The organism is Trinickia sp., assembly GCF_036503415.1.
GTDB lineage: Bacteria > Pseudomonadota > Gammaproteobacteria > Burkholderiales > Burkholderiaceae > Trinickia.
Genome location: NZ_DASXWY010000196.1, coordinates 1 through 100,273 on the forward strand (window position 1 = coordinate 1; position 100,273 = coordinate 100,273).

Here is a 100,273-nt window from a genome sequence, read left to right on the forward strand (position 1 = left end):
CGGATCGCTGCGCAGCGCAACCTGAAGCGACTCGGCCGATGCCGCCGCCCCAGCCTCGCTCGTCAGATCGATCGCCACGCCATCCATGATGGCTTCCAACGCGCTAGCATCATAAATCCGCGCCAGCCGCTCCACCACGCCCTGCGCCAACAAATACGACCGCGCCAACTCGCCCAACGCATCGCCGGCGATCGGCACCGCGCCTTCGTTCGCCACAAGCTCCGAACCCTGCAACGCAAGCCGCAGCATATGCGCGTTGAGCTCGGCACCATCCTTCAGATAACGCTCGTCCTTGCCAGCCTTGACCTTATAAAGCGGCGGCTGCGCGATATAGATGTACCCGCGCTCGATCATCTCCGGCATCTGCCGATAGAAGAACGTCAAAAGCAGCGTACGAATATGCGCACCGTCGACGTCCGCATCGGTCATGATGATGATTCGGTGGTAGCGCAGCTTGTCGAGGTTGTAATCTTCCTTGCCAATCCCGCAGCCGAGCGCGGTAATCAGCGTAACGATCTGCTCCGATGAAAGCAGCTTGTCATAGCGCGCCTTCTCGACGTTGAGCACCTTGCCGCGCAGCGGCAAAATCGCCTGGAACTTGCGGTCGCGGCCCTGCTTGGCCGAACCGCCTGCGGAATCGCCCTCGACGATGTAGATCTCCGATTTCGCCGGGTCCTTCTCCTGGCAATCGGCCAGCTTGCCCGGCAAGCCCACGCCGTCGAGCACGCCCTTGCGTCGCGTCATCTCGCGCGCCTTGCGCGCAGCATCGCGCGCACGCGCGGCATCCACGATCTTCCCGCAGATGATCTTCGCGTCGTTCGGCGTCTCGAGCAAAAACTCTTCGAGCGCCTTAGCCACGACCTCTTCCACCGGCGCACGCACTTCGGACGAGACGAGCTTGTCCTTCGTCTGCGAACTGAACTTCGGCTCGGGCACCTTCACCGATAGCACGCACGACAAACCTTCACGCATATCGTCGCCCGAGGTCTCGACCTTGGCCTTCTTCGCGATTTCGTGATCGGCAATGTACTTGTTCATCACACGCGTCATCGCCGCGCGCAGCCCCGTCAAATGGGTACCGCCGTCGCGCTGCGGAATGTTGTTCGTGAAGCACAGCACGTTTTCGTTGTAGCTGTCGTTCCACTGCATCGCGACTTCCACGCCGACACTGTCCTTCTCGCCGACCACGTGGAAGATCGTCGGATGCAGCACGGTCTTCGTCTTGTTGATGTACTCGACGAAACCCTTCACGCCTCCCACGAACGCGAAATCGTCTTCCTTGCCAGTACGCTGGTCCGTCAGCCGAATCCGCACACCGTTGTTCAGGAACGAAAGCTCGCGAATCCGCTTGGCCAGAATGTCGTAGTGATATTCGACGGTACCGAAGATCGCCTGGTCGGCCATGAAATGCACTTCAGTACCGCGCTTTTCCGTATCGCCGAGGAATTGCATCGGCGATACGTGCTCGCCGTTCACTTCCTCGATCACGCGGTTTTGCGGCACCCCGCGATGAAACTCCATGAAGTGCTTCTTGCCGTCGCGGCGCACCGTCAGCCGCAACCAGCTCGAAAGCGCATTCACGCACGAGACACCGACGCCGTGCAGACCGCCCGACACCTTGTAGCTGTTCTGATCGAACTTGCCGCCCGCATGCAGCTCGGTCATCACGATCTCGGCCGCGCTGCGCTTGGGATCGTGTTTGTCATCGAGCTTCACGCCGGTCGGAATCCCGCGGCCGTTATCGATGACGGAAACCGAATTGTCCGCGTGAATGGTCACCTGGATTTCATTGCAATACCCGGCCAAGGCCTCGTCGATCGAATTGTCGAGCACTTCGAATACGAGGTGGTGCAAACCGGTGCCGTCCGACGTGTCGCCGATATACATCCCGGGCCGCTTGCGGACTGCCTCCAGACCTTCGAGGATCTGAATCGAAGAGGCGCCGTAGCTGTTGTCGGGCTGCGAAATGTGCTGTTCACTCATGGGTATCTTCCGGTTTTGCATCTACTGCCTGGGTACTACGTACGGTATTTCGGTCTGCCAAATAAACGCCAAAGGGGCGCTGCGCCCCTTGGTCTTGGCTGCTTCCCGGCCGTCGGATCAAATGCGCATCGGCATGACGACGTACTTGAAATCATCGTTTTCCGGGATGGTGATCAAGGCGCTCGAGCTCGCGTCGGCCACGCTCACCTGCAACATGTCGACCTTCAGGTTCGCCAACACGTCGAGCAGATAAGTGACGTTGAACCCCATGTCGATCGTGTCGCCCTGGTAAGCGATCTCGAGCTCTTCCTGCGCCTCTTCCTGATCGGCGTTGGTCGACATGATTTTCAACTGCCCCGGCTCGATCACGCAGCGCACGCCCTTGAATTTGTCCGAGGTCAAAATGGCCGCGCGCTGCAGCGAGCGCTGCAACTCGTCGCGCCCGATCACGAACGTGTTCTTGTGCGCCTTCGGAATGACACGCTGGAAATCGGGGAACTTGCCCTCGACCAGCTTCGAAACGAGTTCGACCTGGCCGAACGTGAACTTCGCCTGCGTCGATGCAATATCGATCGTGACGACATCGTCGATGTCTTCGAGCAGCCGCTGCAGCTCGAGAATCGTCTTGCGCGGAACGATCACTTCCTGGCGCGGGAACTCACCCTCGATCTTCATCGACGAATACGCGAGACGGTGCCCGTCGGTTGCCACGGCCATCAGCCGGCCACCATCGACGACGAGCAGCATCCCGTTCAGGTAATAGCGGATGTCCTGCTGCGCCATGGCGAAATGCACCATACCGAGCAATTGACGGAACGTCTTTTGCGGGACGGCAAGGCTCGCGCCGTAATCCTTGGCCTGGGCGACGGTCGGGAATTCGTCGGCGGCGAGCGTCTGCAGCGCAAAGCGGCTCTTGCCCGATTGCACCGTCAGCCGCTTGTCGGCCAGCGTCAGGCTCACCTGCCCATCGGGCATCGCGCGCAGGATATCGAGCAACTTGCGCGCAGCGACGGTGGTCGCAACCGATTCGCCTCCCACGCCGAAATCGGCCCGCGTCGTGATCTGCAATTCGAGGTCCGTCGACAGAAACGATACGTCCGGACCGTTCTTGGTGATCAGCAGATTCGCGAGGATCGGCAACGTATGGCGGCGTTCGACGATGCCGCTCACGGTTTGCAGCGGCCTGAGGAGGTTGTCTCGTTCGGTCTTGACCAGTTGCATAGAGTTCCTTCGTTGATAGGACGGCAGGGTCCAGCCGCCTCGCCCGGCAGATTCGTCGACTCAAGCGCCGACGCCCCGCATTTCTCCGCGCTTTGTGCCCACTTCCCGCACTTTCCCGCCACCCGCGCAGCCAGGGCGGCTAAACCAATATTGTGCCTGAAAAAGAAACCGACTCCGCTAAATCGGAGGGAGGGCCCGCCATGCCCCGACCGCACCCGCCCGCCGCGGCTCAGCCCTTCAGCGTTTGCTCCAGCACGTGCAATTCGTGGTTCAGCTGCGCATCCTTGCCGCGCTCGTCGGCGATCTTGCGCACCGCGTGCAAGACGGTGGTGTGATCGCGCCCGCCGAAGAGCTCGCCGATCTCGGGCAAACTCTTTTGCGTGAGTTCCTTCGCGAGATACATCGCAATCTGGCGCGGCCGCGCAATATTCGCCGGACGCTTCTTCGAATACATATCGGCGACTTTGATGTTGTAGAAGTCGGCGACGGTCTTCTGGATGTTCTCGACGGAGATCTGCCGGTTCTGCACGGTCAGCAGATCCTTGAGCGCCTCTTTGGTCAGCTCGATCGAAATCTCGCGGCCGTGGAACTTCGAATAGGCGAGGATCTTCCGCAGCGCGCCTTCGAGCTCGCGCACGTTCGAGCGCAGATGCTTGGCCACAAAAAACGCGACGTCCTCCGAAAGACTCACGCCTTCGGACTGCGCCTTGCGCATCAGAATGGCCACGCGCATCTCGAGCTCGGGCGGCTCGATGGCCACGGTGAGCCCCGAGTCGAAGCGCGAGATGAGGCGATCGTCGATACCCGAAATCTCCTTCGGATACGTGTCGCTCGTAATGATCACCTGCGCCTTGTTGGCAACGAGTGCTTCGAACGCATAGAAGAACTCTTCCTGCGTACGCGACTTGCCGGAGAAGAACTGAATATCGTCGATGAGCAGCAGATCGAGCGAATGGTAGTACCGCTTGAAATCGTCGAACGCCTTGCGCTGATAGGCCTTCACGACATCGGACACATATTGCTCGGCATGGATGTAGCGGATCCGCGCGCCCGCCTTGTCCAGCAGCAGCTGGTTGCCGATCGCATGGATCAGGTGCGTCTTGCCGAGCCCCACGCCGCCATACAGGAACAGCGGGTTGTACGACACGCCGGGATTGTCGGCGACTTGAATGGCCGCTGCGCGTGCGAGCTGATTCGCCTTACCGGTCACGAAGTTGTCGAAGGTCAGCACCGGATTGAGCTTCGAGCGCTCGTACATCGAATCGGTCTCGGCACCGCCAGGGCCGGCGAACGCACCGGGACGCCAGGTGCGCCGCGCGGCCGCGGCCTCGCTCGCATCGACGCTCGGCAAGTCGCTATCGGCGGCATCGTCGGCCATGTGCGCGCCCGCGCCATTGCCGGCCGCACCCGTCCCTGCACTCATCCCCGCTCCCATCCCGCTACGCACGCCATTCGGCTCGCCGCGCGAGGCGCCGGAGGCAGCGCCCGCGGACGGCATGCCGCCATTGGCCGCCAACGCGGCTGCAACCGATGCGGGAACACGCGGCAAAGGCACCGACGACGCGCCGCCGACCGACGCACGCAGGCCAGCCTTCGGATCCAGCACGAACTGGACTTCCACGGGGGCCTGCCAAAAGTCGCGCGCGAGATCGGAGATGCGACCCGAAAACTGGCTCTTGACCCAATCGAGCTTGAAGCGGTTCGGCGCGGCGATGGACAATGTGTTCGCGGCGGCGTCGAAGGCGACCGGGGCCAACGGTTTGATCCACGTCACGTACTGCTGGGGCGTCAATTCACGCTCCAGCAGTGCGGAACAGTGTTGCCAGAATTCGTTCATCAAAGTGACGTCGTTTTTAGTGCACGGTCACTCGCCGCCGCCTTCGTCGCGCGATGCGCCGAAGGACCCGGACCGGCCAGGCGAGCCCGCCACAAACCCTTTCGCAACAAGTACTTGCGGCGAACGATGGGACTCGCGACGACGTGCAGGATTCTTGAGATAAGGCGAGATTCTACCGCCAAACACGGCCGGCCAGGGAGTTATCCACAGGGCCGGATCGAGCGCTGCATGCGCACCCGCGGGCCTTGCGCGTGCATCCGAAATCAACGTAACGTATTGACGACCAAAAGAAAACCGGTTTAAATAGCGGGTTCCCGCGAAAGCGAAAACTGATTCCCGGCCCCGTCGAATGCCTCTCGGCGTTGTCCTGCACGGTTTGCAGGCAAGCTGACAGCGCCAAAGCGCACGCGGCCCATTCCCCAGTGAGAGCGACATGAAACGTACCTACCAACCTTCCGTGACGCGCCGCAAGCGCACCCATGGTTTCCGCGTTCGCATGAAGACCGTCGGCGGCCGAAAAGTGATCAACGCCCGTCGCGCGAAGGGCCGCAAGCGTCTCGCCATCTAAGGCAAGGCGCCTGAGCGCGTCGCGTCAGGCGCCCGCGGCAACGCGGGGACATGCGCACGCCGCCGTCGGGCTGGGTCCGTTGCGAGCGCGAGCCGTCTTCCCCAAAGCCGCGAGGCTTCTCAAAACGGATGAGTTTTCATCCGTTTTTCGTTTACGCCCTTGGCGCCGAACGGCGCATTTTGTCGTCTACGCCAGGCCGACGGGCAGCGATGCGCGCCTCGGTCTCGTGACGGGCAAGAAGTTCGCGCCGCGCGCCGCCACGCGCAATCTCGTGCGGCGCCTCGCGCGTGAAGCGTTTCGCGTCCGCCGCGACGATTTCGGCGGGTGGGATGTTCTACTGCGCCTGTCCGCGCGCTTCGACAAGGCCGCTTATCCGAGCGCCGCGTCGAGACCGCTCAAGGCGCTCGTTCGTGCCGAGATCGACACGTTGCTCGACAAAGTGGCGCGCGAAATCGTGCGCCGCGAAAGCAGTGCCGCGGCGACGGAACCGGGGCTCACGCCCGGACCGTCGAGCGGTGCGCAAGACGACCGGAGTTCGGGGCGGCCATGAACGCCGCTTCATCGCCATGCAAACGGTACTGATCGCGTTGCTGCGCTTGTACAAGATTGCCTTGAGCCCTCTGCTCGGCAGCCGGTGCCGCTTTTATCCTTCCTGTTCCGATTACGCACGCGAGGCAATCCAGTATCATGGCGCCGCGCGCGGAAGTTACCTCGCGCTCAAGCGGCTTTGTCGCTGTCATCCCTTTTCCGCGGGCGGGATCGACCTCGTTCCACCCGCACCCTCGAAAAAGCGCTGAAGCGCCGCTTTATCGACTCTGAGACCACGCATGGATATCAAACGCACCGTCCTATGGGCGATCTTCTTCGTGTCAGCGATCATGCTGTTCGACAACTGGCAGCGCGAGCACGGACGCCCGTCGATGTTCTTCCCGAACCCGACCGCGACCCACACCGCGAGCACGGGCGCGACGCCGGGCAGCGCGAGCAGCGCCGCGTCGGCCGCGGGCCAAGGGGGAGCGCCGTCGGCACCGGGCGTCGCGGCACCGGCGACGGTGGCAGGCGCCCCGCTGCCGTCCGCTCAGTTGATCCCGTTCAGCACGGACGTCTATCAGGGCGAAATCGATACGCGCGGCGGCACCCTCGAAAAGCTCACGCTCACGCGCAACAGCGATCCGAAGCAGGCCGATCTGAACGTGACGCTGTTCGATCGCACGGCCAACCACACCTATCTCGCGCGCACGGGCGTCATCGCAAGCGGCGCCGAGCTGCCCTATCACAATGACATCTTCACGCCCGTGCCGGGTCCGCGCGCGCTGACGGGCGACCAGAAGTCGTTTCAGGTCAGCCTCGAATCGCCGGTCAAGGGCGGCGTCAAAGTCGTCAAGACCTACACGTTCACGCGCGGCAGTTATGTCATCGGCGTCGATACCAAGGTCGAGAACGTCGGCACCGCCCCCGTTACGCCAACGGTCTACATGGAGCTCGTGCGCGACAGCCAGCCCGTCGAAACGCCGCGCTTCTCGCACACGTTCATCGGGCCGGCGGTCTATACGAACGAGCATCACTTCCAGAAGATCTCGTTCAGCGACATCGACAAGAAAAAGGCCGAGTACGCGAGCTCCGCCAACAATGGCTGGGTCGCGATGGTGCAGCACTATTTCGCGACGGCCTGGATTCCGGCCGAAGGCGCCAAACGCACCAACTACGTCGAGCAGATCGACCCGACGCTGTACCGCGTCGGCGTGCAGCAGGCGCTTCCTACGCTCGCGCCGGGACAATCGGCCGATGTATCGGCACGGCTTTTCGCGGGTCCCGAGGAAGAGCGCGTGCTCGAAGGTATCGCGCCCGGCCTCGATCTCGTGAAGGATTACGGCTGGGTCACGATCATCGCGAAGCCGCTGTTCTGGCTGCTCGAGAAGATCTACGGTCTCGTCGGCAACTGGGGCTGGGCGATCGTGCTGCTCACGCTGCTGATCAAGGCCGTCTTCTTCCCGCTTTCGGCGGCGAGCTACAAGTCGATGGCGCGGATGAAGGAGATCACGCCGCGTATGCAGGCACTGCGTGAACGCTTCAAGAGCGATCCGCAGAAGATGAACGCGGCGCTGATGGAGCTCTACAAGACGGAGAAGGTCAATCCGTTCGGCGGCTGCCTGCCGATCGTCGTCCAGATTCCGGTGTTCATTTCGCTTTACTGGGTGCTGCTCTCGTCGGTGGAGATGCGCGGCGCGCCTTGGATACTCTGGATCCACGATCTGTCGCAACAGGATCCGTTCTACATCCTGCCCGTGCTGATGGCGGTCTCGATGTTCGTGCAGACGAAGCTGAACCCGACGCCGCCCGACCCTGTGCAGGCGAAGATGATGATGTTCATGCCGATCGCGTTCTCGGTGATGTTCTTCTTCTTCCCGTCGGGCCTCGTGCTGTACTACGTCGTCAACAACGTGCTGTCGATCGCGCAGCAGTATTACATCACGCGCATGATGGGCGCCCGGAAGAAGGAAAAGACGGCTTGACGCTGGTTTGAACGACGCCTGCGGCGTGGCCGCGGCGTTGAAAAGGAATCGCCCGGTGAAGTTGCGGACCGGGCGATTTTTTTTGGCGGGTTCCCGAGGACTACGACTCTGAGCCGTCGCCGTAGAACTGTTCGATCAGCTCTTGCACGAGATAGCGGTGATGCGGCGAAAGCGCTTCGATCTTCGAGGCCAATTCGATCGTCTCGGGCGTCAGCGGGTACTTTTCATCGCGCGGCAGCGGTTTGGGCGTCGTACGCGCCGATGCAGTCGGCGCCGGCCCGTAATGCAGCCAGTGCAGATCGACGCGCAGCCAATCGGCGAGCGTCGCGAGTTTGTCGGCAGTGGGGATCGTTCGGCCCGTGAGCCATTTATGCGCGGTCTGCGGGGAGATCGGGCTGGCGCCGCGATGACGCAAATTGAACTGCAGCGCGAGTTGCGTCCCACCCGTCGCTTTCTCTGGGCTGCGCTGCAGGGCAAATTTGAGGCGTTCCGAGAACGCCGCTTTCTCTTCTGCGGTAGGCATCGCAAAATTGTGCAATCGAGCCGGAGTAAAGAAGACAACCACTCACGACAGTTTTAGCCTGCAGGAACGCGGTTTTAGCCAGATCGCGTAGATAGCCCGCGTGCCAAGGGAATTCAGTTCTTCAAGGAATTCCCGCTTGGAACGGGCGTTTCACCTCGGACGCGGTGATCGCACCTTCACTCCGTCTGAAGAATACACTATCCCGATTGAGATAAATCTAATTTATGGTAGGAGCGCCGCGGTCCACGGTGGGACACCGCCGAAAGGTGCGGCGACGGCGCGCTACAATGCCGCTCTTGCCGTGCTCGTCCCCTGGACGTTGCACCGCGTCGCGCGAGGCGTAACGCAGCACGCAAGACTGTTCTCTCACTGCATTAGCCGGATGACCATGCTCGCTACCGATTCGGATCCGATCGTCGCCATTGCCACCGCGCCGGGGCGCGGCGGAATCGGCGTGGTCCGCATCTCGTGCGGCCGCGCGGGCAGTGCGGCCGCCGAAGCGTTGATGCGCGCGCTCTTCGCGCAGATGCTCGAGCCGCGTCATGCGAGTTATGTGCCGTTTCTCGATGCCGGCGGCAAGGTCCTCGACCGCGGCATTGCGCTTTATTTCCCGGCGCCGCATTCGTACACCGGGGAAGATGTGATCGAGTTGCAGGGGCACGGCGGGCCGGTCGTTCTGCAACTGGTGCTGCAGTCCTGCCTCGATGCCGGCGAGACATTCGGTCTGCGTCTTGCCGAGCCCGGTGAATTCACGCGGCGGGCCTTTCTCAACGACAAGCTCGATCTCGCGCAAGCCGAGGCCGTCGCCGATCTCATCGAGGCGAGCACGGAGGCCGCGGCGCGTTCGGCGGGCCGTTCGCTCGAGGGGGCGTTTTCGCGCGACATTCATGCGCTCGTCGAGGAAGTCATCGCGCTGCGGATGCTCGTCGAGGCGACGCTCGACTTTCCCGAGGAAGAGATCGATTTTCTCGAGGCGGCCGATGCGCGCGGCAAGCTCGCGCACATGCGCGAGCGGCTCGCTCAGGTGCTTGGCGAAGCGAAGCAAGGCGCACTGTTGCGGGAGGGACTCGCCGTCGTGCTAGCGGGGCAGCCGAACGTCGGCAAGTCCTCTTTGCTCAATGCGCTTGCGGGCGCCGAACTCGCCATCGTGACGCCGATTGCCGGTACGACGCGCGACAAAGTCGCGCAGACGATCCAGATCGAAGGTATTCCGCTGCATATCGTCGATACCGCCGGGTTGCGCGATACCGAGGACGAGGTCGAGAAAATCGGCATCGCGCGGACATGGAACGAGATACAAAAGGCCGATGTCGTCCTGCACCTGCTCGATGCGCGTGCGGGCATGACGCCCGACGACACAACCATTGCCGCGCGCTTTCCGGCGGGCGTGCCGGTCGTGCGGGTGCTGAACAAGACCGATTTGACCGAGCTGGCGCCGACGCTCGATCGGCTTGGTGCGACCGAAGTGGATAGCGAAGTATGCGAGCTGAGGCTCTCGGCGAAAAAAGGCGAAGGAATCGATTTGCTGCGGGCTGAGCTATTGCGTATCGCCGGCTGGCAGGCGGGCACGGAGAGCGTTTATCTCGCACGCGAGCGACACTTGCGTGCGCTGCGCGCGGCGCAGGATCATCTTGCGCTCGCGTCGGAGCACGGCGAGGCCGGGAATCAATCGCTCGATCTGTTTGCCGAGGAGCTGCGCCTCGCGCAGGAAGAGCTCAATTCGATTACCGGCGAATTCACCTCGGACGATCTGTTGGGGGTGATTTTCAGCAGGTTTTGTATCGGAAAATAACTGGTCGTCCAAGATTGTCTACTGACATCCAGCCTTTGACGGTACACATCTACGTGCGCGTGGCCGTCGTGTCCTGGGTCGATGTGTATCAAGGATGATACGAATCATGGAAGCATTGCGAATTTATGCGGCCGCAGAGACTAGGTGCGCAACGTTGTCGAGCAGGAGATCGCCGTAGGCCCACACGATGGTTCCAATGATCGTGAGGCAGGTTGCGATCCATAGACCTCGCTTCTGTTTCGGAAAATACCGAGATCTCAGCGCTATAAGCTCCGCGCTGCCGAACCTCCCTGGAGTGATCAGATCATCTAGGTCGCTTGCTTTGTTCCGCGCCAAGAACGCAAATACCGTGACCGGCGCACCGGCCCGTTGGAACCATTGAGCCATCGAGTCGCTCGCAGGCCGTAGAGCATCGATACACGGCAGAACGATCAGCAGGCCTGCTGCCAATGCTAGCAGGTACGCGACAGAACGCCATGTCGCTTCGATCTTCCGTTCTTGTGTTATCGGCGAGGAAGTCCATTCCCTTGGCGGTGATCTGGGGAGCCACTCGACATATGGCCGTCGAGCCCGTATGTGATCGCGCTCTCGGCTAGGCCGTGTTCCTCTAGGTAAACGAGATTGGCGGCGTAGCGCTGCATAGCGTCGTCGTCCATGGTGCTGAACAACCGCCGGATGTCGTGTGATCGGGGGTAGCTTTCGGCGAGCATTGTCAACAACTCACGCTGGTAGTCCTGAGCGAGCTTCATACACTCTCCGTTCGTTTGGGCAACGACGGTGGCAGTAACGGCAGCGAAGCCACGAGTAAAGGGGCCGCGAGCGCTGAATTGGAAGGTCAATGGTCTGTAACAGAGCGATGCCACGACTGAAACTTGACAAAACTTGACGCCCGATGCGTCGATAACTAGAATGCAGACTATGGAAAAAACTCTGTCGCGAGAAGCAGTTACAGACGCTTTGGCTAAAGCAGGTTTCAGTCAAGCCGAGCTTGCTCGCCGCCTGGATGTTAGCTCGCAGGCTGTCACAAACTGGCTCAAGGGGAAGGACTTCCCGCGTCCCGACAAGCTCCTCCGGCTGTCGGTACTCTTGCGCCTACCCTTTGAGAAACTGGTCGAGGTTCCTGCAACGGGAGCTCCGATTATTGCCTTTCGGAAAAGGGCCAGCACGAAGACGACGGCCGCGCATCTGGCACACGCTGCGGAAATGGGTTACTTGTTGAAAAGTACGGTGCCCTTTCTGCCCACTCGGCCGTCACTGCGGCCAAGGATGGATTCCCCGAGTGTTGACTATGGATTCCTCCAGCAAGCTGTCGCGGACATACGAGCAAAGCTCGGCATCGGACTCGCGGCGCCCCTTCAGTATAGCCATCTGATAGGGCAATTCGTTGAGGCTGGAGCAGTTCTCATTCCCGTACTTTGGGGCGAAAAAAAGCGCCATGAGAATGCCCTGCACATATGTCTTCCTGCGGAAGACGTCACATTCATTTACTTGAATCTCGATACCAAATTAGAAGATTTTAAGTTTTGGATGGCGCACGAGCTTGCGCACATGTACACCCCTAGTTTGGCCGGCAAGGACGAGGGAGAAGATTTCGCGGATGCTCTAGCGGGGGCGCTTCTTTTTCCCGAGGCTTGCTCCAAGGTAGCTTACGCTAAAGCTAGTGGAAAGGATGAACGGCATGCTTTGGCTGCCTTACAGCAGCATGCTGAGGAACATTCGATATCCATCTACAGTGTCTATCTAGAGGTGAAGAAGTACCAGGCGTACAGCAACCTTCCTGCGCTGCCGTTGGCTGAACAGTCGATCCACCGGTTTAGAACTGGGAATGCAACTCCTCTACTAAGCAAGGTGCTGTTTGACGATGAGCCGCCTGCGGCTAAAACCTATGTGGCCGCTTGCGAACGCATTTTCAATTGCCAATTGATTCCTGCGTTGCGCGGCATGATCAAGACGCGTTCGATCGGGGCGTCCTATGTAAGCCAAATTCTCGATATTCCTCTAAGCGATGCTTCAGCAATTCACGCGGAGTTATCGCTTTGACGTTGTTGTTGCTTGATACCAACGCCTATCTGAGGTTCGCCAAACGTATCAAGCCGCTCCTCGGCGTGCCGTTTGGATCGAAAAACTATCACCTCACCGTGATGCCTATCGTTGAGGACGAGTTTTATCGTAGCGCTCGCTTACGGGAGCGTTTTCCTTGGTTCGGCGGTGAAGATCTGGCGGAGGAGCGCCTCGCAACGCGCGTGCGACTATCAGCCGATGAAAAGGCCGCACTCGCGGCTGCGGCAAGCGTTCTCCGGCAATCTGTAACTGCGGACCCTTTGCGCTTCCAGAACCCGCCTTCGAAGGCGGATTGTGAGATTTTGGCGTTCACACTCGTTCGGGAAGCTGTGGTGGTAACAGATGACCTCAGCATGCATACTCTCGCCGGGGAATTCGGCATTTCCGCCATGCACGGACATCAGGCCCTCCACAAGATGTTCTCCGCGCGGAAGGTAGATAAGGCGATGATTCGGGAGCTCTATGCGGCCCTGGAGGCGAATGGCGACCTTCCCGCTAAGTGGGTGAAAGATCGCGACGAACTTTTCGCCAGCGTCTTCCGGTAGTAGATAAGCGTGCGTGCACGCAGCCTTCTCTATCACCTCGAAGACCGCGCGCTGATTCACGGTAATCACACGGTCGTGTTCCGCTGAGTCGTGCGCGTCGCGCACTCGCGCTCACGTGACGAGTTGAACGACCCAGTTCATCGCGGTAGGACCGAAGAAAACCGACACTGCGTCGGTTTGAAGAAACAGATTGGGGTTCACGTTCGGCACTTGAATACGCATGGGGCTGACCGATGACATCGCGCCGATTTCGAAAGTCGTAGCGTCCATTGGGCCGCCCGTAAGCCATACCGGATACAGGCCATTTTTTGCAGGCTGAGATTGATTGAATTGCAGAAAGGACGTGCTGTACACATTCTGAATCTTGCTGTGGACCGTCGGAACTACAGTGGCGCCCCCCGCTTCTGCGAGCGCCGCGGCGCTCCCCTCACCGGGAAGCGCGCTGACGTTCCATTGGCTCCGCGGGCTCGTGCCGTTTTCGCTCAAGATGACTTGTTGTTGTGACGATTCAGCGAGGTAAAGGCCGCTAGAGGTGCTAATCGTTACGGTTATGGGCATAGCGCTCTCCGTGTGCAGAAAACACTTGGCAAACACCCGAACCATCGACGGCGAATTTTCCGATCGAGGACCGGCACGAGCCACTCCGGTTGCCAACCGGGAGATCCGATTATCGGCTCGCGCCGCTCGACGAGACCTGGCAGAACTCATAGCTCCGCCAAGCCGGGAAGGTCGCATGATTTCGGTTTTGCCCTATCACGCCAAGCAGTCGATCACACCCCTTGCGCAAGCGTCGCGATCTGGTCGGCCGACATCGCCCCGCGGTAGATGCGGAACTCGTCGATCGATCCGGAGAAATACGGATCGGCCGAGAACTGCGAGCGGCCGATCCAGTTCTGTGCCGTTTCGCCGATGCGCCACGGTGCAAAGATCACGTCGGTGGCGCTGTTGACCGCAACACCGTTGACGTAAAGCGTGCCCACCGTACCCGATAACGTCACGGCAACATGCGTCCATTGGTTCGTTGGCAACGGGGCCTTGCCGTCGATGCGGCGCTCGCCATACGGGCCGTTCGTCGTGATTGCGAATCGCACCAATCCCGCGCCGCCCATCGGGGTGAGCATCATATAGCGGCCCGGGCCCGCGCCGAAATCGAAGATGCGCGCCCAACGAACCGACTTCGTCCAGTAGACCCAAGCGGCGACCGTGAAGTCCGATACATCGGCAACGAGATCGTTCGGCAAACTGACGTAACCGCTCGCGCCATCGAGCACGACGGCGTTGCCGAGTTTCCCCGTCCCGTGCGACGCCCCGCCGACGAGCGTACCCGCATGGCCGTTGCCGCTCGCATCGGCAGCGCTCGTGCCAGCGGTCTCGTCGAACGTCAAATCGGTATGCAACACAAGGGTCGTCACGGCGACGACTTCGTTCGAGTTTCCGCTCTCGCCCGAGGCGGTGCTGGCACTGACGACGTAATACCAGGTACCCGCCGCCGGGCTGTCCGTGTAGGTCAGCGGGTCCGTGATGCCCGTCGCGACGGTGCTGTAGGGCCCGCCAGCACTGCTGCCGCGCTTGACGTTGTAGCTCGCGCCGTTCGATACGCCCCACCATGAAAGCACGACTTGCCCGGCGGCAGGATAGGCCGTCAGCCCACTTGGCGCGGCCGCCGGCACCACAGGGTCACGCGTGCACGTCAACGTGCCGTAGCCGAGTTGATCGTAGCCGCCGCTGTTCGGCCCGTAGTTTCCACCGCCGCCCTCAGGTTGGATCTTGAGTGCGAACTGCTTCGACCACGGTGCGGCAAGACCTTTGCGGTTGACATAGTGGTTGTAGACGAGCGCCCAGCATGGGCGGATCGTGCCCTGGCTCGCGGTCGAGAACGCCGTTTGCGTCACGTCGACGTTCGAATAAGTGACGTAGGGCACCGTGTAGTAAGTCGTGCCGTCCGGCTGAAGCAGGTTCGCCTTCGCCACGTATTCGGCACCGGCGAGGAACCGGTTATTGTCGTGCCCATAAAGATCGATGCCCTGGTTCCAGCCCATCTCGCAGATCGCCCCGGCGAGCGCAATGCCGAGCGTATTGTGTCCCTGGTCCCGCCCGCTCTCCTGCCACTGGCCCAGATAGCCAGGGTGCAGATAGTAGACCGCTTGCGCGATGGCGCCGTTGCCGGGGCCGTTCAGGAAATAGTTGACCGCCTCGTCGAAGAGCGAGTGATCGTCGCAGAGCACGCCGATGGCCATCACGGAAGCGAGATTGCACAAATCCCAATTGGCCCAGTAATGCGTGATCTCGGTGCCGTTGTGGCGATTCAGGAAATCGTGATTGATCGGGTAGAAGATGTTGCGCATCATCGTCTGGAACGCGGCGAAGTCGGCACCGGCCCAGCCCGTGTAATTGCGCATGATCTCGCCGGCGTTCGCAAACTCGTATCCATAGATGCCGGCGGCCAGATCGACGTTGGAGTCGCCGCCGAGCCGCTGCAGCGTCGACGACCATGCGTTCATGATCTGCACGGCTTTGTCGGCGTAGCGCGCGTCGCCGGTCACCTTCCACCGCAACGCGCATGCGTAGGCCGCAGCGATGTCGTTATAGAGCACCGGGTAGTTCTGCGTGCCGGTGCCGCCCCGGTCAACCTCGACTTGCGGGCGCGGCGTCCAGGACAGACTCGCGTGGCTATTGGCAATCAGTACGTTCCAGCCGTCGATCCACGGCGACGCCTGTGCCGATACTTTTTGTGCCATGCGGGCGAAGTCGCTTTGCGTGTGCAGCAAACCGGGGTGGACGAACTGGCCGCTCGTCGTCAGATCCGTGGCGCCCGAGGCGACATGCGCCAATGCTCCGCCCGCGGCGGCAGCGCCCGTGCTCGTCGTGCGGCTCACCGATGCGGCGGCACTCGTCCCACCTCCCCCTCCGCAAGCCGAGAGCACCAGCGCGCCAAGGCTATAAAGGAATGTGCGCCGCGAAATCCCCGTTTCCTGTTCGTTCTTTTTCAAATCATCCATGTCTGGGCTTTCCGTTAATGGGTCATGGGCATCGATCGGTCTGTCGCATCGGCGAAGCAAACGTTTGCGCGAGATCGCAGGTTCTTGCCTGTTCCGGCGCACGCCCTCGATTGTTGCGTTAACGGATGGTCTACTGCGTTTTTCGAGTGCGATAGAGGGGTAGGTGTCGACGGAAACTGGGGTAAGAAAAACCTGAGCACGGTGAACATCGCTCGGTTCTCACGCGAATAGAAGTCGATCCGATACGCGGGATCGCATGCGCAATGACGTTCTCGCTAACGAAGTCCAGCCGCAACCAAGGTCGCACGCGCAAAGCAATTGAGATTGATTATTCGTCGAGCCGTGGTTCGCTTCGTCGACAGCGAGCCATGAGTTGATAACGTCTCCACAATACCGCCAAGCTTCACTGTTGATGGTGCTCGATCGGCACGCCGCCTGTGGAGTTCTTTACTTTATTCGACAACTTGTTCATAGCCGTTTTCCCAAACTGGCGGTATGACAATTTTAAGGGTGGTCGTCGCAATGGTTAGGATTCCTAATGCGGGAGCAGGTGGGTCGGGAGACGGAGAACAAGGCCGCATCGGCAAGTCGGACAAAGACATGCCTGCGGGTTCGGCCCCGTCGCCCAGACCAAAAGAACTCAGCGGCGCGACGAACTTGCCGGCCCCGCGAGCGCAAGGCTCGCCCAGGCCGGCAGTCCGCGCGTCGGCGCCTTCGATCAGGACAGGTCGAGAGACTGAGCCGGTCGGCACCGGATTCACGTCGGACGCCGCGGTAAAAACGCTCGCCGATTATTTGTCGCGCAACAGACAAAAACTCGGAATCGTGCCCGCACAGCTTGCCGACACGGAAGCAATCGAAGACCGCCTCAAGAAAGGAAAGTCGCTACCGGTGCTGCCCGGTTACGAAACCTTGGCGGGTGTCATCGATCGCACGGGCAAGGTACATTCGAATGACCAAGCTCTTGTGCAATTGCTCGGGCAATTGCCCACGCGCACCCTTAGCCTTCTCCCCATTCCCAAGGAAGGCTTGCCAATTGCGATATTGGCGAAGAATCCCTGGACCGTTGACGCTCATGAGGCATACCTCACCGAAGAAATCATCGGACACTTCAAGGTCTCGGGAAAAATCCCCGACAAAAAGGAGCGCGTCTTCGAGTTCCAGGAAACAGTGGCTTGGCCATTCTTCCACGATCTCATCGCGGGCGACGCGCCGGCGCCCGCCAACAGCGCCCTCGCAGAAGGGATATCGGAGCTACCAGGTTATGAGCTCGTCGTACCTGAAATCGGCCTGCGTACGCTCGATTCACTGAAAGACCATATAGCCGATCAGCGCCTGCGGCTCTTGAGCGTCGATCTTGCCGAGTTGCAGTACTCGGGGCGGGCGGACTGGAAGGATACCGCGACCTCGCTGAGCCTTTCGTCGATGATCGGCTCCGGCGGAGACTACGTGATCCACAGAGTCTTCCCCGAACACGTGTCGGGCAATACCGTTGCCTACATCGCAGAGAGCGCTGCAAAGGTATTCCTACTCCTCCTCACGGATATCGGGGATAACGCCATCGGCGAGTTGGAGACGGCTCGAGGCGATCTGTTGGCGAGCGGTATGACGCCCTCGCTCAAAACTTTCACCGGCGCGGAAAGCCTGCGCGAAGTGGCGATCAATCTATTGAAGGGCCGCGGCGTGCTCAACGGTGAGGGGCGCATCTATGCGAAACGAGCGCTTACCGCAGGTTTGAAGGGGGCCGCCACCGGCGCTCCATTCGCCACCGCTACTGGATTCGTCATCACGACCAATGGCATGGACCCGGTCATGCAAGCGCCGCTCGGGGGCATCTTGTCCACGGGATTCGCGCTGTCGATTCCGTTCGATTTCCGCTCCGCTGTGAAGCAAGTGCAGTCTGCCGTGCTCGTATTAATGGACGAGGGCAAGATACCGGTACCGCAGCGCGGCTTTGCCGACGAAGCGGAAAAGATGCAGTTTGCCCGCGATATAGCGCTTCAAGAGCTCGTCTCCCGGCAGAGCAACAGCTCGTCCGCAAGGGCCTTCACGGCGGCGCCACTCATAAACGGCGGGATACTGGCTTCGGTCATGCTGGGCGTTCCACCGGAAGTTGCCGAGATGGTGTTCATGGGCGGCGCGCCTCCCATGGAAAACATTTCGAAGTTGGTCGGCACCATCTGGGAAACAAAGGTCGAGCGCCCGCGTGCAATGGATCGCCTCAAGGGCTTGGTGCTGGCGACGCCCGGCGGATTCAACGAACCGGATCACGAAACAAAATTGGCCCGCTCTTTCGCGCGCCGCTGGCCGCGCGGCGTTGCCCGCGTCATCACGGCGGGTGCGAAGCCGCCCCGCCCGTCGTCACGCAGCATCGACACGGCAGAAACCGCGGGCGCGTAGCGATGCAACGTGGCAACGCTCATTGCGGCAAGCTCGGACTTGCTTTGAGTCGCCAGCGATGCCGATTGACTGTCCTCGTGCCACTCGCTTCGCCTGAGCGCAAAAAACCCCGCGGAACGAACGCTCATTCCGCGGGGCGATTACCTTAGACGCTCGAACTCAGCCGGCTTACTTCCCGCCGATGCTTTGCAGCGCTTTCCACTGGCCGCCTTCGACCTTGTAGATCGTGATGCCGCCGTTCTTCAGATCGCCGCGCGTATCGTATGCGAGGTCCTTCGTCGTCACGCCCTGCATATCCGTCTTGGCCAGCACAGGCAGGTATTTGACCGGATCGGTCGAGTTGGCCTTTTCCATCGCCTTCATCATCGCCATCGCACCGTCGTAGGCGTACGGCGAGTAGGTTTCGACATCCTTGCCGAAGCGCTTCTTGTACTTCACGACATAGTCCTTGCCGCCGGGCATGTCGTCGAGCGGCAAGCCTGCCAGCGACGCGATCGTCCCTTCCGCGGCGTCGCCCGCGATCTTCAGGAACGTCGGCGTATGCACCATTTCGCCGCCCATCAGCGGCGCCTTGATACCGAGCGACTTCATCTGCTTGACCATCGGTCCCGCTTGCGAATCCGCCCCGCCGTAGTAGACGAGATCAGGGTTGACCGCCTTCAGCTTCGTCAAAATAGCCTTGAAGTCGACCGCCTTGTCGTTCGTGTACTCGCGATCGACGATCGTCGCGCCCGCCGCTTTGGCAGCCTTCGCGAATTGATCGGCAAGACCCTGGCCGTAAGCGGTGCGATCGTCGACGATCGCGATCTTCTTCATACCGAGGTTCTTCGCCGCGAAGGTGCCGGCCACCGAGCCTTGCTGCGTGTCGGAGGTCATCATGCGGAACGTCGTCTTGAAACCTTGCTGCGTGTACTCGGGCGCCGTCGCCATGGCGATCTGCGGAATGCCCGCGTTCGCGTAGATGCGCGAGGCCGGAATCGTCGTGCCCGAGTTGAAGTGGCCGAGCATGCCCTTGATGCCGTCATCGACGAGCTTTTGCGCGACCGTCGTACCCGTGCGCGGGTCGGCCTGATCGTCAGCCGAATCGAGCACGAAGCGCACCGGCTTGCCGCCGATCACGGGCTTCGTCGCGTTCATTTCTTCTACAGCCAGCGTAATGCCGTTCTGGAAGTCGGCGCCGTAGTGCGCCTGTGCACCCGTCATCGGGCCCGCAAACCCGAGCTTCACATCCTCGGCTTGCTGCGCGTGTGCGGTCCCCACCAGCGACATTGCCGCAACAACCGTTGCGCCCGCCATCTGTTTCATCTTGTGCTGCATATTTTCTCCTTGGTACCAGGTAGGTGTGGAGCGGCTCGGGTTGGCCGTACCGCCTCCGGCTTTGAACCGATCGAGAGGGTCGCTCAGCCGATCGTCATCAAATTCGCATTGCCGCCCGCCGCGGCCGTGTTCACGCTCACCGAACGCTCGGTCATGAGGCGCTCGAGCGCGTAATCCTCATCGCTGCCGTTGACAAACCCGTTCGTCGCGACGCCCTGCACCGAGACGATCGGCCCCGGGCGCTGCGCCACATCTTTCACGAGCGCGAGCAACTCGTCGCTGTCGCCCTCGAAAAGTACGGCATCGTACTGCGCATCGGCGCCCGGTTGCACGCTCGCATACGCTTTCAGTTGCGGCGGCAGAGCCGCAACGAGCGCCTCGCCCGCCGCGCCCGAGAACAGCGCGCGATTACCGGTGGCCAACACGGCCGCCAGTTGAGCGCGCGCGCCGCTCGGCGTCGTTGGCACGCAGCTCACGGTACCGCGCGCACCGAGCGTGTAGGTATTGCGCTCGCCCGTCGGCCCCGGCAGCACGGCCGTCGCGCCGACCGGCATGTTCTCCAGGTAGCCGTCGCACCGTGCGGCGAGGGCCGGTTCGCGCTCGGCGATCAACCAATCGCGCAGCGCCGTCAGTGCCGCGCGCGGATTTGCGCTACCGTTGCCGCTCGATTCTCGCGGCTGCGCATCGGCCACGAGGACAGACGCAAGCGATTTCGGCAAGCCGGCCGGACGCTTGGCCAACAAGCGCTGCAAGTACAGCGCGCCGCCCGCTTTCGGTCCCGTGCCGGAGAGGCCTTCGCCGCCGAACGGCTGAACGCCCACCACCGCGCCGATGACGTTGCGGTTGACGTAGATGTTGCCGACATGCGCACGGGCAATCACGTGCGCGATCGTCTCGTCGATGCGCGTATGGATGCCGAGCGTCAAACCGTAGCCCGTTGCGCGAATCTCCTCGAGCAATTGATCGAGCTCGCTGCGGCGGTAGCGCACGACATGCAGTACCGGCCCGAACACTTCGCGCTTGAGCTCGGCGATGCTGTCGACTTCGATCAGCGTCGGCGCCACGAACGTTCCGTGCGCACAGCTCTCCGCCAGCGGCAGTTGCGTCACCGCGCGCCCCTTCTCGCGCATCGCGGCGACGTGCGTATCGATCGTGCGCTTCGCCTCGAGGTCGATGACGGGGCCGACATCCGTCGACAGCCGGTCGGGGTTGCCGACCGTCAACTCGAACATCGCGCCCTTGAGCATCGTGAGCGTGCGATCCGCGACGTCGTCTTGCACGCACAGCACTCGCAGCGCCGAGCACCGCTGACCGGCCGAATCGAACGCCGACTGCATGACGTCGGCGACGACTTGCTCGGCAAGCGCCGACGAATCGACGATCATCGCATTTTGTCCACCCGTCTCCGCAATCAACGGAATCGGTCGCCCGTCCGCATCGAGGCGTTTGCCGAGCGTCTTGTTGATGAGGCGCGCGACTTCGGTGGAACCCGTGAACATGACGGCGCGCGTACGCGCGTCGGCCACGAGTGTTGCGCCAACCGTTTCGCCGTCGCCCGGCAGCAGTTGCACGGCGCCCGCGGGCACGCCTGCTTCACGCAGGATGCGCACGGCCTGCGCGGCGATCAGCGGCGTCTGCTCGGCTGGTTTGGCCAGCACCGTGTTGCCGGCGGCCAGCGCCGCGGCCACCTGTCCCATGAAGATCGCGAGCGGGAAGTTCCACGGGCTGATGCAAACGACGGGACCGAGCGGGCGATGCGTATCGTTCGAGAATTCGTCGCGAATCTGCGCGGAGTAGTAGCGCAGGAAATCCACCGCCTCGCGAATTTCGGAAATCGCGTTCGCGAGCGACTTGCCGGCCTCGCGCACGATGAGCCCCATCAGCGTATGCATCTGCGCTTCGAGCAGATCGGCCGCGCGGGCGAGGCAATCGGCACGCGCTTCGACAGGGGTCGCCTGCCAGATCGGCGCGGCGGCCACGGCATGGACGAGCGCCGCATCGACATGCTCGCGTGTGGCTTCGACGACGACACCGACGATATCGCGCTGATCGGCCGGATTGCGGACCTCGCGCCCCGCGCCGGCCGCGGCCTCGCCGTCGCCGAGCATCGGCGCCGCTCGCCACGGGTGATGCGCGCTGGCCAGCAGCGCTGACGAAAGCGATGCGAGGCGATGCTCGTTCGACAGATCGAGACCCATCGAATTGACGCGCTCCGACCCGTAGAGATCGCGCGGCAGCGGAATCTTGGCGTGCGGCGCGCCGAGCGGCACGATCTTCGATGCCTCTTCGACCGGATCGCCCACGAGTGCTGCGACGGGCACCGATTCATCGGCGATGCGGTTCACGAACGACGTATTGGCGCCGTTTTCGAGCAACCGGCGCACGAGGTACGCGAGCAGCGTCTCGTGCGTGCCGACGGGCGCATAGATACGGCACGGGCGATTGAGCTTGTCCCGTCCGGTCACTTCTTCGTAGAGCGGCTCGCCCATGCCGTGCAGGCACTGGAATTCGTATTGGCCCGGGTAGTAGTTCTGCCCCGCGAGGTGATAGATCGCCGCCAACGTATGCGCATTGTGTGTGGCGAACTGCGGGTAGACGGCATCGGGCGCACCGAGCAAGCGCTTTGCGCAGGCGAGGTACGAGACGTCGGTATAGACCTTGCGCGTGTACACCGGGTAGCCCTCGAGCCCGTCGACCTGCGCACGCTTGATCTCGCTGTCCCAATAGGCGCCCTTGACGAGCCGGACCATCACGCGATGACGGCTGCGGCGCGCAAGATCGATCACGTAGTCGATGACGTACGGGCAGCGCTTTTGATAGGCCTGCACGACAAAGCCGATGCCGTTCCAGCCGGCAAGCTCGGGATCGAAGCAAAGCGCTTCGAGCAGATCGAGCGAGAGCTCGAGCCGATCGGCTTCTTCTGCGTCGATATTCAGGCCGATGTCATAGCGGCGCGCCAATACCGCGAGTGCGCGCACGCGCGGCAGCAATTCGGTCATCGCGCGCTCTTGCTGCGCGCGCGAGTAGCGCGGATGCAGCGCCGACAGCTTGATGGAGATGCCGGGGCCTTCATAGATGCCACGGCCCCCCGCGGCCTTGCCGATCGCATGGATGGCCTGTTCGTACGATGCGTAATAGCGTTGCGCGTCTTCCTCGGTCGTGGCGGCTTCGCCGAGCATGTCGTACGAGTAGCGAAAGCCGCGCGCTTCGTACTTGCGGCTGTTGGCCAGCGCTTCCGAAATCGTCTCGCCCGTCACGAACTGCTCGCCCATCAGGCGCATCGCCATATCGACGCCCTTTCGGATGAGCGGCTCGCCGCCCTTGCCGATGAGACGCGTCAGCGCGGACGACAACCCCGCCTCGCTGTTCGTCGTGACGAGCTTGCCCGTGATCATCAAGCCCCAGGTCGCTGCGTTGACGAACAACGACGGGGCATGGCCCACATGCGACTTCCAATCGCCCTTGCTGATCTTGTCGCGAATGAGCGCATCGCGCGTCGCGCGGTCGGGAATACGAAGGAGTGCTTCGGCCAGGCACATGAGCGCGACGCCTTCCTGGCTCGACAGCGAAAACTCATGGATGAGGCCCTCGACGCCACCGCCCGTGCGCTTGGCGCGCAATGCCTCGACGAGCCCCCCCGCCATCTTGCGGACCTCGGCCGAGAGCGCCGCAGGCAGCCGCGCCTCGCCGAGAAGGAATGGCACGCATTCGGGTTCCGGCCGCCGGTAGGCCGCCGTGATCGCCGCGCGCAACACCGATTGCGGTTGCACACTCTGCGCGAAATCGAGGAACGGGTGCGGTGCGCCTTCGTCGTCATGCTCGGCGCCGGGCGCCGCGTCGGCGAAATCGGCGGCGTGGGTTGCGCCCGTCAACTCCGGGGGCAGTTGCCCGTGCTCGATCTTCTCGAGGTAGGCAAAGATGGCCTGCTTGATGAGCCAGTGCGGAGTGCGTTCGAGCCGCGTCGCCGCCTCTTTGAGCCTAGTGCGGAGCAGATCGTCGACTTTGACGCCAAGGGTGGTGCTAGCCATGATTCTTCGCTTGCCAGCCAGATGCCGGCCAATGATCAAAAGTTGGGCGAATCGTACGCCTCCCAATAAAAAGGTGCAACCGAATTGGAGATAGGGTTGCACCTCATGCCCTCCCTTGTCAGGTAAGGGTTTCAGCAGGAACGGCGCCCGGCCGCGGTGCCCCTCCCGCGCTCGGTGTTTTCCCTGAGCCTAAATCGTTACCAGCGCCCTCCGGAAGCGTTCGGGGCTGCCGTAAACACAGGTGAGCGCCCGGGCATCGGGCGCGGGCAACGGACAGGAAGGGAGGCGCAATGGAAAAGTGGATCGTACTCGGCAGCATCTGGATCATGACGGTCTTCTGCCTGGCGCTCTTCGTTCGAGGTGCCTCGCCCGCGATGAATCGCGCGATGGCCATCGCCCGAGTGCGTACCGCGCGGCTCGCCGCCGAGCAAGCGCAGCAGGCGCAGCGCGAAGGCGAGGCGCGACACGACGCCCAACGAATCTGACGACAACCCTATCGAAGCGCAGCATGCCCGTCGCGCCCGGGGTAACCGGGCATGCAGCAGGCCAAGCGAGCCGCCGGCCAATGGCCGAGAACAGCCGAAAACAGCCGCCAACCGCAGCAGCCGCAATGCGCAGCCCCCGGGACGAATAACGCGAGACTTCGTCATGCTTTGCTCACATGAGTGCCGCTCGTCGGCCAGATACCGGCAACCGCTCAAGCGGCGCCAGGCCGCCCCCGCCCGAGGCAGAACGCTTGCGCTTGCTGCCGCGAAACCCGGCTACGCTATCGATGTGCGCGCCCGCGCGCGTTCGGCCCGCAGCCGATTGCGATAAGTCGAGGCGCTGCGACCGTGCGTGTCAGATATCGACGGGATCGACTTCGAGTGCCCAGCGCAGCACGCCCTTGAGCGAGCGCAGCGCCGGCTGCCAGCCCCGCAACGTGGCTAGCAATGCCGCGCGCGAACCGCTTTCGACGAGCAACTGCGCCCGATGGACGTTGGCCACCTTGACGATCGTCATCGGCACGGGATCGTAGACGGTCACACGCTCCGCCGACTCCATGCCGCCGAGCGCGGCAGCCGCAGCCTTAAGGAAGCCGATCGCCGCCTCGAGCGTACGCGCTTCGGCCCGCAGTAGTGCCTGATAGACAAAAGGCGGCAGATGCGCCTCGCGCCGCTCGCCGAGCGTCGCGTCGGCGAAACCTCCGTAATCGTGACGCGCCAGCGCCTGATAGAGCGCGTGGCGTGCATAGCGCGTCTGAACCAGCACTTCTCCCGATAGCCCCGCTCGCCCCGCCCGCCCGCTGACTTGCATGAGCTGCGCGAACAGCCGCTCGCCGGCGCGAAAGTCGTGCGAAAAGAGCGCCGTATCCGCATTGAGTACGGCGACGAGCGACACGCGCTGAAAGTCATGCCCTTTGGCGATCATCTGCGTGCCCACCAGAACGTCGACCTCGCCGGCATGGACATCGGAGAACAGCGCCTGCGCGCTCCCCTTGCGGCGCGTGCTGTCGGCGTCGATGCGCAGCACGCGTGCACCCGGCAAGAGCGTGGCGAGGGTTTCCTCCACGCGCTGCGTGCCGCGGCCGAGCGGCGCGATGTCGACATTGCCGCACTCCGGGCAGGCGCGCGGAACCCGCGACTCCCAGCCGCAATGATGGCAGCGCAAGGCGCGCTCGGGTTTATGGAGCACGACATAGGCACTGCAGCGCGGACAGCCGGCCAACCAGCCGCATGCATCGCACGAGAGCACCGGAGCGTAGCCGCGCCGATTCAGGAACACGAGGCTTTGCTCGCCGCGTTCGAGGCGAGCCTTGAGCGCGGCGACGAGCGGCGTCGAAAACCCCTCGACGCTCGCCCGGCCGCGTCGGCGTTCTTCCTCGAGATCGATCATCCGCACGGCCGGCAATGCGGAGTCGGCCACGGCCCGGCGCGTCAGCGTCAGCCGCCGATAATGCCCCTGCTGCGCGTGCCACCAGCTTTCGAGCGAGGGCGTGGCCGAGCCGAGTACAACCGGAATCGCGAGCTGTTTGGCGCGCCACACGGCGAGATCGCGAGCCGAGTAACGCAGCCCTTCTTGCTGCTTGTAGGCGGGATCGTGCTCTTCGTCGACCACGACGAGCGCGAGCCGCGGCATCGAGGCCAGCACGGCGAGGCGCGTGCCGAGCACGATACGCGCTCGGCCACGATGCGCGGCAAGCCAGCTTCGCGCGCGCTCGCCATCGGCCATGCCGCTATGCAGCGTGACGATGGCTTCGCCGCCGAGCCGGGCGGCGAAGCGCGCGCGGAACACGGCCTCGAACTGCGGCGTGAGGTTGATCTCGGGGACGAGCACGAGCGCCTGCGCATCGGGATGGCGCGCGAAGAGCTCCGCGAGCGCATGCAGATAGACCTCGGTCTTGCCGCTGCCCGTCACGCCGTGCAGCAGGAAGGGCGCGAAGCCTTCGGCCGCACCGATGGCCTCCACGGCCTGGCTCTGCTCGGACGTCAGCGTGGGCCGTGGCGCGCACGGTTGTGCAGGCGGCGCAGGCACGCCCGCTCCGGGTCCGGCATCGGTGGCATCGGTGGCATCGGTGGCATCGGTGGCATCGGTGGCATCGGTGGCATCGGTGGCATCGGTGGCATCGGTAACACCGGCCGCATCCGCGGCCGTTTCGATCGCCTCGATCCAGCCCTGCGACTGCCACGCTTCCAACGTCGCGCGCGCCTTCGAAAAATGCGATCTGGCCTCGCGAGCATCGAGTGGCCCCGCCTCCAGTGCGCCCGCGAGGCGCCGCAACGCGTTGGCGCGCGCCGGCAGCGTGGCCGGCAACGCTTCGCGTCCGGCCGGCGTGAGCCTGAACGAGATACCGGGCGCGAAAAGCCGCTCCCAGCGCGCGGGATCGCGCAGCACTTGAGGCAGCGCCGGTAACGCAACCTCGCCCACCGAACGCTGGTAATAATCCGCGGCGAACGCCACGAGGCGAAGCCATTCATCGGTGAACGGCGCACAGCCGGCGCAGACCAGTCGGACGTCGCGCAGCCGTTCGGACGGCACCTCCGTCGTCGTCACAACCTCGCAGATCAGCCCCACTATCTCGCGTCTGCCGAACGGCACCGCCGCGAGCATGCCCGCTTGCGGCGCGAGTGAGGACTCACACCGATAGTCGAACAGGGTCGGCACGGGATGATCGAGCGCAATCCGGGCGATCAGTTGCGTCATGCGGCAAAGGCCCGCGAGACCATGTAGCGGCCAGCTCGCTGCGCCCCGCATGCCGCTGAATCGAACTTAAAGTAAAACATCACATTCGCCGCTAAGTCGAGGATCTTGCTGGGGATTGCCCTACCCGCCGCGCCCCTGTGGATAACTTTGTTGAAAAGTACCCAGGCGTTGGCCGTCGAGTGGCGCGGCGACGGCCTTCCGTGGGCAACCGCACATATCTCCCACCGCCCGGAAACCCTTGTCGAACAAGGCCGGAGGGGGTCCGCTACAACGTTTGCAGCATCGCGTCAACTCGCTTTCGCTCTACCGCGCCGCAACGAGAAGAATGTGCATAAGTCAAGTCTTGACAACTTGGAAACCGCCGGTCGGCGCCGTTTTCAGCCCACGGCAGCCCTTAGAGCCAGAGCCCATTTCGCTGCGTTGCAATAAAAAGGACATGCTTATGTGGCAGGGGACTGTGCGCGCAGGGCGCGACTTGCTTGATGCACTTCGTCCACGAGTTCCGCGACGTGTTCGGGTGGGGTGAACTGCGAGATGCCATGGCCCAGATTGAATACGTGGCCGGAATGCGGGCCGAAGCGCTCGAGCACGGCTCGCGCCTCGGCGCGGATCGTCGCGGGAGGGGCGAACAGAACGGTGGGATCGAGGTTGCCTTGCAGCGCCACGCGATCGCCGAGGCGCTCGCGTGCGCGCGAGAGATCGGTCGTCCAGTCCAGCCCGACGGCATCGACGCCGGCATCGGCGATCTCTTCGAGCCACTGGCCGCCGCCTTTCGTGAACGTGATCACCGGGATGCGCGCACCGTCATGCTCCCGCCTCAACCGACGCACGACTTCGCCGGTGTAATGGAGCGAAAAACGCTGAAACACGCCGTCGGCGAGCGCACCGCCCCAGGTATCGAAAATCATGACCGCCTGCGCACCCGCCTCGATCTGCGCGTTCAGGTAGGCAGCCACGGCCTGCGCGTTGATTTCGAGGATCCGATGCATGAGATCGGGGCGGCTGTAGAGCATCGACTTCACCGTCCGGAAGTCGTCCGAGCCGGCGCCTTCGACCATATAGCAGGCAAGCGTCCACGGGCTGCCGGAGAAGCCGATCAGCGGCACGCGCTGGCGCCCTTGCGCGTCGGTCAACGCACGACGGATTTCGCGCACGGCATCGGTCACGTAGCCGAGCGTCGCCTCGATGTCGGGTACGGCCAGGCGCGCGACATCGGCCTCGTCGCGCACCGGGCGCGCAAAGCGCGGTCCCTCGCCGGCAGCGAACGACAGGCCGAGCCCCATCGCGTCGGGGACCGTCAGGATGTCGGAAAAGAGGATCGCCGCATCGAGCGGGTAGCGTTCGAGCGGCTGCAGCGTGACCTCGGTCGCGTAGTCGGGGTTTTTGGCGAGACCGAGGAAACTGCCCGCCCGCTCGCGCGTGGCGTTGTACTCGGGCAGATAACGGCCGGCCTGGCGCATCAGCCAGATGGGCGTGTACTCGGTCGGCTCGCGCAGCAGGGCGCGCAAGAAGGTGTCGTTGATCAGGGTCGAGGGCACGTTGGGTCTGGGAGGCGGCGCGGCTGGAAAAGCGCCCATTTTACCGGACGCGAGCGGGCGGCCGTCGCGCTCGCGACAAAAGCACGCAGGCAGAGTTTTGATGCTGCTACCATCGCCGCAAACTTCCAATCGGAGACCACGATGAGAAAAGCCACCCTTGCCTGCCTGCTCAGCCTTGCCTGCTCGGGCGCCGCGCTAGCCGACGCGACAGCGGACTCGGCAGCTGCGCCGCCGGCATCGCGCCTCGATGCGATCGCGGCGCGCACCACGCTGCGCGTGTGCACGACCGGCGACTACAAACCCTATTCGTTCCTGAAGCCCGACGGCACCTTCGAAGGAATCGACATCGATATGGCCGAATCGCTCGCGAAGTCGCTCGGCGCGAAGGCCGAGTTCGTGAAGACGACGTGGTCGAATCTGATGAAGGACTTCATCGCAAAATGCGATATCGCCGTGGGGGGCGTCTCGACGACGCTCGAGCGCCAGAAGCACGTGTTCTTCACGGAACCGTACATGATCGACGGGAAGACGCCGATCGCGCGCTGCGCCGACGCCGACAAATACCAGACGGTCGCTCAGATCGACCAATCGTCCACGCGTGTGATCGTCAATCCGGGCGGCACGAACGAGCGTTTCGCCAAGCAGTATTTCCCGCACGCGACTGTCACGGTCTACCCGGACAACGTGACGATCTTCAAGCAGATTCTGGCCGGCAAGGCGGATGTCATGGTGACCGACGCATCGGAAACGCTGCTGCAGCAAAAGTTGAATCCGGGCCTGTGCTCGATCCATCCCGACAAGCCGTTTCAATACGGGGAGAAGGCCTACATGGTCCCGCGCGGCGATGTCCCGTTTCAGCAATATGTCGACCAATGGCTGCATCTTGCCCGCGCAACGGGCGAGTTTCAGGCCATTTCCGATAAATGGCTGAAATGAAGGCGCGCCCCGAAGCGGCGTGAAGACGGGCCGCGCGGGGTGTCCCCGCTCCCCCCACATGCGCGGCGCGCCGTCGTCATGCTGGGGGTTGGCGCCAAGGAGGCTTGCGCTCGATCTTGACCATTCGGCAGCCGCGCGATTGCATGTAGCCGGCCACCGAGTCGCGGAGCGACGCCGATGCCAGCACAGCCCCACTCCGGAGATCGCGCGTCAACATGCGTCGCAATGCCAATGGCTCCTTCATCGTCTCGAAAGCCGTAGAGAAAAAGCAACGCGCAACATGTCTACTCGGGCATCGCCCTAAAAATGGCGATTTAGCATTTCGGGCTAAATTTTCCGGCTAATCTTTATATTGGTTTGCATGAAATGGAATATCCGGCAATTGACTCCCGCGCGCAATTGGCATGCAATTCTGTAATCGATACCAAGCCACTTGTGCATCGGAAATAATGACTCAATTTGCGCAAAATTCGGCAAAAAGTCCCGCCGCGCCTTGTCCCGCCTAGGTTACATCCTGAAACACTTTGTTACCGCGTCGCCCGGGCAATTCGCCCACAATGCCCCTCAACGGTTTCAACACAGGTGTGTTTCGACGTCCCAATATTTGCACTTTCTGAGTTCGTGCAATAATGATGCCGAAATCCGATCAGACAGATCGAATCCTTTTGGGTACATCTTTGCTGGAATCGTTGAGGCGCAATACATAGCACCTCATTGGTTCCTTCCTTGGTCTCCTCGCGCTAACCCCGTAGCGTGTGGTTTTTAGCGGGCCGCTGGCCCGCTTTTTTTTTGCCCGACGGGTTCGCCGCGCCACCGCCCTCAACAGGTCTTCGGCGAGGCGAGCCCGAGTTCCTCGACCATGCGCTCGCGCATGACGAACTTCTGCACCTTGCCTGTCACGGTCATCGGCATTTCGTCGACAAAGCGCACATAGCGCGGCACTTTGTAGTGCGCGATCCGGCCCTGGCAGTACTCGCGCAATTCGTCTTCGGTCATCTGCTCGCCGGAACGCAACGTGACCCAGGCGCAGACCTCCTCGCCATACTTGGCGTCCGGTACACCGAAGACCTGTACGCTCTGAATCTTCGGATGCTGGAACAAGAACTCCTCGATCTCGCGCGGATAGATGTTCTCGCCGCCGCGAATGAGCATGTCTTTCAGGCGTCCGACGATATTGCAATAGCCCTCGGCATCGATCGTCGCCAAGTCGCCGGTGTGCATCCAGCCGTCCTGAATCGCCTCGCGTGTGCGGGCATCGTCGTCCCAATAGCCGCGCATGACGGAGTAGCCGCGCGTCCAAAGCTCGCCAATCGTGCCAACCGGAACCGTCCGTCCCTCGGGATCGACCACCTTCGCCTCGAGATGCGGCTGGATGCGACCCACCGTCGACGTGCGCTTGTCGAGCGGATCCGTCGTCGCACTCTGGAACGAGACCGGGCTCGTCTCGGTCATGCCGTAGGCGATCGTGATTTCGGACAGGTGCATCCGTGCCACGACACGCTTCATCGTCTCGATCGGGCACGGTGAACCGGCCATGATCCCCGTACGCAGCGCTGTCAAATCGAACCGGTCGAAATCGGGGTGATCGAGCTCGGCGATGAACATGGTCGGTACCCCATGCAGCGCCGTGCAGCGCTCCTCCGAGACAGCCGCGAGCGTGGCGCCGGGATCGAACGCCTCGGCCGGAAATACCATGGTGGCGCCCGCGGAAACACAGGCCAACACGGAGAGCACCATGCCGAAGCAGTGATAAAGCGGAACGGGAATGCAAAGCGAATCGTTCTCGGTCAACCGCATGGCGCGGGCGATGTACCGCGCGTTATTGACCACATTGCGGTGCGTGAGTGTCGCACCCTTGGGATGGCCGGTGGTGCCGCTCGTGAACTGGATGTTGATTGCGTCGCCTGCCGAAAGCGTGGCACCGATTGCGTCCAGCGCGGCGGTATCGAGCGCCACGCGGCCTTTTTCGACGAGTTCGCAAAAGGTCAGCATGCCCGGGGCCGGCGTGTCGCCCATCCGCACCACCGTGCGCAGCTCAGGCAGGCGCGCGGCGTGCAGTTGGCCTGGCTCAGAGTCCGCGAGCTCCGGAGCCAGCGCACGCAGCATGTCGAGATACATCGACGTCTTGAAGCGCTCCGCCGCAACGATCGCCGTGCATCCCGATTTGTTCAGCGCATACTCGAGTTCCGTCAGCCGATAGGCCGGATTCACATTGACGAGAATGGCGCCGATACGGGCCGTGGCAAATTGCGTCATCAGCCATTCGACACGGTTCGGCGACCAGATGCCGACACGATCCCCACGCGCGATACCGAGTTCGGTGAAACCGGCGGCAAGCACGTCGACCTCTTCGGCGAACTCGCGCCAGGTCCAGCGAATGCCTTGCTCACGGAAGACCACCGCCGGGCGGTCGGGGAAGCGCTCGACCGTCGTACGCAGAAACTCGCCGATCGTCGCCTCCGAGAGCGGCGGATCGGTTTCTCCGCGGACATACGAGAGACCGTCTGACGGCGCGATCCGTGCACCGCGTTGATCCACGGCATGTTGGGTTGCCATTTCATCGTCTCCCGCGGCTGTCATTCTTTGGGGGATTCGATTGTCCCATTCGATGCCGGCAGACGCATCGTCACTTACCCGAAGCGCGGCGAGCGACTACATCCGGCGATCAGGCATTCGCCGGCGCATCGGCGAGCGGCGCCTTTGTGCCGATGCCCCTGCGGACAACGATCTTGAATCGGTCCTGGGGATCGTCCTTGACGGGCTCCGCTCGAAAGTACAGATTGCCGTGTCTGATGCCGCGCAGCCGGAAGGCGCCCGCGATGGCGGTCGCAAGGTAGTAAGGCAATTCGGACCGGGCGGCGAAAACCGGCACGATGTCTGTCGGTCCGAACTCGATTTGATTGATGTCATACGGGCGGAGCGCTTCTGCAATCAGCGACGACCACTCGGGGAGGCTTCGTCGTTCCAGCGGCGGCGGATTCTGGATATCCACAATCGTCGCTCGCTTGGCGTCCAGGTCGATTTCCACCGTAATCGCTCGCTTCGGCTCGTGCGACGTGAGCGTCACCCTCGGTTTGCGCTCCGTGGTGTCGGGATGGTGCGCCACGGTCGTACCGCGCCCGAGCCGGTTTGCCACCTTGCCCGGAGCATGGATACGAGGCAGGCCCCGGAACGGGATGCCTTGCGCAGGACGGTCAACCGGAACCCATGGCGTAGGCTTCGCTATCGTCCGGCCACGGTCGGCGCCAGCCGCCTTGGACATGCTGGGTTGATGCCGGCGGGCAGCCTTCGCGAAGAAGGCTGTCAGCGCAAGGCGCAGCGCGGCTTCGTTATCGGCCGCCTGGAAGCGGCCGTTGCGTTCGTTCACCGCATTCGCGGTCACCACCTGCCGGCCCTCCTCGCGCCATTGCCGCGCGAGCGGCGCAATCGCGCCGATCTGACGCGAATTGCCCGCTACGAACAACGGGCCGTCGAAGCCGGTCTCTCTCAAGCCGGGCAGCGGATCGTCAGCATTGGCGAGGACGGCCGCAGCCATTGCATCGTCCGGATACGACGCCAGCAGCTCCGAGACCAGCGTGTCGCCGGCAATCATGATGCGTGAGCCATCGAGCCGCTGCGACAACGCGCCCTCGGCCACCCGCTGCGTACAAAAAGCCTCGATGTGCCGGTGAAGCTGCTCGATAACGGCATGGCGTTCCGCCGCACTCATCTGTGCGGACGCGATGCGTTCCGGCGGGACGGAGAGGTCGGGCACCAGTACGGCGATGCCGTAGCGCTCGATGAGCTGCTCCATCCAGGCCGGATAGGTCATCTCGTCGTTGCCTCCAAGCCAAATCAACAGCGGCAACGAAGGCTCGTGCTTCGTCATGGCACCCGTCGAGGGCAACATCACCCTTCCCAAGGGCGTTCGCCGCCCGTTTTCCTCGTCCCGCGCATAATGCAGTCGCGCCGAGCCGACGGGGGTTGGCGGCGAAGTCTGCATGAGTTCGTATGCCGAATTCCAGCCCTTCGTCTCCCTGGCCTTCGCGGTTTGCACGCGCGCGAGGGCCGGCCCGCGCAGCGGCGAGACGGTTGCAAACACCGCCGAATCGCCAATTGCGACTGCGTCTCCATAGCGGACTGGATCGGTATAGCCCCGCGGATGCCCGGCGCTCGGACCTTCTAACGGGTGATTCAGATCGTGAAAGCGACCATCGAGCGTAAGATGCGCGTGCCGCTCGCGCTGCGCTACGAACACAGTGCCGTCCTCGAGACGAATGCGCTCCGCCATGGCCGGCGTTTCGTGCGCCCATAGACGGACCGTGCTGGATTCATCGGCGGCGTCATTGGGCACCTCGAGCCATCCGACGGCCGACTGCCGGCTGCCAGGCATCTGGATCCCGACCTCGATACCCGCACCGTCGGGAAGCCGAAGCAATTGATCGATGATCATGGGCTCTGGGTTGTCGACGCGCTCGTAGAGTCCCGACGGCCCGTGCTCCGTGTTGTGCAGCAGTAGTTCGCAATCCGCATCCGGGCCGACGAGAAGCTTGCGGGATCCGCTCGCGGGATCGACCTCCCAGAGCTCGTCGGATTCGCCCTGGCTTCTGCGCACGGCCAGCAATGAACCCTGCTCCGTCCACACGATCGGCTGCCTGCGTTCGGTGCCATGAGTGCGGCCCGCCTGCATGTCATCGCTGTGCCTGACGTTGCAAGTCCAGTCTGCGGCGTTTTCGCGCAACAACAGTTGTGGCTCGTCGGGATTGTCTACGCTCACGCAATGTATTTCGGTCGCACGCAGGCCTGTCTCCACGTCGATGCTGGCCGTAGTCACGAGAAATCGGCGCCCATCGGGAGACCACGGGCCAAGCTGCCGTTCGCCCGACTGAGAAAACGCGGGAACACTGCGCTCCCTCCCCGCGACGACGTCATGCAGCGTGACGACGCCCCGATGGTCGACGACGCTCATCATGCCGCCGGCTCCAGGCGCAACCTCGGCATGGACGACGCTCGAATCGAGCGACGTAAGCGGTTCCGCATCGGCCGGATCGAATTCGCCTTGCCATTTTCGGTGTGCATGAACCTGGCGTGTACCGTGCACGTCACGCATGAGCGTCAGCAGAAAGGGCGGCGCGTCGTCGAAGGGCTGCATCGCGCCGATGGGAACAATGGCGTTGTTGGCTATCTGCTCGCGCAACTGCGGCGAGGCGCGTGGCGGCTCCATGCCATCGAGTTCGAATGATCCCGGTAAAGAAAGGAGATCGACGAGCTTTTGGCGAATCTCGGGCAGGCGCTCTTCGAAGTCGGCCGATTTTTGCAGAACCGACATGATGACCGTGGCCGGAACGTGACCGTCGGTCGTGGAGGTATCGAGTTCGATCGATTCGAGTTCGACGTTCGGATCGAGGATTCGAAGAATTGCACGCATGACGTGCGGTGGCACGTTGGCGCCCGGCAACGCGGCCTTGTAGCCCTTCCACACGCCTGTCACTGCCTCGTTCACACTGACGAGCAGCCCGCCCGGCTTCAGCATGCGCATCTTCGTGATCATCGTCGCGGCGAAACGCGCCGGGCTGTCCGTGTAGGAACAGCTGCCGTAGAAGTCTGTCGCCACATCGAGCGATTCGAACATGTCCGAGGGCGGCGAAAACACATCGAGCGGCTGCCAGTCGGCCTCGACCGGTTTGCCGTTGATGCCGGCGTGATCGATAGTGGTGATGTCTATTCCGAGAACCTGCGCATAGAGCCAGGAGCGGTCGGACTTCTCGCGCTCAGCGAGCAGTTGCCGGTACTGGGCCGGGTCGTGATCCGGATCGATGAGCGCCGCCCTCAACTTGTGTTCGCGCGCGCGTGACGCCTGCCATTGATCCCTGCCGTGCTCGCGGTTAGCCGGCACGGGCTCATAGTTCGTCAGCGAGCGAATCGGCACCCTCAGACGCTGCGCGAGCGCGACGGTCGTCAGCATTTCGTTGTGGCCCGGCCCGGTGGACAGACAACCGATGGTCAACTCATCCGGAAGCGTTTGGCCGGCGAGTCGCGCGCTCGCCAGATCGAGGAATTGCCCGAGCTTGCGGTCGGTGTTCCACAGCAGCCTGTTGCGCAATGCTTCTCTGATCGTCACGTAGTTGCCGCTCATATAGCGGACGGGGTCCATCGCCGCGGCCCACGCGTCGGGGTCGTGCTCGCTCCATCCCTTCGATTCGCGGCGCGTGGGAGGTACAAGGTTCACCCATGGCTGATGCTGCTCACGACCAAAGTCGCGCATGCGGTGCTCGCGACGGATATCGTCCGCTGACTTGACTGTACGGTGACTTGGATAAGTGGCAGGCCGGGCGCCGGACACCTGGGCCAAACGAGTCCTGCGCACGGCACCTCTGGGCGGCCGTTGTCGCGTCGGCGATGGCGTTTGGTCGGTACTGGCAACGTCGCCCAATGCGCTCGCCGCTGCATCGCCGTTTTGCGGCGGTTGACCGCCGGACCGTCCTCTAACTTCGGATACCATGCTTGTCCACGCTCCCCTATGAGTGATTGACTCGCTCCCGCGCGTCGCGAATAGGTATGGGCGCAGGCAGGGACGTAGATATATTCCAATGCGCGGTATCAGGCGAAATGCGCGCGAATTTATCGACAGCAAAGCGTATGTCGTTGATCCGATTTCGCGCCTGTGTTCATCGGCTCGCGCTTGCAGGGAGCCGTCGCCGAGCTTGACGCTGAGTAAGGCATAAAAAAATGCCGTCCAGCTATTACGCCGGACGGCATTTCCAGGTGTTTAACGCCTGTTTTGCTTCTCGTCAGTGCTGCGTCGTGCGCATCTTCCGCAGCCGCTGAATCGCCGCGAGTTGCGCCACGGCATACGAGAGCTCGGCCTGCGCCGTCGCATACTCGAGGTTCGAGCCCGAGTTCTGCAACGCTTCTTCTGCGCGCTTGCGCGCCTGCTCAGCCTTCGCTTCGTCGAGATCCTTGCCGCGGATCGCGGTATCGGCCAGCACCGTCACGGCACCCGGCTGCACTTCGAGAATACCGCCGGCCACGAAGACGAATTCCTCTTCGCCGCTTTCGGCTTCGATGCGCACGGCACCCGGACGAATACGCGTGATGAGCGGCGTGTGGCCCGGCAAAATGCCGAGCTCGCCCGCCTCGCCCGGCAGCGCGACGAACTTCGCATGGCCCGAGAAGATCTGCTCTTCCGCGCTGACGACGTCTACTTTGATGGTTGCCATATTGATTCCTCAGCGGTCGGCGGAGTCAGTCCATTCGTACTGACTCCTGGGCCCGATCGTTACTGGATCTTCTTCGCCTTTTCGAAGGCTTCGTCGATCGTACCGACCATGTAGAACGCCTGCTCGGGCAGATGATCGCACTCGCCTTCGACGATCATCTTGAAGCCGCGGATCGTTTCCTTGAGCGGCACGTACTTGCCCGGGGAACCCGTAAACACTTCCGCGACGTGGAACGGCTGCGACAGGAAACGCTGGATCTTACGTGCGCGAGCCACCGAGAGCTTGTCTTCGGGCGACAACTCGTCCATCCCGAGAATCGCGATGATGTCGCGCAGTTCCTTGTAGCGCTGCAGCGTCTGCTGCACACCACGCGTGATCGAGTAGTGCTCTTCGCCGATCACGTTCGGGTCGATTTGACGCGAGGTCGAATCGAGCGGGTCCACGGCCGGATAAATACCGAGCGAAGCGATATCGCGCGAGAGCACGACCGTTGCGTCCAAGTGGCCGAACGTCGTAGCCGGCGACGGGTCCGTCAAGTCATCGGCAGGCACGTACACGGCTTGCACCGAAGTGATCGAGCCCGTCTTCGTCGACGTGATGCGCTCTTGCAGCTTGCCCATTTCTTCTGCCAGCGTCGGCTGATAGCCCACCGCCGACGGCATACGGCCGAGCAGTGCCGACACTTCGGTACCGGCCAGCGTGAAACGGTAGATATTGTCGACGAAGAACAGCACGTCGAGGCCTTCGTCGCGGAAGTGCTCGGCCATCGTGAGGCCCGTCAGCGCCACGCGCAGACGGTTGCCCGGCGGCTCGTTCATCTGACCATAGACGAGCGCGACCTTGTCGAGCACGTTCGAGTCCTTCATTTCGTGGTAGAAGTCGTTCCCTTCACGGGTACGCTCGCCCACGCCAGCGAACACGGAGTAACCGCCGTGCTCCTTCGCGATGTTGTTGATGAGCTCCATCATGTTCACGGTCTTGCCGACGCCGGCGCCACCGAACAAGCCCACCTTACCGCCCTTCGCGAACGGACAGATCAGATCGATAACCTTGATGCCCGTTTCAAGCAGTTCCGTCGACGGCGACAGTTCGTCGAACTTGGGCGCCTTCTGGTGGATTGAACGCTTGGTCGCGCTTTCGATCGGACCGGCTTCGTCGATCGGACGGCCCAGCACGTCCATGATGCGGCCGAGCGTCGGCTTGCCGACAGGCACGCTGATCGGCAAGCCCGTGTTCTTCACCATGATGCCGCGGCGCAGGCCGTCGGATGCACCGAGACAGATGGTGCGCACCACGCCGTCGCCCAGCTGCTGCTGAACTTCGAGCGTCAGTTCCGTGCCTTCGAGCACGAGGGCATCGTAGACCTTCGGCATGTTCTCGCGCGGGAATTCCACGTCGATCACCGCGCCGATGCACTGTACGATCTTGCCTTCTACCAAAGCAGTAGTACTCATCGCTTTTCCTTTAGATACTCAATTCTTCACTCGCGCAAGGGCGCAGTTCGGTACGAGGCGCGTCAGACCGCGGCAGCGCCGCCGACGATTTCCGACAATTCCTTCGTGATCGCAGCCTGGCGGCTCTTGTTGTACGACAGCTGCAGCTCGTTGATCACCGTCTTCGCGTTGTCCGATGCCGCCTTCATCGCGACCATGCGTGCCGATTGCTCGGACGCCATGTTCTCGGCTACCGCCTGGTACACGAGCGCCTCGACGTAGCGCACGAGCAACTCATCGACGACCGCCTGCGGATCCGGCTCGTAGATGTAATCCCACGCGGCGTTCGGCGTTGTCTTGTCGCTCTCGAAATGCTCGGCCGACAGCGGCAGCAACTGCTCGATCACGGGCTCCTGCTTCATCGTATTGATGAAACGCGTGTAGGCGAGATACACGGCCGAGACCTTGCCTTCCGAGTACAGATCGAGCTGCACCTTGACCGCGCCGATCAGCTTTTCCAGATGCGGCGTGTCGCCGAGCTGCACGACATGCGAGGCGACCTTCGCATGGAGGCGGTTCAAGAACCCGAACCCCTTGCTGCCGATCGCGGTGGCCTCGACCTTCTGGCCTTTGTCGTCGAGTTCCTTGATCTTTTGCAGCGACGCACGCATCACGTTCGTGTTCAAGCCGCCGCACAGACCCTTGTCCGTCGTCACGAGGATCAGGCCAGCCGCCTTCGCGCCTTCGTTCGACACCATGAACGGGTGACGATACTCGGGGTTCGCGCGACTCATGTGCGCTGCGATGTCGCGGACTTTTTCGGCGTACGGACGGGCGGCACGCATGCGCTCCTGCGCACGACGCATCTTCGATGCGGCAACCATCTCCATCGCTTTCGTGATCTTGCGCGTGTTCTGCACGCTCTTGATCTTGCCGCGAATTTCCTTCATTCCAGCCATTGCTTGCTCCCTGATCGAAGCCGCGCGAACCGCTCGTTTCCGGCGAGCGCGGCTTCTAGGTCCCTATGCCTCGATCAATAAGCACCCGACTTCTTGAAGTCCTTCAGAGCGGCGTGCAGCGCGCCCTCGTCGTCCTTCGACAAGTCCTTCGTGTCTTCGATGCGCTTCACGAGATCGGCATGGCTCGTCTTCAGGTATTCGCGCATACCCTTTTCGAACGCAAGCACGTCCTTCACTTCGAGGTCGTCGAGATAACCGTTGTTCGCGGCAAACAGCGCGACGGCCAGCTCCCACACCTGAAGCGGCTGATACTGCGGCTGCTTGAGCAGCTCGGTCACACGGCGGCCGCGCTCGAGCTGCTTGCGGGTCGCTTCGTCGAGATCCGAGGCGAACTGCGCGAATGCAGCCAGTTCGCGGTACTGCGCCAAGTCGGTACGGATACCGCCCGAGAGCTTCTTGACGACCTTCGTCTGCGCCGCACCGCCCACGCGCGAGACCGACACACCGGCGTTGATGGCCGGACGGATACCCGCATTGAAGAGGTCGGTTTCGAGGAAGATCTGACCGTCGGTAATCGAGATCACGTTCGTCGGCACGAACGCCGTCACGTCGCCGGCCTGCGTTTCGATGACGGGCAGTGCCGTCAGCGAGCCGCTCTTGCCTTTCACTTCGCCGTTCGTGAACTTCTCGACATACTCTTCCGAAACGCGCGCGGCGCGCTCGAGCAGACGCGAGTGCAGATAGAACACGTCACCCGGATACGCTTCGCGACCCGGCGGGCGGCGCAGCAGCAGCGAGATTTGACGATACGCCCACGCTTGCTTGGTCAAGTCGTCGTAAATGATCAGCGCGTCTTGACCGCGATCGCGGAAGTACTCGCCCATCGTGCAGCCCGCGTACGGCGCGAGATATTGCATCGCAGCCGATTCGGAAGCCGAAGCGGCCACCACGATCGTGTATGCCATCGCGCCCGTTTCTTCGAGCTTGCGCACCACGTTCATGATCGACGAAGCCTTCTGGCCGATCGCGACGTAGATACAGATGAGGTCCTTGCCCTTTTGGTTGATGATCGCGTCGACAGCCACGGCGGTCTTGCCGCATTGACGGTCGCCGATGATCAGCTCGCGCTGGCCACGGCCGATCGGCACCATCGAGTCGATCGACTTCAGACCCGTTTGCACCGGCTGCGATACCGACTTACGCCAGATCACGCCCGGGGCGATCTTTTCAACGGCGTCGGTCATCTTCGCGTTGATCGGACCCTTGCCGTCGATCGGGTTGCCGAGCGCGTCGACCACGCGGCCGATCAGCTCGGGGCCCACGGGCACTTCGAGAATGCGGCCCGTCGTCTTGACGACGTCGCCTTCCGAGATGTGCTCGTACTCACCCAGAATCACGGCGCCGACTGAGTCGCGCTCGAGGTTCAGCGCGAGGCCGAACGTGTTGCCCGGGAATTCGAGCATTTCGCCCTGCATCACGTCCGACAGACCGTGAATGCGCACGATACCGTCGGTCACGGAGATCACGGTGCCCTGGTTGCGAACGTCCGCGCTCGCTTCAAGGCCCTGGATCCGGCTCTTGATCAGCTCGCTGATCTCAGAGGGATTGAGTTGCATTATTCGCTCCTGATGTTCAATTCTGTTGCGTGCCGCTGGGCATGTCGCGCATCGCTCAATTCGTGAGCGCCGTCTGCATGCCGGCGAGCTGCGCGCGGACCGAGGTATCGAGCACTTCGTCGCCAACCGTCACGCGCACGCCCCCGATCAGCGACGGATCCACCTGGACCGTCGACTTGAGCTTACGCTTGAACTTGCGTTCGAGACTGGCGGTGAGATCGGCGAGTTGCTGGCCTTCGAGGGCAAACGCGCTGACGATCAGCGCATCGGCCGCCCCTTCACGAGCGTTCTTCAATTCGTCGAACTGCACGGCGATTTCGGGCAACAGCGCGAGTCGGTGGTTATCGACGAGCATTTGCACGAAATTCTTCGCCGCCGGCGCATCCTTTTGCGGCGATTTGACCGCCGCGAGCAGAAGCTCGACGACTTGTGCGCGGCTCACCTTCGGGCTCGTGGCGACCGACAGCACTTCCGGCAGACGCGCAACCTGTGCCAGCTCCTGCACAAGAGCGGACCAGGCGGCGACGTCGCCACCCTCGGCAACGCCGAATAGCGCTTCCGCGTACGGGCGGGCGATGGTTGCAAGTTCGGCCATGATCAGAGCTCGGCTTTCAGTTGATTGAGCAATTCGGCGTGGGCCGCTTGATCGATCTCGCGCTTCAAGATTTGCTCGGCGCCCTTCACTGCGAGCGCGGCGACTTCGCCGCGCAGCACTTCGCGCGCCTTTACGATCTGTTGGTCGGCATCGGCCTTGGCCTGCGCAATGATGCGCGCCGCTTCGGCTTGCGCATTGGCCTTGATTTCGTCGGCCACGGAGAGCGCGCGCTTTTCGGCGTCGGCGATGCGCTGCTGACCATCGTTTCGGGCTTGGGCGAGCTCCTGATCGACGCGCTTGTGCGCGGCTTCGAGTTCCGTCTTGCCCCTTTCGGCGGCGGCCAGGCCGTCGGCGATCTTCCTCGCGCGTTCGTCGAGAGCGTTGATCAACGGCGGCCACACGAACTTCATCGTGAACCACGCGAGGATCAGGAACACGACCATTTGCGCAAACAGGGTTGCGTTGAGATTCACGGTGTTTCCTTAAACGTTGCTAGTTCGGAAAGTGAAACGGTAAGGCGCTCATCGACTTTCACGTTCGATCAGCGCCCAAGATCCGTTTCGCCCCTTGCGCCGACGCATGCCGCCGTCCGCGCAAACTTCCGAGAAACCTCAGCCTGCGAGCTTCGAGAGCAGCGGGTTCGCGAACGCAAACAGCATTGCCACACCGACGCCGATCAGGAACGCCGCGTCGATCAGACCGGCCAACAGGAACATCTTGGTCTGGAGCGGGTTCATCAGTTCAGGCTGACGTGCGCAGGCTTCGATGTACTTGCCGCCCATCAGGCCGATACCGATACAGGCGCCGATTGCACCCAGGCCGATGATGATGCCGATACCGATGGCGGTCAGACCTTGGATGTTGGCGATGAAAGCTTGCATGATCACTCCTTTGTAGATGACTTTTTAGAACTGGATTTAGAGAAACGAAAACGAATTCGCTGATGCAGGCCCTGTCGCGTCAATGCGTGTCGTGAGCCTGACCGATGTACACGAGCGTCAGCATCATGAAGATGAACGCCTGCAGCAACACGATCAGAATGTGGAAGACCGCCCACACGCTCCCCGCGATCACGTGGCCGATGAAGCCGAGGACCGTCGTGTCCGCGCCGAAATTCCAGAGACTGCCGAGCAAAGCGATCAGCAGGAACAGCAACTCGCCGGCGTACATGTTGCCGAAAAGCCGCATGCCGAGCGAAACGGTCTTGGCGACGAACTCGATGATGTTCAGTGCGAGGTTCGGGATCCACAGCAGCGGATGCGAGCCGAACGGTGCGGACAGCAGTTCGTGCAGGAAGCCGCCGGCGCCCTTGATCTTGAAGTTGTAGTAGATCATCAGCACGAACACGCCGAGCGCGATCCCGATGGTGCCGTTCAGATCGGCCGTCGGCACGATGCGGTGGTGCGAGATGACGCCCGACAGGCCCAACAGGCTAATGACGCGGCCCGGCAGGTCGACGGGGATGAAGTCGAGCGAGTTCATCAGCGCGACCCAGACGAACACGGTCAGCGCGAGCGGTGCAATAAACGCGCGATTGCCGTGGATCATCGACTTCGATTGATCCTCGACCATCTCGACGAGCATCTCGATAGCGCACTGGAAGCGCCCCGGCACGCCGGGCGTGGCCTTGCGCGCGGCAAGACGCAGCACGAGGATGGTGATGACGCCGCAAACGATCGACCAGAACAGCGTGTCCAGATTCCAGACATGGATGTCGAAAATCGACGTCTGGTGCGAGGTGGAAAAGTTCTGCAAGTGATGCGCAATGTACTCGGACGGATCCGCCACGCGCGTGCCTTCGCTAGCTGCCATATCGTTAATGCCACCCAAATTGTCGAAAATCTTTCAGTGCAGCGCGAGCGCGATCCAATACGTCTTGAGCGCGATGAGATAGGTCACGAAAAGCGGCAACCACCGCACGTCGTGATACCAGAACGCGATTGCGACGAACATCGCAACCGTCACCCCCATCTTGAGCGCTTCGCCGATCATCCAACCGAAGATCGATCCGCCTGCGCCCGCTCTTCCAAGACGTGCCGCGAACAATGCGCTCGGCACCCAACAAATCGCTCCCCCGAGGAACGCCGACAGCGCAGCAGCACCCGGCGGCTCGTAAAACAGCCACCAAACCAGCGTTGCAACCAGGGACAAAACCATTTGCGCCATCACGACCCGGAACGGCGTGACGCGCGATGGACGGCTCACTTTCGGGCCGAAGAGCTTTTCGGCCTCCGCCCGCGTGAGCGGAACGATATTTATATCTTGCTGCTCGGCATCCCACGCATCGTCGACATGTTCGACGTGACCGACGCGCGGCGCAGTGGAAACAGTCTGTGGCGCGCGTGCCTCGTGCCTTTCTTCCGGCTCTCGATCCGCCATCGCCTATCCGCCAAAAACGACTGCTCAAAAACCCATTTCCGACCCGCCGCCGCTTCGTCGCGCGCGCTTTCCATCACTTCGCCACGTGCGAGCTTCTTTCGACGTGCTTACGGGGCTGCCTAGCTAATAAATCCGGGCGATTGTAAGCGATAGTCGCAGGCGATTCAAGACTTTAGGTCGAACGCAGACATGGGGCGAACGGTGTCCGGGCGACCGCTCGCGCGGCGCCCCACGCTGCCGGTTGACTGCCGTTGCAAGGCGCCTGCAAGCGGCGCGCCGCTCGATGTCAGCGCACGAGCCAGGCGCCGAACGCCGTCGCGACGATCCAGAACGGAATCGACAACAGGTGGAACGCGGTCCACGCGCCGCGCTCTTTGGCGAGCCGGATCGCAATGAGGTTCGCGAGCGAGCCGATGCCGAGGCCGAACCCGCCGACGCTGACACCGAACGCCAGCGCACGCCAGTCATGGGTGAACTCGGCGAGCATGATGGCCGCCGGCACATTGCTGATACCTTGCGATAACACGGAGCCTGCGACAAAAGCGCGCAGGGGTGTATCGATACCGATCGCGGCGATGGTCGTCTTGATCCATGGCAGCGCCGCCGCGCTGCGCAGGACGATGAACATCAGCACGAAGATCAGCAGGAGCGGCCAGTCGATCTTCAGCACGGCGTCGCGCCGCCAGAGAAGAAAGCCCAGCGCGATGGCGGCCAACCCGATCGCGGCGTGATGCGAATCGGCCAGCAGCACGAACGCCACGAAAAGCAGTCCCGCCGTGCCGGCGTACGCACGATCGACCGATTGTGTCGCCGTATCGCGCGACAAATCGAGTGCGCGCGGTTTGAAAGCGAAAAACGCCACCGCATACAGCATGGCGGTCAATGCGGCGCAAAGCGGCAGCAGCGCATAGACGAAAGCGCCGAACGAAACGCCGCTCGTCTGCCAGAGAAACAGGTTTTGCGGATTGCCGAGCGGCGTCAGGATCGAGCCCGCGTTGACCGCCAGCGCCGTGAAAATCGTAAGCCGCTTGACCGGCAGCGGTGTGAGCCGGTTCAGCGACAGCACGAGCGGAACGACGACGAACAGCGCGACGTCGTTGGTCACGAGCATCGAAAGCCCCGCGGCCAACGCAATCACGAGGCCGGCAAGACCGCGCTCCGAATGCACGTGGTGCACGACGCGATGCGCGAGCCACATCAGAAAACCCGACAGTTCCACGGCTTTCGTCAGAATCAGCAGGCCCGCGAGCGTCTGGACCGTGGGCCAGTCGACGAGCCCGGGCAACGTGCGCCACGCCTGCGGATGCAGACATTGCAGCACAACGAGCGCCGCGACGAGAATGGCCAGAACTGGCTCGTTTGCAACAAATCCGACTGTTTTGCGCAAGCCGGACACCCCGGCGCTGCGAGGCTTCTCGGCGGAACTCATGCGCCGACGTTGCCGCGCAAACGCGCGAGAATGCCTTCGAGCGCATCGAGGCTGCCGAATTCGATCTGCACTTGACCACGTCCGCGGCGGCCCAGTTTGATTTTCACGGCGGAGGCGAGAAGGTCGGACAGTTCCTCTTCGAGCCGGCGCGTGTCGCGGCCGCCGTCCTGACTCGCGCGCGCTTTCACCGTCGGTGCCGCTTTGGTCGTCGCGTTGACGAGCCGCTCCGTCTCCCGCACGGACATCTGCTTGTTCACGACCTGGTTGGCGAGCGTGATCTGCGTCGCGGCGTCCACGGCCAGCAGCGCACGCGCATGCCCCATGTCGAGATCGCCGGCCAGCAGCATCGTTTGAACCGGTGCGGCCAGATTGAGCAGCCGCAGCAGGTTCGACACGGCGCTGCGCGAGCGTCCGACCGATTCGGCCGCCTGCTCGTGCGTGAAACTGAATTCATCGAGCAACCGTTGGATGCCCTGCGCTTCTTCGAGCGGATTCAGATCTTCGCGCTGAATGTTCTCGATGAGCGCCATGGCCGCCGCGGCCTGATCGGGCACGCTCTTGACGAGCACCGGCACCTCGTCGAGCCCGGCCAGATGCGCAGCGCGGAATCGCCGCTCGCCCGCAATGATTTCGTACTTCTCCGCCGAGACAGGACGCACGAGAATCGGCTGCATCAGGCCTTGCGCGCGAATGCTCGCCGCGAGCTCCTGGAGGCTGCCCTCGTCCATCCGAGTACGCGGCTGATACTTGCCCGCCTGCAGGCGACTGAGCGGCAGCACATGCGGCGCGGCTTCGCTTTTGACCGCCGCGGCGATGTCAGGACTGCCGCCGAGCAGCGCCTCGAGACCTCGCCCCAACCCTTTCTTCTTCGCTACTGCATTCATTTCGCTTCCTCTTCTGCATTCCGTATCGCGGCGCGCGTCAGAGCCCGCGCACGCGTTCAATCATCTCCGCACCGAACTGCACATAGGCCTGTGCCCCGCGCGAAGCGCGGTCGAAGACGACGCCCGGCAGCCCATAGCTCGGCGCCTCGGCAAGGCGCACATTGCGCGGGATGACGACATCGAACACCTTGTCGCCGAAATGTTCCTTCAATTGATCCGAAACCTGCTGCTGCAGCGTGATGCGCGGATCGAACATGACGCGCAGCAAGCCGATCACCTTCAAATCGCGATTCAAGTTCGCATGGACCTGCTTGATCGTATTGACGAGGTCGGACAACCCTTCCAGCGCGAAATACTCGCACTGCATCGGGATGACCACGCCGTGCGCCGCGCACAAGCCGTTCAGCGTCAGCAGCGACAGCGCGGGCGGGCAGTCGATGAGAACGAAGTCGTAATCGTCGGCGACGAGCGCAATCGCCTCCTTCAACTGCTTCTCTCGATTTTCGACGCCGACTAGCTCGATCTCCGCGCCCGCGAGCTCGCGGTTCGCGGGCAGCACGTCGTAAGCGACCGCCTCGGGTTTGAGCCGCGCATCGGCCACCGAGACCCCATCGACAAGCACCTCGTAGACGGTGCTCTCGCATTTCGCCTTGTCGATGCCGCTACCCATGGTCGCGTTGCCCTGCGGATCGAGGTCGATCAGCAATACTCGTTGCCCCTGCGATACGAGACTCGCGGCGAGGTTGACCGCCGTCGTCGTCTTGCCGACGCCGCCCTTCTGATTCGCGACGCAGAAGATTTTTGCCATCGTTTATTGGGTCCTAAGCGTGATAAGCGGATCGATCGTCCGAGGCATGGCGCTCGGGCACGATCTCGACCAGGTGCCGCTCGGCGTCGAGCAGCGGCACGTCCAGCCGAACGACCTGCGCCACGCGGACATCCGCCGGCAGCCGCGAAATCTCGGCATCGGGACGCACACCTTTCATGGCCCAGATCGACCCTCGCTCGCTGACGAGGTGCCGCGCAAGTGTAACGAAATCGGAGAGCTCTGCGAACGCGCGGGAGACGATCGCGTCGAATTTTCCCGCGACTTCCACGCCCGGACGCAGCGTTTCCACCCTGCCCGTCACGACCGAGACGTTGGAGAGTTTCAGTTCCGCCTTGACCTGCGCTTGAAACGCCGTTTTCTTCTGAACGATATCGTTCAAGGTAACGGCCCGTTCGGAAAGTACGATCGCGAGCACGATGCCGGGCAAGCCGCCGCCCGATCCCACGTCGAGGATGCTGTCGCCGGCGTGCGCGGCAAGATGCGGCGCGACCGAAAGCGAGTCCAGGACGTGTTGAATCAGCATCTGCCGCGGGTCGCGTATCGCCGTGAGGTTGTAGACGGCATTCCACTTCGACAGCAGGCCCAGGTAATCGAGCAGCCGCTCCGACTGCTCGCCGGACAACGCCAAGCCAAGCTTCGCCGCCCCTGAATTCAGGGGGCTGCGCAACGTGTCTCGATCCAGCGTCTGCCCCGCTCCCTTGCGCGATGACGTCATCGTGCCGCCGAAGCGGCATCCGGGCCGCCGTCGCCGTGAGTCACAGGCTCCGGCCGCCGGCCAAGACCTTTCTTCAGATGAACCATCAGCAAAGAGATCGTGGCCGGTGTAATGCCCGAGATGCGCGATGCCTGGCCGATCGTTTCCGGCCGGAATTGCTCGAGCTTTTGACGCGCCTCGAACGATAGCCCGCGCACGGCCGCATAGTCGATGCCATCCGGCAGGCGCGTGTTCTCGTTCGCCTCGTTGCGTTCGATCTCGTCGGCTTGGCGATCGATATAGCCCTGGTACTTGATGCCGATCTCGATCTGCTCCTCGATCTGCGCAAGCAGGACAGGATCGTCGGCCAGCGGGCCATCGGGCCCGCACCCGCCCTCGCGCAGCGCACGGACGCCTGCGTAGCTGACACCCGGCCGGCGCAGCAGGTCCGCCAAGCTGTACTCGTGATCGATCGGCTTGCCGAGCAGCGCCGTCGCCTCGACCGCGGACAGCGTCTTCGGATTCACCCAGGTCATCCTCAGACGTTCTGTTTCACGTGAAACAGCATCGCGCTTGCGGGAGAATGCGTCCCACCGGGCATCGTCGACGACGCCGAGCTCGCGCCCAATCTCGGTCAGGCGCATATCGGCATTGTCTTCCCGAAGGCTCAGACGATATTCGGCCCGGCTCGTGAACATCCGATACGGTTCCGACACCCCCCGCGTGACCAGATCGTCGACGAGAACCCCGAGATAGGCCTGATCGCGCCGCGGGCTCCAGGCGTCTTTCTCCTGCACATAGCGTCCCGCATTGATGCCGGCGAGCAGACCCTGCGCCGCTGCTTCCTCGTAGCCGGTGGTGCCGTTGATCTGACCGGCGAAAAACAACCCTTTGATCGCTTTCGTTTCGAGCGACGCCTTCAGCCCGCGCGGATCGAAGTAGTCGTATTCGATGGCATAGCCGGGCCGAAGGATATGCGCATTCTCCAGGCCACGCATCGAACGGACGAGCGCCAGCTGAACGTCGAACGGCAAGCTCGTCGAAATACCGTTGGGATAGAACTCGTTCGTCGTCAGCCCCTCGGGCTCCAGGAAGATCTGATGCGACGCCTTCGTCGCAAATCGATGGATCTTGTCCTCGATCGACGGGCAGTAGCGCGGGCCCACGCCCTCAATGACCCCGGTATACATCGGTGACCGGTCCAGGCCGCCGCGAATGATCTCGTGCGTCTGCTCGTTCGTATGCGTGACCCAGCACGGCACCTGGCGCGGATGTTGTTCTGCGCGGCCCAGAAACGAGAAGACAGGAACAGGATCGAGATCCCCGGGCTGCTCTTCCAGTACGGAAAAGTCGATCGTACGGCCGTCGATACGCGGGGGCGTCCCCGTCTTCAACCGCCCTTGCGGCAGCTTCAATTCCTTGAGCCGGGCGGACAGCGATACGGCGGCCGGATCGCCGGCGCGGCCTCCGGTGTAATGATTGAGGCCAACGTGAATCTTGCCGTCGAGGAACGTGCCGGCCGTCAACACCACTGCACGCGCGCGAAAACGAATGCCGACTTGCGTCACGGCGCCGACGACACGGTCGCCCTCCACGATCAAGTCCTCGACCGCCTGCTGAAACAGACTCAAATTCGGCTGATTTTCGAGCCGATGGCGGATCGCCTGTTTGTACAGCAGGCGGTCGGCTTGGGCACGCGTCGCGCGCACAGCCGGCCCTTTCGACGAGTTGAGAATGCGGAATTGAATCCCGCCCTCATCGGTTGCGGCCGCCATTGCGCCGCCGAGCGCGTCGACTTCCTTGACCAGATGGCCTTTGCCAATCCCGCCGATCGACGGATTGCAGCTCATCTGACCGAGCGTTTCGATGTTGTGGGTCAACAGCAGCGTCTTTGCGCCCATGCGCGCGGAGGCCAAAGCGGCCTCCGTGCCGGCATGACCGCCGCCGACAACGATGACGTCAAATTCAGTGGGATAAAGCATTGTGGATCCCGCGACGAGAACGCGTGCGGGCCATTCGAGAGCGGAGATGCGCGAAATTATAACGGGTTCGGGAGGATCGCGATTCGCGTTCTCTGGCTACGACCTGCCGATATAGGTTGAAGAGGCTAAGCGAAGCGGTTGTTTCACGTGAAACAGCCCAATACTTCGCCGCCCATCGTCACGCCCTCTTTCTGGCGAGCCCCAGATAAGTCTCGATGATCTGCGGATTGGCGGCCAGCTCGGCCGCCGCCCCTTCCAACACGACCTCGCCTGTCTCGAGCACGTAGCCATAGTCCGAGATCTGCAGCGCCGCGCGCGCGTTCTGTTCGATCAGCAGTATCGCGACGCCGGTCTGCCTCAGCGCGCTGACGACATGGAAGATTTCCTTGACGATGAGCGGCGCGAGCCCAAGGCTGGGTTCGTCGAGCATGAGCAGATCGGGCTTGCCCATCAATGCACGACCGAGCGCCAGCATCTGCCGCTCGCCGCCGGAAAGCGTGCCGGCGGCCTGCCGGCGTCGCTCTTTCAGCCGCGGAAAAAGTGCAAAGACCGGTTCGAGCTGATCGAGAAAATTCCGCTCGCCTGCGCGCTTGCGCCGATAGGCGCCCAGCACGAGGTTGTCCTCCACCGACATCGTCGAAAACAGCTCGCGCTTTTCCGGAACGAGGCATAGGCCGAGCGCAACGCGGGCTTCGATGGGCAGATTCGTCACCTCGGCATCGCGATACCGCAACTGGCCTGTCGCATGGCCCGTCAGCGGCAAGGCACCCATGATCGCATTGAGCAGCGTCGACTTACCGGCGCCATTGGGACCGATGACGCTGACGATTTGTCCCGGCCGCACGGCAATCGAGACGCCGTGCAGCGCTTCGACTTTTCCATAGCGCACCGATAAGCCCGTGACGTCGAGGATCGGCCCAGCCATCGTTGCATCCATGTCAATCCACTCCGCCCAGATAAGCCTCGAGGACCGCCGGATCGTTCTGAATATCCCGCGGCAGCCCCTCGGCGATGCGCGTGCCGAATTCCATGACCACGAGCCGGTCGGCAAGATTCATCACGAAGTCCATGTCGTGTTCGACGAGCAGCACACTCATGCCTTCCGCCTGCAATTTGCGCAGCAGCTCGGCGAGTCTTTGCTTCTCCTGGTATCGCAGGCCGGCCGCCGGCTCGTCGAGCAGCAACAGCGCCGGATCGCAGCACAGTGCGCGTGCAATCTCCAGGATGCGCTGCTGCCCCAGCGAAAGGCTGCCCGCCTCCTCGTACAAGTGCGCCTCCAGACCGACTCGCGCCAACTGGCGCGCGGCCTCGGCCATCAGACGCGCTTCCTCCGCGCGATTGAGCCGCGCAACGCTGCGCCAGACGCCGGCCGAGCCGCGCAAGTGCGCGCCGATCGCAACGTTTTCGAGTACGGTCATCCCGGGCAGGAGCTTGACGTGCTGAAACGTGCGCCCGATCCCCCGGCGAACGATTTCGCGCGCGTTGAGCGTATCGATGCGTTCGCCCGCGAACCGAATCGTGCCGTGCGTCACTGGCGAGACGCCCGTCACGAGATTGAACGTGGTCGACTTTCCGGCGCCGTTCGGCCCGATGAGCCCAACGATTTGCCCCGCTCTCACCTCGAAACTGACATCGTCGACCGCCACGAGACCGCCGAACGTCTTGCGCGCTTGGTCGACGACGAGCAACGGTTCACCGGCATTTGGTTTTGTGCGCTGCGGCAAAACTGGTGCCTGTTCGGGCACGCGCGCGGCGGGAGCCCTCGGAAACGCCCGTGCCACGAAGGGCCAGACGCCTTGCCGCGCATGCTGCAGTAGCAGCACCATGAGAATGCCGAACACGATGACTTCAAAATTGCCGCTTTGACCGAGCAGCACGGGCAGGATCGATTGCAAATAGTCCTGCAGGATCGTGAGGATCGCGGCGCCCAATATCGCGCCCCAGACGTGTGCCACGCCGCCCACGACCGCCATGAACAGATATTCGATGCCGTGGTTGAGCCCGAATGGGGTGGGATTCACCGCGCGCTGCAAGTGCGCATAGAGAAACCCGGAAATCGACGCGAGCACGGCCGAGTAGACAAAGATCACGACGCGCATCCACGCCGTATTGACGCCCATGGCCTCCGCCATCGTGCCGACGCCGCGCAGCGCGCGGATGGCGCGCCCGGGCCGGCTGTTCAGCAAGTTCTGCACGGAGAGTACCGCTGCGAGCACGACGATCCAGATGACGTAGTAGATGCTGCGGCCCGAAGCGAGCGACACGCCGAACAGCGAGAGCGGCGGGATACCGCTGATCCCGTCGTATTTGCCGAGCGCTTCGAGATTCCCGAACAGGTAATACAGCGAGAGCCCCCAGGCGATGGTCCCCAGCGGCAGAAAATGCCCCGATAGACGCATCGTGACTGCGCCGATCACGAACGCGACGAGCGCCGTCAGCGCGATGCCGACAAAGAGCGCCACCCACGGGGAGATGCCGAGCCGCGTGGTCAGGAAGGCACTCGCGTAGGCACCCACGCCGACGAACGCCGCCTGGCCGAAGCTCGTCATGCCGCCGATACCGGTCAGCAAGACGAGGCCGATGGCCACGATCGAATAGAGGCCGATGTAGTTGAGCAGCGTGATCCAATACTCGGGCACATTCAGCGGCCCCGGCAACACCGGTAGCGCGAAGATTGCCACGAGAAAGAACCAGAACGGCTTGGCGAGCCAGGCCGGGCGCCTCGTCGCAGTCATGTCAGTCTTCGTCCTCTTCGACGTGCGGGCTTGCCAGGCTGCGCCAGAGCAGTACCGGAATGATGACGGTGAACACGATCACCTCTTTGTAAGCACTCGCCCAGAACGACGAATACGATTCGAGCAATCCGACGAGCAGCGAACCGGCGGCTGCGAGCGGATAGCTGACGAGCCCGCCGATGATCGCCCCGACGAAGCCCTTCAGGCCGATCAGGAAGCCCGAGTCGTAATAGATCGTGGTCAGCGGCGCGACGAGCACGCCCGACAAGGCGCCGAGCGCGGCTGCCAGCGTGAACGCGAGCCTTCCGGCTTGCGCCGTGCCGATGCCGACGAGCCGCGCCCCCAGGCGGTTCACCGCGGTCGCGCGCAGCGCCTTTCCCGAGATCGAGCGGTCGAAATAGACGTAGAGCGCGACGATGAGCGCAAGCGTCGTGAGCACGACCCACACGCTTTGCCCCGCCATCGTCAAGGCACCGACCGTGAACGTCGCATCCGAGAACGGCGTCGTGCGCGAGCCTTCCGCGCCGAACATCCACAGACCGAGTCCGACCATCGCGAAGTGCACCGCTACGGCAACGATCAAAAGCAGCAGCGTCGAGCCCTGCGCGATCGGCTCGTACGCCAGCCGATAAATGAACGGTCCCATCGGCACGACGATGAGCAGCGTCAACGCCACTTGCGCGAGCATCGGTATCGGCTGTGCGCTCAAACGGACGTTGACCAGATAGACCGCCAAAGGAAAGATCAGATATCGGCCCGCAAGCAGCGCGACCTCGCGAATCATGCCCTGCGCGCCGCCAGGCCGACGAACCAGTCCCAGCGCTTGCGTGACGAAGCATGCCGCGCCGAGCGCCATCAGCAGGAGCGTCGTGGGCGGTAACTTGTTGGCCTGCAGCGCCGCGAGCGTGAGTGCGCCGTAGGAGACGAACTCCCCTTGCGGGATGAAGATGACGCGCGTCACCGAAAAGACGAGTACGAGCGCCAGTGCGAGCAGCGCATAGACGGCGCCCGTCGTCACGCCATCCTGAGCCAGGATGGCCGCGATCGATAGATCCATGCTTCGTTGTCCCGACCTGTTCGACCTATTCGCCGACGACCTTCCACTTCCCATCGACGATCTGCACCATCACGCGTGCACGCTTGTCGAAGCCGTTGTGGTCGGTCGGCGTGATCGTCATGATGCCGTGCGAAACGGGCAGGTTTTTGATTTCTTCGAGCGCAGTGCGCAACGCCGCGCGGAACTCCGGCGTGCCGGGTTGGGCGCTTTTCAGCGCGACGGGGATGGCCTGCTGCAGCATCTGGCCCGCGTCCCACGCGTGGCCGCCGAACGTGACGACCGACCCGGCGCCGTACTTCCCTTCGTAGGCGCTCTTATAAGCGAGCGCCGACTTTTTCACGGGGTTCGTGTCGGGCAGTTGATCGGCTACGAGGATCGGACCGACCGGCAGCACTTCCCCGTCGCAGTCCTTACCGCACACGCGCAGAAAATCGTTGTTCGCCACCCCATGCGTTTGATAGACCTTGCCCGCGTAGCCGCGCGCCTTGAGTTCCTTGGCGGGCAACGCGGCCGGCGTGCCCGAGGCGGCGATCAGCACCGCATCGGGCCGCACGCCGATGGTCTTGAGTACCTGCCCCGTCACCGAGGTGTCCGTGCGCGCATAGCGCTCGTCGCTGACGAGCTTGAGCCCGTGTTCGCCCGCTGCCTTCGTGAACGCCTGATGCCAGCTTTCGCCATAAGCGTCGGTGAAGCCGATGAAGCCCACCGTCTTGACACCGTGCGACTGCATGTAGCTCGCTATCGCATCGGCCATGAGACTGTCGTTTTGCGGCGTCTTGAACGCCCAGCTGCGCTTGGCATCGACGGGTTGCACGATGTTGGCCGAAGCGGCCATCGAGATCATCGGCGTTTTCGCTTGGGAGATGACATCGAGCATGGCCATCGAGTTCGGCGTCGTGCTCGAGCCGACGATGACGTCGACGTGATCCTCGTCGATGAGCTTATGCGCGTCCTGAACGGCCTTCGTCGTATCGGACGCATCGTCGAGCACGATGTACTGCACGCTCTTGCCGCCGATTTCCTTCGGCAGTAGCTCGATCGTGTTTTTCTCGGGAATGCCGAGCGATGCGGCCGGCCCCGTCGCGGACAAGACAACGCCGACTTTCACCTGCGCGAACGCGGTACCCCAGGCGCAGACCAGTGCCGCGATCGTGCCGTTACATACCCACTGCTTCATCGTCATTGCGGATCTCCAGACGCTTCATTCGAAAGCGTTGTTGTTGTAGCCGGTCTGTCCGGCGATCTGAATCGATTCGTACACCGAGAGAAAACGCCAATCGTAGCGTGAAGCGCGGCGCGCGGCGGCAAAAGCACGCAGGCGTTGCCACGCCGCGGGCCACACTGGCGCGACGGCGCTGGAAAAGGAAACGGGGGAAAAGCGGTGCGTTTCGTGCGATGGTGAAGCGCAACGATAACGATGCGAATGGCGGCCGGCCGCGGCAGGTCTCGTGCGGGGTGCTGAAAAGCGAACGGCAAAATAAAAGCGCTGTTGGATCTCTCCAACAGCGCTTTCGTCCGGGCACTGAGTGCCTCGATTGTCTCCTCGTTCTCCACCTGCAAATTCGGTGCATCAGAACTGGAACGAAGATTAAACGCCCCCGTCTGGGGCGACAACCTAGCACTTTCCCTAGTGGTGTGCATTCGCGCGCGATTCATACGCATTCGGCACGCGAAACGCACGGACTTCGCGCTCACGCACGCAGCATACGCACGCGGGACACGATCTCACCGACGATGCCGCGCCGGAACGCGAGTACGCATACGATGAAGATGAAGCCCACGACGATCGTCGTCGATTCGCCGAGCGTATTGAACCAGGTGACGCCCGTCGCCGACGCCAGCACGGCGCCGATATCGCCGAGCCGGTCCTCGAGCGTGATGATGATCGTGGCGCCGAGGACGGGCCCGAACAGCGTGCCCATTCCGCCCACGAGCGTCATCAGCACGACGAGCCCAGACATCGTCCAATGCGCGTCGCTGAGCGTCTCGAAGCCGAGCACGAGTACTTTCAGCGAACCCGCGAGGCCCGCGAGCCCGGCCGAGAGCACGAAGGCGAGCAGCTTGAAGCGATCGGTGTCGTAGCCAAGCGAAATGGCCCGCGGCTCGTTCTCGCGAATGGCCGTCATCAGTTGACCGAACGGCGAATGAACGATGCGCACGATCAGCGCAAAGGCGAGCGTCACGACCACGAGCACGAGGTAGTAGAGCGCGACATCGGAAGACAGATCGATCACCTTGAACAAGGTGCCGCGCGGCACGCCTTGCAGGCCATCCTCGCCATGCGTGAACGGCGCCTGCAAATAGATGAAGTAGATCATCTGCGCGAAGGCCAGCGTGACCATGGCGAAATAGATACCCTGCCGCCGGATGGCAAAGAGTCCGACGACGAACCCGAGCAGCGTCGCGGCCGCGGTGCCGGCGATGACACCGACGAGCGGCGGAAACCCGAGCGACTGAATCGCGAACCCCGTGGCGTAGCCTGCAGTGGCGAGAAACATCGAATGGCCGAACGACAGCAACCCGGTATAGCCGATCAGCAGATTGAAGGCCGCCGCGAAGAGCGCGAAGCAAAGCACCTTCATGACGAACACGGGGTATACGCCGACCCACGGCGCGATCAGAAGCCCCGCGAAGAGCAGGCCATAGAGCGCTTTTCTCTGCATCACCGTTCCTTGCCGAAAAGACCCGCGGGGCGCACGAGCAGCACGAGCGCCATGATGACGAAGACGACGGTGGACGACGCCTGCGGATAGAACACGCGCGTGAACCCTTCGACGACACCGAGCATCAGGCCCGTCAGGATCGACCCCATGATCGAGCCCATGCCGCCGATCACCACGACCGCGAACACGGTGATGATCATCGATTGCCCCATCAGCGGCGAGACCTGGATGACCGGCGCGGCGAGCACGCCCGCGAAAGCCGCGAGCGCCACGCCGAAACCGTACGTGAGCGTGATCATGAGCGGCACGTTAACGCCGAACGCCTCGACGAGCTTCGGGTTTTCGGTGCCCGCGCGCAGATAGGCGCCAATGCGCGTCTTCTCGATGACGAACCAGGTGGCGAAGCAAACGACGAGCGAAGCCACCACGACCCATGCGCGATAGTTCGGCAGGAACATGAATCCGACGTTCGTTGAGCCCGCAAGCAACTCCGGACCGTCGTAGGGCTGCCCCGAGGAACCGTAGAGCGAGCGGAACACGCCTTCGATGACGAGCGTGAGGCCGAACGTCAACAGCAGGCCATAGAGATGATCGAGCCGGTAGAGCCAGCGAAGCATCGTGCGCTCGATCAGGATACCGAACGCGCCGACCACGAGCGGTGCCAGCACGAGCATCGCCCAGTATGGCAGGCCGAGATAGTTGAACCCCATCCAGGCGAGCATCGCGCCGAGCATGAACAACGCGCCGTGCGCGAAGTTGATCACGTTGAGCATGCCGAAGATGACCGCCAGCCCCAGGCTCAGGATCGCGTAGAACGATCCGTTGACGAGCCCGAGCAAGAGCTGGCTCAGCATCGCTGGCAACGGTATGCCGAAGATGTCCATTTAACCTGCCGTCGAAAAGGATGGCCGCGAGCGAAAAGCGCGGCGCGCATCGTCACCGCGCGCCGCGCACTGCGTTTACTTCCAGAGCTCGCACTGCGTTTCCGCCTTGGTACCGAACGCCTGGTCGCCCGGGATCGTCGCCTTCAACGTGTAGTAGTCCCATGGCTTCTTCGACTCGGCCGGCGTCTTCACCTGGAACAGATACATGTCGTGCTGCATGACGCCGTCGGGGCGCACCGTACCCTTCGCATAGAAATCGTCGATCGGCTGCTTGTGCAACTGAGCCATGACCTTGTCGGGGTCGGTCGAACCGACGGCCTTCACGGCGTTCAGATAAGTCATCGTCGCGGAGTAGTCGGCCGCTTGCAGGCTCGAAGGCATCTTGCCCGTCTTCTTGAAGTACTTCTGAGCCCATTCGCGCGACTTCGCGTTCTGATCCCAATACCAGCTGTCCGTCAGCAGCAGGCCTTGCGCCGTCGGCAGGCCGACGCTATGCACATCGTCGATGAACATCAGCAGTGCCGCGATCTTCATCGTCTTCGTGATGCCGAACTCCTTCGCTGCCTTGAGCGAGTTAACGGTATCGCCACCCGCGTTCGCCAAGCCGAGCACCTGGGCCTTCGATGCCTGAGCCTGAAGCAGGAACGACGAGAAATCGGAAGCCGAGAGCGGATGGAAAGCGTGACCCAACACCTTCCCGCCATTCTTTTCGACGACCTCGGTCGTATTCTGGTCCAGCGATTTGCCGAACGCATAATCGGCCGTCAGGAAGTACCACGTCTTGAAGCCCTGCTTCACGATCGCGGAGCCCGTACCGCGTGCGAGCGCTGTCGTGTCGTATGCGTAGTGGATCGTATAGGGCGTGCACTGCTTGTTCGTCAGCGCATCGGTGCCGGCGCCGATCGAGAAGTACGGCCGCTTTTTCTCCTTGATGACCTCGTCCATCGACAAGGCCGTCGCCGAGTTCGTCCCGCCGAGCAGCATATCGAGGCCTTCGGTGTCGATCCACTTGCGCGCTGCCGATGCGGCGATGTCGGCCTTGTTCTGGTGGTCCTGCGTGAGCAGCTTGATCGGCAACCCGTTGACCTTGCCCCCGAAGTCGTCGATGGCCATCTGGATCGCCGTGGCCCCACCCTTGCCGTCGATGTCGGCATAGAGCCCCGACATATCGGTAATGAACCCGATCGTGACTTGATTCTCGGCCGCGGTGGCCTGCTGCGCCGCAAGCCCGGCGGCGAGCGCGGTAGCGGTCAGCGCGAGCGTCCGGGCAGCGCTTGCGAACAAACTGGTCCTCATCAGAATCTCCTTCGCTTATGGTTGTTCGTGCAACTATTTTGACGCATGCGTCGCGTCGCGCCGCATGCAAGGAAACGCTTGTGGAGCCTCAAACGCCGAGCAGATCGTGCAGCACGGGCATCTTGCGTTCGAGCTCGCTCGCTTCGAAGTGCTCGACGATGCCACCGTGTTCCATGACATAGAACCGGTCCGCAAGCGGCGCCGCGAAGCGGAAGTTCTGCTCGACCATGACGATGGTATAGCCCCGCGCCTTGAGCGTCAGGATCATGCGCGCCAATGTCTGCACGATGACGGGCGCGAGGCCCTCGGAGATCTCGTCGAGCAGCAGCAGGTTCGCCCCGGTGCGCAAGATACGCGCCACGGCCAGCATCTGCTGCTCCCCGCCCGACAGCCGCGTGCCCTGGCTTGCGCGGCGCTCCTTCAGGTTCGGGAACATCGTGTAGATCTCGTCGATCGGCATCGCGTCCTTGCCGGCGCCCACCAGCGGCGGCAGGATCAGATTCTCTTCGCAGGACAGGCTCGAAAAGATACCGCGTTCCTCGGGGCAATACCCGACACCGCAGTGCGCGATCTTGTGCGTAGGCAGACCGATCGTCTCGCGTTCGCCGATGCGAATCGAGCCTGTACGCCGCCCGGTGAGGCCCATGATCGCGCGCAGCGTGGTGGTGCGCCCTGCCCCGTTGCGGCCAAGCAGCGTCACGACTTCGCCACGGTTCACCGTGAGATCGACGCCATGCAGGATGTGCGACTCGCCGTACCACGCCTGCAAGCCCGCAATGGTCAGCGCAGGCGTGCCCTGCGGCGCGACGGTTGCCGCCCGCGCGTCGCCTTCGATGTTTTGATGCGCCATCTGGTTCATCCGTGCGCCCCTGTGAGGGCGGCCTCGGCGCTGCCCATGTACGCCTGCATCACGAGCGGATTCTTCGAAACTTCCGCATAGCTGCCTTCGGCCAGCACCTCGCCGCGCTGCAAGACCGTGATCGTGTCGGAAATGCCCGCGATCACGTTCATGTTGTGCTCGACCATGAGGATGGTCCGGCCCGCCGAGACTTTCTTGATGAGCGCGGTCACGCGATCGACATCTTCGTGTCCCATGCCCTGTGTCGGCTCGTCGAGCAGCATGAGTTCCGGCTCCATGGCCAGCGTCGTCGCGATCTCGAGCGCGCGCTTGCGGCCGTACGACAACTCGACCGTCGGCGTATCGGCAAAATCGGTCAGACCCACCTGCGATAGCAGATCGTGGGCCTGCGCATCGAGCGCCTCCAACGTGCGCTCCGAGCGCCAGAAGTGGTACGCGGTGCCGAGCGTACGCTGCAAACCCACGCGAACGTTCTGCAAGACCGTCAAATGCGGAAACACCGCCGATATCTGGAACGAACGAATGATGCCCCGGCGCGCAATCTGGGCGGGCCGCTCGCGCGTGATATCGACATGGTTGAAAACGATTTGGCCCGCGCTGGGTTCGAGAAACTTGGTCAACAGGTTGAAGCAGGTCGTCTTACCCGCGCCGTTCGGGCCGATCAGCGCATGGATCGAGCCGCGGCGCACGCGCAGGTTCACGCCGTTCACGGCCGTGAATCCTTTGAATTCCTTGGTGAGCCCGCGCGTTTCGAGAATCGTGTCGCCGAGAATCATGTCCCCTTCCATGCCGAAGTCAGGCGAAGCGCCGCTTTGTCACGCGCGCCGGGTGGGCGCGTCGCATCGGAACGGGGTTTGAGTGTCAAGACGCAAGCCCCGCCATTTTTTTGGCATGGTGCATCATTGCGGGAAGGTCGGCCCCGCACCATGCGGCATCGGAGATTGTCTCCCCAATGATGCAGCGCATTCATCGGGATTTGCACTTAGGTTTGTTTACGTAACCCGGGACTCGAACCGCCGGACTATTCCTGTTCGGGCGCAATGGCCGCCTGCTCCAGCGAGCGGGCGAGCGCCTCTCTGAACGGGACAGGCAATTTCAAGGACTCCATGGAAATGTCGTCGAGCAATTCCGGGTCGACCTTTGGATTCGCCGAACCGGCGCCTCGGCCGAGCATCGAAAGAATGCCCGCGTAATCCGCGGCGTGGATTTTCCGTCTGTCCCATGCCTGTCGTGCAGCTGACAGCGCCTGGCGTCGCTCGCTTTGCTCTCCTTGCGAGTGCGGCAGCATGCCCGCAATCCGGACGAGCGCTGCGACCCAGTGGCGCTGGCTATGGGCTGGGAGGCTCGATGACAACGCCAGCATGTCCGAAAATACCGTCCGCAGCTCCTCGACGTTGCTCGGGTCGACGGCTTGGTGAGCCGGATGCTCGGCCACCCGCTTCGGGACGCCGCCCGAAACATGGCCGAGCGGCGGCGGTTCGTCGAACAGCCCGTCGAATGTGATCGAGCGCGCGATCGAGTCCAGGATTTGGGCGTAGTTGCCGTTGTCCATCGTGCATGCATGCCAGGATTTCCGCGCGTGATCGAGCGTCTTGGCGCGCAACTCGGCCGCGCGCGCATCATCCGCCGATGAGGAAGTCCGGAAACCGCGCATGGCACCCGCCATTCTCTGCACGGGCCCAACGAGTTTTGCGAGGAGTGCACTGGGGGTTGCGCGAGGCGTCGGCGCGTGCGCCGGCGTTTCGGCAGCCTGATTCACCGGATGAGCCGGCTCACCGTCACTTCCGCCCGTCGCACGGGGGCCAGTCGGTCCGATGTTGTTTCCCATGAGAGAGGCTCCGCACCGCTTGATTTCGACAGTGGGAACTCTAGCCATTGCGCCAATGCATATGGCCGGTTTTCACGAAGCGGACACCACTGCACCGAAAAGCTTTTCATCGACGCTCGCCGTGCACCGGCTACGGACTATGCCTTCGCGTCGGTGAGACGCCCGACTGATTGCCCAGCCGATACGTCCACTGCGCCGGGCACAACCTGTCGATCGGCATTGATCGTGGATACACCCGGATCCGCTCGCCGGTCGGCGCGAATCATCTCGCTCGCACGCTCCGCGATCATCAACGTCGGCGAATTCGTGTTGCCCGATGTGATTGTCGGCATTACCGACGCATCGACAACGCGCAGCCCCGCCACCCCGATCACGCGCAAGCGGGAATCGACCACAGCGGCGGGATCGTCGGCAACGCCCATGCGGCAGGTCCCGACCGGATGAAAGATCGTCGTGCCTACCGCACCGGCTGCCTTGACGAGCTCGTCCTCGGTCTGGAACTCGATGCCCGGGATGATCTCCTGCGGCATGTAGCGGGCGAGTGCCGGCGAAGCCACGATGCGCCGCGTGAGCCGCAGTGCATTGGCGGCCACATGGCGATCGTAGTCGGTCGACAGATAGTTGGGTGCAATGAGCGGCGGCGTGCTCGCATCGGGAGATTGAAGGTGGATACTGCCGCGCGAAGTCGGCCGAAGATGGCAAGCCGATGCGGTAAACGCATTGAAGCGATGCAGCGGCTCGCCGAAGCGGTCGAGCGAGAGCGGCTGCACGTGATATTCGATATCGGGACGCGTGATCGACAAATCGTCGGGGCACGACTTGGCGAACGCGCCAAGCTGCGAAGGCGACATCGACATGGGGCCGCTGCGCGAGAACGCATATTGCGCGGCGATCCACAGCTTGCCCCACCAGTGAGCCGACAGCGTATTGAGCGTGCGTACGCCGTGCACGCGGTAGGCCATGCGCAACTGCAAGTGATCCTGCAAGTTCTCGCCGACGCCCCGCAGATCCTGCACGACACCGATACCGAGCCGCTGAAGACGCGCGCCGTTGCCGATGCCCGACAGCTCGAGCAGCTGCGGCGAATTGACGGCACCGGCTGCGACGACGACCTCGCCGCACGCACGCGCGACGAACTCGCGCATTCCCCCGTCGCCGACGCCTGGGCCGCCGCGCCGATAGGCCACACCCACACACCGCCTGCCCTCGAACACGAGCCGATTCACGTGCGCATCGGTCACGACCGTGAGATTGGGCCGAGCAAGCGCCGGCCGCAGAAACGCCTTGGATGCATTCCAGCGCACGCCGCGCTTTTGGTTGACTTCAAAATAGCCGACGCCGGTGTTGTCGCCGCGATTGAAATCGTCGGTGGCGGGAATGCCCGCCTGCTGAGCGGCCTCGTGAAACGCCTCGAGCACTTTCCATTTCAGGCGTTGCCGCTCGACGCGCCAGGGACCGCCCGCACCGTGCCATGTATCGCCGCCGGCGTGGTGATCTTCGCTGCGCTTGAAGACCGGCAGAACCGCATCCCACGACCACGAAGCATCGCCTGTGATGCGGGCCCATTCGTCATAATCCTCGCGCTGACCGCGCATATAGATCATGCCGTTGATCGAAGACGAGCCGCCGAGCACACGTCCGCGCGGATACGACAACGCGCGCCCGTTCAGGCCCGGTTCGGCGCAGGTGCGATAGAGCCAGTCGGTGCGCGGGTTGCCGATGCAGTAGAGGTAGCCGACTGGAACATGAATCCAGTGATAATCGTCCTTGCCGCCCGCCTCGATCAGCAGCACGCTTGCGCTGCTGTCCTCGCTGAGCCGCGCGGCAAGAACGCACCCCGCGGTGCCCGCACCGACGATCACATAGTCGAATTCGCCGGCTGATATCGTCTCTTTGTCCATGGCGCACTCCCCGCGGTTGCTCGTCGCTCGCAAGCGTACGCGCCCGTGATCAGGGAAATCCAATGAGTTCTGTTCAATTGCGATATAAGCCGCGCTAATATCGCGGCATGGACCTGACATTGCTGCGTGCGTTCGTCACCGTCGCCCGCGTCGGCAATCTGACGCGGGCGGCCACGCAGTTGCACCTCACCCAGCCGGCCGTCAGTCTTCAACTGAAGAATTTGCAGGAAGCGCTCGGCGTGGCGCTGTTTTCACGCACGGCGCATGGGCTCGTTCTGACGCGCGACGGACAAGTGCTGCTGCCCCACGCGGAACGCGCGCTCGCCGCGGCCGGCGATGTGGAGCGGGCGGCGGCAGCGCTGCGCCAGGAAGTGCGCGGCAAGCTGCGTATCGGTACCATTCTCGATCCCCATTTCCTGCGCCTGGGCGGGTTTCTCAAGCAGCTCGTGGAAACCTATCCTCAGATCGAAACCGCGCTACGTCATGGGATGTCGGGCTGGGTGGCGCAGGAGATCCGCGCCCGCGAGCTCGATGTCGGCTACTACATCGGCCAACCCGTCGAAGACGGCATGCCCGAAGGACTCTTCCACACGGCCACACTCACGCGTTTTCAATACCGCGTACTGGCGCCGGCCGGCTGGAAGGACCGTGTGAGCCGGGCAAGCGATTGGCGCGCGCTGGCCGCGCTGCCGTGGATCTGGACGCCGGCCGCATCGGCGCATCAGCGGTTGTTGTCGCGCCGCTTCGCCGAAGCCGGGGCGAGCCCCATCAAAGTTGCCGAGGTCGATCAGGAAACCTCGATGCTCGATCTCGTGAAATCGGGCGTCGGGCTGACGCTCGCGCGCGACTCGATCGCGCTTGCCGAAGCGCACGCACATGGGCTTACGATAGTCGAAGGCATCACGGTGCCGACCGAACTCACGTTGATCGCGCTCGCGGCACGCATGGACGAGCCGCCTATCGCCGCCGCGTTCAAGCTCGCGGAAGCGCAATGGGCCACTTGAGCGATCGAGCCGGCACGGCGCTGCCAGACACGCCACCCAATTGCGCCGATCGCGCGCGATTTAGCCGGCTTTCCGGCGCATGTCCGACGAAAAGCCGCACGGGGTACATCACTGCGGGATCTGTGAAAAAATGCCTGTTGGGCTGGCGACCGTCGCGGCGAGGCTGAGCGCCGCCGGGCCGCCCCACTGAGAGGAAATTCCCATGATTCATAAGCTGACTTCCGAGGAACGTGCCCGGCAGATGACCGAGCTGCAGGGTTGGCTGCCCGTCAACGGCCGCGACGCCATTCACCGCCAGTTCAAATTCGCCGATTTCAACGAAGCGTTCGGGTTCATGACCCGCGTGGCCATCAAGGCCCAGGAAATGAACCACCATCCCGAGTGGTTCAACGTCTATCAGACCGTGGACATCACGCTATCCACGCACGAAGCGCAAGGCGTGACCGAGCGCGATCTCGTGCTCGCACGCTTTATCGACGACGTAGCGCGTACGTTGCAGCGCAACTGAGAAATCGGCGCAGGGGGCCATCCCCCGCCATCCCCCGGCCATCAACCGTCGCTCCGCCCCGCCTCGCCGTCCATGGCCTGGCGATACCCGTCCCAGGCCGCGCGGGCGGGCGCCTCCAGCGCTTCCACCGGCATATGCCCCCGACGCTGTACAATCAGCAACGCATACGGCTTGGAGAGCGCACTGGCCTCCTTGCACAGGCTGAGTTCGTCGCCGCTCGATGGCGAGCGGGCGCGCCAGAAGTTGATCGCCGCTTCGAGTTCGTTGATCGTAATATCGGACATGGTTGAGGTGACGGCTGCATGGGTGCCCGGGCGGACCCGGCGTGGCAAGCGGCTCGCGCTCGACTGTGGCGACGAGGCTTCAGCGAACCGCGTGCCGGCACGTTGACCCCAGCGCGCGTTGAATGCGTAACCCATTGTACTTGAGCGACTTCCATGCGACTCCTCCTGATCGAAGATGACCGCCCGATCGCACGCGGCATCCAAAGCAGCCTCGAACAAGCCGGATTCACCGTCGACATGGTTCACGACGGGATCTTCGCCGAACAGGCTCTCACGCAAAACCGCCACGAACTGATCATCCTCGATCTCGGCCTGCCCGGTATCGACGGCATGACGCTGCTCTCGCGGTTCCGGCAGGGCAACCGACACACGCCCGTGATCGTGCTGACGGCACGAGACGACCTGAGCGACCGCGTGCAAGGCCTCAATGCCGGCGCCGACGATTACATGCTCAAGCCGTTCGAGCCCGCCGAGCTCGAAGCGCGCATCCGTGCTGTCATGCGCCGCAGCGGCCCCGCCAACGACGTACCGCGCCCGGAGGTTTCGCTGGGCGGCGTGCGCCTGTCGGGTGTCGATCGCCGCATCTTCAACGAAGACAAGGCGCTCGAGCTTTCGCCGCGCGAATTCGCCGTGCTCGAAATGCTGCTGTTGCGCCATGGCCGGGTCGTCAGCAAGGCGCAGTTGCAGGACCATCTGACTCACTTCGGCGGAGACCTCGGGGATACGGCCATCGAGGTCTACGTGCACCGGGTGCGCAAGAAGCTCGAAAACTGTCGCGTCGAAATCGTGACGGTGCGCGGCTTCGGCTACTTGTTGCAGGAGATTCGTCAGGCGTCCTGAATGTAGGGCCCTGGCCGGTCGAACATGCCTCACGCCGCCGCGACAAGTTTGCGTCGTTCTCTCTTGCGGCGGCTGGCGGCGCCGCTGTCTCTGCTCGCCCTGATGAGCGGCCTCATCGCGTATTGGCTCGCGTGGCAATACACGCAGCACGTCATCGATCGGTCGCTCGCCGACCTGGCTACCGCCATCTCCAAGCAAGTCCAGATCGCCGGCCCCAACGCGCGCATCGTTGTTCCGCCGCTCGCGCGCGCGATGTTCTCCGATCCCCCGCAGCATCTGATCTATCGCATCAACGACGGCGAACGTGATCTCGCCGGCGATCCCGATCTTCCGCTCATAGGCTCGAGCGTGCGCGAGACACGTTACGCGTCGATTTTCGAAACGCACCATCGTGACATGCTGGTGCGCGTCGCCCAGGTTCGCGTCCCGCAGGATGGCGGCAAAAAGCCGATCGTCGTCGAGGTCGCGCAACCGCTGCGTCATCGCTATCGCATCGCGGCGGAATTCCTGGTCGCGATCATGATGCCGCTCCTGCTGCTGCTGCTCGCCGGCTGGGGCATCGTCTGGCGCGTCGTCAATCAGCAATTGGGCCCGCTCACGACGCTTGCCGATTCGCTGAACCGCCAGACGCACATGTCGCTCGAGCCCGTCGACGAAACGCATGTGCCGCTCGAAATCCGCCCGTTGACAAGCGCATTGAACGCCCTGCTCGATCGCCTGAAGACCGCACTCGACGCCCAACGCAAATTCATCGCGGACGCCGCGCATCAGTTGCGCACACCGCTGACGGCCGTCAAGCTGCATGCGGAACAAGCCGTGAAAGCCCGCGATCTCGCGCAGTCGCTCGCATCCGTGCGTGAATTGCGCGTGGCGGCGGATCGCGCCGTGCGGCTCTCGAATCAATTGCTGTCGCTCGCACGCGCAGAACCGGGGGCGCAGGCCGCGCGTTTCGTCGATGTCGATATCGCGGCGCTCGCATTCGAAACGGGGGCGGAGTGGGTGCCTCGCGCGCTCGCGGCGCGCGTCGACCTTGGCTTTCAGCGTCTCGACGATCCGACGAACGATTCTTCGCTCGTCGTAAAGGGCAATCCCGTGCTGTTGCGCGAAGTGATCGCCAATCTACTCGACAATGCGCTCAAGTACGTGCCGAGCACCCGCCTCGATGGGGCAAGGGTCACCGTCACCGTTACGCGCACCGTCACGGCCGCCCATACGCCCATTGCCGAGATTGCGGTCGAAGACAACGGCAGGGGCGTTCCCGTGGCACTACAAGCCGATCTGTTCAAGCGCTTTTTCCGCGGTGACCGGCAGGATAACGCTGACGATGCGGCCGACGGCGGCGCGGGTCTCGGGCTCGCTATCGTGCGCGACATCATGGATCTGCACGCTGGCAGCGTTCATTACGCCGATGCCCCGGACGGCGGCGCGCGTTTCGTGGTGCGCATTCCGCTTGCGCCGAACCATGACGATCGCGAGCCGAGCCGCGAATCCGGTCCCGTTCGCGAGGAACGGACCAGCTCTTACCGGCTCTGATCAAGCCTTGCCGTTTCGCTTCGGCGCGAGCATCGTGCCGCGGCACTTGCGTGCCCCGCAATGGCACGCGTATTCCTTCTTGAGCTTCTTGGTCTGGCGCTCGTCGATGACAAGCCCGTAATCGTAGAACAGCTCCTCATCGGCGGAGATGTCGCGCAGCGCCTGAATGAACACGCGCCCTTCGATTTCCTCGGCCTCGCAGTTGGGCAAGCACGAGTGATTGATCCATCGTGCGCTGTTCCCGTCCACGTTACCGTCGATCACACGCCCATCTTCGAGTGCGAAATAGAACGTGTGATTCGGTTCGTCCGGATCGTGCGGATGCCGGCGCACCGCCTCTTTCCATGAGATCCGTTGCCCTTTGTATTCGAGCAGGCGCTCGCCAGCCCTGAGCGGTTGAGCGGCAAAAACCCCCTTGCCATGCACCCCCGAGCGGCGCACGACCAACTTGCGTGAACTCATCGACGAATCCTCTGAATAGCTTCCATGTCGTCATCGCGGCGCGGGAGCGTCGCCGCCTATGCGAGCATTTTCGATCACGGACCGCTGGCGGGACCAGAACAGCGATCGATATGAAACGCGGCGCCAATAGGCGCCGCGTCGACACATGACGTGACACACGTCACAAAGCGAAATCGTACACGTTGACGACATCTTCGTTCAACGTTGTCCGCAATAAAACGGGAAACGGACCGCCGCGGGCCATGATCGCCGGGCTCGGCCGCGCCGCGCGAAGTCTGTCAGGTCTGTTGCGCGAAGATCTTCCAGATCTTCTTCTGCGTGGGCAAATCGGCCAGCTCGTGGCGCTCGCAGTCGAGGCGGAGATTGATGTCGCCGATGTCCTGCCCGAAAGCAGTGCATCGATGCGGCGTCTTCTTCGGGTTCTTGCTCGTGACGAGGTGGCAGCATGTCATGCACATCCGATGCGCGGGCATGTCGCCTTGCACCTCGAGATGTCGAATCATCTTGAGTAGCGTACGGTAAAACACGGCTTGCTCGTCATCGGCCAGTTTGCCGACCGCCGAATTCAGAAATTCAGGCCATTGCTGCGCACGCTTGGCCGCCGTTCGGCCCCGCGCCGTCAAGCGAACCGCCAATGCGCGGCCATCGTCGAGCGCACGGCGCTTTTCGATCAGCCCTTTCGCCTCCAGCGTGCTCACCGCATCGCTCGTCGTGGCAGCCGTCAGCGCCGTTTCGCGCGCGATCTCGCCAAGCCGCAGCGGCGCCTTGCGCTGCATGAGCAGCATGAGAATTTCGCCTTGCGTCGGCGTGAGTCCCACACTTTCAGCCCATTCCCACGCCTGGCTGCGCATTGCCGTGCCCAACCGTAACAGGCTGTGGGTCACGCGCCCACTCGCCCGTTCTGTAAAAACACCTTCACTCATAGTCATTGTTCGCTTTCGCCAGTGACAGCATTGCCGCTGCCGATCCGGTTACGCGCGCGCAGTGCCTCTCGACACGCCGCAACCTTCCGTGGGACGACCCGCCCCCTCTCTTGGGGCCAACTGATTTTACTCTTCGATACTTCGCGACCGGACGCGCCATTTTAAGCGAGTAAAGGCGACCGCACAGCCATGTATTGGCAACCAAGCTGTGGATAACGTTTGTATAACCGTGCTGGCCGATTGTGGCGTCTTTCTTGATAACCTCGCCGCGTAAAAAATTGCGTCGAAGTTATCAGCAGACCAAAAGCACTGCGCACCGCTCGTCCACCTGGTTATCGCAGCGCTATCCCTTTGAGACCGCACGCAAAATCAAGGTTGTCCACAGAAATGAGCGTCGCTTGTTAACTATTACTACGTTTGTATACGAGTCAAGACGGTAAACCTAAGCACTGCGCCACTGGATGCATTGCTGGCGGACAACTTCGTGCAGCGACTTTTCTTTCGACGCCACGTCGCGCAGCCACGCGGCATCGTTCACTTGCCCGCGGGCGATTGCGGCAATTTCGTTGAGCGCGGCCGTCGATTGAAGTGCTCGGCCATGCGGCGCAATGACGTCGAGCGTTTGCAGGATATCTTCGAATATCGTGCGTCGTTCGCCGGTTTGCGGATTGATGCAAGTACCGCCCAGGCCGAAGCGGCACGCCTCGAAACGGTTGAACGTATAAACGAGGTAGTCGTCCTCTTTCGGAATGAACGGTTTGTCCGTGAGCAAGTGGCGCGCAAGCGTCTGGATATAGCAGGCGATCGCCGCCGCCCGATCGACCGATAGCGGCGTGTCCATCACCCGCACCTCGATGGTGCCGTAACCGGGCTTGGGCCGAATGTCCCAGTAGAAATCCTTCATGCTGTTGACGACGCCGGTTGCGACCATCTTCGAAAAGTATTCTTCGAAGGCATCCCAGGTCAGCACGAACGGCGCGCGCCCCGACAGCGGGAATGCGAATACCGAGTTCAGGCGGGCCGAATGAAAGCCGGTATCGACACCCTGCACATACGGCGACGAAGCCGAAAGCGCGATGAAATGCGGGATGAAGCGCGACATCGAGTGCAACAGAAAGAGCGCACTGTCGGGATCGGGGCAGCCGATATGCACGTGTTGGCCGAAAACCGTGAACTGCTTCGCGAGGTACCCGTAGAGCTCGGACAGATATTGAAAACGCGGCGCATCGAAAATTTGCCGCTCGCTCCACTGCTGGAACGCGTGCGTGCCGCCCCCGCAAAGACCGACGTTGAGATGATCGGCCGCCGCGACGAGCGTGTCCCGGATCGAGCGCAACTGCGCGAGCGCCTCTTCATGCGAGGTGCAAATGCCGGTCGAAAGCTCGATCATGCTTTCGGTGATCTCGGGCGTGATGTTGCCCGGGCCTTTGTAGTCCTTGACGAGGCGCATGAGGTCCGACGCCGCTTTGGTCAGATCGTAGTCGTGCGTATTGACGACCTGGATCTCGAGCTCGACGCCGAATGTGAAAGGCTTGGAATTGACAAAGGTTTCGAGTGCCATGTGCGTGTCCTGTTATGCGGGCAGATACGAGCAAAAGATGCGGCGCGCAGCGGCGCTTACTCGCGGCGCTCGCCGACGAGCGTCAGGCTGCGGTAGACGATCCATGGTCCCACGATCTGCAGCACCGCGATCGAACACATGACGATGGCACGCAGCGTCGGATCGAACTGCGGATAGAGCTGATAAGTGTCGTCGGCCAGCAGATAGGCAAGCGCCGACATCGGCGCGAGCGACACGCCGAGCGCGATGCCCTGGTTCCACCCCAGGCCGCTCGGTTTCGCGAACGCCAGCACGCCGACGAGCTTCGCAACGAAGCGCGCGACGATGAGGCCGAGCGCCGCCACGCCACCGAGCGCGATATCGTGCCACTCGAACGACGTCAGCGTCAGCACGAAGAGAATCACCGTCAGCAGCCATCCGGCCGTGCCGAAATGCTGAGGCCACAGTTGCGGCTTTTGCTCGAGGTTTTTGACGATGATGCCGGCGGCCAGGAGGCTCAGGATCGTCGAAAGCTTGAAAATATTCGCGATCGCGATCGCAAGCAGTACGAGGCCGAACAGCGCAACGAACGAATGCTCGTCTTGCATATTCATGCGTTTGAAAAAGAACATGCAGGCGCGCGCGAGCAGATAGGCGACGACGAGCGAGCCGACGAGCAGATAGACCGGCTGGACGATCGTGGCAAAAACGTTTCCGTACACTTCCTGGTGCAGCCAGCTCGAGACGAGCTTTTCGACGACGACCGCATACATGCTGTTGAGCGCCGTCAACGTGAGAAGCCGCTGCGTCACCTGCCCTTCCGCGCGCAACTCCGTCTTGAGCTGAATCACCATGGCGGGCGAAGTCGACATCGAAATGGCAGCCAGCACCGTTGCGACCGGCGGCGCCACCTTGGCGAACAACAAGACGATCAGCACGAGGGCGAAGGTGAGCGTCGCCTCGGCGAGGCTCGAGGCGATGAGCCAGGGGTTACGGCGAATCCACCGAAGATCGAGACGGCTGCCCAGTTCGAACAGCAGCAGGCCCAATGCGACGTCGAGTAAAAGCCGCGATGTCGCGCCCATGCCGGCATCGATGGCGCCGACCCCAGCCGAACCGGCGATGAGTCCGATGACCGCATAGCCCGAAATACGCGGCAGGCGCCATGCGCGATAGCAGAGCTCGCCGCACAGCCCTGCGACGAGCAAGGCGAGTCCTGCCCAGAAGACCGCATTCGTCGCGAACGGCCAGCTCGGAAGGAAGGAAAACGCCGATTTCATGAGATAGCTTCTCCTTTACGGACAGTCCGCTCCGCCTGAGAGGACGAAGCGGCATGTCGGATCAGTGTATTTGCCGAACCGGCGCACCGCGCCGGCGGGTTCGATGAGGGTCGCGGGCGCTGGGCTTCGAGCCGTGCGCAACGACGATGTGCCGGCGAGCTCGCTCCCCGGCGGGACAATTAGGACGGGACGCTGCCGCTCTCGTCTGTGATTCCGATTCGGCTGGCGCCGTTCCGTTGGCGAGTGGTGCCTCGATTCGCCAACGCGCAACTCATGCTGGAAGAAACGCGGATTGTGCCACAGCTTGCTCGATTTGGAACGAATCCACATCGAACGGCGGTCAATTCGGTAGGAATGATCGTCAACGAGAACCGAATAGGAAAATTCATCCGATGGTTGCGGTCGATATTCCCCGCTGCGGCTCGTCGTTTCCGGCAGCGGCACGCGGGGCTCTAGGGTTTACAGGTTTACGTATGTATACAAGTAGTAGCAGTTAACAAGGCCCGGCCATTTCTGTGGATAACGGCCGTTTACCGAGGCGAATCAAGCAGTTGCCGACCGCATAACCGCACGGGCAGCATGTGCGGACGGCAGCCCTTTCCGAGAACAACTTTCATCGCTTCCGGCGAATCGGCAAGTTGTCCCGTTTACGTCCACGCTCCGTTCACAGCCATTTCATGTTGGCTTCGATGGCTTATCCACAGCTCTCGGTGGATAAGCTCCCTCTCCAGGTTCATGACGGCTGCACACTGCCCCGGCGCAAGGCCCGCAGAAAGTAGCGGGCCGGATCCAGGTCTTCGGCCAGTTCGCGTTCGATGGGCCATGGCTCGCCTTCCAGCTGTGAGGCGACGAGCTCGGCGGCGAGCGTCGACCAGACGAGTCCCCGCGAACCGAAGGCAAATGCCCCGTAAAGGCCCGGCGAGCGATGCAGATCGAGCGGCCACGCACCGGCCAATGCGCTGGCGTGCTGCGCGCACAGCGCTTCGTCGGCGAGCGGCCCGATCATCGGCAGACGGTCGCTCGTCACGCAGCGGAATGCGACACGGCTGGCGAGAGCCGACGTATCGAGCGCCGCAAGTTGCTCCGCCCACGCCGGCACGAGTTGCGCGAGTCGGGCGATGTTTTCCGCGTCATCGAGTTCGCGCGAAGTGCTGTCGGCGTCGTCGATCCCGTAGGTTGCGCCCGCAAGCAACCCGTCGGCGAGCGGCACGGCATAACCCTCGCCGATCAACGGCACACGCAGCTCCGTACCGATAGGTAGCCGCGTCAATTGTCCACGCACGATCCGCGTTGGGGCGTGACGCAGACCGGCGATCCGCGCCGCTTCATGAGCATTGGCGAACACGACGACTTCGGCGCGGGCGAGGACATGGCCGGTTTCATCGAGCACGCTCCAAGCGGAGCCTTCGCGTTCGATGCGCGAGACTCGAACTCCGGCACGCCAATCGAGCGCGATGCCGGCCTCGGCGCACAGCGCGGCACATAGCGAGGCGGGATCGAGCGAGCCGCCTCGGGGGTAGAACCAGCCGTCGCGACCGAGCGTCACACCGGCAAGGTCGGTTGCTTCGATGGACGACACGTGTCGAACGAACGTATCGGGATAGCGATAGGCATCGATCGCATCGGCCAGCGAGCGCGCTTCGTGCGCATCGGCCGGCAGATGCAGCAGGCCTCGATCGGTACGTGCGAAATCGTGACCGCGCGCTTCGAGCGCGCGCCAACTCTGCAACGCCATGAGAAAGCCAGCGCGCGAGATGCGTGTAGCGACGCTTTCATCGCGCGAGAGCAATGGATGAAATACGCCCGCCGGATTGCCCGACGCTTCGCTCGCCATTCGGGTGTTCCGGTCGAGCAATGTGACCTGCCACCCCCGCGCGGCCAATCGCTCCACGAGCGCGCAGCCGGCCATGCCCGCACCGATGACGACGGCGTGACGTTGCGCCACCGAAAACGGCAGCGGCGGTTCGTGCCGGCGAACACGCCAGCGGGGAGCAAAGCGGCCGACGAGCATGTCGCGCTTGCCGGAGAAACCAGCCGCTTTTTCGCAGGCGAAGCCGGCGGCTTCGAGCCCCCGCCGAACATCTCCCGCGCAAGTGTAGGTGGCGAGCGTGGCGAAGGTGCCGGCCACATGCGCCAGCGACTTGAACACGGATGGCGCCCACATATCGGGATTCTTGGCCGGGGCGAAGCCGTCGAGATAAAAGGCATCGGCGCGCAGCCAGAGCTTGGGCAGCCATTCGAGCGCATCGCCGAACACGATCGTCAGTGTCACGCGGCCGCCCTCGAACGAAAGCCGATGGATGCCACCGATGAGCGGCGGCCACGCTTTCACGAGCTCGGCGGCAAGCGGCGCGATGGTTGTGCCGGCAACGAGCTTGTCGTGCAGAGCGCCCAAATCGGCGGCCGGAAACGGATGCTTTTCGACCGACACGAACGCAAGCCGCTCGCAACGCCCGGGATCGGCGCGCCATGCGGCCCAGGTGGCGAGGAAATTGACGCCGATGCCGAATCCCGTCTCGAGGATCGTGAAAAGGCGCTGTCCTTGCCAGCGTTGCGGCAATGCATTGCCGCCGAGGAACACGTGCCGCGCCTGCGCGAGCGCGCCTGACGCGCTGTGATAGATGTCGTCGAAGCGCGGCGAGTACGGTGTGCCGTCGCCGCGAAAAACGAGGGTGGCGGGCACGAGTGGATGAGTCATGGCAGGGAGAACATGAGGCGGTTGCGGCCGGCCCGGCTCGATCCGGGCATGCGGCACGAGGTTCGAATGACGGCGAAACCGCTGCGGGCGCCCGTCATCCGGGCTTTCCCCGAACGTTGGCAAAATCCAACGTCGCAGCTCGCCGATACCCCGAAAGCCCTTGGCAGACGGGCTTTTCGGGTACGACAATGCGGGAAACCCAGCACCGACAAGGTTAAGAAGCGTTAAATTCTTTGAAACCCTTGCCGTTATTGGGTTTGCGCTGAGCTATCATAGCAAGCGCCGCACGACGGCCGCGCGCTGGGTTCGCGGCAGCCGGGGGCGCTGGCTTCGCCACAGCTACTCGACGGCACAGCTTGCGTACGTATAACGGCGCGTGTTCGCGCTGTCCGTGTCATTTCAATCTGATAAAGAGGAACGTTAATGAACAAACAGGAACTGATCGACGCCGTCGCGGCTCAGACGGGCGCTAGCAAGGCTCAGACCGGCGAAACGCTGGATACGCTTCTCGAAGTGATCAAGAAGGCAGTCTCGAAGGGCGACGCGGTTCAGCTGATCGGCTTCGGCAGCTTCGGCTCGGGCAAGCGCGCCGCTCGCACCGGCCGTAACCCGAAGACGGGCGAGACCATCAAGATTCCGGCCGCGAAGACGGTCAAGTTCACGGCTGGCAAGGCATTCAAGGATGCGGTCAACAAGCGCTGATGCTTGCAGCTCGACGTTTGTTCGAGACCCGCCCTCAGGCGGGTTTTTTTATTGAGTGCGTAAGCGTCGCGCCGGTCGGCCTCGTCCCTCGTCGCTGACGAGCGATTCCTAACGAACGATCTGTCCTGTGCCGCCGTGCTCTTCGTCCTCGGCGTCGAGGTCCCAGGCCGGGAATGGATCGGCAAGTGCGGACCAGCCAAGCGGTCCGAGCGCATATTCTTCGTCCGTCAAGAGACAGGCGTCGAGCTTGGCCTGCCAATGACCGGCATCGAGCGAGACGCCGATCAAGACCAGTTCCTGGCGACGGTCGCCGATCGACATATCGTTCGGTGCGCCGTGCCAGTCGGCCGCGATTTCCGCGGCGAGCTCGTCATCGTCGGGCCACTCGTCGCGCGGCTGGGCAGCCCACCAGAAGCCTGCCGGCCCGTGGCGGCATGCACTGCCCGCTTGCGAAAACGAACCTACGACATCGTTACGCGTCGCGAGCCAGAAAAAGCCCTTGCTGCGCAGTACATTGCGCCATGACGCGCTGTCGTGCAGCAGTGCCCAGAGCCGCTCGGGCGAGAAGGGCCGCCGAGCGCGGTAAACGAAGCTGTCGATCCCATATTTTTGCGCTTCGCCGTCCGGTTCGTGGTCATGCCCATGCCCATGCTCATGCGTACCGTCGTCGTGCACATGATCGTGTTCATGATCGCCGTTGAGCGAAGCGAGCCAGCCGGGCGCGCTTGCCGCTTCGTCGAAATCGAAACGCCCCGTACCGACGACTTCGGCGAGCGGGACGGCACCGAAGGTACTGACGATCTGCCGCGCGCGCGGGTTGAGCCCGGCGAGTATGCCTTGCAAGCGCGCGAGCGAATCGGCATCCACGAGATCCGCCTTGTTGACGATGAGCACGTCGGCGAACTCGACTTGCTCGACGAGCAATTCGACGAGCGTGCGATCGTCCTCCTCGCTCGATGCAAGCCCGCGCTCGGCGAGCGCCTCGGACGATTCGTAGTCGCGCAAAAAGTTGAGTGCGTCGACGACGGTGACCATTGTGTCGAGGCGCGCGACATCGGTGAGCGTGGCCCCGTCGTCGTCCGCGAAGGCGAATGTCTCGGCGATCGGCATGGGTTCCGCCACGCCCGTCGATTCGATGACGAGCGCATCGAATCGGTGCTCGTCGGCAAGACGGCGCACTTCGGCGAGCAGGTCCTCGCGCAGCGTGCAGCAAATGCAGCCATTGGACAGTTCGACCAGACGTTCCTCGGACTGCGAGAGCGCGGCGGCACCGCGCACGAGCGAGGCGTCGACGTTGACCGAGGCGAGATCGTTGACGATAACAGCCACGCGCAAGCCGGCGCGATTGGCGAGAATGTGGTTGAGCAGCGTGGTCTTGCCCGCGCCGAGAAAGCCCGACAACACGGTGACGGGCAAGGTGGGCTGGTTCATGAGGGTGGACATCGAGTGGGCGAAAGAGTGCAAGACGCCCGGAAATGAGGCGGCGCAGCGAGCATTGTGCACCAAACGCCCGAAGGCCGGTGCCGCGCGCCCTGCGCGGCGCGCTTATCGCTGCTTAGCGCGACGCGGAAATGAGCTTCCAGCGCGTGAGGATATCGGCGATCTGCCGCGCGTACCGGTCGCGCAGCGAGGGCGTTTCGGAGTGATAGGCGCCGATGGCCCGCCAGCTGTTGCCGTATTTGTTCATCTTCTGGCGCAGATGCCAGGCGGCAACATAAACGTTCTTGCACGGCTCCATCAGCGTGCCGGTGGAGATACCGTACTGCGAGAGCGTGGGCAGGTGAACCGAATTGATCTGCATGAGGCCGTAATCGACCGAGCCGTTGTCGTTCTTATGGAGCGCGTCGGGCCGGTTATGCGATTCCTGCCACGCGATGGCGCGCAACACGAGCGGGTTGACCTTCTGATAGCGCGCGGCCTCGTCGAAGCAATCGGCGCGCGCGGCACTGCTTGCCGACCAGCCGGCCAGGCTGAATACCAGAATGACGATTGCCCGTTTCATCGCCGGACCGACCCTCCCAGTCTATTGTCGTTCGAATTACCCGAATGGCATGTCCGCGCGCCGATCAAGGGAAAACCCCGGGCCCGCGCGAGCGTGCGATCCGAAATACCGCTCGTATCATAGCGGCTGGCGCCGTATGCGCACAGCAGGCCGGCAGACATAAGACCGTTGCCCGCCGACAAAAAGGTAACGATCGGTTAGCGCGCAGCGACGCCGACATTTTCCTTACGAATGGCGCGCCGAGGCTTGTCCCGCAATCGTAGCCGGTGAATCGCTGCCCAAGTTCGGGGTTTGTGATTGTCGGGACATGAAAAGCTGCTAATGTTCGACCTTAACTTCGGCGGCGGCATGACCGAGGGCGCGAGCGGGGCTTTGTGCCGAGGGCCGCAACCTAGCAATTTCGCATTGATTCCTATTCCATGATAAGAAACCGTAAGGCATTGCGCCGGATCGCAGCCGCGTTGCTGATGGCCGGTCTCGTCGTTGCGCAGGGCGCGCATGCGGAAGTCACGCTCAACTTCGTCAACGCCGACATCGACCAGGTGGCCAAGGCGATCGGCGCGGCGACGGGAAAGACCATCATCGTCGACCCGCGCGTCAAAGGGCAGTTGAATCTCGTCTCGGAACACCCCGTCCCCGAAGAGCAGGCGATCAAGACGCTCGAATCGGCGTTGCGCATGCAGGGGTTCTCCCTCGTGCAGGACCACGGCGTACTGAAGGTCGTGCCCGAGGCCGATGCGAAGCTGCAGGGCGTGCCGACCTACTTCGGCAATTCCACGCCGGCGCGCGGCGATCAGGTCATCACGCAGGTCTTCGAGCTGCACAACGAATCGGCGAACAACCTGCTGCCCGTCCTGCGGCCGCTCATTTCGCCGAACAACACCATTGCCGCCTATCCCGCCAACAACACGCTCGTCGTGACCGATTATGCCGATAACGTGCGGCGCATCGGGTCGATCATCGCGGGCGTCGACAACGCCGCGGGTCGTCAAATCGAGGTCGTGCCGCTCAGGAACGCGATCGCCGTCGATGTGGCCCAGCAGCTCTCCAAGCTGCTCGACCCGGGCGCGATCGGCAGCACCGACGCAACGCTGAAGGTTTCGGTCACGCCCGATCCGCGCACGAATTCGCTGCTCTTGCGCGCGTCGAACAAGGCGCGGCTCGCCGCCGCGAAAAAGCTCGCGCAGCAGCTCGACGCGCCCAGCTCGCAGCCCGGCAACATGCATGTCGTGCATCTGCGCAACGCCAACGCCGTGCAGCTTGCCAAGACGTTGCGCGGCATGATGGGCAAAGGCGGCTCCGAGGGAACGACGGGGTCGAGCGCCGAATCGAACAATGCCGGCTCGTTCAACGAGGGTGGCGGAGGCGGCAGTGCGACCTCTACCGGAACGCCCGGTGTGCCTCCACTGCCCTCGTCGTTCGGCAGCTCGTCGAGCTCGGGCTCGATGGGCGGCAACTATGGCTCGGGCGCGGGCTCGGGTTCGGGTTCGGGCGGCCTGGGCGGTAACCGCAGCTTTTCGAGCAATCGGCAAGGCGGCGGCAATGAGGACAACAATCCGCCCGGCGGCATGATCCAGGCCGATGCGGCCACGAATTCGCTGATCATCACGGCGTCCGATCCGGTGTACCGGAACCTGCGGGCGGTGATCGACCAGCTCGATGCGCGCCGTGCCCAGGTTTATATCGAAGCGCTGATCGTCGAGCTGCAAGCATCGAGCGCTGCCAACCTCGGCATTCAATGGCAAGGCGCGCTGCTGTCGAACAGCGGCAACAACGGTGTCTACGGGGGGTCCAACTTCGGCGGAAGCACGAGCAACATCGTTAATCTGACGGCGCTGGCGGGCGGCGCCGCGTCATCGGGCAATCTCTCGAGCGCGATCAGCTCGCTGAATCCGGGATCCAGCACCCCGATTTTGCCGAACGGACTGAACATCGGCCTGCTGCATCGCTTCGGCAATATCTTCGGGCTAGGCGGCTTGCTGCAGGCCCTCAGTCAGTCGAGCGACGCCAATGTGCTGTCGTCGCCGAACCTCATGACGCTCGACAACGAGGAAGCGAGAATCATCGTCGGCCAGAACGTGCCGATTCCCTCGGGGTCGTACACCACGAATACGAGCTCCGCGACGGGCGTCAATGCCTTCAATACATTCGACCGGCAAGACGTCGGCACGGTGCTGCACATCAAACCGCAGATCACCGACGGCGGCATATTGAAGCTGCAGCTGTACACGGAGGTATCGTCGGTCGATCAGGCGACGATCAACAACAGCGCGTCGAACGGCGGTTTTTCGATCAACAAGCGCTCGGTGCAGTCGACGGTGCTTGCCGACGACGGATCGATCGTCGTGCTCGGCGGGCTGATCGGCGACAACTACAGCGCGAGCAACTCGAAGGTGCCGCTGCTCGGCGACATTCCCTGGATCGGCCAGTTGTTCCGCAGCGAAAACAAGAACCGGCAAAAGGACAATCTGATGATTTTCCTGCGCCCGGTCATCGTGCGCGATCTGGAAGACAGCACGGCCATCGCGGAAAACCGCTACGACCTCATGCGCGATCAGCAACTCGGCTATCAAACCGACAACCGCCTGATCCGCGACAAGAACGTGCCACAGTTGCCCGCTGTTCCGCCAGGCCCGGCCGAGGGCGCACGGCCATCAAGCAACCTGTTCGACTTGCGGCGCATGACGCCGCAGGCGAGCGGCGCAATGGCGGCTCCGCCCGGGCCCGCTCAGCAAGGTGGCGCCGCGCCGGGCACGGGCAATGCGAGTCCGTCTGTCGGCGGTGCCCCCGGCACGGCGGATCCGTCGACGGCGAATCCGCCTCAGCAAGGCGTTCGGCCGTCGAACCCGGGCGTCTCGCAGGGAGGAAGCTGATGGTCACGCAGGCGACGTCGGAACCGGTGGCCGAGCGCGAGGCGCCCTCGCCGCTCGCCGCTCGCCTGTTGCCGTACGGCTTTGCCCGCAACGGCCAGATTCTCGTCGCTCATCAAGGGCCCGAAGGCATCGAGGTCTGGATCAGCGACCGCACGAACGCAGCGGCGCTTTCGGAAGTCGCGCGTAATTTCGGCGCGTTGACCGCGGTGCGCTTGCCCGCCGACGAGCTCGCGCAGGCGATCAACCGCGCCTACGAGCGTCATGACGGCAGCGCCGCGCAAGTCGTCGGCGAAGTCGAAGGCGAAGTCGATCTCTCGCGTCTCATGCAGGACATTCCCGAAGTCGAGGACTTGCTCGAATCGGAAGACGACGCGCCGATCATCCGCATGATCAACGCGCTGCTCACGCAGGCCGCGCGCGAGCATGCGTCGGACATCCATATCGAGCCGTTCGAGAATGCGTCGGTCGTGCGATTTCGCGTCGACGGCACGCTGCGCGATGTCGTGCGCCCGAAAAAGGCGCTGCACGGCGCATTGATCTCGCGCATCAAGATCATGGCCCAGCTCGATATCGCGGAGAAACGACTACCGCAAGACGGACGGATTACCTTGCGCGTCGGTGGCCGCGCCGTCGATGTGCGCGTGTCGACCCTCCCCACCGGGCACGGCGAGCGGGCGGTGCTGCGCCTGCTCGAGAAAGACGCCCAGCACCTGAATCTCGAGGCGCTGGGTATGGGGCCCGATACGCTCGAGCGCTTCGATCGCCTGATTTCGCGGCCGCACGGCATCGTCCTCGTCACGGGCCCGACGGGTTCGGGTAAGACGACGACGCTTTATGCCTCGCTGTCGCGGCTCGAAACGGCCTCGAGCAACATCATGACTGTCGAGGATCCGATCGAGTACGACCTGCCGGGTATCGGCCAGACGCAGGTCAACGAGCGTATCGGCATGACGTTCGCTCGCGCGCTTCGCTCGATCCTGCGCCAGGATCCGGACATCATCATGATCGGCGAGATCCGCGATCTCGAAACCGCGCAAATCGCAGTGCAGGCGTCGCTCACGGGCCACCTCGTGCTCGCGACGCTGCATACGAACGACGCCGCGTCCGCCGTGACCCGGCTCACCGATATGGGTGTCGAGCCCTACCTGCTTGCCTCCTCGCTGCTCGGCGTGCTCGCGCAGCGGCTCGTGCGCCGGCTTTGCCCCGTCTGCAAGGAAGAGCGCGTCGAGGAAGGACACACGCACTGGCATCCCGTCGGCTGCGACAAATGCGCCCGCTCGGGGTACTCGGGCCGGCGCGGTATCTATGAGCTGCTCATCATCGACGATGCGATTCGCACGATGATTCACCACAATGCCGCCGACGCCGAGATTCTGAAGGCCGGCCGCGCCCAAGGCATGCGCACGCTGCGTGAGGACGGCGAACGATGGCTCGCGTCGGGCGTGACATCGCTTGAAGAGCTGATTCGCGTGACGGGCGGGGCTTAACACGCATGCCGGCATTTCGATTCGAAGCCATCGATACCGTCGGGCATGCCCAAAAAGGCGTGCTCGATGCCGACAGCGCCCGTTCCGCACGCGCGCAGCTGCGCACGCAGGGCCTGACGCCGCTCGTTGTCGAGCCCGCGGGTAGCGCGGCGCGCGGCGAGCGCAGCCGGCGCCTCGCGCTCGGACGCAAGCTGTCGCAGCGCGAGCAGGCGATTCTCACGCGTCAGCTCGCGAGCCTGCTGACGGCGGGGTTGCCGCTCGACGAGGCGCTTGCCGTGCTGACCGAACAGGCCGAGCGCGACTACATCCGTGAGCTCGTCGCCGCGATTCGCGCCGAGGTGCTCGGCGGACATTCGCTCGCCAACGCGCTCGAGCAACATCCGCGCGATTTTCCGGATATCTACCGCGCGCTGGTTGCCGCGGGCGAGCACACGGGCAAGCTGGGACTCGTGCTGTCGCGGCTTGCCGATTACATCGAGCAGCGCAACGCACTCACGCAGAAAATCGTGCTGGCCTTCACCTATCCGGCCATCGTCACGATGATCGCATTCGGCATCGTGACGTTTCTGCTCAGCTACGTCGTGCCGCAAGTCGTGAATGTGTTCGCCAGTACCAAACAGCAGTTGCCGTTCATCACGGTGTTCATGATGGCGCTCTCCGGGTTCGTGCGGCACTGGTGGTGGGCGATTCTGATCGGGGTAGGTCTCGTCGTGTTCGCGGTACGTGGCATTCTCGCGCAACAAGCTCCCCGCCTCGCGTTCGACAGATGGCTGCTGACCGCGCCGCTTGCCGGCAAGCTCGTGCGCGGGTACAACACCGTGCGCTTCGCCAGCACGCTTGCGATTCTGAGCGCGGCGGGCGTGCCGATCCTGCGCGCGCTTCAGGCAGCCGGTGAAACGTTGAACAACCGCGCGATGAAAGGCAACGTCGACGATGCAATCGTGCGCGTGCGCGAAGGGACCTCGCTGTCGCGTTCGCTCGGCAACGTGAAAACGTTTCCTCCCGTGCTCGTGCATTTGATTCGTTCGGGTGAAGCGACGGGTGATGTGACGACGATGCTCGATCGCGCGGCCGAGGGTGAGGCGCGCGAACTCGAGCGCAGGACGATGTTTCTGACGAGCCTGCTCGAGCCGTTGCTGATTCTTGCGATGGGCGGTGTCGTACTCGTCATCGTGCTCGCGGTGATGCTGCCGATCATCGATCTGAACAATATGGTTCAGTGAAGGCGCCCGCGAGCGGGTGACGACGCCAGCAGGCGTATCGGGTGTACCGTGTGGGCCGGCTGTACAGGCTGGCGACGCATCAGCGCACGTAGATCGTGGGGCCCGTGACGGTACTCGGCAAAAATACCTCGGAGCGTGCGCCGTTGTGATCGACGATGATCGAACGCGCGCGCACTTGCGCAAGCGTCGAATCTTCGCCGAGCCGGCCGCCGAGCGAGATCGCGTGCGGCGGTTCGTCGCCGACACTGACGATGGCGGCGGCGCCTTTGCTCAGCGCAAGAATGCCGAAAAGCTTGATGCTCCGGTTCACTTCGCGCGTGAGCTTGCCGCCGAAAAGCGTGGTGGCGTCTTCGACGGACACGGCCGGCGCCACCGATGCGGCGGGCGGCGGGGCCGGCGGCCGGGCGGTGAGAAGCACGACCCAGTAGGTTAGTGTCGCGCAAAGAATCGCGAAGGCGACAAAAGATAGCAGGCGGACTTGTAGAGTGTTCATGCAGCCATTGTACGAAGTATTGATCGGTTTGCGCGTGACCTGGCGCGCGGACGGTCCGACATTACAATCACGGGCCGAATCGAGCGCCGGACGCAGCGGCGTTTTTGGCCAAACTTTTTGAGAACGAGGTAGGAATGATGCAAAGATGGACCCGACGTCATATGGAGCTGGAATCGGCGCGTGCACGGCGCCAGCGCGGCTTTACGCTGATCGAAATCATGGTCGTCATCGCGATTCTCGGCATTCTGGCCGCGCTGATCGTGCCCAAGATCATGAGCCGTCCCGACGAAGCGCGCCGCGTCGCCGCCAAGCAGGACATCGGCTCGATCAGGCAGGCGCTCGATCTCTACCGGCTCGACAATGGCCGCTATCCGACGCAAGACCAAGGGCTGCAGGCGCTCATCAGCAAGCCGACGACCGATCCGGTACCCAATAACTGGAAGGACGGCGGTTATCTCGACAAGCTGCCGACCGACCCCTGGGGGCATCCTTACCAGTATCTGAATCCAGGCGTACACGGGGAAATCGATGTGTTCAGCTTCGGCGCCGACGGCAAAGCAGGCGGCGAAGGCAACGACGCCGATATCGGGTCGTGGCAATAAGTCCGTTGCGATGCCCCCTGGACGCCGCATCCTGGTAACCGACGATGCCCGATTCGACGACGAGCCGCCTGTGTTTTCGTAAAGCCACGTACGCGCGCGTGCGTGGCTTTACGCTGCTCGAAATGCTCGTCGTGCTCGTGATTGCCGGGCTGCTCGTGTCGCTCGCGTCGGTGTCGATCACCCGCAATCCGCGCACGGACCTGAAGGAGCAGGCGCAGCGCCTTGCGTTGCTGTTCGAATCGGCCTCCGACGAAGCCCAGGTGCGGGCGCGGCCGATTGCATGGCAGCCGGTGGCGGGCGGCTACCGGTTCGACATCCGTACCGACGACGGTTGGCGGCCGCTGCAGCGCGACGAGCTGTTGCGCGAGAGGCGGTGGGAAGCCGGCATCACCGACGTCGCGATCGATTACCCCGGCTCCGATGTCCATCCCGATCGCATCGTATTCGGGGTGGAAAGCATCGGCGCCGCGGTGACCGTCACGCTTTTTTCGGAGGTCGGCCGCGTCACGGTCGTCGGCACCGGAAACGGCCGCTTCGAGGTGCGCTGACGATGCCTGCACGCCTACCCTTGCTCACCCGGCGCGCAAGCCGCGCAAGATGTCTTGTCCGACCGAACGGTTTCACGATGATCGAGGTGCTCGTTGCGCTCGCGATCATTGCCGTCGCCCTGGCGGCGGCGTTGCGCGCGAGCGCGATGCTCGCGACAGACGAAGCCGGCCTGCACCGGCGTCTGCTCGCCGGATGGAGCGCCGAGAACGCCCTCGCGCAACTCTATCTCGCCCGGCAGTGGCCCGATATCGGCGCGCGCACGTTCGATTGCTCGCAGGGCAACCAACCGTTGTCGTGCACGGAGCGCGTCGCGGCGACGCCCAACCCGGTCTTTCGGCGCGTCGAGGTCTCCGTGACGGTACCTGGGGAAGACGGCGTGCTCGCCCAACTCGTCACGGTGGTGGCCAATGAGACGAACCGTGCGCTCTGATGCCGCGCGGCGCTCGCGGCGCACGGGCGGGTTCACCTTGATCGAACTGATGGTCGCGATCGCGATTCTCGCTGTCATCGCCGTGCTCTCATGGCGCGGGCTCGAGCAGATCATTCGGGCGCGACAGGCGATTACCAATGCGATGGAAGACGAGCGGGTCTTCGTCCAGCTGTTCGATCAGGTTGGCATCGATGCGCGCGAAGCCGCCACCGAAGACGAAGTCGGGCAACCGTCCGTGTCCGTCGCCGGCAGTACGCTGCAAATCGTGCGGCATTTCGGCATGGCAGGCGAAGCGCCGCGCTTGCAGGTGGTCAGGTATCAGATCGCGAACGGGCGCGTGACGCGCTACGCCTCGCCACCGGTCGCGACGGCCGGGGACTTGCGCCGGCTGCTCGATGCCTCGAGCGGCGCCGGTGCGTGGAGCGCGGTGCCGTTGATCGGCGGTGTCGGCGCGATCAACGCGCGGCTCTTCGTGCCGCGCGTCGGATGGACCACGCAGATGAGCGAGGTCAGCGACGAAATCGCGCGAAACGCCAACAATCTCAAAGTGCCGCAATTCGGCAACGCGCCGCTCGATCGCGCGGTCAAGGGGCTCGAACTCAGCATCGGCGCCACGTCCCTGCACGCGCCGATCAAGCGCGTCTTTCTGGTCGGAGAGTGACGATGCGCCTTCGCGTTCCTGCCGTTCGCCGCCGTATGACCTCGCGCGCGCCTGTTGGCGCGCCGCGTGAGCGCGCGAACGAGCGCGGCGCCGCGATCGTCACCGCGCTTTTCGTCGTCACCCTGGCCGCGATACTGGTCGCAAGCGTGCTCTGGCGGCAACAGATCCAGGTGCGCCGCATCGAGAACCAGCGTCTGCTGGCGCAGGCGCAATGGGTCTCGCGCGGCGCGCTCGACTGGACGCGGCTCATTTTGCGTGCCGAAGCCGATACGGCGCCGACCGTCACGTATCTTGGCGGCGTCTGGGCGGTTCCGATTGCCAAAACGAAGCTTTCGGACTTTCTCGGCAAAATCGGCGCCGCGCAGGCGGGGCAAGGCGAAGACACGTATGTATCGGGCTCCATCGAAGACGCGCAGGGCAAGTTCAATCTTCGCAATCTCGTCTCCATACCGGCGCCCGGGCAGTTGCAGATCGACATTCAGCAGACGCTCGCCTTCCAGCGCTTATTGCAATCGTTCGGCTTTGCCGGGCAGCAACTCGCGAGGAAAACGGCGGTTTACATACGCGCGTCGCTCAAGCAATCGGCCACGCGTTTTCAGGCGCAGAACAATCCGTTGACGGGCAACGCTCAGCCGCAGCAACTCGGCGGTGCGGTGGGAGGCAATAATTTCACGAGCAAACCCGGGCTTCAGGATACCGACGACGACTCGGGCGATGTACCGCTGCAGATGACGAGCGTCGATTCGCTGCTGAACGTACCGGGCTTTACACCGGAGATCGTCGAGCGGTTGCGCCCGTTCGTGACGGTGTTGCCGACGCAAACGCCGATCAACATGAATACCGCCCCGGCCGAAGTGGTCGCCGCTATTACGCCGGGCATGACGGTTTCGACGGCACAGGCATTCGTTTCGCGGCGCCAGACCGTATTTTTTCGAAACACCGGCGACGTGACGCTGGCTTTGCGCGGCGCCGGCGCACCGCCCCAGGCGTCGGACGCGAATTCGATTCCCATCGACGTCACGACGAGCTATTTTTTCGTCCATGGCCGCGTGCAGCATCGGCGCGCCGAAGTCGATCGCACGACCCTCGTCTATCGCGACCCATTGACGCATTCGACTCGCATCGTGCGAGTCGAGGACGCGCCTTGAGACGGTTTGCGAAGACCTGAGCCAACCAGGAGATAACGGCCTTTGAGCACGTTGATCGTATTTTTGCCGCCGCGCGACCCGGCAGTGCCGTCGCAGGAGTGGCAACTGCCCGAGATGCCCTTCGTCCTGTTCGACAAGGGCGGCCGCAAGGAACGCGCGGGCCGCGCGGAACTCGCCTTTTTGCCGCGCGCTTCGACGACCGTCCTGATCGTCGCCGCGCGCGACGTCCTGATGCTCGCGGCGATGCTGCCGCCGCTTAGAGGCCCGCGGCTCAGACAGGCGCTGCCGAACGTCGTGGAGGACCGGCTGATCCAGGACGCGGCGACGTGCCATGTCGCGCTCGATCCGCAGCCGCTTCCAACCGGCGCTCGCGTGCTCGCGGTCATCGACCGGGGGTGGTTCCGTTTCATCGTGGAGGCGTTCTCGGCGGCGGGACATCGAAGCTTGCGTGCCGTTCCGGTGACGCGATGCCTGCCTGCGCCCGCAGGCGCGGCTCCGGTCACGGAGCCCGAGCCGGCGCTTGCCGAAGCCGGACTCGCGCCGGCGGCAGCACCGCTGCAGCCCGCCGCATCCGTCGTCTCCGCACCGCTCATTGCTGAGCCGCAGCCTGTCGTGGCCGCGCTGCTCGGCGCGATCGGCGAAACGGCGCCCGCCATCCTGGCCGAGACGGCGGCAGGCGGCTCCCCCGCGCCGCTCGCGACGAACGAGCCGCGGGTCGAAGTAGCCATCGCACGCGGTGCACTCGGCGAGGGTCTTGCCGTGCCGGCTTCGATGCTCGCCTCGACGCTGTCGGCGCTGGCGGGCGGTCACGCGTTCGAGCTCTTCGAGCTCACCGGCTTGCCCGGAAGCGAGCCGCGGCTCGATGCGCCGGCGCCATACGGTACCCATGTCGCCGCGACTGCCACAGCCGCCGCGTTGTCGTTCGAGAGCCTCGCCCGCGCGGCACTCGACGCTCGCTTCGATCTTTGCCAGTTCGAGTTCGAGTCTCGGCCATGGCGGCTCGATCGCGCGACCGTGAGGCGGCTGCGCGTGCCGATCGGCCTCATCGCCGCGTCGCTCGTCGTCGCCATCGTCAGTGCGAATGTGCAGTGGTTCATGCTGGCACGCGAGCGCGACGCGCTCAACGCGCAGATGACCGAATTGCTGCTGAACGCGTTTCCGAAGACGGCCGCCGTCCTCGATCCGCCGGCGCAGATGAAATCGCAGCTCGAGCGCCTGCGGCTTGCCGCAGGTCAGATGTCGCCGGACGATTTCCTCTCGCTGGCATCGCGGCTTGCCGCCGCGTTCGGGTCCCTGCCCGTCAATGGCATCGCGGCGCTCGACTATCACGACCGCCGGCTCGAGTTGACCTTCAAGCCGAACGTCAGTGCGGATCCGGACTTTTTGACACGGCTCGCGCAGCACGGCCTTGGGGGCCAGTTCGACAGCAACACGGGCAAATGGACCATCAGAAACCGGAGCGGACAATGAAGACCCTGACCGTGCTCGCCAACGCTTGGGCGGGGTTCTGGGCCGGACGCACGGCCCGCGAGAAAACGCTGCTGACATGGGGCGGCGCTCTGCTGGCGGTCGTGATCGCCTACTCTGTGCTGTGGGCGCCGGCTCAGCAAGGACGTGCCGAGCTGCGCGCGGCGTTGCCGGCCATGCAGCGCGAACTCGCGCAAATGACGGCCGAGGCGGACGAGGCCCGCGCGCTCGCGCCGGCCGCGCAGGGAGCGGCGCCCACGGGACTTGCGCTCAAGGATGCGCTGGCCGCTTCGCTGACGCAGGCCGGCTTCGTCTCGCCGCAGGTGCAGCTCGCCGGCGACGCCGTGCGCATCGAATTGAAGAATGCGTCGTTCGCGGCCTGGGCGATGTGGCTCGACGATGCCCGACGGCAATTCAAGGTCCAGGTGGCGGAAGCGCATGCGACGGCCCTCAAGGTCGACGGCCAGGTCGATCTGACGGCATCGTTGCAGCCCCCGTCGGCCGCGCGTGCAGGCCACTGACACGCAGCGAAACGCTTCCCGAGAGAACGACGAATGAACATCTGGATGCGCCGCATCGCCGCGGCGTTGCCTTGGCTCGCGATTGCCGGCGTGGCCTGTACCGCCGTGCTGCTCGTGTTGCTTCCCGCCGCATGGATCACACCACAGGTGGCCAAGGCGACACAGGGGCACATCAATTTGATCGAGCCGCAGGGCTCGCTTTGGAGCGGCTCCGCGACACTGATGCTCGCAGCGGGCCCGGACGCGAGCGGCGCGACGGTCTTGCCCGGGCGCATCGAGTGGCAAACCGCGTTTTGGCCGTTGTTGGCGGGACGGTTGCACGTCCGCGTGCGGCAGACCGATGCAATGCCGCGGCCCGTAACCGTCGATGCGACGTTCGGCGGCGCCAGGCTCTCCGCGAGCGATATGGCGCTCCCGGCGGCCTTGCTGAACGGCCTCGGGGCGCCGTTCAATACGCTCGACCTCAAGGGCAGCGTCCACGTTACGTGGACGGAGTGGCACCTGATTCACAGGAACCTGTTCGGCCGCTTCGATGTGAGACTCAACGATATGGTCTCGCGGGTCTCGCAGGTGAAGCCGCTCGGCTCCTACCGTGTCGTGCTGCAGGCGCAGGGAGCGGCGTCCACGCTCGATCTGTCGACGCTCAAAGGTCCGTTGCTGCTGAGCGGTCACGGAACGCTCGCGGGCGGCGGCGTATCGTTTCACGGCGAGGCGAACTCGGCCCCCGAGGCGCGCGACAATCTGGCCGGGCTCTTGAACCTGCTCGGACGCCCGACGGGTACCGGCACGGTCGCGCTCGACTACACGCGGTAGACAGCGCGAACGCGCTCGATTACCGCGCGAGCGGTGCCGAGGCGGGCGCGGCGCCCGCCGCAGTGGCAGCTTCACCCGCCATGCGCGCGACATCCCAGCCGCCGCCGAGCGCTTTCACGAGCCCGACCGACGACACCATCCGCTGCCCCGCGATATTGGCCAGTTTTTGCTCGGCGGCGAATGCCGTGGTTTGCGCGGTCAACACGTTCACATAGCCGACCGTCCCCGCCCGATACTCGTTCGTGACGATGGCGAGCGCCTGCCGGGCCGAATCGACCGCCTGCCGCTGCACGACGATCTCGCGCGCGAGAATGCGCTGCGAGGCGAGATTGTCTTCGACGTCCTGGAAGGCCGTTAGCACAGTCTGCCGATAGGCTGCGACCTGCTGATCGTAGGCGGCGCGCGCGGCTTCCGTCTGCGCGTGCCGCAGCCCCGCGTCGAAGAGCGTGGCCGCAAGCGTGGGGCCGACCGACCAGAACCGCGAAGGCAGCGTGAGCAGCTTCGAGAACACTGAGTTCTCGAACCCGCCCTGTGCCGAAAGCGTCAGCGACGGGAAGTAAGCCGCTATCGCAACGCCGATCTGCTCGTTGGCCGCGGCCGCCTTGCGCTCGGCGGCGGCGATGTCGGGCCGCCGTTCGAGCAGCGCGGAAGGCAGCTCGAGCGGGACTTCGGGCGGCTCGGCCTCGAGAGGGATCGGTTCGATCGAGAACGTCGAGGCCGGGACGCCCACCAGTACGGCGATCGCATGTTCGTTTTGCGCGCGAGCGACGCCGTTGTCGATCGCGGCGGCCTGGGCCGATTGCAACTGGGTTTGCGCCTGGATGACGTCCGAGCGCGCGGCAACGCCCTGTGTGTAACGGTTTTGCGTCAACTGCAGCGCCTGCCCGTAGGCCTTCACCGTATCGTCGAGCAGTCTTTGCGTCGAATCGAGGGCGCGCAACTGAAAGTAGGTTTGGGCCAGCGTCGCCTGCGCGGAGAGCCGGGCATTTGCGAGCTCGGCCGCGGCGCTTTGTTCGCCGGCCCGTTCGGCGCTGACCGAACGGCTGACCTTGCCCCAGAGATCCGGCTCCCAGGTGGCGTCGAGCCCGATCTGGAAACTGTTCGAAACACGCGAGCGCGTCGTGCCGAACGCCGATGCACTCGAAAGTTGCTGGCCCGAACGTGTGGCGCTGCCCGACAGGCCGAGCGTGGGGAAATACGCGGCGCGCGCTTCGTCTACGAGCGCGCGCGCCTGACGGTACGCGGCCGCGAATTGGGCCACCGACTGGTTTGCCGTATCGAGCTGGGTCATCAGCGCGTCGAGCCGCGCATCGCCGTAGATTGCCCACCAGGGGCCGCGGTCATGGCGATCGGCCGGCTCGGCCACTTTCCATCCGGGCGGTGCCTCCTTGAACGACGAAGGCACGGACGCCGCGGGCCGGTGGTAATCGGGCCCGACGGCGCAGCCGGCGAGCGCGAGCGCGGCGGCCAACGCGGCCGCCTTGACGACCGGCAGGAAAGGAAACACCGAGAGGCGGCCGCCCGCGGCGGTGCGCGCGTGAATTCGAGAGGACTGCATAGGTGGGACCCGGCTTGCGATGCGGCGATGGTAGCGCAGTGCGTGCCCCGGCCGGGTTACGCCTCATTACAGCAGGACACACGTCACCGCGCGGCCGACAAAATGATTGCATAGATGAATATTGACATGGCAACCAATTAGCGCGATATTGTCGGCCAGCTCGACAAGCAGGCGTCATCTGCGGCACGACGCTGTGGCGATGGACCATTCAAGGGGATATGAATGAGCAACGCTGCTTCCTCGACGGCTTCGCCTCGGCGAGCCGACCCGCCCGCTCCGCTCACGGGCGCTACACTCGCGCTGCTGACGGTGGGCCTGGCGTTCGGCACCTTCATGGAGGTGCTCGATACGTCGATCGCCAATGTGGCGGTGCCGACGATCTCGGGCAGTCTGGCCGTTGCCGCGAGTGACGGCACCTGGATCATCTCGTCGTACTCCGTCGCGGCCGCGATCGCCGTGCCGCTGACGGGCTGGCTTGCGCGGCGCGTTGGCGAAGTGCGGCTTTTTACGCTCGCGGTGCTCGCATTCACGATCGCTTCGGCGCTATGCGGCCTCGCTTCGAACTTCGAATCGCTGATCGCATTCAGATTGCTCCAGGGGCTCGTTTCGGGGCCGATGGTGCCGCTCTCGCAGACGATCCTAATGCGCTCGTACCCGCCGCAAAAGCGCGGCCTTGCGCTGGGGCTGTGGGCGATGACCGTGATCGTCGCGCCGATCTTCGGTCCGGTGATGGGCGGCTGGATCACGGACAACTACAGCTGGCCGTGGATCTTCTACATCAATCTGCCGATCGGCCTGCTCTCCGCCTCGGCGGCGTTTTTTCTGCTGCGTGGCCGCGAGACGCCCACCGCGCACCAGCGCATCGATGGCGTGGGCCTCGGCCTGCTCGTGGTGGGCGTGGGCTCGCTGCAGATGATGCTCGACCTCGGCAAGGACCGCGATTGGTTCAGCTCGCAATTCATCGTGGGGCTCGCATTGACTGCGGCTGTGGCGCTGGCGTTCCTGCTGATATGGGAGGCGACGGAACGTACCCCCGTCATTGACCTCACCCTTTTCAAGGACCGCAATTTCGCCCTGGGCGCGATGATCATTTTTTTCGGATACATGGCGTTTTTCGGGTCCGTGGTGATCTTCCCGCTCTGGCTGCAGACCGTCATGGGATACACCGCGGGCCTCGCCGGTCTGGCGACCGCGCCGGTCGGCTTGCTCGCGCTCGTGCTCTCGCCGATCATCGGGCGCAACATGCACCGGCTCGATCTGAGAATGGTGGCGAGTCTCGCTTTCACCGTATTCGCGATCGTCTCGCTCTGGAACGGGACCTTCACGCTCGACGTGCCGTTCAGTCACGTCATCTTGCCGCGCATCGTGCAGGGTATCGGCGTTGCCTGTTTCTTCGTGCCGATGACCACGATCACGCTCTCGAGCGTGCCCGACGAACGCCTCGCGAGCGCGTCGGGTCTCTCGAACTTTCTGCGTACGCTGGCTGGCGCGATCGGTACCGCGATCAGCACGACCTACTGGGAAAACGATGCCGTCTATCACCACGCGGTGCTGTCGGAGTCGGTCAATGCCTACTCGGCCGCCACGCAACACTATCGCGACGCCCTGAGCATGCTCGGCATGGCGGGCAGCAGCGCCACGGCTCAGATCAACCAGGTCGTCACGCAGCAGGGCTACATGATGGCGACCAACGACTTCTTTCGGATCTCATGTATCGCGTTCGTGCTGCTCGCGATGCTCGTCTGGGTGACCAAGCCAAGGCGCGGTGCGGGCCCGGCGATGGCGCACTGAGTTCGGCGCTCAGTTGGCCGGCGCCGCGCCGGCCCTGACGAACTGTTTGAACTCGGCGGCCGCCTGCCACGGATCGGGCCGGCAACCCGTCATGCTGTCGCAATGGGCGGCGAAGCCGATCGTCTCGGAGCCGTCGGCGTTGGCCGTTCTCGTAATTTGATAGGCCAGCTTGCCACTGCCCCCCTCGGGGCCCGTCGTCACGATCAGCGAGTCGCTTGCTGTTTGCACGGGGTATTCGCTGTGGCGGCTGACCCACTGCTGGGCACGAGCCCACCAGCGTGCGCATTCGTCGGCATGCGCACAGATGAGCGGCGCGGTGGCGGCCTGCATCGTGTCAGGGGTCACGCGATCCGTCGTCGAGCAGCCCGCGGCGAGTACGCACGCGGCTACCCATGGCATGGTCTTCATTCGAACCGCCCCTCGTTGGTTGGCATGCCGGTTCGACGCGCAATGCGCCTCGGCGTTCGCGCCGGATCGCAGCAGCCTTGCCGTGGATCGGTGAAAACGGTTCCGATCGCCGATCGCCCTCAAACGCTGAAGCGTTCGAGCGTATAGCTGCGGTAATCGTTGACGAATGCGTCGAAAGAATCCGGGTCCGTGTCGCGCTCGAGCGCGGCCTGCTCCTGGAGCGAACGTTCGGCGAACTCGGTTGCCGCGCGCGCCTCGTCGGCAGCAGGCGGCCGCGCGCGAAAGTAGGCAGCGTGCGCGCGGCTTTGGGCCAGACCGAACGTGAGGAAATCCTGTTTGCGCTCGCGCATCGCGGCCAGCACGCGCGCGGACGGCGTGGTCTCGGGCGCCGCGAGTTTCGCGCGCTGCGCATCGAGCGCGCGCCGATGCGCATCGCCTCCGGCCACTGCGTCGAGCGCATCGGCGGCGAGTTCGATTTTCGCCAGCCATTCGTCGGCCCAATCGACGAGTGGCACCTCGCGGCCGTCGCGCGTGAGCCGCAGGTCCGGCTTGCGCCCCTCGAGCGTGACGCGCCCGAAGTTCGCATTCGCCTCGATATAGGCGGCGTGGGGCAACGGCGGGCTGTCGTCGAGCGCACACACCAGCAGATAAGCGTCGAGAAACCGTGCCGTTTCGAGCGAGATGCCGCACGGCTCGAACGGATCGATGTCGAGACAGCGCACCTCGACATACTGGACGCCGCGCGCTGCAAGCGCATGCAGCGGCCTTTCACCGGAGCGCGCGACGCGCTTGGGACGAATCGTCGAATAGAACTCGTTCTCGATCTGCAATACGTTGGTATTGATTTGCACCCACTCGCCGTTGCGATGGGTGCCGATGGCTTCATAGGGCGCATACGGCTCGCTCACCGCGCGCGCGAGCGCGTCGAGATAGCCGGGGAGCGAATCGTAGTCAGGCTTCAAGGCGGCCTGGGCCGTCGTGTTCGAGTAGCCGAGATCGCTCATGCGAAGGCTCGTCGCATAAGGCTTGTAAAGCGTCGTGGCATCGAACGGCTCGAGCGTGTGCGGCCGCCCGCGCAAGAAGCCGCGATCGAGCACCGGCGATGCGCCGAACAGGTACATCAGCAGCCAGCTCGTGCGGCGGAAGTTGCGAATCAGCGCAAAGTAGCGAGCCGACTGGAAATCGACAGCGGTGGCGGGCGACGGCTCGGCCGCGTGAAGCAGGCGCCACGCTTCCTCGTCGAGCGAGTAGTTGTAGTGGATGCCCGCAATGCACTGCATCGTTCGGCCGTAGCGCAACGCGAGCCCGTGACGGTACACATGCTTGAGCCGGCCGATATTCGACGTGCCGTATTGCGCGATCGGGATTTCGTCGTCTTCCGGCAGCGCACCGGGAATCGAGTCGGTCCAGAGCATCTCGTCGCCGAGCTTCGAGTAGACGAATCGATGGAGCTCGTCGAGGCGTGCAAGTGTGTCGGCGGGCTCGCGCTCGGGTGAAGTGATGAGCTCGATCAGCGCTTCGGAGTAGTCCGTCGTCAGCGACGGATGGGTCAGCGCCGAGCCGAGCGCGCGCGGATGCGGCGTCATCGCGAGCGAGCCGTCGGGTGTGACGCGCAGGCTCTCCTTCTCGATGCCTCGCAGGCCGCGCGTGAGCACGTCGCCTGCTTTGGGCGAGCTCAGCACGGACAAGCGCCGCGCGAACGTCTCGGAGCGGATCGAAGATGGGTTGTCTGACATCGAAGCCAGCCCGGAATTCGCACGTTTCGCGAGCGACGCCGGGCAATCGTTTTTGAGTAGCGGGCACTTTAACACCGCGCCAGGAAGCGCGCTTGGCGCATCCTCGGAGTGTCGGGCCCGTAAGCAGCGCGGACGCGCTCAGCCGCCGCGTGCGCCGGCCGCACGGTCAGCCGTCTCGTTCCAGAGATGCATCGCGGCATAAGCGCGCCAGGGGCGCCAAGGGGCCGTGCGCGCATGTCGTGCGGCGGGGCGGGCGCACGATGCGTCGCGCGCGCTCAGCCACTGCATCAGCACGAGGTCCGTCGCCGGCCACGCATCGGCATCGCGCCAGGCCCGCATGGCGATGTACTCGACGGTCCACGGGCCGATGCCCGGCAATGCGAGAAGCGCCGCGCGCAGCGTCGGGAGATCGGCGCCGGGGGCGCGTGGGTCGTCGGGGCGTTCGATCCGAACCGCGCCGGATGCCACCGCTTGTGCGACGCCTTGCAGCGCCGCGACGCGCTTGCCGGGCATGCCGATTTCGTTCAGATCCGCCGCGGCGAGGGCGGCGGGGCTTGGAAACCGCCAGGCGGTGCCGTCGTGCGGATGGTCTTCGAGACGCGCGCCGGCTCGCGCCACGAGCCGGCCGATGAGCGTGGTCGCCGCCTTGACGCTGACCTGCTGGCCGACGATCGCGCGCACGACGAGCTCGAACGCCGACCACGCGCCCGGCACGCGCAGGCCAGGCGCCGTTTCGACCAGGGGCGCAAGCAGCGCGTCGCGCCCGAGATGGCCGCCGATGCGGGCCGGATCGGCGCCGACATCGAACATGACGCCGACGTGCGCGGCGAGCGCATCGGCATGGCGGCTCGCCGGTCCCTGAACCGTGACGACGAGGCAATGCCGACGCGGATGCCGGCGCACGGCGAGTGTGCCGGTTTCGCCATGCCATTCGATGGCGCGGCGATAGACGCCGTCTTCGACGATCTCGACGCCGGGCGTTGCACGGCCCGCGAAAAAGCGCAGCACGCGCGGCCAATCGTAGGGCGCCTTGAAGCGCAGCTCGAAGGTGACTTCCGGCGCGGCGTTCAAGCGGCGTCGTCCATATCGGCACGTTTGTCTTCGGCCGCCGCGGCCTGCGGCGCGCGACTCGCCCCGCTGCCGCGCCGCCTGGCTTCCCCTTCGAGCAAAGCCGCTTTGCGTTCGAGGCCCCATCGGTAGCCTGCCAGTGCGCCGCCCTTTTGGATGACGCGGTGGCACGGAATGGCGAGCGCGACCGGATTCGAGGCGCACGCGCTGGCCACGGCCCGCACGGCCCGTGGCTCGCCGAGCGATTCGGCGATATCCGTGTACGTCCTCGTTTCACCGTACGGTATCCGCCGCAACGCGTCCCAGACCCGTTGTCGAAACGCCGTTGCGGCCACATCGAGCGGCAACTCGAAGGCCTCGCGCGAGCCGCTCAGGTAGGCCTCGATCTGGGCGATGAACGGCGCAATGCGAGCCGGTTCCTCTCCGAGCGTGGCATTCGCGAGCGCGCCGCGCAACTCGGCGACCAGTTCGCCGGCGTCGTCGCCGAACGCAATGCGGCAGATGCCTTTATCGGTGGCCGCGACGAGCACGTGGCCGAGGACGGTCGGCGCGCAGCCGTAGCGAACGACAAGACCGGCACCTTTGGACCGGTAGGTCGACGGTGCCATGCCGAGATCGCCTGCGACGTTGCTGTAAAGGCGCGACGAGGAGCCGAACCCCGCATCGAGCGCCGCGCGCGTGACGGGTTCACCGCGCTGCAAGGCATCGCGTAGCGCCGCGCCACGCCTTGCCGCTTGATATTGGCGCGGCGAGAGGCCCATGACGCGCGTGAACAATCGTTGCAGGTGGAACGGGCTCACATGCACGGCATCGCTCAACTGCGCGAGCGTCATTCGGGCCGACGGATCCGCGTCGAGGGCTGCACGGGCGCGCTCGACAATCGCGAATTCGCGCGGCAGGCCGCCCGGCCGGCACCGCTTGCACTCCCGAAAACCGGCCTCGCGCGCCTCGTCGGCAGTCGCGAAGAAGGCGACGTTTTCCCGGAGCGGCATACGCGATGCGCAAGAGGGCCGGCAAAACACCCCCGTCGTGGAGACACCATAGAAAAACGCGCCGTCGGCCTTGGCATCGCGAGCCGACACGGCGCTCCAGCGTTCGTCGTCGGTTCGGTAGGCGGAATCCATGTTGTTCCTCGCAAAAAGAAGATCGATGAGCTTCACTGTATGCCTGCGTCGGGTCCTCCGCGCGCCGCATCTTGCGGTCTAATTTGGAGCGGCCGGAAACGCGGGCGCCAATGCTCACCGCGCACCTTTCAATGTTCCGACAAAAATATATTGCATTGCACCATGACTTTGTGTATAGTGTGACTTGTCTCCTCCATGTCTCCTCCTGATATGGATTCAACCCGCTCGTTCTCGAGCGGGTTTTTTTTCGCCCGCTCTTCGGGCTCCCGCGCTTGTATTCCGGCCGCGCTCTACACTGGGCAACGATATTCGATCGAACCCATGAGAGGAGGTGTGCCGATGAAGCCGATCATCCGCGATATCGACCATGTGGTGATTCGCGCCGCCAACCCCGAGGCGTTGAAGCGCTTTTACTGCGATGCGCTGGGTTGCGAGTCCGAGAAGGACCAGCCCGAGCTCGGTCTCACGCAGCTTCGGGCCGGGCGCGCGCTGATCGATCTGCTGGCCGTGGGCGGCCCGCTCGACCGGGCCCAAAGCGGTGCGCCGGGCACGGGCCGCAACATGGACCACCTTTGCCTGCGCGTCGAGAACTACGATCCCGCCCGGCTGCGCGTTCATCTCGAAGCGCACGGCGCAACGCTGGGCGAGGAAGGCCGGCGCTATGGCGCCGAGGGGTACGGCCCCTCGCTTTATCTATTCGACCCGGAGGGCAATATGGTCGAGCTCAAGGGACCGCCCGAAACGCTTGCGTGAGCATCTGGCCGCTCAGCCGCCCGCCGGTTTGAGCTCTGTCCACTCGACGGCCACCGGCTCGGCTTCGCCGCCGCTCACCCATGCGGAGCCGTCTTGAACCGTCACCTGAAGCCGCATCGTCCGTTCGGCAAGCCGCGCGAGGGCAGCGGCGGTCCCTTCCGCCAACGACCACACACGCAAGTTGGCGAGGCGCTCGGCCTTGCTGCGTACGCCCTGCCACCAGATATCGGACGTTCGGCCGCCATAGGCAATCACGACGACATGGCCGGAGCGTCCGCAGGCTTTGGCCATGCGCCGCTCGTCGGGCTGGCCCAGCTCGATCCAGGTTTCGATGGCGCCAGTCAGATCCTTTTGCCACAGATCCGGCTCGTCCGTGTCGGAAAGGCCTTTGCAGAATTCGAGCCGTTCGCTCGCGAAGAGCGCGAACGCGACGATGCGCACCATCATCCTTTCGTCGGTTTCAGACGGATGGCGGGCGACAGTGATGGAATGGTCGGCGTAGTAATGCCGATCCATGTCGGCGATTTGCAACTCGGCTTTGTGGATCGTCGATTTGAGAGCCATACGGCACCGGAAAAATAGCGTTTCGCGGGCCGTGGCGCACCTTTGGGGAGCCGCAAAGGTGCATGACGCTGTGAGCTACAAACACGACACCGCGCCGGCATCGCATGCCGGCGCGTGATGATAGCGGATCAGGCAGGGGTGCTACTGCTTGATGAACCGATCGTGCGTCCAGAGGCCTTGAGTATCGCCATTGCCCGCGTTGACGAATTCGACGTCATGGCCAACGACTCGAACCGCCCGGAACGACGAGTGTTCAGGCGTGGACAAGCATTCATAGCCCGCGAAGAATTCCTGCATTTTCTGTTGCTCGCCGGCCTGTGCGTGCCGATCGGCCGCATCGAATTTGTCTTTCGACAGGCAGCCATAGGCGCCGGATCGGAGTTCGAAGGTTTGCTGCGGCTTGATGACGTTATCTTGCGCCTGTGCAATCGAGACAGCAGTGCCAAAACCCACCAATACGAAAAGCGATGCGACGTACTTCCTCATTTCCTGCCTCCCAATGCGGGTTTTTACTTAGGTTAGCTATGTGTTTAAAGGCAAACTAAAACCCACGGTTTTGAACATAGAACAGGCGCGAAAAAGAACAAGCACAATTTGTGTGCGGTTGCAAAAGCGACGGATTGTCGCAGGTGTGGCGCAGCGGTTAAAGCATGCGAATTGCATCGGTAAGCGCCGGTCCGGCCCCACCGGCGCAAGCGCGAGCGAAACTGCTCAGGGCCGAGTGGTAAGGCTTTGCGGCGCGAGCGACTTACATCGCGTCGACTGTCCGCAACTGCCTCAATTGATCGGTGCGATATTGGTGCAGTGCACACAAGAAGGCCCCGGGAATCCCGGAAATCGCTCGAACGAATTAGCTGATTACTGAATAAAAACGATGCCCGGTCGATAAATCGACGGTGGCAACCCTTCACACGTCGCTTATCCGGCATCGCGGCCGGCTTTTTGTTGCATTACGCATCGACTCATGGATTAATCGGGTTTTCCCTTGGGGGTTTTTCATGAGCTTTGCGCACTGGCTTCCATTCGCGATCGCATCGGCAATCGTCATCGTCATTCCCGGGCCGACGGTCTTGCTGGTCGTCTCTTACGCGCTCGGCCACGGTCGCCGCTATGCGCTGGCCACGACCGCGGGTGTGGCGTTGGGCGACTTGACGTCGATGACGGCCTCGATGGTCGGCCTTGGCGCCGTACTGGCGGCGTCGGCCACCTTGTTCACCGCGATCAAGTGGGTGGGGGCGGCTTACCTCGTCTATCTGGGTGTGAAGCTGTGGCGCGCGCCTGTCGTCGAACGCGATGCGCCGGACGTATCGGAAACGCGCACGGCCCGGGTCTTCGCTCACGCCTATGCGGTGACGACGTTGAACCCGAAGAGCATCGTTTTTTTCGTTGCATTCGTGCCGCAGTTCATGGACCTGCACGCGCCGATGTGGCCGCAAGCCGTCGTCCTCGAGGCCACCTTCGTCGTGCTTGCCTCGTTGAATGCACTGGGCTACGCGATACTTGCATCGAGCGCGCGACGCGCCATCCGCAGCCGCAAGGTTCAGCGCGCGGTCAACCGCACCGGCGGCACGATGCTCGTGGGCGCGGGTCTGCTTGCGGCAAGCTGGAAGTCGGCCAGTGCCTGACGCGCGATCTGCGCTGCTGCTGCACGCCTGCGCTGTGCGCGCCGCTTGCGGCGCCTCCCGCTCGGCGCCGAATGCGCGCTGCGACGCTTAGCGCGGCACGTCGCAGCCGGTCGGCGCGGCCTCGCTGCACTACAATGAGTTGCATCGGTTGCCACGGGAACAGGACGGAGGTTCATCGTGATCGAGCACTTCATATTGGGAACCTTTCTCGTATTGCCGTTGGTCATCGTCGCGTTTCTTTTCTCCGACGAATTGTGGCAGGAGCACCGCAAGGAAACCCGTGTACCGGGCATGCGGCGTATCGATTGGCGCCACCCTCTGCGCAGTCTGCTGCACCGTCATTGACGCCCGCAATTCGTCCGGCCGCTCTCTTGTTCCGACGCGTCCTCGCTCAGCGGTTCGCTGCGTTCCCGTGCGCCCGACACGTATAAAAATCCGATCCTAGGGTTGTGTAGGGAACCGCCGACAAGTTGTAGCCATTTGGTTCTGATCGCTCGCCAATCGATATTTTTTTCTCATAAGTATGACGAGTTGCTCAAGCCGACGACTGTCGTGCCGTTGACCACTATGTAGCCGGGAGAGCGGCTGCCACGTCCGACGCGCTGAGAGAGCAGTGTGTCGGCTCGTGCGTTGATCGGGGCTCTTAAAGGCGTCATAAAACATGAACTTATCCCACACGAAGGTAGCGACCCGGCTCGGTATCGGCTTTAGCCTGATTTCATGCTTGCTGGTTGCGGTCACCATATTCGCGCTTTATCGAATGGCTCAACTCGAGTCGTCGATGGTCGAAATCACAGATATCAATGCCGTCGAAGCCGGACTGGCGAATCAGCTCGATCACACCATCTCCAATCGAGCACTCGCGCTGCGCAACTTGATCCTCCTGCAAGCCGATCAGCAAGACCAGATCGCGATCGAGACGACGCGCTTCGACAAG

General features: G+C 63.4%; 84 protein-coding genes and 1 pseudogene. 31 read left to right on the top strand and 54 right to left on the bottom strand.

The window, feature by feature from the left end:
- From VGL01_RS23070 to dnaA, 3 genes are all read right to left on the bottom strand, one after another.
- On the bottom strand, positions 1–1,983 hold a 1,983-nt coding region (locus tag VGL01_RS23070; RefSeq protein ID WP_331573514.1), incomplete at its 3' end, for a DNA gyrase subunit B.
- 117 nt (positions 1,984–2,100) lie between these two features.
- Positions 2,101–3,204, bottom strand: coding sequence for a DNA polymerase III subunit beta (gene dnaN / locus VGL01_RS23075; RefSeq protein WP_331573516.1), 1,104 nt, complete (start codon positions 3,202–3,204; stop codon positions 2,101–2,103).
- A 229-nt stretch (positions 3,205–3,433) separates the two neighbouring features.
- Positions 3,434–5,041, bottom strand: coding sequence for a chromosomal replication initiator protein DnaA (gene dnaA / locus VGL01_RS23080; RefSeq protein ID WP_331573518.1), 1,608 nt, complete (start codon positions 5,039–5,041; stop codon positions 3,434–3,436).
- 433 nt (positions 5,042–5,474) lie between these two features.
- Between dnaA and rpmH the strand changes: the two genes are divergently transcribed.
- The 4 genes from rpmH to yidC are packed head-to-tail and all read left to right on the top strand — an operon-like array spanning position 5,475 to position 8,122.
- Positions 5,475–5,609 carry a 50S ribosomal protein L34 gene (gene rpmH / locus VGL01_RS23085; RefSeq protein WP_133649748.1) on the top strand — a complete coding sequence of 45 codons (135 nt, stop codon included), beginning with the start codon at positions 5,475–5,477 and terminating at the stop codon, positions 5,607–5,609.
- Between the two features lie 10 nt (positions 5,610–5,619).
- The gene (locus VGL01_RS23090; protein ID WP_414720330.1) at positions 5,620–6,159 is read left to right on the top strand and encodes a ribonuclease P protein component; all 540 of its coding nucleotides are present in this window, start codon (positions 5,620–5,622) and stop codon (positions 6,157–6,159) included.
- 16 nt (positions 6,160–6,175) lie between these two features.
- A complete protein-coding gene (gene yidD / locus VGL01_RS23095; protein ID WP_331573520.1) occupies positions 6,176–6,406 on the top strand; it encodes a membrane protein insertion efficiency factor YidD in 231 nt (76 codons plus the stop codon).
- 30 nt (positions 6,407–6,436) lie between these two features.
- Entirely contained in the window at positions 6,437–8,122 is a 1,686-nt protein-coding gene (gene yidC / locus VGL01_RS23100) for a membrane protein insertase YidC (RefSeq protein WP_331573522.1), read from the top strand.
- 100 nt (positions 8,123–8,222) lie between these two features.
- On the opposite strand, the gene VGL01_RS23105 is transcribed toward yidC, so the two are convergent.
- On the bottom strand, positions 8,223–8,645 hold the full coding sequence (locus VGL01_RS23105; protein ID WP_173261296.1) for a transcriptional regulator: 423 nt from the start codon (positions 8,643–8,645) through the stop codon (positions 8,223–8,225).
- A 388-nt stretch (positions 8,646–9,033) separates the two neighbouring features.
- Between VGL01_RS23105 and mnmE the strand changes: the two genes are divergently transcribed.
- Positions 9,034–10,437: a tRNA uridine-5-carboxymethylaminomethyl(34) synthesis GTPase MnmE gene (gene mnmE / locus VGL01_RS23110; protein ID WP_331573524.1), complete on the top strand. Its 1,404-nt coding sequence runs from the start codon at positions 9,034–9,036 to the stop codon at positions 10,435–10,437.
- A gap of 503 nt (positions 10,438–10,940) precedes the next feature.
- Here mnmE and VGL01_RS23115 read toward each other — a convergent pair.
- Entirely contained in the window at positions 10,941–11,186 is a 246-nt protein-coding gene (locus tag VGL01_RS23115) for a hypothetical protein (RefSeq protein WP_331573525.1), read from the bottom strand.
- A 169-nt stretch (positions 11,187–11,355) separates the two neighbouring features.
- Here VGL01_RS23115 and VGL01_RS23120 point away from each other — a divergent pair, with 169 nt between their 5' ends.
- On the top strand, positions 11,356–12,477 hold the full coding sequence (locus tag VGL01_RS23120; RefSeq protein WP_331573526.1) for a helix-turn-helix transcriptional regulator: 1,122 nt from the start codon (positions 11,356–11,358) through the stop codon (positions 12,475–12,477).
- Complete coding sequence (locus VGL01_RS23125) at positions 12,474–13,043, top strand: hypothetical protein (protein WP_331573527.1); 570 nt, start codon at positions 12,474–12,476, stop codon at positions 13,041–13,043. Before VGL01_RS23120 ends, VGL01_RS23125 begins: the two co-directional genes overlap by 4 nt.
- 111 nt (positions 13,044–13,154) lie before the next feature.
- Here the strand turns inward: VGL01_RS23125 and VGL01_RS23130 are convergent, their stop codons facing one another.
- A complete protein-coding gene (locus VGL01_RS23130) occupies positions 13,155–13,601 on the bottom strand; it encodes a hypothetical protein (protein ID WP_331573528.1) in 447 nt (148 codons plus the stop codon).
- A 212-nt stretch (positions 13,602–13,813) separates the two neighbouring features.
- A complete protein-coding gene (locus tag VGL01_RS23135; RefSeq protein WP_331573529.1) occupies positions 13,814–16,042 on the bottom strand; it encodes a LamG-like jellyroll fold domain-containing protein in 2,229 nt (742 codons plus the stop codon).
- 600 nt (positions 16,043–16,642) lie between these two features.
- On the opposite strand from VGL01_RS23135, the gene VGL01_RS23140 reads away from it, so the two are divergent.
- A complete protein-coding gene (locus VGL01_RS23140; RefSeq protein ID WP_331573530.1) occupies positions 16,643–18,442 on the top strand; it encodes a hypothetical protein in 1,800 nt (599 codons plus the stop codon).
- 168 nt (positions 18,443–18,610) lie between these two features.
- Here the strand turns inward: VGL01_RS23140 and VGL01_RS23145 are convergent, their stop codons facing one another.
- Both VGL01_RS23145 and putA read right to left on the bottom strand, forming a co-directional pair.
- Complete coding sequence (locus VGL01_RS23145) at positions 18,611–19,759, bottom strand: branched-chain amino acid ABC transporter substrate-binding protein (protein ID WP_331573532.1); 1,149 nt, start codon at positions 19,757–19,759, stop codon at positions 18,611–18,613.
- A gap of 83 nt (positions 19,760–19,842) precedes the next feature.
- Positions 19,843–23,787, bottom strand: a complete 3,945-nt coding sequence (gene putA, locus VGL01_RS23150) for a trifunctional transcriptional regulator/proline dehydrogenase/L-glutamate gamma-semialdehyde dehydrogenase (RefSeq protein ID WP_331573534.1) — start codon at positions 23,785–23,787, stop codon at positions 19,843–19,845.
- A gap of 290 nt (positions 23,788–24,077) precedes the next feature.
- Here putA and VGL01_RS23155 point away from each other — a divergent pair, with 290 nt between their 5' ends.
- The gene (locus tag VGL01_RS23155) at positions 24,078–24,272 is read left to right on the top strand and encodes a hypothetical protein (protein ID WP_331573536.1); all 195 of its coding nucleotides are present in this window, start codon (positions 24,078–24,080) and stop codon (positions 24,270–24,272) included.
- A 355-nt stretch (positions 24,273–24,627) separates the two neighbouring features.
- On the opposite strand, the gene VGL01_RS23160 is transcribed toward VGL01_RS23155, so the two are convergent.
- Both VGL01_RS23160 and hemE read right to left on the bottom strand, forming a co-directional pair.
- Positions 24,628–26,970, bottom strand: a complete 2,343-nt coding sequence (locus tag VGL01_RS23160; protein ID WP_331573538.1) for a primosomal protein N' — start codon at positions 26,968–26,970, stop codon at positions 24,628–24,630.
- 440 nt (positions 26,971–27,410) lie between these two features.
- Positions 27,411–28,508 (bottom strand): uroporphyrinogen decarboxylase, encoded by a 1,098-nt coding sequence (gene hemE, locus VGL01_RS23165; RefSeq protein ID WP_331573540.1) that lies wholly within the window; start codon positions 28,506–28,508, stop codon positions 27,411–27,413.
- A 141-nt stretch (positions 28,509–28,649) separates the two neighbouring features.
- On the opposite strand from hemE, the gene VGL01_RS23170 reads away from it, so the two are divergent.
- Positions 28,650–29,444 carry a transporter substrate-binding domain-containing protein gene (locus tag VGL01_RS23170; RefSeq protein WP_331573542.1) on the top strand — a complete coding sequence of 265 codons (795 nt, stop codon included), beginning with the start codon at positions 28,650–28,652 and terminating at the stop codon, positions 29,442–29,444.
- An 819-nt stretch (positions 29,445–30,263) separates the two neighbouring features.
- Here VGL01_RS23170 and VGL01_RS23175 read toward each other — a convergent pair.
- The 27 genes from VGL01_RS23175 to VGL01_RS23305 all read right to left on the bottom strand — a co-directional run bounded on the left by VGL01_RS23175 (position 30,264) and on the right by VGL01_RS23305 (position 62,666).
- Positions 30,264–32,000 (bottom strand): AMP-binding protein, encoded by a 1,737-nt coding sequence (locus tag VGL01_RS23175; RefSeq protein WP_331573544.1) that lies wholly within the window; start codon positions 31,998–32,000, stop codon positions 30,264–30,266.
- A 109-nt stretch (positions 32,001–32,109) separates the two neighbouring features.
- Entirely contained in the window at positions 32,110–35,688 is a 3,579-nt protein-coding gene (locus VGL01_RS23180) for a hypothetical protein (protein ID WP_331573546.1), read from the bottom strand.
- Positions 35,689–36,214: 526 nt separating this feature from the next.
- Positions 36,215–36,643 carry a F0F1 ATP synthase subunit epsilon gene (locus tag VGL01_RS23185; RefSeq protein ID WP_331573548.1) on the bottom strand — a complete coding sequence of 143 codons (429 nt, stop codon included), beginning with the start codon at positions 36,641–36,643 and terminating at the stop codon, positions 36,215–36,217.
- A 59-nt stretch (positions 36,644–36,702) separates the two neighbouring features.
- Positions 36,703–38,097, bottom strand: coding sequence for a F0F1 ATP synthase subunit beta (gene atpD / locus VGL01_RS23190; protein ID WP_331573550.1), 1,395 nt, complete (start codon positions 38,095–38,097; stop codon positions 36,703–36,705).
- A 62-nt stretch (positions 38,098–38,159) separates the two neighbouring features.
- Positions 38,160–39,035, bottom strand: coding sequence for a F0F1 ATP synthase subunit gamma (gene atpG / locus VGL01_RS23195; RefSeq protein WP_331573552.1), 876 nt, complete (start codon positions 39,033–39,035; stop codon positions 38,160–38,162).
- Positions 39,036–39,109: 74 nt separating this feature from the next.
- The gene (atpA, locus tag VGL01_RS23200; RefSeq protein ID WP_331573554.1) at positions 39,110–40,651 is read right to left on the bottom strand and encodes a F0F1 ATP synthase subunit alpha; all 1,542 of its coding nucleotides are present in this window, start codon (positions 40,649–40,651) and stop codon (positions 39,110–39,112) included.
- 55 nt (positions 40,652–40,706) lie between these two features.
- Positions 40,707–41,246: a F0F1 ATP synthase subunit delta gene (locus tag VGL01_RS23205; protein WP_331573556.1), complete on the bottom strand. Its 540-nt coding sequence runs from the start codon at positions 41,244–41,246 to the stop codon at positions 40,707–40,709.
- 2 nt (positions 41,247–41,248) lie between these two features.
- Positions 41,249–41,719 carry a F0F1 ATP synthase subunit B gene (locus VGL01_RS23210; protein WP_331573558.1) on the bottom strand — a complete coding sequence of 157 codons (471 nt, stop codon included), beginning with the start codon at positions 41,717–41,719 and terminating at the stop codon, positions 41,249–41,251.
- Positions 41,720–41,857: 138 nt separating this feature from the next.
- A complete protein-coding gene (gene atpE, locus VGL01_RS23215; RefSeq protein ID WP_007180033.1) occupies positions 41,858–42,127 on the bottom strand; it encodes a F0F1 ATP synthase subunit C in 270 nt (89 codons plus the stop codon).
- Positions 42,128–42,206: 79 nt separating this feature from the next.
- Entirely contained in the window at positions 42,207–43,058 is an 852-nt protein-coding gene (gene atpB / locus VGL01_RS23220) for a F0F1 ATP synthase subunit A (protein WP_331573560.1), read from the bottom strand.
- 33 nt (positions 43,059–43,091) lie between these two features.
- Entirely contained in the window at positions 43,092–43,625 is a 534-nt protein-coding gene (locus VGL01_RS23225; RefSeq protein WP_331573562.1) for an ATP synthase subunit I, read from the bottom strand.
- A gap of 286 nt (positions 43,626–43,911) precedes the next feature.
- Entirely contained in the window at positions 43,912–45,054 is a 1,143-nt protein-coding gene (locus VGL01_RS23230; protein ID WP_331573563.1) for an SLC13 family permease, read from the bottom strand.
- Positions 45,051–45,938: a ParB/RepB/Spo0J family partition protein gene (locus VGL01_RS23235; RefSeq protein ID WP_331573564.1), complete on the bottom strand. Its 888-nt coding sequence runs from the start codon at positions 45,936–45,938 to the stop codon at positions 45,051–45,053. Before VGL01_RS23235 ends, VGL01_RS23230 begins: the two co-directional genes overlap by 4 nt.
- A 37-nt stretch (positions 45,939–45,975) precedes the next feature.
- Entirely contained in the window at positions 45,976–46,746 is a 771-nt protein-coding gene (locus VGL01_RS23240; protein ID WP_173257842.1) for a ParA family protein, read from the bottom strand.
- A 13-nt stretch (positions 46,747–46,759) separates the two neighbouring features.
- Positions 46,760–47,482: a 16S rRNA (guanine(527)-N(7))-methyltransferase RsmG gene (gene rsmG / locus VGL01_RS23245; protein ID WP_331573565.1), complete on the bottom strand. Its 723-nt coding sequence runs from the start codon at positions 47,480–47,482 to the stop codon at positions 46,760–46,762.
- Positions 47,479–49,443 carry a tRNA uridine-5-carboxymethylaminomethyl(34) synthesis enzyme MnmG gene (gene mnmG, locus VGL01_RS23250; RefSeq protein WP_331573566.1) on the bottom strand — a complete coding sequence of 655 codons (1,965 nt, stop codon included), beginning with the start codon at positions 49,441–49,443 and terminating at the stop codon, positions 47,479–47,481. The genes rsmG and mnmG overlap by 4 nt, the downstream gene beginning before the upstream one ends.
- A gap of 178 nt (positions 49,444–49,621) precedes the next feature.
- Positions 49,622–50,368 carry an ABC transporter ATP-binding protein gene (locus VGL01_RS23255; protein ID WP_331573568.1) on the bottom strand — a complete coding sequence of 249 codons (747 nt, stop codon included), beginning with the start codon at positions 50,366–50,368 and terminating at the stop codon, positions 49,622–49,624.
- A 13-nt stretch (positions 50,369–50,381) separates the two neighbouring features.
- Positions 50,382–52,178: a branched-chain amino acid ABC transporter ATP-binding protein/permease gene (locus VGL01_RS23260; RefSeq protein ID WP_331573570.1), complete on the bottom strand. Its 1,797-nt coding sequence runs from the start codon at positions 52,176–52,178 to the stop codon at positions 50,382–50,384.
- A 1-nt stretch (position 52,179) separates the two neighbouring features.
- Entirely contained in the window at positions 52,180–53,235 is a 1,056-nt protein-coding gene (locus tag VGL01_RS23265) for a branched-chain amino acid ABC transporter permease (RefSeq protein ID WP_331573572.1), read from the bottom strand.
- Between the two features lie 25 nt (positions 53,236–53,260).
- A complete protein-coding gene (locus VGL01_RS23270) occupies positions 53,261–54,418 on the bottom strand; it encodes an ABC transporter substrate-binding protein (RefSeq protein WP_331573574.1) in 1,158 nt (385 codons plus the stop codon).
- A gap of 508 nt (positions 54,419–54,926) precedes the next feature.
- The gene (locus VGL01_RS23275) at positions 54,927–55,898 is read right to left on the bottom strand and encodes a branched-chain amino acid ABC transporter permease (protein ID WP_331573576.1); all 972 of its coding nucleotides are present in this window, start codon (positions 55,896–55,898) and stop codon (positions 54,927–54,929) included.
- Positions 55,898–56,782, bottom strand: a complete 885-nt coding sequence (locus VGL01_RS23280; protein ID WP_331573578.1) for a branched-chain amino acid ABC transporter permease — start codon at positions 56,780–56,782, stop codon at positions 55,898–55,900. The genes VGL01_RS23275 and VGL01_RS23280 overlap by 1 nt, the downstream gene beginning before the upstream one ends.
- 75 nt (positions 56,783–56,857) lie before the next feature.
- Positions 56,858–58,078: an ABC transporter substrate-binding protein gene (locus VGL01_RS23285; RefSeq protein ID WP_331573580.1), complete on the bottom strand. Its 1,221-nt coding sequence runs from the start codon at positions 58,076–58,078 to the stop codon at positions 56,858–56,860.
- Between the two features lie 88 nt (positions 58,079–58,166).
- Positions 58,167–58,937: an ABC transporter ATP-binding protein gene (locus VGL01_RS23290; protein WP_414720327.1), complete on the bottom strand. Its 771-nt coding sequence runs from the start codon at positions 58,935–58,937 to the stop codon at positions 58,167–58,169.
- A complete protein-coding gene (locus VGL01_RS23295; protein ID WP_173257819.1) occupies positions 58,934–59,713 on the bottom strand; it encodes an ABC transporter ATP-binding protein in 780 nt (259 codons plus the stop codon). Before VGL01_RS23295 ends, VGL01_RS23290 begins: the two co-directional genes overlap by 4 nt.
- 245 nt (positions 59,714–59,958) lie before the next feature.
- A complete protein-coding gene (locus VGL01_RS23300) occupies positions 59,959–60,489 on the bottom strand; it encodes a hypothetical protein (protein WP_331573584.1) in 531 nt (176 codons plus the stop codon).
- A gap of 413 nt (positions 60,490–60,902) precedes the next feature.
- Positions 60,903–62,666 carry a GMC family oxidoreductase gene (locus VGL01_RS23305; RefSeq protein ID WP_331573585.1) on the bottom strand — a complete coding sequence of 588 codons (1,764 nt, stop codon included), beginning with the start codon at positions 62,664–62,666 and terminating at the stop codon, positions 60,903–60,905.
- A gap of 107 nt (positions 62,667–62,773) precedes the next feature.
- On the opposite strand from VGL01_RS23305, the gene VGL01_RS23310 reads away from it, so the two are divergent.
- The gene (locus VGL01_RS23310; RefSeq protein ID WP_331573586.1) at positions 62,774–63,670 is read left to right on the top strand and encodes a LysR family transcriptional regulator; all 897 of its coding nucleotides are present in this window, start codon (positions 62,774–62,776) and stop codon (positions 63,668–63,670) included.
- A 202-nt stretch (positions 63,671–63,872) separates the two neighbouring features.
- Positions 63,873–64,178, top strand: coding sequence for a 4a-hydroxytetrahydrobiopterin dehydratase (locus VGL01_RS23315; protein WP_331573588.1), 306 nt, complete (start codon positions 63,873–63,875; stop codon positions 64,176–64,178).
- Between the two features lie 41 nt (positions 64,179–64,219).
- Here VGL01_RS23315 and VGL01_RS23320 read toward each other — a convergent pair whose 3' ends face one another.
- Positions 64,220–64,462: a DUF3717 domain-containing protein gene (locus tag VGL01_RS23320; RefSeq protein ID WP_331573644.1), complete on the bottom strand. Its 243-nt coding sequence runs from the start codon at positions 64,460–64,462 to the stop codon at positions 64,220–64,222.
- A 153-nt stretch (positions 64,463–64,615) separates the two neighbouring features.
- Between VGL01_RS23320 and VGL01_RS23325 the strand changes: the two genes are divergently transcribed.
- Positions 64,616–65,302, top strand: coding sequence for a response regulator transcription factor (locus VGL01_RS23325; RefSeq protein ID WP_173257806.1), 687 nt, complete (start codon positions 64,616–64,618; stop codon positions 65,300–65,302).
- Positions 65,303–65,326: 24 nt separating this feature from the next.
- Positions 65,327–66,835 carry a sensor histidine kinase gene (locus tag VGL01_RS23330; RefSeq protein ID WP_331573590.1) on the top strand — a complete coding sequence of 503 codons (1,509 nt, stop codon included), beginning with the start codon at positions 65,327–65,329 and terminating at the stop codon, positions 66,833–66,835.
- On the opposite strand, the gene VGL01_RS23335 is transcribed toward VGL01_RS23330, so the two are convergent.
- The 5 genes from VGL01_RS23335 to mnmC form a co-directional block, all read right to left on the bottom strand.
- On the bottom strand, positions 66,836–67,297 hold the full coding sequence (locus tag VGL01_RS23335) for an SET domain-containing protein (protein WP_331573592.1): 462 nt from the start codon (positions 67,295–67,297) through the stop codon (positions 66,836–66,838).
- 278 nt (positions 67,298–67,575) lie between these two features.
- Entirely contained in the window at positions 67,576–68,220 is a 645-nt protein-coding gene (locus VGL01_RS23340; protein WP_331573594.1) for a MarR family winged helix-turn-helix transcriptional regulator, read from the bottom strand.
- Between the two features lie 442 nt (positions 68,221–68,662).
- Positions 68,663–69,781 carry a YbdK family carboxylate-amine ligase gene (locus VGL01_RS23345; RefSeq protein WP_331573596.1) on the bottom strand — a complete coding sequence of 373 codons (1,119 nt, stop codon included), beginning with the start codon at positions 69,779–69,781 and terminating at the stop codon, positions 68,663–68,665.
- A gap of 56 nt (positions 69,782–69,837) precedes the next feature.
- Positions 69,838–71,040 (bottom strand): cation:proton antiporter, encoded by a 1,203-nt coding sequence (locus VGL01_RS23350; protein ID WP_331573598.1) that lies wholly within the window; start codon positions 71,038–71,040, stop codon positions 69,838–69,840.
- Between the two features lie 733 nt (positions 71,041–71,773).
- Positions 71,774–73,738 (bottom strand): bifunctional tRNA (5-methylaminomethyl-2-thiouridine)(34)-methyltransferase MnmD/FAD-dependent 5-carboxymethylaminomethyl-2-thiouridine(34) oxidoreductase MnmC, encoded by a 1,965-nt coding sequence (gene mnmC, locus VGL01_RS23355; protein ID WP_331573599.1) that lies wholly within the window; start codon positions 73,736–73,738, stop codon positions 71,774–71,776.
- A gap of 423 nt (positions 73,739–74,161) precedes the next feature.
- Here mnmC and VGL01_RS23360 point away from each other — a divergent pair, with 423 nt between their 5' ends.
- Complete coding sequence (locus VGL01_RS23360; RefSeq protein WP_006401505.1) at positions 74,162–74,440, top strand: HU family DNA-binding protein; 279 nt, start codon at positions 74,162–74,164, stop codon at positions 74,438–74,440.
- A gap of 108 nt (positions 74,441–74,548) precedes the next feature.
- On the opposite strand, the gene VGL01_RS23365 is transcribed toward VGL01_RS23360, so the two are convergent.
- Both VGL01_RS23365 and VGL01_RS23370 read right to left on the bottom strand, forming a co-directional pair.
- Entirely contained in the window at positions 74,549–75,871 is a 1,323-nt protein-coding gene (locus VGL01_RS23365) for a GTP-binding protein (protein WP_331573600.1), read from the bottom strand.
- 124 nt (positions 75,872–75,995) lie between these two features.
- The gene (locus VGL01_RS23370) at positions 75,996–76,442 is read right to left on the bottom strand and encodes a lytic transglycosylase domain-containing protein (protein WP_331573602.1); all 447 of its coding nucleotides are present in this window, start codon (positions 76,440–76,442) and stop codon (positions 75,996–75,998) included.
- A gap of 419 nt (positions 76,443–76,861) precedes the next feature.
- Here VGL01_RS23370 and gspD point away from each other — a divergent pair, with 419 nt between their 5' ends.
- From gspD to gspF, 3 genes are read left to right on the top strand one after another with little or no spacing between them, the layout of a single operon-like run.
- Positions 76,862–79,315, top strand: a complete 2,454-nt coding sequence (gene gspD / locus VGL01_RS23375; RefSeq protein ID WP_331573603.1) for a type II secretion system secretin GspD — start codon at positions 76,862–76,864, stop codon at positions 79,313–79,315.
- The gene (gene gspE / locus VGL01_RS23380) at positions 79,315–80,802 is read left to right on the top strand and encodes a type II secretion system ATPase GspE (RefSeq protein WP_331573605.1); all 1,488 of its coding nucleotides are present in this window, start codon (positions 79,315–79,317) and stop codon (positions 80,800–80,802) included. Before gspD ends, gspE begins: the two co-directional genes overlap by 1 nt.
- Before the next feature lie 5 nt (positions 80,803–80,807).
- Complete coding sequence (gene gspF, locus VGL01_RS23385) at positions 80,808–82,025, top strand: type II secretion system inner membrane protein GspF (protein ID WP_331573607.1); 1,218 nt, start codon at positions 80,808–80,810, stop codon at positions 82,023–82,025.
- A 79-nt stretch (positions 82,026–82,104) separates the two neighbouring features.
- On the opposite strand, the gene VGL01_RS23390 is transcribed toward gspF, so the two are convergent.
- A complete protein-coding gene (locus VGL01_RS23390; RefSeq protein ID WP_331573610.1) occupies positions 82,105–82,518 on the bottom strand; it encodes a hypothetical protein in 414 nt (137 codons plus the stop codon).
- Positions 82,519–82,655: 137 nt separating this feature from the next.
- Here VGL01_RS23390 and gspG point away from each other — a divergent pair, with 137 nt between their 5' ends.
- The 8 genes from gspG to VGL01_RS23430 are packed head-to-tail and all read left to right on the top strand — an operon-like array spanning position 82,656 to position 88,709.
- Entirely contained in the window at positions 82,656–83,120 is a 465-nt protein-coding gene (gene gspG, locus VGL01_RS23395; RefSeq protein WP_331573646.1) for a type II secretion system major pseudopilin GspG, read from the top strand.
- A gap of 44 nt (positions 83,121–83,164) precedes the next feature.
- Entirely contained in the window at positions 83,165–83,668 is a 504-nt protein-coding gene (locus VGL01_RS23400) for a GspH/FimT family pseudopilin (protein ID WP_331573612.1), read from the top strand.
- A gap of 2 nt (positions 83,669–83,670) precedes the next feature.
- Positions 83,671–84,099: a type II secretion system minor pseudopilin GspI gene (gene gspI / locus VGL01_RS23405; protein WP_414720328.1), complete on the top strand. Its 429-nt coding sequence runs from the start codon at positions 83,671–83,673 to the stop codon at positions 84,097–84,099.
- Positions 84,077–84,760, top strand: a complete 684-nt coding sequence (locus tag VGL01_RS23410) for a PulJ/GspJ family protein (protein WP_331573614.1) — start codon at positions 84,077–84,079, stop codon at positions 84,758–84,760. Before gspI ends, VGL01_RS23410 begins: the two co-directional genes overlap by 23 nt.
- Before the next feature lie 2 nt (positions 84,761–84,762).
- Positions 84,763–85,908 (top strand): type II secretion system minor pseudopilin GspK, encoded by a 1,146-nt coding sequence (gspK, locus tag VGL01_RS23415; RefSeq protein ID WP_414720329.1) that lies wholly within the window; start codon positions 84,763–84,765, stop codon positions 85,906–85,908.
- A gap of 42 nt (positions 85,909–85,950) precedes the next feature.
- The gene (gene gspL, locus VGL01_RS23420) at positions 85,951–87,378 is read left to right on the top strand and encodes a type II secretion system protein GspL (RefSeq protein WP_331573616.1); all 1,428 of its coding nucleotides are present in this window, start codon (positions 85,951–85,953) and stop codon (positions 87,376–87,378) included.
- Positions 87,375–87,896 carry a type II secretion system protein M gene (locus VGL01_RS23425; protein ID WP_331573618.1) on the top strand — a complete coding sequence of 174 codons (522 nt, stop codon included), beginning with the start codon at positions 87,375–87,377 and terminating at the stop codon, positions 87,894–87,896. Before gspL ends, VGL01_RS23425 begins: the two co-directional genes overlap by 4 nt.
- Before the next feature lie 33 nt (positions 87,897–87,929).
- Positions 87,930–88,709, top strand: a complete 780-nt coding sequence (locus VGL01_RS23430; protein WP_331573620.1) for a type II secretion system protein N — start codon at positions 87,930–87,932, stop codon at positions 88,707–88,709.
- Between the two features lie 19 nt (positions 88,710–88,728).
- On the opposite strand, the gene VGL01_RS23435 is transcribed toward VGL01_RS23430, so the two are convergent.
- Positions 88,729–90,267 carry an efflux transporter outer membrane subunit gene (locus tag VGL01_RS23435; protein WP_331573622.1) on the bottom strand — a complete coding sequence of 513 codons (1,539 nt, stop codon included), beginning with the start codon at positions 90,265–90,267 and terminating at the stop codon, positions 88,729–88,731.
- Positions 90,268–90,489: 222 nt separating this feature from the next.
- Here VGL01_RS23435 and VGL01_RS23440 point away from each other — a divergent pair, with 222 nt between their 5' ends.
- Positions 90,490–92,058, top strand: a complete 1,569-nt coding sequence (locus tag VGL01_RS23440) for a DHA2 family efflux MFS transporter permease subunit (RefSeq protein ID WP_331573624.1) — start codon at positions 90,490–90,492, stop codon at positions 92,056–92,058.
- Between the two features lie 9 nt (positions 92,059–92,067).
- Here VGL01_RS23440 and VGL01_RS23445 read toward each other — a convergent pair whose 3' ends face one another.
- The 4 genes from VGL01_RS23445 to ada all read right to left on the bottom strand — a co-directional run bounded on the left by VGL01_RS23445 (position 92,068) and on the right by ada (position 96,394).
- On the bottom strand, positions 92,068–92,466 hold the full coding sequence (locus VGL01_RS23445) for a hypothetical protein (RefSeq protein ID WP_331573626.1): 399 nt from the start codon (positions 92,464–92,466) through the stop codon (positions 92,068–92,070).
- A 119-nt stretch (positions 92,467–92,585) separates the two neighbouring features.
- Positions 92,586–94,202, bottom strand: a complete 1,617-nt coding sequence (gene gshA / locus VGL01_RS23450) for a glutamate--cysteine ligase (protein ID WP_331573628.1) — start codon at positions 94,200–94,202, stop codon at positions 92,586–92,588.
- Between the two features lie 138 nt (positions 94,203–94,340).
- Positions 94,341–95,273, bottom strand: coding sequence for a DNA-3-methyladenine glycosylase (locus VGL01_RS23455; protein ID WP_331573630.1), 933 nt, complete (start codon positions 95,271–95,273; stop codon positions 94,341–94,343).
- Entirely contained in the window at positions 95,270–96,394 is a 1,125-nt protein-coding gene (gene ada, locus VGL01_RS23460; RefSeq protein WP_331573632.1) for a bifunctional DNA-binding transcriptional regulator/O6-methylguanine-DNA methyltransferase Ada, read from the bottom strand. The genes VGL01_RS23455 and ada overlap by 4 nt, the downstream gene beginning before the upstream one ends.
- Positions 96,395–96,733: 339 nt before the next feature.
- Between ada and VGL01_RS23465 the strand changes: the two genes are divergently transcribed.
- The gene (locus VGL01_RS23465) at positions 96,734–97,147 is read left to right on the top strand and encodes a VOC family protein (protein ID WP_331573634.1); all 414 of its coding nucleotides are present in this window, start codon (positions 96,734–96,736) and stop codon (positions 97,145–97,147) included.
- Between the two features lie 12 nt (positions 97,148–97,159).
- On the opposite strand, the gene VGL01_RS23470 is transcribed toward VGL01_RS23465, so the two are convergent.
- Complete coding sequence (locus VGL01_RS23470; RefSeq protein ID WP_331573636.1) at positions 97,160–97,711, bottom strand: YaeQ family protein; 552 nt, start codon at positions 97,709–97,711, stop codon at positions 97,160–97,162.
- 141 nt (positions 97,712–97,852) lie between these two features.
- Positions 97,853–98,197, bottom strand: a complete 345-nt coding sequence (sap1, locus tag VGL01_RS23475; protein WP_173257752.1) for a surface attachment protein Sap1 — start codon at positions 98,195–98,197, stop codon at positions 97,853–97,855.
- Positions 98,198–98,709: 512 nt separating this feature from the next.
- Here sap1 and VGL01_RS23480 point away from each other — a divergent pair.
- From VGL01_RS23480 to VGL01_RS23490, 3 genes and pseudogenes are all read left to right on the top strand, one after another.
- Entirely contained in the window at positions 98,710–99,336 is a 627-nt protein-coding gene (locus tag VGL01_RS23480) for a LysE family translocator (RefSeq protein ID WP_331573638.1), read from the top strand.
- A 177-nt stretch (positions 99,337–99,513) separates the two neighbouring features.
- Positions 99,514–99,681 carry a hypothetical protein gene (locus VGL01_RS23485; protein ID WP_331573640.1) on the top strand — a complete coding sequence of 56 codons (168 nt, stop codon included), beginning with the start codon at positions 99,514–99,516 and terminating at the stop codon, positions 99,679–99,681.
- Positions 99,682–99,997: 316 nt separating this feature from the next.
- Positions 99,998–100,273, top strand: a pseudogene (locus tag VGL01_RS23490) (methyl-accepting chemotaxis protein); the annotation flags it as partial.

Excerpts from the sequence above, each read along its gene's own strand:
- dnaN (WP_331573516.1), bottom strand. The coding sequence starts at position 3,204 with ATGCAACTGGTCAAGACCGAACGAGACAACCTCCTCAGGCCGCTGCAA.
- dnaA (WP_331573518.1), bottom strand. The coding sequence starts at position 5,041 with ATGAACGAATTCTGGCAACACTGTTCCGCACTGCTGGAGCGTGAATTG.
- rpmH (WP_133649748.1), top strand. The coding sequence starts at position 5,475 with ATGAAACGTACCTACCAACCTTCCGTGACGCGCCGCAAGCGCACCCAT.
- yidD (WP_331573520.1), top strand. The coding sequence starts at position 6,176 with ATGCAAACGGTACTGATCGCGTTGCTGCGCTTGTACAAGATTGCCTTG.
- yidC (WP_331573522.1), top strand. The coding sequence starts at position 6,437 with ATGGATATCAAACGCACCGTCCTATGGGCGATCTTCTTCGTGTCAGCG.
- VGL01_RS23105 (WP_173261296.1), bottom strand. The coding sequence starts at position 8,645 with ATGCCTACCGCAGAAGAGAAAGCGGCGTTCTCGGAACGCCTCAAATTT.
- mnmE (WP_331573524.1), top strand. The coding sequence starts at position 9,034 with ATGCTCGCTACCGATTCGGATCCGATCGTCGCCATTGCCACCGCGCCG.
- VGL01_RS23115 (WP_331573525.1), bottom strand. The coding sequence starts at position 11,186 with ATGAAGCTCGCTCAGGACTACCAGCGTGAGTTGTTGACAATGCTCGCC.
- VGL01_RS23120 (WP_331573526.1), top strand. The coding sequence starts at position 11,356 with ATGGAAAAAACTCTGTCGCGAGAAGCAGTTACAGACGCTTTGGCTAAA.
- VGL01_RS23130 (WP_331573528.1), bottom strand. The coding sequence starts at position 13,601 with ATGCCCATAACCGTAACGATTAGCACCTCTAGCGGCCTTTACCTCGCT.
- VGL01_RS23135 (WP_331573529.1), bottom strand. The coding sequence starts at position 16,042 with ATGGATGATTTGAAAAAGAACGAACAGGAAACGGGGATTTCGCGGCGC.
- VGL01_RS23140 (WP_331573530.1), top strand. The coding sequence starts at position 16,643 with ATGCCTGCGGGTTCGGCCCCGTCGCCCAGACCAAAAGAACTCAGCGGC.
- VGL01_RS23145 (WP_331573532.1), bottom strand. The coding sequence starts at position 19,759 with ATGCAGCACAAGATGAAACAGATGGCGGGCGCAACGGTTGTTGCGGCA.
- putA (WP_331573534.1), bottom strand. The coding sequence starts at position 23,787 with ATGGCTAGCACCACCCTTGGCGTCAAAGTCGACGATCTGCTCCGCACT.
- VGL01_RS23155 (WP_331573536.1), top strand. The coding sequence starts at position 24,078 with ATGGAAAAGTGGATCGTACTCGGCAGCATCTGGATCATGACGGTCTTC.
- VGL01_RS23160 (WP_331573538.1), bottom strand. The coding sequence starts at position 26,970 with ATGACGCAACTGATCGCCCGGATTGCGCTCGATCATCCCGTGCCGACC.
- VGL01_RS23170 (WP_331573542.1), top strand. The coding sequence starts at position 28,650 with ATGAGAAAAGCCACCCTTGCCTGCCTGCTCAGCCTTGCCTGCTCGGGC.
- VGL01_RS23175 (WP_331573544.1), bottom strand. The coding sequence starts at position 32,000 with ATGGCAACCCAACATGCCGTGGATCAACGCGGTGCACGGATCGCGCCG.
- VGL01_RS23180 (WP_331573546.1), bottom strand. The coding sequence starts at position 35,688 with ATGCGCGACTTTGGTCGTGAGCAGCATCAGCCATGGGTGAACCTTGTA.
- VGL01_RS23185 (WP_331573548.1), bottom strand. The coding sequence starts at position 36,643 with ATGGCAACCATCAAAGTAGACGTCGTCAGCGCGGAAGAGCAGATCTTC.
- atpD (WP_331573550.1), bottom strand. The coding sequence starts at position 38,097 with ATGAGTACTACTGCTTTGGTAGAAGGCAAGATCGTACAGTGCATCGGC.
- atpG (WP_331573552.1), bottom strand. The coding sequence starts at position 39,035 with ATGGCTGGAATGAAGGAAATTCGCGGCAAGATCAAGAGCGTGCAGAAC.
- atpA (WP_331573554.1), bottom strand. The coding sequence starts at position 40,651 with ATGCAACTCAATCCCTCTGAGATCAGCGAGCTGATCAAGAGCCGGATC.
- VGL01_RS23205 (WP_331573556.1), bottom strand. The coding sequence starts at position 41,246 with ATGGCCGAACTTGCAACCATCGCCCGCCCGTACGCGGAAGCGCTATTC.
- atpE (WP_007180033.1), bottom strand. The coding sequence starts at position 42,127 with ATGCAAGCTTTCATCGCCAACATCCAAGGTCTGACCGCCATCGGTATC.
- atpB (WP_331573560.1), bottom strand. The coding sequence starts at position 43,058 with ATGGCAGCTAGCGAAGGCACGCGCGTGGCGGATCCGTCCGAGTACATT.
- VGL01_RS23225 (WP_331573562.1), bottom strand. The coding sequence starts at position 43,625 with ATGGCGGATCGAGAGCCGGAAGAAAGGCACGAGGCACGCGCGCCACAG.
- VGL01_RS23230 (WP_331573563.1), bottom strand. The coding sequence starts at position 45,054 with ATGAGTTCCGCCGAGAAGCCTCGCAGCGCCGGGGTGTCCGGCTTGCGC.
- VGL01_RS23235 (WP_331573564.1), bottom strand. The coding sequence starts at position 45,938 with ATGAATGCAGTAGCGAAGAAGAAAGGGTTGGGGCGAGGTCTCGAGGCG.
- VGL01_RS23240 (WP_173257842.1), bottom strand. The coding sequence starts at position 46,746 with ATGGCAAAAATCTTCTGCGTCGCGAATCAGAAGGGCGGCGTCGGCAAG.
- rsmG (WP_331573565.1), bottom strand. The coding sequence starts at position 47,482 with ATGACGTCATCGCGCAAGGGAGCGGGGCAGACGCTGGATCGAGACACG.
- mnmG (WP_331573566.1), bottom strand. The coding sequence starts at position 49,443 with ATGCTTTATCCCACTGAATTTGACGTCATCGTTGTCGGCGGCGGTCAT.
- VGL01_RS23255 (WP_331573568.1), bottom strand. The coding sequence starts at position 50,368 with ATGGCTGGGCCGATCCTCGACGTCACGGGCTTATCGGTGCGCTATGGA.
- VGL01_RS23260 (WP_331573570.1), bottom strand. The coding sequence starts at position 52,178 with ATGACTGCGACGAGGCGCCCGGCCTGGCTCGCCAAGCCGTTCTGGTTC.
- VGL01_RS23265 (WP_331573572.1), bottom strand. The coding sequence starts at position 53,235 with ATGGATCTATCGATCGCGGCCATCCTGGCTCAGGATGGCGTGACGACG.
- VGL01_RS23270 (WP_331573574.1), bottom strand. The coding sequence starts at position 54,418 with ATGACGATGAAGCAGTGGGTATGTAACGGCACGATCGCGGCACTGGTC.
- VGL01_RS23275 (WP_331573576.1), bottom strand. The coding sequence starts at position 55,898 with ATGCAGAGAAAAGCGCTCTATGGCCTGCTCTTCGCGGGGCTTCTGATC.
- VGL01_RS23280 (WP_331573578.1), bottom strand. The coding sequence starts at position 56,782 with ATGGACATCTTCGGCATACCGTTGCCAGCGATGCTGAGCCAGCTCTTG.
- VGL01_RS23285 (WP_331573580.1), bottom strand. The coding sequence starts at position 58,078 with ATGAGGACCAGTTTGTTCGCAAGCGCTGCCCGGACGCTCGCGCTGACC.
- VGL01_RS23290 (WP_414720327.1), bottom strand. The coding sequence starts at position 58,937 with ATGAACCAGATGGCGCATCAAAACATCGAAGGCGACGCGCGGGCGGCA.
- VGL01_RS23295 (WP_173257819.1), bottom strand. The coding sequence starts at position 59,713 with ATGATTCTCGGCGACACGATTCTCGAAACGCGCGGGCTCACCAAGGAA.
- VGL01_RS23300 (WP_331573584.1), bottom strand. The coding sequence starts at position 60,489 with ATGGACAACGGCAACTACGCCCAAATCCTGGACTCGATCGCGCGCTCG.
- VGL01_RS23305 (WP_331573585.1), bottom strand. The coding sequence starts at position 62,666 with ATGGACAAAGAGACGATATCAGCCGGCGAATTCGACTATGTGATCGTC.
- VGL01_RS23310 (WP_331573586.1), top strand. The coding sequence starts at position 62,774 with ATGGACCTGACATTGCTGCGTGCGTTCGTCACCGTCGCCCGCGTCGGC.
- VGL01_RS23315 (WP_331573588.1), top strand. The coding sequence starts at position 63,873 with ATGATTCATAAGCTGACTTCCGAGGAACGTGCCCGGCAGATGACCGAG.
- VGL01_RS23320 (WP_331573644.1), bottom strand. The coding sequence starts at position 64,462 with ATGTCCGATATTACGATCAACGAACTCGAAGCGGCGATCAACTTCTGG.
- VGL01_RS23325 (WP_173257806.1), top strand. The coding sequence starts at position 64,616 with ATGCGACTCCTCCTGATCGAAGATGACCGCCCGATCGCACGCGGCATC.
- VGL01_RS23330 (WP_331573590.1), top strand. The coding sequence starts at position 65,327 with ATGCCTCACGCCGCCGCGACAAGTTTGCGTCGTTCTCTCTTGCGGCGG.
- VGL01_RS23335 (WP_331573592.1), bottom strand. The coding sequence starts at position 67,297 with ATGAGTTCACGCAAGTTGGTCGTGCGCCGCTCGGGGGTGCATGGCAAG.
- VGL01_RS23340 (WP_331573594.1), bottom strand. The coding sequence starts at position 68,220 with ATGAGTGAAGGTGTTTTTACAGAACGGGCGAGTGGGCGCGTGACCCAC.
- VGL01_RS23345 (WP_331573596.1), bottom strand. The coding sequence starts at position 69,781 with ATGGCACTCGAAACCTTTGTCAATTCCAAGCCTTTCACATTCGGCGTC.
- VGL01_RS23350 (WP_331573598.1), bottom strand. The coding sequence starts at position 71,040 with ATGAAATCGGCGTTTTCCTTCCTTCCGAGCTGGCCGTTCGCGACGAAT.
- mnmC (WP_331573599.1), bottom strand. The coding sequence starts at position 73,738 with ATGACTCATCCACTCGTGCCCGCCACCCTCGTTTTTCGCGGCGACGGC.
- VGL01_RS23360 (WP_006401505.1), top strand. The coding sequence starts at position 74,162 with ATGAACAAACAGGAACTGATCGACGCCGTCGCGGCTCAGACGGGCGCT.
- VGL01_RS23365 (WP_331573600.1), bottom strand. The coding sequence starts at position 75,871 with ATGAACCAGCCCACCTTGCCCGTCACCGTGTTGTCGGGCTTTCTCGGC.
- VGL01_RS23370 (WP_331573602.1), bottom strand. The coding sequence starts at position 76,442 with ATGAAACGGGCAATCGTCATTCTGGTATTCAGCCTGGCCGGCTGGTCG.
- gspD (WP_331573603.1), top strand. The coding sequence starts at position 76,862 with ATGATAAGAAACCGTAAGGCATTGCGCCGGATCGCAGCCGCGTTGCTG.
- gspE (WP_331573605.1), top strand. The coding sequence starts at position 79,315 with ATGGTCACGCAGGCGACGTCGGAACCGGTGGCCGAGCGCGAGGCGCCC.
- gspF (WP_331573607.1), top strand. The coding sequence starts at position 80,808 with ATGCCGGCATTTCGATTCGAAGCCATCGATACCGTCGGGCATGCCCAA.
- VGL01_RS23390 (WP_331573610.1), bottom strand. The coding sequence starts at position 82,518 with ATGAACACTCTACAAGTCCGCCTGCTATCTTTTGTCGCCTTCGCGATT.
- gspG (WP_331573646.1), top strand. The coding sequence starts at position 82,656 with ATGCAAAGATGGACCCGACGTCATATGGAGCTGGAATCGGCGCGTGCA.
- VGL01_RS23400 (WP_331573612.1), top strand. The coding sequence starts at position 83,165 with ATGCCCGATTCGACGACGAGCCGCCTGTGTTTTCGTAAAGCCACGTAC.
- gspI (WP_414720328.1), top strand. The coding sequence starts at position 83,671 with ATGCCTGCACGCCTACCCTTGCTCACCCGGCGCGCAAGCCGCGCAAGA.
- VGL01_RS23410 (WP_331573614.1), top strand. The coding sequence starts at position 84,077 with ATGAGACGAACCGTGCGCTCTGATGCCGCGCGGCGCTCGCGGCGCACG.
- gspK (WP_414720329.1), top strand. The coding sequence starts at position 84,763 with ATGCGCCTTCGCGTTCCTGCCGTTCGCCGCCGTATGACCTCGCGCGCG.
- VGL01_RS23425 (WP_331573618.1), top strand. The coding sequence starts at position 87,375 with ATGAAGACCCTGACCGTGCTCGCCAACGCTTGGGCGGGGTTCTGGGCC.
- VGL01_RS23430 (WP_331573620.1), top strand. The coding sequence starts at position 87,930 with ATGAACATCTGGATGCGCCGCATCGCCGCGGCGTTGCCTTGGCTCGCG.
- VGL01_RS23435 (WP_331573622.1), bottom strand. The coding sequence starts at position 90,267 with ATGCAGTCCTCTCGAATTCACGCGCGCACCGCCGCGGGCGGCCGCCTC.
- VGL01_RS23440 (WP_331573624.1), top strand. The coding sequence starts at position 90,490 with ATGAGCAACGCTGCTTCCTCGACGGCTTCGCCTCGGCGAGCCGACCCG.
- VGL01_RS23445 (WP_331573626.1), bottom strand. The coding sequence starts at position 92,466 with ATGAAGACCATGCCATGGGTAGCCGCGTGCGTACTCGCCGCGGGCTGC.
- gshA (WP_331573628.1), bottom strand. The coding sequence starts at position 94,202 with ATGTCAGACAACCCATCTTCGATCCGCTCCGAGACGTTCGCGCGGCGC.
- ada (WP_331573632.1), bottom strand. The coding sequence starts at position 96,394 with ATGGATTCCGCCTACCGAACCGACGACGAACGCTGGAGCGCCGTGTCG.
- VGL01_RS23465 (WP_331573634.1), top strand. The coding sequence starts at position 96,734 with ATGAAGCCGATCATCCGCGATATCGACCATGTGGTGATTCGCGCCGCC.
- VGL01_RS23470 (WP_331573636.1), bottom strand. The coding sequence starts at position 97,711 with ATGGCTCTCAAATCGACGATCCACAAAGCCGAGTTGCAAATCGCCGAC.
- sap1 (WP_173257752.1), bottom strand. The coding sequence starts at position 98,197 with ATGAGGAAGTACGTCGCATCGCTTTTCGTATTGGTGGGTTTTGGCACT.
- VGL01_RS23480 (WP_331573638.1), top strand. The coding sequence starts at position 98,710 with ATGAGCTTTGCGCACTGGCTTCCATTCGCGATCGCATCGGCAATCGTC.